We start from the raw sequence: 115,343 nt of genomic DNA on the forward strand, positions 1-115,343 counted from the left end.
TAGTTGAAACAACAGCAAGATCCGTAATCAAGAAACTTTTTGTTTTCCTTATAAGGCTGTTTAAACTAAGTAATTTGATTGGAAATCTAGAACCAACTTGTAAATTTTTAGTTATCAAAATATAAGCGAATAGGCATGATATTGAATATCCGATTGGTATACTGAATAAAATCCAATTTGAATCTTTTGACATCAAAATAATAAAGACAGTAATCAAATAGCTTACAAAGTTCTGTAATAAATTCGAATAAACAAATTTTAATTTTGACTGAAGGTATGCACAAAAACAAAAGCAAACAGCATGAAAGGGAATAGATAGTAACCCAGCAGTAATACTTAACTTGTATTTGTCGAAAAAGGGAATAAACAATAATATGCAGAGCAGCACTGATATTACTAGTGAAACCAAGAAAGCAGATGATGTTAACGAAAATAAGTAGGGAATCTCTCTATTTATTGATCTTAGGCCCGAAAATTTGTTAAGTATAAAATTCACAAGACCTAATCGGCTGATTGTCGAACCAATTAATATCACTGACAGAGCAACATAATATTCAGCCGTAACTTCCAAGTTAAATTTATAAGTGCATAATATACCGATTAAAAAGCTTAGTGCGGCACTTATTCCTTTGACTCCAAGTACAATCGCCGTATTAGAAATTAATCTAGAGGTGTTCATTTTTTTCTCGATACAGATATGCAGCCATAAACACGCTGACGGCAGCAGATACATGCCTAATAAATGTGCCACTATCCGGCACCATAAATGCCAAGAAGAAAAATAGCAAAACAAAGAAAGATGAAATTAACGTTAATTTTTTTGCTAAAATTTTCTTAAAAGCTATGAAATAGCAAAGTAAAGTTACTAAAACAATAATTCCGCGGTGGTCTAAAAATTTTATTGGGGTATAAAGGATTTGTAAATAATTCGAAAGAGCAACGTATACTAAGTCAAATATATTAGGATTATTGACAAAATTCATTTCAAATAGAGTATTAACATCAGAATAATAATATAATCTAGCCCACATTTCATACTTAGCGTTATAAACATATTCAACAACCCCATCTGTCATTCCGATCCCAACTATACCGGAGGCTAAAACGATCATCTTAATTCGAAAGTCCATTTTTGTAGAAGTTACTAAAGCGCCCAATAGTAAAATTATATAGTAGTTTCTTATAAAAATTCCAAATAGTGTAATTAGGAATATATACGTAAATATTGCCACTCTTTTTTTATTAAGGATAAAGTAAACTATGTATGATATATCAAATATTAAAAAGATAAGTGCTTCTTTAGTTATAAACCAAAAATATGGTGAGATTGGAGTTAGCAATACTAAAAATATTCCTAGCGTATATAAATTTTCGCTATGTCTTGCGACAATAAACAGGAAAAAAAGAAAAGCCGAAATCGTAATAACCGTATAATCTACAACAGAGGACATTGTCGAATATACTAAAGCTACTGCTAGTTTTCCCTCGGCCTCAGAAGCATCGAAACTCCCCCTTTGAGTTTCTTCGACCATATCCGTATAACCTTGATGATCGTTCGGAGTGAATACACTTTTCAATGGTAGAAAAATTAAAAATGCAAGTATCGCAAGTATCAATGATGTCTTTATATCTTGCTTAGGTGATGCTGATAGACTAAAACTTTCTACTATTGTACTTAAGTATTTCATCTTTTAATTCTTCAGTTAAAATATTTTTCTCGTCTTCATCTATCAAATCATCTTTATCAATTTTCTTCGTTTTATATAATTTTTCTTTCAGTCCTTTTTTCTTTAGATATTCGATGGTACCGTTCAGTTTGAAACTTCTTAATAATAAGGTTAATTTAGATACAATCTTAGTAACAAAATAGTTTCCATAATGTCCGCCCTCATTTTCTCTAAGAATCTGATCTATTTCTGAGCCAATTTTCACACCGATAAATTTTTCTAGCGATTCAATTTCTTCGTTTTGCAATGAGTACATTATTAAAACATTATCTTGACCAAAAGATTCTCGCCAACGCTCAATATTCAGCGAATATCTACTCGATTCGATAATCGTAGGATACTCTTTTATCGCATCTAAAATCCTTGCGCGCGTATGTCCATATCTTAAATGATGCAGGTAATCAGATATGCAACGTTCTAAAGGGTCCCTTAATGTTATTACTATCTTGGGTTTTGTTATTTCGGAAATCCTATTAGGTATGTTTTGTTTATCAAAGTAGCTCGGCGAAACCTCTACTAAAGTACCAGCCATACCTTTGTAAAATCCCTCATACCAACTTATCCCTTTATCATAAAATTTATCGAAGTAGTGAATTTCTTTTACGCTTTCGACTACAGAAATGACATCTGATTTCTTGAACAATTCGTACAACGTTGTTGTAGCTGTTTTTCTTGGTCCAACTAAGTATATTTTCGGTAACATTTATACAACTGAGTCCTTTATTGTTTTTACAATTGTGTCTCTTTGCTTTATTAATTTTTCTTTGTTTTTAGAGACTTTATCCCAGTAGTTATTTTGGTCTAATAATAGATTTTCAACTTTTTCAATAATACTAATCGCGTCAAAATTACCGACATTGACAACATAGTCATCTAGTCCAAGATCCTCATACGCTCCAAAGCCTTTCCGTTCATATGATAAATGCACTGCAGGACATTCATTTAACATAGTCTCAATCGCGCCATGAAGGCGCACAGAAATAACAACACCTTTTTCATTGTCAATAGCTTCTTTCAGTGTCTTAAGATTATCTAGACCAAAACTCTCCCTGGCAAAAGCACGATCGTTATTACCTCGACCTTCACTCTGTATGACAATTTCTGATCTTTTAAAATGGTTTCTTATTATTTCAACATTTTCTATGTATTTCTTCTTAACCTCTGCTGGGAAATTAATATCTCGAACAACTAGGTAAACTCTCTCTAGTGATCTAGACTCTGGAATTTCAATTTTATTTGCTATCTGTAGTACAGCTAAATCAGCTATTCTAACGGAATTTTTTAGTAAATTAGCTGATCTATTATCTCTTACATAGTATGTTCCTATGTTTAAAGCAGCTTCTTTAACTAAATTCTCTTGAAGTTTGTAAGTAAATGGTCCTACGCTCTGTGAAAGGTATATGGTTGGTGTATTTTGCTTACTAGCCCACAGTAGTTGTACCATATTATTCAGAGACACTTTCAGAGCTTCAAGTACCCCCTTCCCCCTCATATAACCGCCACCAACAGAAATGATCAAATCATAATTATTGTCAGATTCTGCATTATATTCACTAATTTCAATTTTTTTTGTAAGTTTATACTTTATAATTTTAAAAGCATTTTTTATAGAATTTATTATTCTTACTAATTTATTTGCAGAAGCAGATCTTGCTTGTATTAAATTTTTATAGTCTGCATCAAAGCTTTTAGGATCATTTGCAACTATTTTGTAATCAAAGTCTCCTATTGCGTCCTTTAAAAGATCAAATGTAATATCCACTAGGAGTCCATCCCCTGAGTTGTATTTTGAGTATGCATTTTGAATCAGGACATTTTTTTTTGATTTCATAAATATGATATTTCCGTATCTGACTTTTGGTTTATTTAGATCTTTATTAATATTAATTTTAAAAGTAATCTTTTAATTTTTTTATTACTAAGCTAAAGTATTTTTTTTACAAATAATCTGTAAGCCGTTGCACACAGCCGAATTTATACAAAAACGTCGATTTATCGTACGCTTGGGAAAGATGCTACACAAGTATGGTACGCCATCCTTCCGTCTGGAAGCGTATCTTTTAGAAGTCGCTACGTATCTTGGTGTCCGGGCATCAATAATTGCCACACCGACTTCGCTAACCTTTGTTATTTGGTCTGATGGTCACGAAGACGAATATACTCACGCATCCAGGTTACAACCTGGTGAATTAGATCTAAATTCCCTTTCCCATGTGGATGGGTTGGCCAGTGAACTCCTTTTGGGTAAGGTTACACTGACTGAAGCCGATAAGCTACTATCTGAGATAGATGCATTACCTTCTCCTTATGGAAAATTTATCACGGGTTGTTCGTTTGCGGTAGGTACTGGTGCATTTGCCATGTTGATGGGGGCAAGTTGGGCTGAAATTGGCTGGTCCGGTTTACTTGGTCTGCTTTCTTATTTCTGGTCTCTGTGGGCACTTCGTTCTAAGCGCGTAAACTTAATGCTGGAACCCATGACCAGCTTTATCGCTGGATTGGCTGCTTGTGCAATCGGCCGGTATATCGACCCCGGGATAAACATTCCTCTTATCGTTCTTTCTTCTGTGATTATCTTCGTGCCCGGTTTAGCCCTCACCATGGGGCTTTCTGAATTAGCATCACGAAATATGGTTTCCGGAACAGCAAGGGTGATGGATGCATTAATGCAGTTGTTCAAATTGTATTTTGGTGCCTTTCTCGGTGTGTCTATCGGTTTTACCTTTTTCGGGGAAAATGTCTATCAACCGGCGGAATCATTGCCTGAATGGGCAACCTGGTTGGCGGTGTTTTTATTAAGTTGTTCTCTTGTCGCAATATTTCGTACCCGCCCTAAACATATTCCCTGGGCGATCGCTGCCGCATTTATTGCCTACGGGGCTTCGGTATGGAGTGCGGCGTTTATGGGGCCTGGCCTGAACACCTTCGTGGGTGCATTTGCTTTAGGTGTGTTTGCTAACTTGTTTACACGCATTGCCCACCAGCCTCACACCATTGTGGGTATGCATGGTTTGATCGTGCTGGTGCCGGGTTCCAAGACCTATATCGGATTAAATTCGTTTATTTCCGGTCAGGATTTTGTGGCTGCTGAGCATGTGGGACAGGAAGTGTTCTTGATATTCATGTCGCTTATTGCAGGTTTGATATTTGCGAATGTTGTGGCGCCGACAAAAAAGGCACTTTAGTACTTTCTACGCTTTGAGCCTTGCTTCTGAACTATCTTTCATGAAGAGTGCGTATTCATAACATCATTGTTCATGGACGCGCACCGATGGAAGATAGCTCACCTCAAACAGAAAACCTCAATTCCCTTCTTAACACCATGGGAACACATCTACCGGATGTACTTACCGGCCTGGCTATTTTTATTGCCCTGATATTTCTGGCAGGTCCCCTTTCAGGTTTGATCATTAAACCTTTTCGTTATGTGTCTGCCAGTTCTCTGATCCGCTCGGTTACCCGCCGCACTATCAGCGCCCTTATTATGCTGTTTGGCTTGTACATCTTCCTTAAAATGGCAGGCCTTACTGAATTCGCCGTTGCCATTGTCAGCGGTACGGGGTTGATTGGTCTTATTCTTGGCTTTGCGTTTAAAGATATCGCTGAAAATTTTATTTCCAGTTTGCTGCTTACTGTGCAGCGCCCCTTTCGTATTGGCGACGTGGTGCAGATTGAATCGTACACAGGTGTGGTACAAAAGGTGACTTCCCGTGCTACCACGCTGGTCGATTTTGACGGTAATCATATTCAGTTGCCGAATTCTATTGTGTACAAGGGCATTATTAAGAACCTGACGGCTAACCCGAATATGCGCGGGCAGTTTGTGATTGGCATTGGCTACGACAATAACATTGGTGAAGTGCGCGACCTCGCCATGGCCCTGTTAACTGAACACCCCAACGTGCTTACTGAACCAGAGCCGCAAGTGCTGATTGATACATTGGGTTCTGCCACGGTAAACCTGAAAGTGTATTTCTGGATTAATGTGGAAACCACCAGCGTGGTGAAAATGGCCTCTTCGCTGATGCGTATTCTGGTTGAGAGCTTTACGCAGGCAGGAATTTCTATGCCGGACGATGCCCGTGAGATTGTTTTTCCTGATGGTGTGCCGGTTCGTCAGATATCCGGGCAGGATCAGTCCGTGCAGGAACAGTCAGGGCAAGAGGACTCTGAGAATAATCAGTCTGGATCCTCTTTGCCTTCCATGCCGTCTTCATTATCCGGTACGTCGCCATCCCCTGCGCGGTCTGCGGCAAAACCGGAAAAGGTTGTTGTACCGGCGGCCATTGATCACAGTGAAGACGTAAGCAGTGAGAATGACGACATACGTCGTCAGGCAGAGCAGGCCCGTGATCCGGAAGACGGCAGCAATATTTTATAGAGGGAATAAAAACCCCGCGCACAGGTCTCAATCGTTCCGGGCGCGGGAAAAGGCCTGAGCGATGAGCTTGTCAGGCCTGAGGGACTGGTGGTGAATTAACGTTTCACTGTGTGTGCTTAGCGCAATAACTTAGTGAGTGTTCTGCCAAGCCGCACATTAAGTGCACCGGCGGCCACAGCCTCTGCCGAGTTTTCTACTACCTTGGCAGCCAGTGAGCCGCTGATTTGATTGGCCAGTTCATCGGTAGCCATATCAAACAGGCTTTGTGCAGCCAGGTTCTGTGCCAGCACTTTAAATAATCGCCAGCTGCCGGCCGTGCCTGGGCGTAATCCGAATACTCTTGCGATACGCCGGATGGTACGAAAGCTTATCCACGCAATGGCCAGTGTCTGAATAAGGTGGTTCGGACTGATAAACGCCAGGCTTCCGCTCACCACAGCTTCTTTACGTAATACTTCTTCGGCTTTTTTAGTCACCGGCACCGCAACCATGCTTTCATACAGGCCAACTGCATCCGCTGCGGTCATATCTGCATGCAATGCACTCTGGTACTGCTTGTAACATCTGGCGGCGTAGCTGTCTTTGCCGAAACGTTGGGCGTGCTCCCGGATGCGTTTTTCAGCAACGGCGCGGTCATCCAGCTTTGCCAGTGCAGGCAGATTCAGTGGCGTTTCAATACAAGCTTCTACCGCACGAAAACCACGCCATTCTTTCAAAATGAGCGCAATAAGCGCAGCCACAAAGCCGCCGAGTAGCACGCCAAGGCCGGTAGATATCAGCGGATACTCGCTGAACTGTGTTACCAGAGAGTCGATGGCATCGAACACCATAAAGCCGGTAACGGTAAGCGCACCCAGCACCAGTGTAATGACTTTCAGGGAAATGCCCTGCTGCCCGTCGATATCCCATTCGGAGGTATCTATTTTTGCCGGCATCTGCTGGCTGGGAGCCTGCTGCTGCAGCGGTGTTTCGATGGTACGTGACCGGTATTCCGGCGCTTTATAATCGGTTTCACTCATGTTTAAACCTTTAACTAACGGGTTGTCAGTAAAAACTGAAACAGTTTATCCAGTCCCCTGCCGTTTAACATGCGGGGCAGATAGTCTGCGGGCACCGGCGGATACAACGCAGGATAATGCTCGTCTGCCGACATATCTTTAATGCGGGCCGGCAGAGGTTCGAACTGTACTTCCACATACTGTTTATGTTTATTGGTGTAACGCAGCGCACCGGGTTTGCTGCCCTCGTCGGTAGCCTGAATAGCTGACACCAGAAAATGCTCGTAAGGTACCTCTTCCCGTTCGAGCTTGGCGGTGGCGCCGCCGCATACGTCTTTCAGTAACGCCAGTAATTGCGGTTTTTCAGCGTCGGGGACGAGATCGGCTTTGGTGGCCACAAATGCCACTTTGCCGATTTCCTGTTTGCGTAACACGTGTTTTGAGAACCAGTCCTGTTCGCCATACACAAACACATCTGCCAGGTGGCTTAAGGTTTCTTTTAACTGGGCCAGATGCTGTTTGCTGTGATTCAACCCTTCGAATAAATCCACCAGAATAATTTGCTTATCTGCTTCACGGAAGGTACCGGCGCGGAGCGGTTTAAGCCAATCTTGCTGAAATTCACTGAACCGTGCGTTGAATGCTTTGGTCCAGGGATGGGTAATATCACTGCTTATCTTTGCAGGCAGCGGCGTAAAGCCGGTTTCCCGCCAGTTAAACCCGCTGCCATCCAGCAAAAAACTTCCCGGTTGCAGCATAGCAATACCGGCCTGTTTCGCCTGCTTTAAATAATCACGGTAGCTGCTTGTGAGCGTGAGCATGGCTTCAGGTGTGGGGTCGGTATCGAAATCAAACTGCTCCAGGGTGTGATGCCAGTCTTTGGCATAGAAACGCTGGGGATCGGTCATTTGCTGGGCCAGCGCGGAATCAGACCACTGGGCAAAAGTTTTACCGGTCATGGGTAAATCGGTGATCCACTCGCCGGGATAGTCGATGAACTCAAACACCACATGGGTATGAGGAAACAGATACTTTTTGAACTGCCCGGTTTGCTTTAACCGCACCACCATTTTAAACGCATACACGTACTCGGTGGGCGCTGGCCATTCGCCCTTTTCCAGTGAGGCAATATGGTCGTCGATGGGGAATAACGGAAAGTCGTCTACCGGTTCCAGCCACATGCTGTCCACCAGCTCTGCGGGTAAGTGCTTTAACAGCGGCAAACACTGATACTGATGTTCACTGCGATACTTCAGGATGGTCATTAAACTGGTGAACAACATGGATTTACCGCTGCGGCTTAACCCGGTAATGGTAAAACGGTGATTTTCACGTGTGAACCAGTCGCCTGCCGAAGTCATGCCATCAAGCAAGGGTTCCAGCGGTGACAACACATTCTTCAGAAAGCTCTTCATTGATACCCGTTAATCGCAACACATACCGGTATGATATGGGGATCACCGGTGAATTTAAAAGCAGTTGTCACATTTGGATACAAATGATGCGGGATTCCCTCCTCTTCATGTTACGTGTAACATCACCGGCAAACTAATCGTAAAAAAGAGACGTTATGCCTGCCAAACGCCCTACACTTCAGGATATTGCCGACATTGTTGGTGTAACTAAAATGACGGTAAGCCGCTATCTGCGGGCCCCTGATTCTGTGGCACCGGCTACGCAGGCCAAAATTGCAGAAGCTTTAACGTCGCTGGGGTATATTAAAAATCGTGTACCGGCCATTTTGTCGAAATCTTCCAGTAAGACCATTGGCATTATAATTCCTTCGTTGTCGAACCAGGTATTTGCTGATTTGGTACAGGGCGTTGAGAACGTCACTGCCGCCAACGGCTACGACACCCTGATTGCTCACACGGGTTATAACCCGCAAACCGAAGAAGACAAGATTGATATGATGCTGTCATATCAGATTGACGGCCTGGTGCTCACTGAAACCCAACACACACCGCGCACCAGGCAGATGCTGAAAAAGGCTGGCATTCCGGTGGTGGAGACCATGGAAGTACCCGGCGAGCCGTTGGATATGGCAGTGGGTATGAACCACGAACAGGCCGCTTATGAGGTCGTTAAGCGGATGCTGGACTCAGGCAAACAGGATACGGTTTATCTTGCCGCCAGGTTAGACAGCCGGACGCTGCTGCGGCAACAAGGTTACGAACGGGCCATGAAAGAAGCGGGCTTACAACCGGTAACGGTGTCCACAGCGGAGCATTCCAGTTTCACCCGTGGTGCACAATTGATGGCGCAGGCGTTGTCCTTACATCCGCAAACTAACGGCGTGTTCTGTACGAACGATGATATTGCCATCGGCGCAATGCTGCATTGCCGTCAAACGGGAAAACAGATCCCTGCAGACATGGCAGTGGTGGGATACAACGGGCTGGATATCGGCGGCGCAACCACGCCGGTATTAACCAGTGTGCTTACTCCCCGGGAAGAGATGGGAGAACAGGCAGCCCGCCTGTTGCTGACATCGTTGCAGGGAGAAGCGGTAGCAGAGAAGCTGATTACTTTGCCTCACAGCCTGACTGAGGGGGAAACATTGTAAGCTAAAAACCGGTACAGCCTAAGTTAGTAAGCGCCAACAAACCATCTGATTAGATACAGTTTCGCGCTTTTAAACGCTCTGTTACCCGGCTGACAATTTCCTGCGGTGTGCAGTCGATGGTGACTGTTAAGACATCCTGTTCGCTAATGTCCGGGCGCTCCAGCGCATCAAACTGACTGTCGAGCATATCCGGTTTCATGAAATGCCCTTTTCTGGCAGCCATGCGTTCTAAAATCACATGCTTGGGCCCGTCGAGAAACACGAACACGAGGTTTTTATTATCTTTGCGAATTGCGTCGCGGTAGCGTTTTTTCAGTGCCGAGCACACAATCACGCCCTTGCGGCTGCGCTGCTCCAGGTTATACACCGCATCATTGATGCGTTCGAGCCAGGGCGCACGGTCTTCATCGTTAAGCGGGGAGCCCTCGCCCATTTTTTTTACGTTGGCTCTGGGGTGTAAATCGTCGCCGTCGATGAAGGTTGCCTGCATGTCTGCCGCCAGCATTTCAGCCACGGTGGTTTTACCTGAACCACTCACGCCCATGACCACCACAGAGAAGCCTGCCGGCGGTTGTTTGCTCTCGCTTTTACTCATAATGTTGCAGCCTGCTCCACGGTTTTGGTGTTAAATAATTGTTTACCTTTTTAACGTAACATGTACCATGTTACCGGTAACGTTACTGATTGTGAATGGCTTTAAAGCGTAATTTTTTCTGCCGGCTTTCAGTAAACGCTTCTGAACCTGTAAAACGCTGTGAATAAGAGAACGTGCTATGGATGTTGGAACCGACCCTACTCACCTGTTGCTTACCGGCCTTGGCGCGGTGGTGCTGCTGGTACTGCTTATTATAAAAATGCGGGTGCATGCATTTGTGGCATTGATCCTTGTCAGCGTATTGTCGGCAGCGGTAGCCGGTATTCCAGCTGACGACATTGTGCCGGTGATGATGAAAGGGTTTGGTGGCACGCTGGCCTCTGTGGCCTTGCTGGTAGGGCTGGGCTGCATGATTGGCAAATTACTGGAAGTCACCGGTGGTGCCAGAGTGCTGGCCGATGGTCTGATCAACCGCTTCGGTGAGCAAAAAGCGCCGTTTGCGCTGGGTGTTGCGTCACTACTGTTCGGCTTTCCTATCTTTTTTGATGCCGGACTGATTGTGATGTTCCCTATACTGATGAGTGTGGCGGCTAAGTTCGGTGGCTCAACAATCAAATACGCGTTTCCCGCAGCCGGTGCGTTTGCGGTAATGCATGCCTTTGTGCCACCTCATCCGGGCCCGGTGGCAGCGGCTGATTTACTGGGCGCTGACATTGGTCTTCTGTTGCTGGTTGGATTGCTGATTGCCATTCCCACCTGGTATCTGGGCGCGTATTGCTTTGCCCTGTATGCGGGCAAGAAAACCGTACTTTCCCTGCCGCCGCTGTATAAGAACACTGATTCTTCCACATTAACCACTCCACCGGCATTCGGTACGGTGCTGGCTGTGCTGCTAACACCAGTGCTGCTGATATTTATGGATACCGGTTTGAACACGTTGCAGGTATCCGGCGCGATAAGCGGCGATGCTTTATGGGTTGATATTCTGCGTATGCTGGGTAAAACGCCGGTAGCATTGTTGATCACGCTTATTCTGTGTTTACTTCTGTTCACCCGGGATCTTGGTCGTGAGAAAACCGAAGCGCTTTGCGGGGAATCGCTGGCACCCATCTGCGGTGTGATTCTGGTTACCGGTGCCGGTGGTATGTTCGGTGGTGTACTGCGCAGCAGCGGGATTGGCGAAGCACTGGCAGGCTTATTACAGGACACAGGATTACCGGTGATTGTGGCCGCGTTTGTGATTTCTACCTGTTTACGGGTCGCACAAGGTTCTGCCACAGTCGCACTCACCACCACAGCGGCTCTGATGGCCCCCATCGTATCGGCCTCCACCGGCCTTTCGGCAGTAGACATCTGCTGTATTGTGATTGCCATTGCCGGCGGCGCAACGGTGCTGTCGCACTTCAATGATTCCGGCTTCTGGCTGGTATCCCGCCTGCTGGATATGGACGAAAAAACCACCCTGAAAACCTGGACGGTAATGGAAACCCTGCTCGGCAGCATTGCATTCCTGCTGGCCGCGTTAATCAGTGTGGTGTTTTAAGTTCTTTCAGGCTAACCGGGGATCGATATCGAAAGCGATTGCTTCTGCGGTCTCCAGTAGTTTGTTTATGTTTTCATGCGCCGGGTTTATCAGGTAGTTATATTCTCTGGGCACCACAACACTCGGTACTCTGAGCGCCAGACTTTGCCTGCTCTTAATCCACTCATCGCCAATGCGGGCGGTTTCAGGCGGAGCAGGCTCAGCCTGCCAGCCACCAGGCAATGAAGGTAAATACATCACATCGTCTTCCGGCAGCGAAATCTTAATCATGGAGTACTGTTTGAGAATGTCGCCCGAATTTAAATGCACCAGCATTTCAAGTAATGCCAGCGATTCGCTGCCCGCCGTATAAACGCACGGGTTGCCTTTACTGTTCCAGCGCCCGCCGAATAACCTTGCGCCTTCGCCGTCAAAAGCCGACCCTGCCCACTTTCGCTTAACAATGCGGTAAACATGAAAATGGCTCATGCAAACACGCCATGTTCCAGCCTTCCAATCAAATCCAGAACCGCTTCGGTTTCTGCGGTTGTGCCAAGCATATCTACCGGCCTGCGATTTCCGAGCCCTTTAACGGGCTTTATCAGCCATTGATTGGCAGCATGCTGATCGCCTTCGAAGAGATCGACAGCAGCACTGACAACCTCAGTAAAACGATAAAATGCATCACTTTCCTGACGATTAAATTTTCCGCTTTTAGCCCGTCTGGCAAGGGTAGCAGGTGCAAGATGAATGGCCTTTGCCACATCTTTTTTGTCCAGTTGAGTGAGGTCGGCCACATTATGAAAAATGTCATAAGCTACGCCGTCTTCCAGTACTTTGTACAAGGCGTTTCCACGAGCCGGAATACCCACTTTATCCCAGACAGACGAAGTACTTGCCGGCCCGCCGGCTACAGACTGCGGTATAAATGCTTTCACGATCATCACCATTTGAGCAAACTAAAAAATATCAATTGATAAATATAGCACGCAGACACCATTTGTAAATTGGTTTTGCTGCACATTTTCTGGCATGCTAACCGCTAATTTCTGTCATCAAACTGATGTATTTTCTGCATGAATACAGACCCGTTGCGCTTTTGCCCGAACTGCAAAAGCGATGCTTTTTCGTTATCTGAAAACCGCTATTTTTGTGAAGACTGTAGCTTTACTTACTTCCTGAATGCTGCCACGGCGGTAGCGGGTATTCTGGTGTGTGACGGCCACCTGCTGTTTACCGTGCGGGCGAAAGCCCCGGGTAAAGGGAAGCTGGGTCTGCCGGGCGGATTTGTGGATTTTCATGAATCGCTGGAACAGGCACTGATGCGGGAAACCCGCGAGGAACTGGGTATTCATGTTGCTGACTGGCAATATTTGCTGTCTGCGCCCAATACCTACGATTATGCCGGTGTGCGTTATCACACCTGCGATGGCTTTTTTGTTGCCACGCTGAAAAAGCGCCCGGAATTTTCACTTCAGGCCAGCGAAATTGCCGGTGTAAAATGGCTTAAACCGGGTGATATTAATCCGGATAATATTGCTTTCCCTTCTATGCGCCGCGCGGTGAAGGTATACATTGATTCTGTCAGTTAAACTGCCTGCTCATTTAAGGTTAAGAGTATGAAGCGTTTTTTCCTGTCACTGGGTGTCGTGATTGTTCTGCTGATTGGCGTACTGATTTTTAACGCCATGCGTTTTACGCCACAGGAGTCTGCCCCGTCTGCAGACATTACGTTGATTCAGCCCGACGATGAATTACTGGCTAAACAGCTTTCTGAGGCACTGACCTTTAGAACCGTGTCTTATGAAACCGGCAACCCGGACAATTACGCCAGCTTCACCGCATTTCAGGAATGGCTGGCCGCCACCTATCCGCTGGTATTTGAAAAAGCAGAACTGGTGCGCCTGAATACTCACACCTTACTGTTCCGCCTGAAAGGTCAGGACGCTGCGTTAAAGCCGGTGATGTTTTCTGCCCATTACGATGTGGTGCCTGTTAACCCGGGTACAGAGCACGACTGGACGCACCCGCCGTTTGGAGGCGTCATTAAAAACGGTGAAGTGTGGGGCCGTGGCGCACTGGACGACAAAAATTCTGTCATCACACTGATGGCTGCTGCCACACACTTGCTGGAAGAAAACATCACCACGCAGCGGGATATTTATATTGCCCTTACCCATGACGAAGAAATTGGCAGCACGGACGGCGCGATTGCAGTCACGCAGTGGTTTAAAAGTAAAAAGATCACGCCTGCCTGGTCACTGGATGAAGGTTCTTACGTGCTGGACGGTATTGTGCCGGGTATCGATAAAGGCATTGCCAGTATCAACCTGTCTGAAAAAGGGTATTTAACGCTGACACTCACCGCAGAAGGTGAAGGCGGGCACAGCTCCATGCCACCACAGGATACTGCGGTAACTATTCTGGCCGCTGCGCTGATGAAGTTACACGAAGCGCCGTTACCCGGCGGGCTGGAAGGCATAAGCGAAAAGATGTACAGCGACATCGCCCGGCACATGGATTTCAGCAAGCGGCTGTTATTTGCCAATATGTGGCTCTTTAAACCCCTGTTGAATGCTGTTGTTGGCAGCAGCACCAGCGGTAATGCCATGCTGCGCACCACCACGGCTCCCACCATGCTGTCAGGCAGCGTGAAATCTAACGTATTACCGGCCACCGCAACGGCCACGATTAATTTCAGGCTGCATCCGCGGGATTCAGTGGAATCCGTGACTGAATGGGTGCGAGAAGCCATCAACGATGACCGGGTAACAGTGGAAGCGGGAGAATTCACCGAGCCTTCGCCGGTAGCATCAAGTAGTAACGAAGGCTTTTTACAGATGGTACAGACCACGCGGGCTGTTTATCCGGATGCGATTATTACGCCGGGCCTCACCATTGCCGCTACAGACAGCCGCTTTTACAGCGAAATAACCGACAGTTACCGCTTTGCGCCTATGGTGTTACGTTCAGAAGATCTTGGCAGTATTCACGGCACCAATGAAAAGATATCGGCAGCGAACCTGGTAAAAGCCGTGCAGTTTTATACGGCATTGATGGCGCAGCAATAAGATAAGAAAACAGAAAGAAAAAGCCCGCCTGCCCAACCACAGGCGGGCAGGCTGTTAACGGGAAACTTCCATCATTAACCCGTTAACGAGCAACACAGGGTTGTCCGGTTTTACCGGCGCGGGAATGGTGGTTTGCTCGGTCCACGCATTCTCCCATTCAATGAGTGCCTGCTGTTGTGCCGCATCATCAAAAGATGAGTCAGACACCACTGAAGCACGAAGAGCTGACAGGTACTGCGACCACCGCGGCAGGTAGAAATCTTTATACATGCCCTGCCAGGCTTTAGACGCATAGTCTTTCAGTTTCGGGCCGCCCCACACGGTAATTTGCTGACGGGCGTTCTTCACATAAAAGTCTGATTCTGCTTTGTTGTCACCGTAAGCCGCTGCATCTGACAACCAGGTATGCAAAGATTCCTGATGCCATCCCATCAGCGCATCAAGTTGTGTAACCAGTTTGGTGATTTGTGCCGTCAGTGCATCGCCTTTTTCAATGTCTTTCGCCTGATAAGCCGCCACGGCTTCCTGCAACATTAAATCCACGTGTAGTGATACTGACTGCTTTGTCACGTCCACCAGATCGTAAATAAACAGCGGGGAATCTGCGTATTCGTCAGCCAGAGACAGCAGTTCCATGATGGCTGCGTCGAGGCTGGCGAGATCGCCCGGGCTACCTTCGAATTCAGTGATATCTGTTGTCGGGCGCTTGAACAGTAAGTAAGCACCTGCTGACCCTTCCCACCAGCGGGTGGTCCAGTAACGTACCGAGTACACACCGTCGATAAGCTTATCCCAGGCATTCAGCAACGCCGGAGACGATTTACCGTACCGCGCGTTGGCGTAGGTGGCTATCCAGCTTTGCATGTCCGGTTTTGCCTGCCAGGGTAAATCGAACAGGAACTCATAAGCCACAGAGTTATTGTGAATACCTTCAGGGAATACACCGAAACCGGTTAATGCACCTTTATTTTCTGAATGCGTTACCACATCCAGCTGTTCTGTGTAATCTGCAAAATCAGCGTAAACAGGGTCTGATCCGCCGTAGTTATGAATGAATCCGAAGATCCACGGCTTACCTTTAAAACCTTCTGTGCGCTGCCACACATGATAACGGTCGTTGCCGATATCGTGGATCATGGCTTTGCTGTCCGGTACGTCTTTCAAAAAGGCTTCTATGGATTCCAGATCCCAGAACTCTTCATCGGCACCGAACATCCAGCCCTGCATCACCCAGGTAGCATCCGGCGCAGCCTGTTGAATAGACTGATAAATGCGTTTTCCATAAGACGCCAGGTCGGCGTAACGGTTGTCTTCTGATACCGGCGGCAGCATTTCATTAAACGCATCAGATAAATAATATTCATGTTCGCCGTAGGTGGCGGTGTAGATTTCGATAAAGCGTTTTGCCACTTTATCGAATAACGGATCTGCCGGGTCCAGCCAGTAGGTTTCGTGTTCGAACCCTGTCCATTTCGGCATTTCGTAAATTTTTGCATCGGGGAAACGTTCGGTGAACGCCTTGGGTACATACCCGCTGAACGCCGGAACAACAGGCTTCATGCCGAGCTCGTCCATACGTGCCAGAATTTGTTTCTGCAATTTGTGTTTCTTATCAATCCAGTTTTGCGGTAACGGGCCTTCATGACCTTCAATGTTACCCATGCGCTGCCAGGGCGTAAACGCAGGTCCTGAAAAGTACGTATCCAGTTCGCTGTCTGTTACACCGAACTCTTTCCACAGGGCTTGCCACACAAACTCCTGACCTTCCATTGCCACGGGGTTATTCACACCGTGCAGGGCCATCCAGTCTATTTCCTGCTCCCAGCGCGCCCAGTCCCACCATGGAGTGGTATAGCCGTAGGCACACACATTCAGATACGCGCGCTGATCAAACGGTGTAGCGATTTTCGCCCCGTCGTAGTCAGCAAAGTGTTCAGGCATGGCCACGCGGTTGCCTTCCCAGCTTACCGATAACGCGCCCTGCTCCCGCAGATACTGATATGCACCGTATGCCATGGCAGCATCGCTGTTGCCACTGATTTCCGCCTGTCCGTCTGTCACATTCACTTCGTACCATTCAGGTTCGTTGTCTGTAACTTTGCGGGTGGAAATGTGCCCTGCCTGACCACCGGTGACCCGGCTGAGAACAGCCTGCACAGGCGTTTGCACGGCTACGGTTTCACTTTCACTGGCGCGGGGTTGCTCTGCCGGTGTACCGCAACCACTTAAGGCGAACGCCACTGCCAGACACAGCGCACTGACCGGCATAGACATAGGTTTACGCATTGATTTTATCCTGTAAAAAAACGTGCGCTGCGTTAACAGGCAGCGCACACCGCGTTTTTAAAACGAGTACATTGCACTCAGGTAGTAGCTTGTACCCAGTACACTTGTGGTCTGCCAGACCGGCTTCTCATCGGTGTAGTAGGCTTCTTCATCGTTACCGTTAATATTCAGCGCGCCGAAACGCAGGTTCAGTTCTTCAGTCACGTTGTAGCTCAGTACCACGTCTATCTGATCGCGGCCATCTACCACGCGGCCTTCACGGGCAAAGAACGCATCGTTGCTGTCCTGAATATACGGGCTGCGATGGTTCAGTGCGACCCGCGCGCTGAACACTTCATTTTCCCAGTAGCCGATGAAGTTCCAGGTTTCTTCAGAAGAATTGGTCAGTACAAAGTCTTCACCTTCTTCCGCATCAATGAAGGTATAGTTTGCTGAGAAACCGAAACCTTTGATGGGCAGCCATTCGTCCAGTCCCTGGTTCCAGCCAAGCTCATAACCTTTGATGGTAGTACCGGAGTCATCGTTGTAGGTGCTGGTAATCTCATAAATATTACCTTCATTGTCGGTACAGTCTGCTGCCGTGCCGCTCAGTGCCACACCGTCATAACTGTCCGGACAAACAAACTCGGTCACAGAGCCGTTCTTAATTTCTTTCCAGAACAGGGTTAACGCCAGGCTGTCACCTTCACCGTAGTACCATTCCAGACCTAAATCTGCCTGATCTGCGGTCATTGCCTTCATTTCAGGCTGACCCAGGTCGATGGTGTAGGTAGTGGTACCGAAGGAGTTAGACGCAGAGGTTTCTGAAGCAGCAATTTGTGTATTGGACGTCAGAATAGGACGCACCAGCACTTTTGCTGCCGCAAAACGGGCCTGTACTTCATCGGTGAGCTCTAACACCAGGTTCATGCTGGGCAGGAAGTTGGTGTAGTCATAATCGATATCGTATTCACCCACCACCATGCGGATTTCTTCGTTATCCGGATTCTGCTCACCGGTAAGGTAAGTATTGATAGTCCGGTCTGTGGTTTCGTAACGTCCGCCGAAATTACCGCGGAACGGGAAATCACCTAACATGGTATCGAACTCAAGCTCGGAATAGAACGACAAGATGTCACGCTCGATACCGTAAGACGACTGGGCCGCAAAGAAGGTAGGAATGGTCACGCCTTCTGCTACCAGCGCATCGCGGTAAGCCTGAATATCCGGTGCAATCCAGGCATGCTGAATTGACATCTGATTATCGAGGAAGTCCGTCACCATGAAGTTATATTCAGACATCAGCGGTAAGTCTGCAGGGTCTGCATCACCAATGGCGAAACGGTCTGTACGGTATACTTCGCGGTTAAACTCTTCCTGACGGTATTTCACGCCGAATGCGAAAGACGTGAAAATGTCGCCGTCGAGAATGCGTTCAGCATCAAATTGCAGGGCCTTTTCGGAGGTATCCACAATCCGCGTTGCACCGTTCGGATATTCGTTACGGGGCATGTCGTAGGGATACAGCGCCGGGTCGGTGAGATCTTCGTCCACATCGAAAATAACGTTGCTGCTGTCGGAAATATCCATGGTGGCAGATACGGTGGTTGCCAGAATAGCGGCTTCTTCGCTTTCTGTGGCATCACCGGCGGTATAGTGCGCCACGCCTGAGATTATCCAGTTTTCCGTTTCGTATTTAGACTGCAAGGTAAAGGCTTTACTGGTTGCGCCTTTTTCCTCGATTTGACGGTTATTTTCCAGCGTGAAATCATCAATTCTCACATTGGTGTATACGCCGCCAACCGGCTCGCCAAGCAGGGTGATGTCATCACGGTCGAACAGGAATACCTGCTGGTTCAAATCCTGATAGGTATCGTCATCGGCATAAATGGCAGTAAACGTGGTTTCAAAGCTGTCAGTCGGACGCCACTGCACGGCACCGTTCATCAGATAACGCTTGGTTTCACGGTCGATACGACGGTAACGTGGACGGCGGGGATAATCATTGCCTTCGTCGTCCTGGAACCAGCGGCCCATCCAGAAGTTATCTACGCGGTCATCCAGTTCCTGATAACCGGCGTTCAGGAAAATACCCACGGTATCGTCAGCAAACTGATCGATATAGGTAATGTTTCCTTTCGGCGTAACATCGTCAGTAGGTGAAAATTCTGAATACTGACCTTTTACCGATGCCACAATTTTACGCTCACCGTAAGACAGCGGCTTGGTAGTATCGATATTGATTGTGCCGGAAAGGCCACCGGTGTCCATGTCGGCGCTTGGAGATTTAATCACCGAGATGGCAGAGGCCAGTTCAGACTGAATAATGTCGTAACGGAAACCGCCGGTGAAATCGGCGTTTGCCATTGTCTGACCATTAACGGTCGTCCGCGCATATTGCGCACCTAAACCACGAACACTGATCGTGGAGCCACGACCGTTAATGTTGGAAATCTGTACACCGGGAATGCGCTGAATAGCTTCAGCAATGTTCTCGGTGGGGAATTTTCCGATATCTTCTGAGGTGATGATATCGGCAACTTTGGTTTCATCACGCTTGATAGCCGCTGCCTGCACAAGGCTGGAGCGATAAGTCACGTCGATGCGTTCAATCAGGTCTTCATCTGGCGTAGCAGTTTCCTGCGCGAAAGCAACAGGGTTCAGAGCACAGAGCAGCGCACTGGCAATGAGGGTTTTCTTCGGAAGTGCATAGTTCATTTGCGTTTCCCATCAGTTCAACACTTTTATCGTTTCAGCTTCAGGCAACGTCGCTGAATATGTTTTCTTTTATTTTTGTTTTACGGTGATTTTTTCATCATCCTGTTTTTGACGCTATCACCGCGTGTCAACGTTGTCAAACATCAAAATGAAAAATTTATGACACGGTTGATGAGGAACAACAAGAAATTAATTCAGCGGCGCAGCGGAATCCCTGACCACCAGTTCGAGGCTGAAGCCTTTGGATTCCACGGTGTGAACATCTTTCGCCTGCATCATCTTGATCACCATTTCGGCAGCAGAAGCAGCGATATCAAAATTTGGCTGATTGATGGTAGTGAGGTGTGGCCAGGTTTGAATTGAAAACGGACTGTTCTCGAATCCGGCCACGGAAACATCTTCCGGCACCCGCAGCTGATTCAGACGCACCATGAACACCGCGCCGGCTGCGATTTCGTCGTTACATGCAAAAATAGCAGTGGGTTTATTGTCATTACTGAGAACCTGTTTCGTCATCGCCATACCCGAATCAAAGGTAAATTCGCCGTCTACGATAAGGTTCTTATCCACTGCAAGACCCCGTGCTTCATGGGCTTCACGAAAACCACGCAGGCGGCCGAGGCTGGATTCATGTGAGGCATGATAGCCGAGAAACGCAATACGCTTGTGCCCGAGATCAAGCAGGTAGTCTGTCATTTTACGGCTGGCTTCCACATCGTCCACGTGGACCACCGGAGCGAGTGTATCCGGCGCTTCTGAACCGGAGAGGATGCGTACAACCTTGGCATCACGGTTCAGCAGAAAAGTAACCAGTTCACGGTTTTCGGATAACGGCGGTGTAAGAATCACCCCGCCTATCTGATTTGAGCCAATCATGGCCGCCAGTTCTTTACCCACTTCTTCGGAACGGGAGTCGGTGGGATGAATAACCAGTTCGAACCCGCGCTTGCGGCACTCTGAAATGATGCCGTTCTGCATTTCAATCACATAGTGACTGTTCGGGTTGTCGTACACGAACGCCAGTGAGAAAGGCGCTTTACGCATAGTACGAGCGGTGTGATTAGGCTGATAATTCAGTTTCTGAATACATTCCTGCACTTTGGTGCGTACTTCATCGCTGACGCTGGCTTCGTTGTTGACCACACGGGAAACGGTTTTAAAGGAAACCCCCGCTAACTTGGCCACATCCTTAATTGTCGGCTTCTTCATAGTGACTGCCATGATCGAAAAAAAATTCCTGTCTTTCAGGAGAATAAAGGCTATGGAGACGGCCCGCAACATTCCTGTCCTGCCATTCTTCTGTCTTATCGTATTTTATTTCAGCAAAATAACATTTGACAACGTTGACAAAGCAAGGTTAACGTAAAAACCCTGATTACTAAAGAAGCAGTTGATCATGACAAACACGGCTGATAACACCGAAAAGAAAAACCGTTTATTGTCGCTGGACGTGTTCCGCGGCCTGACCATCATGGCCATGATTGTGGCAAACAGTCCGAATACCTATGGTGAGTTGTCCCATGCATACTGGGATGGCATTCACTTCGCCGACCTGATATTTCCCTTTTTCATCCTCATTGTGGGTGTGGCAATTGCCTTAGGTTTTAAGAATATTCATGCTGATTCCCCAAATCTGAAACCTGTGCTGCAAAAAGTGTGGAAACGCACCTGCATCATGTTCGCCCTGGGATTAGTGGTGAACCTGTTCTACACCCACTTCGAGCAGGTTCGTATTCTTGGCGTGTTGCAACGTATCGCAGTGGTGTATCTGGTGTGCTGCTATCTGGCGGTTTACTGCTCTGTACGTACAATAATTAAAACCGGCATTGCCCTGCTGGTGCTGTACTGGCTGTTTGTGCTGTTTGTGCCGGCACCGGGTTTACCCGCCGGTCACCTGGAACGGGGCGAGAACATTATTAACTGGTTCGACAGATTCATGCCCGGCATGTTGTGGCGTGGTGAATGGGATCCTGAAGGTTTACTCAGTACCTTCCCTTCTGTGGTTACCGGCATCATGGGCATGCTCATGGGCCGCATTATTATCGCCGCCAAAGGTGAGTTAAGAGACGCCGTGATGCATCTTTTCTTATTCGGCTTTCTTACCTTTTGTGCCGGTTGTATCTGGAGCCTTGGCTTTCCGTTCATCAAGCAAATCTGGTCCAGTTCCTTCGTGCTGGCCACCGGCGGCATCGGCGCTATGATTCTGGCTGTAATGGTGTGGTATACCGACATCAAAGGCCACCGCGCCGGCACGGCCATTCCGGTCATCTTTGGTGCCAATGCGATTACCGCTTATGTGCTGCACGTCATTATCGAGAAGTGCCTGGACTGGGAAATAGCCGGTACGTCCGTTCACGGGGCATGGGTTGAGTGGTCTTTGCAGGCAGGCTTCAGCGAATTTGCCAGTGCCACTACCTGGGTAGTGATGTTTGTGGGTATTTGTTTTATTCCCGTCTACTGGCTCTACCGCAAACAGATTTTTATCAAAATCTGATCTTACACCGTTTTAAATTCTCTATTTTATCTATCCAACAGCAAGGAACCCGTGAGTGATTCAGCAACAGTATTTTCTTGGTATCGATGGCGGCGGCACTAAATGCAAAGCCCGCCTTGAATCCCTGAACGGCGAACTGCTTGGCGAAGGGCTTTCCGGCCCGTCTAATCCTGCACAATCTGCAGAGACCGCATATAACTCGGTGAATGCCGCTGCCATGCAAGCATTAAAGGAAGCCGGATTGCCGGCAAATGCACTGTCACAGGTGCATGCTTGCCTGGGACTGGCCGGGGTGAATATTCCGGCCTACCGGGAAATTGCAGAAAAGTGGCAGCTTCCTTTCGCCAGTACCATGATTACTACCGATTTACACATTGCCTGCTCCGGCGCACACGGTGGCAGCGAAGGTGCCATTTTAATTACCGGCACGGGCAGTTCTGCCTTTGCCAGCGTGAATGATGTGCATACCTGTATTGGCGGTCATGGATTCCCCCTGGGCGATAAGGCCGGCGGCGCCTGGCTGGGCTGGCGGGCAATCAGCCACACGCTGGAAGCGATGGATGCGTTACAACCGGCTTGTGATTTCACGGAGGCGGTGTGTCAGCAACTCAATGTAATCACACCGGAAGATATTGTCGCGAAGGCCCTGCACTACCGCTCCGGTGATTACGCGGCACTTGCACCGCTGGTACTGGACTTTGCGAAGCAGAATAACGCCGGTGCGCAGGCCATTATTAACGAAGGTACTGTGTACCTCACCAAAATGCTGACAAGATTACAGGCGCTGGATGCACGGCGTATCACCATGATTGGCGGACTGGCATCGTACTGGAGCAGCCAGATCCCTGATACTATTCAACGGCTGCTGAGCCCCCCATTGTGTTCCCCTGAATACGGTGCGGTTTCGCTGGCACGGCAGGCATTTAAGGAGGCCTGAATGGCACACGCAACAAAAATGGCTGCTGAAGCGTCGCAGACCCCTGACGTTTTCCGCACACAATTACGTGACAACGCAGCGCAAATCACTGCGCTGGCGGCAGCAATTAAGCAAAAAGACCCGGAATTTGTGTACATGATTGGCCGTGGCACATCTGACCACGCCGGTGTTTTCGGCAAATACCTCATTGAAACAGAGCTTGGTTTGCCGGTAGCCGCCGCAGCACCGTCGGTGAACAGTGTATTTGGCAAGTCACTGCGGTTACAAAAAGCGTTAGTGTTCGTGATTTCCCAGTCTGGCCGCAGCCCTGACATTCTGGCTCAGGCAAAAATGGCCAAGGAAAAAGGCGCACTGGTTGTTGCGCTGGTTAACGATGAAAGCTCACCGCTGGCAGATCTGGCTGATTTCTTTGTGCCCCTCAAAGCCGGCCCGGAAGTGGCTGTGGCAGCCACGAAAAGCTATCTCGCCACTTTATATGCTTTGCTGACCATTGTTGCTGCGTGCTCAGACAACCAGGCACTTCGCGAAGCACTGAGTGTCTTGCCTGACCGGCTTGACGACACCATTGCACAGGTACCGGTACTCACTGCTGAGGTACTTAAGCCTATGGAGCGCTGCGTGGTACTTGGCCGTGCATTTGGTTATGCGGTGTCCCGTGAAATAGCCCTTAAAATGAAAGAAGTACTTGGCGTTCAGGCCGAAGCGTTCAGTAGCGCAGAGTTCCTGCACGGACCGGTAGCCTTGCTGAACCGTGGCGTAGCCATTATTGACGTACACGTGCCGGATGCTTCAGCCAGTTTTCACAGCGGACAAATTGAAGAAGTGAAGCGCCGTGGTGCGCCGGTATTTCCGCTGTTAAAAGTAGATGACGAGGTGCATCCGCTGGTTGCGCCGCTGCTGATCATGCAGCGTTTTTATCTGGATATCGAAATTGCAGCGAGAACCCTTAACATGGACCCGGATAATCCGGTAGGCTTGAAGAAAGTCACGGAAACGGTTTAATTCATGGGTTATTTTGCTTCACAATTTTTTGATGGCTACCGCCTGCAAAGCAACGTGGTATTCACGGTGGAAAACGGGCGCATTGCGTCGGTGACACCTGATGCTGAGCCGGGGCAACACGATGTACTGGATGGCCTGATCATGCCGGCCATGGTAGATGTTCAGGTTAATGGTGGCGGCGGTGTGCAGTTTAATGAAGCGCCGGTGGCAGATTCGTTGTTGCAGATGTCACGTGCGTACCTGACTACCGGTACAGGCAGTATTATGCCTACGCTGATCACAGACGATATTGCCGTCATGTCTGCCGGTGCGGATGCTATAGCTGAAGCGCATAAGGCCGACCCTGCCGCCATTCCGGGCGTTCACTTTGAAGGCCCGCACCTGTCTGCTGCGAAAAAGGGCATGCACAGCGCTGCGCATATCCGCCCCCTGAGTGACGACGAATTTGCCCTTTTTACCCGCAAAGACTTAGGCCGGGTATTGCTTACCGTTGCACCGGAAACCGTATCTCCTGAAGACATCACCCGTCTGGTGGACGCCGGAGTGATTGTATCAGCCGGTCACACCAACGCAGATGCAGACACCTGTTTTAAAGCCTTTGATGCCGGCGCAACCGGCGCAACACACCTTTACAATGCCATGTCTGCCCTTACCAGCCGGGAACCCGGCGTGGTAGGCAGCGCGTTATACCGTGATGATGTGTATTGCGGACTGATTGTTGATCATCAGCATGTGCACCCGGTAAGTGCCACTCTGGCTATCCGCCTGAAAGGTGACGACAAGCTGATGCTGGTGACCGATGCCATGGCCCCGGCGGCCAGCGATGCTGACCACTTTATGTATCAGGGCATTAAGGTGCTGCGTCAGGGACCAACGCTGAAACTAGCAGACGGCACTCTGGCCGGTTCGGTGCTGACCATGGAAGAAGCCATTCAGCATACCCGTTTTGATTTGAACATTGCGCTGGAAAGTACACTGAAAATGGCCACTTCAACACCGGCAAATTTTCTTGGGCTTTCATCAAGTATCGGCACATTACAAACCGGCTCGCAGGCCAACTGGATAACGGTAAACGACGCCTTGCAGGTTCAGCGCGTCTGGCGTAACGGGGTTTGCATGTCGTAAGGCTTGCAGGGCCCGTCCCTTTTAATCTGAAGGAAATAATAATGACAACAGGTAAAACCTCTTCTTCCGGCAGCGCAGTTTTGCTGCCCATGGCCATAATCGGCACCTTGTTCTTTGTGTTTGGTTTCATTACCTGGCTGAACGGTGCACTGATCCCTTTTCTGCAAATTGTCTGTCAGTTATCGGGCATGGAAGCACTGCTGATTGCATTCAGCTTTTATATTGCGTACGTCGTCATGGCTCTGCCCATGTCGTTTGTGTTGAATAAAACCGGTTACCGCAATGCCATGTCGCTGGGTCTGGTAATGATAGCCGCCGGTTGCTTTTTGTTTGTGCCGGCTGCAGAAACTCAAACCTTTGCCCTGTTTATCACCGCACAATTTATTGTGGGTTCAGGACTGACTATTCTTCAAACGGCATCAAACCCTTATCTGGTAAAAATCGGGCCTTCTGAAACCGCTGCAGCCCGTATCTCAATTATGGGCCTGCTGAATAAAGGCGCAGGCTGGCTGGCACCGGTGGTATTTACCGCATTGGTACTGGGGGATTTCTCTGGCGTAACAGCGCAGAGTATTGCCGCTTTACCTGAAGCAGAACGGGCTGCACAAATTCAGTCTCTGGCTGACAGCCTGGTAACACCTTATATCGGCATGGCCGTTGCGCTGATGTTGCTGGCGGTAGCACTGCGTTTTTCCGGATTGCCTGAGCTGGATTTAGACAAAGAAGATGAAAGCCTTGATGCCAGCGGTATGAGGAACGGCTCTATTTTGCAGTTTCCCCAACTGGTGCTGGGTGTGGCGGCGTTGTTTTTCTATGTGGGCGTAGAGGTCATTGCCGGTGACACTATCGGGCTTGCCGGTTCTGAGCTTGGCGTGGAAGGCGCATTGGGGCTGACGTCCTATACCATGTTCTTTATGGTGATAGGTTACACCCTGGGACTGGTACTGATCCCGCGGGTATTAACCCAACATCAGTTACTAACCCTGTCAGCTGTACTGGGCATGTTACTCGCGGTTGCCATTCCGTTTACTGACCCTGCCAGTGACAGTATTTCTGCCGTTATCTGGGGCTGGACCGGTGTCACCACGCTGCCCGATCCACTCGCCTGTATTGCTCTTCTTGGCCTGGCCAATGCCATTGTCTGGCCAGCGGTGTGGCCACTGGCACTGGAAGGTCTGGGTAAATTCACTGCCCGTGGTTCAGCCCTGTTGATCATGGGTATTGCCGGTGGCGCAGTATTGCCAATGGTTTTCGGCGCGATTGCTGATGCATACGGTGTTCTGAATGCTTATTGGATGACCATTCCCTGCTACGCGTTCATTCTGTTCTATGCGCTGAAAGGTTGCCGTATAAAGCACTGGTAACTTATTGATGCGGAGCTGGAAGGCTCCGCACCTTTCTCCTGAAAAAGTGTATTTTAACCATTGCTAAATTTGCGAAAAACACGATAATTCAGAGAAAATTTTTGCATATTACGCATAAATGAATTTATTGAATCAAGTCACACTCCGAACTCTTAAGCTATTCATCGCGGTTTATGAAGCCCGCAGTTTGTCAGCCGTCGCCAGGCAGGAAGGGGTTTCACCGTCTCTGGTTTCAAGAGCCATTCAGCAACTGGAAGATGCCACGGGACAGCCGCTGTTTTATCGCAATACCCGTTCACTTGCTCCCACCGAGCAGGGAAAGATATTCTTTCGCTATACATCAGAAATTGAAAAGTCATTGATGGAAATGCAGCAGCATTTACAGGACTTCGATGGCGAACCCGGTGGCATACTGAGAATTAACGCACCGGTTCAATTCGGACAACATCATGTTGCCCCGTTTCTGGCGGAATTTTCCGAACTGTTCCCGGATGTACAGGTTGAGCTTACGTTAACAGATGCGTTTATCGATCCTCATGCAGGTGACGCCGATGTGATTATCCGTATAGGTGCCCTGCCGGACTCTTCCCTGCGGGCAAGAAAAATCTGCGAACAGCGTTACTTTCTGGCGGCATCACCGGCTTATCTTAAGAACAATACACCGCTGACATCCCCTGCTGATTTAAAACAGCACCGGTGTCTGGTGTATAAAGGTTTCAGCGGGACTAACCCCTGGTTTTTCCACGAGCCTGATTCGGGCTGGACACAACAACAATTTGTACCGCTGATGACGTCTAACAATGCGGAGGCGCTGCTGACGGCTGCGCGGGAAGGAATGGGACTGGTTTTATTCCCGGACTGGCTGGTTGGAGAGAGTGTGCGGGAAGGAAAACTGATCCCTGTACTGGATGCGTTTAAACCGGCTATCCGCAAGTCGCCGCAGGATATTCACTTTGTTTATCCGAAATCACAGCACACGCCGGTTAGCGTGCGCCATTTTATTGATTACATGCTGTCGATATACGGCGATACGCCGTACTGGGCAATCGACTAGTGCTTTGCATTCATGTAGGACACGGCGCAAATAAGCCCGCGCAGTTCTGCCAGACCTTTCAGACGGCCAAGGTAGGAATAGCCGGGTTTCAAATCCGATTTGCCCTGCTCATCACTTAATGTGTGGCCGTGGTCTGGGCGCATGGGAATTTGGCATCCCAGGCTGGACTCGCACTTCAGCAGCGCCTGTACCAGCCCCACCATATCATTGTCACCGTCGAGATGGGCGGCTTCATAAAATGAACCGTCATCTTCCCGTTTTACATTGCGTAAATGCACAAAGTAAATCCGCTCTGCAAACTCATTAACCATAGCGATAAGGTCATTGTCGCCTCTGGCACCGTAGGAGCCGGCACACATGGTGAGTCCGTTTGCAGGGCTTGGCACCGCTTCGAGGATCTTCCTTGCATCCTGTTGGGTAGACACCACTCTGGGCAAGCCAAAAAGAGAAAACGGCGGATCGTCAGGATGAATACACATTTTCACACCGGCTTCTTCTGCTACCGGAATGACGGCTTCAAGGAATTCAAACAGGCTGGCCCGTAAGCCGTCTTCGCCGAGATCGATAAATTGCTGAATAGTATCTCTGATCCCTTCGCGGTTATAAGAGCCTTCACCACCGGGTAATCCGGCAATGATATTTTTCTCCAGCAATTCCCGTTCAGCATCAGACATGGCATCAAACCGGGCTTTCGCCTTATTCAGCAGATCAGAAGAATAATCATTCTCTGCTCCCTGACGCTGCATGACAAACACATCGTAAGCAGCGAAGTCTGAATATTCGAAGCGCAATGCATAACTTTTATCAGGAAGTTGATAAGTCAGATTCGTGCGGGTCCAGTCCACCACCGGCATAAAGTTGTAGCACACGGTCGTGACACCGGCAGCGCCGGCATTGCGCACCGAAGTTTTATAATTCTCGATAAGCTCACGGTAATTACCGGTACGACTTTTTATGTCGTTGTGCACAGGAATACTTTCAATAACATCCCACTGCATGCCGGCATCTTCGATCATCGCTTTACGGGATTTTATGGTTTCGAGTGGCCAGGCTTCACCGGTGGGCACATCATGCAGCGATGTCACGATACCGGTCGCGCCTGCCTGGCGGATTTTTTCTAGCGTAATGCTGTCGCCGGGTCCGAACCAGCGCCATGTTTCAATCATCTGCAACCTCAAATTTGGTCATGCCAATTATTTATAGACTACTGCATAAGCGAGTAAAAGACAATTAAAAACCCTATTTGGCCTTACCAAAATATTTATATATGAAACTTAATCTGGCACCTGGTGGTGATATGTGAATTAGGCGCGGGCTTCTTTGATCATGGTTGCCGTGCGGCGGAAAGAATAATGCAGGCGGGTGAAGATACCGTCTATGAGAGCCAGATTTTCTTCCGGCGCACCTTCCGCTTTGAGAGTGTCGATAATCCGCTTATTGACCGGTGCAAGAAGGTCTGTATCATCCCCTTTTGATGCAGCCAGAAAAGAGGCCGCCAGCGCTTGCTGCCACTCCTGTTCAAGACCAGTTAGTGAGCGTTCACTCAGACCACTCATTAGACGCTGGATCCGCATAGAAGCATGTCCGAGGTTCAGGCCTGTCAGGCCAAGGTCGGTTAGTGTCCGGTAACCTGAAGTAATATTTTGCTCGTAACTGGTGAGTCGCAGAAGCCGGTCACACATCCGCGCATTGAACCAGTCTTCATCATGACCGGGACTGCCAATTTTAAGCAAATCCTGATAGGTCACTGAAAGCAGCCGTGACTGGATCCAGTTCGCGCCGGGCCCGGCAAATAACTTAAATATCCAGTATAAAATCATCACGCCGCTGAGGATCGCCAGTGCACTGCTGGTGGTGTAATCCACCGAAAGTGAACGGCTCATGTCGTTAGCCGGTTGCACCAGGATCACAAACGGAATGCAAAAGCCGATGCCGTAGGGCAGAAACGCGCGGTGCGACAGCAGCATTAAACCTAAAAACAGCGGGCCGGATAAAATAAGCACCAGAATGGCGAAGTCACCGCTACTGGCGGCTATCAGGTTCAGGGCATAGAAAATGGCAACAGGTATAGCAAAGCAGGCTCCGATGAGCACACCGCGAATGGCCCTGGTAACCACCACGGGCGCGAGTCTGGCGAACATGATAGAAAATATCACCGGCAAGATCATCAGCATGATGGCTGCCGGTGAACCGGTGCCTACCCATAAAAATGCGCCGGTGCTGAAAACCAGGCAGGTGCGAAAGCCTGTGGTCACTGCTACCAGCCAGTCGCGGTGAGGTTTAATGCCTGAGGCTTTAAGGGTGGATTTTTCTCCCCGCTCCAGTGCCCGGTAAGCACGGAGTATGACCACTAAATCTGCTACCATTTCCTGCGCGGTACGGCACAAACGGAATTCTAATGTGGTCAACTGGTCAGACTGGAAAAGCTTGCTCCATTTGCGCCTTTGCTTCTGTGCCAGCTCATAACATTCGTCGAAACTTTTCAGGCTGCCGATGAGGCCTACATCGTTTCTCAGTTGAGTGAGCAGCGACATCATATTCTCTGACAGCAATTCCGGATTATTCCGTTGCAGCCGGCCGAATATTTGTACCACGGCAATTAACGACAGGATTTTATTACAGATAACGGTGGCCGCGCGGGATTTCCCCGGACCGTCCGGACCTTCAAAAACGACAGCGCTGGAGTCATCACTCAGCGCCGTTAAAGACTGTAGGGTATCGTCGATGTGCTTGTGCCGCTCATCGTGTGAACCGTCAGGATCTAATTCTACCGACAGATAAGCCATCGTCTGGTTAATGGTGTTTTTGGCATGATCAACCAGCACCTTCTCTACCCGCTGGGGCCATAAAATCAGCGAAACCAGCATGGCGCACACCGACCCAACGATAAGCTCACTGATCCGGGACTGCGCGATATCAAAAATGCTCTGGCTGCTCACAGCAGAAGGCGTAGCCATGGTCAGTAGAATAATAATACAGGGTGTGACGCAGGCCATGGCAAAGAAGTAAATAAAGTTCACCCGCCGCACCAGTGATGACAGTCCGGAATTCAGCCAGGTCCACAGCGCCAGGCAAAACAGGGAAATCCCTGAATAGGCATGAAAATGATGCAGTACCACCATGGCAAAGGCACCGCCAATGAGGGTGCCGAGGATCTGACAAACGGTTTTTTCCAGCACCATGCCGGCTTCCGGACGCACCTGCAGAAAAACCGCAGAGACCAGCGCCCAGTAAGGTCGCTCCAGGTCCATCCACATAGCCACGTACATTGCCATCGCCATGGAGATAACCCCTTTCAGGGCAAATATTAACGAGGCGCGGGAGGGCCTTAAGTAGACAGCCAGGAAGGCAGGCAACGAGATTACTCCCCGTCTGTGGCTAACCGGACCGACGCCGACATACCGGCAACGAGGCGGGTATTTTCCGGCACCTTATCCAGTTTAATGTCTACCGGTACACGCTGGGCCAGTCTCACCCAGTTAAAGGTTTGCTGCACTTCAGGAAGCAACTGGCTGTTTGTGGAGGTATTGGTGTCGGCAATAGCGTGGCCAATGCTGGATACTGTGCCCGACAACGCTTTGCCGCCGCTCATCAGGTGAATAGTGGCTTTCTGACCTTCATGAATGAGAGGAAGCTTTGTTTCTTCAAAATAACCGGTAACGTACAGGGTATTGTCAGCAACCACAGAAAGCACCGGCGTGCCCTGATTCACGTAGTTTCCTTCCCGGAGGGTCAGATTCACTACCCGGCCGCTCACCGGCGCAGTCACGGTTGCCCGTTCAAGATCGATTTCCGCACTGGCAAGCTGTGCCTTTGCTACATCCAGTGCAGCTTTGGCCATATCGGAACTGATCCGGCTGCTTTCCAGCTCCTCGGCACTGATACTGTTACGCTCTCTGAGTTTCTCACGGCGGGTGAACTCATGCTGTGCAAGATCCAGCGCCAGTTGTTTACTGTGCACCTGCGCGTTTAACTCGTCTACCGCAGCCTGATTGCGTTTCACATCAATGCGGAATATCACATCGCCCTTTTGTACTTTCTGATTATCTTTCACCGGCAGGGCTGTTACCCAGCCGGATACATCAGGTGCAACAGTGATGATATCTGCCTGAACGCGGCCGTCCCGTGTCCAGGGCGAATAAAGATAATGATCCCACACCCAGCGCCCGGAGAAGACAGCGACGGCGATAACCAGAAGTGTCACAATGATGCTCAGTACTTTTCCCATGTTCAACCCGCCAACATCTTCACCGTCGCCGCGAGGTAGCAAATAAACAGCGCGACCTCGAACCAGGGTGGTTTCCACAATTTTTGATATAAACCGGTGGCATATAACCCGTAACGGGTTAATAACGACAACAGAAAGGCCAGCGGAATCATCACCACCATCGGGCTGAAAAGCATGCCGCCAAGGGAAAGTTCGCTAAGCACTGTTACTCCGGAATATTTGCTATGTCCTTAATCTGATTATTAATTGTAGAGCAGAAAAGATCATTCGCCTATCGTGATTATCCGGTGGTTTGCAGCGGATTAATTTCTACGGTGATATGGCCCGTATTGTAATATCATCAGAGTGCCTTTGCTTCGCCCCTCTTCAGATAAGGATTCTTTTGATGTTTTATGTGTTAAAACGCTTGTTGACCGTGCTTTTCATAATGACCGCAGCGCTGAGTAATACGACCCGCGCCGCAGAGCCTGTTCCGGTAATTTTTGACACCGACATTGGCAGCGATATCGATGACATGGTAGCGCTGTCGCTTATCTTAAAAAGTCCGGAATTAGAGTTGAAACTGGTAACCACGGCATCGGAAGATACCCGGTACCGGGCGCAGGTGGCGGCGAAATTTCTGACAAAAGCAGGAAGAACAGATATTCCTGTTGGAATGGGTGAGCGCTTTGAAGGCAAAGCAGAATTTCACAAGCCCTGGGTAGCTGACTTCGCACTGTCTGATTACCAGGGTGACATTATCGAAGACGGAGCCGGTGCAATTATTCAATTGCTTAAGCAGTCTTCAGATCCCGTTACCATTATTGTTGCCGGTCCTATGCATAATATTGCTGCCGTGCTGGAACGTGCGCCGGAACTGGCTGCAAAAATGCGTGTTGTGGGCATGCATGGCAGTATTTATGAAGGATACGGTGATGAGCCTTCTGCCGAGTACAACGTACAAAACAATGTGCCGGCCTTCCGGAAAGTGCTTCACGCGCCCTTACACAGTTTCACCATTACGCCTCTTGATACCTGCGGCGATATGATTTTCGACGGTGAACAATATCAGCAACTGAAAAACAGCACCGATAAACAGCTTGAGGTCATTTTTGAGAACTACCCCATCTGGGCGGGCCTCGTTACCTGGGAAAATGCTGATTATCTGGCAACCCGCAGTTCGGTAATGTACGACGCCGTTGCTGTGTACCTTGCCCTTCCCGACCACAGCTGGCTACCCGCTGAGCCCATGCATTTATCTGTCACCCCAGACGGATTTACTGTACCGGCAGACAGTGGCCCGCAGGTTAACGTCGCCTTAGAATGGGCCAACCGTGACGCATTTAAGCAATGGTTCGTAGAACGGATGCTGACTTCAGCTGATTAAATCATGCATCCAGTTCAGTGACGGCAGCTGTCTGTCGGGTTGATAGAACAAACGGTTCAGGCGTCCGAGCAGATTTACCGTTCTGCTGGGATCGTGATTTTTTACCCGCGACTCACTTTCTGTCAGCATGAACTCCCAGGGCTGTAAATTGATGCTCTCAATCTCTTCTGTGGTTACGCCTAAGGATTGTAAGGTGGATAAAATCCGCTCTGTCTTACTTTCATTTACGGGGATAGCATCCTGACCGTACAAATCATTCAGCGGCGCATTTACGGCCTCAAGGGTATGATTGATGGCATTCCACACTGTATCGTGATCGAATTTCCAGTCCCGTGGCGCGTAGTATCCCTCAATTTCCCATTCCAGTTCAGCATTGCTGACCGCGATGGAGCTTTCCGCTTCCGGTGAATAAGACAAATCAGGCCGTGCGCCGATATTGTAAGCATCGACACTGAGTGCCACGCAAATCACTAAATCACCACACACCGCTTTGTTCTGGTAGAGGGCTTCAAAGGCCGCCCGTTTTACCCCCATCCAGCCATGTACGCGGGAAGGTTGTTCAACAAAGTCCCGCACATCATCGGGTAAGTCTTCGCCGTAGCGGTCAATTAATAAAGGTAACGGACTTTGTTCCGGTGCTTCATCGGGCATCCAGACTTCATATTCCTGGCGGTTATCGCCTTTACCCCGGCTTTTAATGCCATAAGACAAGTTAACCGGCCGGCAAATACTGCGATCCTCATCCACCCGGTGAAAATACTCAGAGCGCATCCGTTTAATAAAGGGCGCATCCAGGCCAGCCAGTGCAGCGGTAGGATAGCGGTAGCCGATTTCACTGTGAGTAACCATGCTTAGCCCGGCAACCTGCTCTGCCAGTTTGGTTTTCACTCCTTTGAGATGATGTACGTTGGGCAATACGATGCTGCGTTCCGGCTCAATAGTAAGCCTGCGACCATCTTCTGTGACAAATTTAGGCGTTTTGTGAAACGCGTAATGGGTTAACCCAAGGGCCTGAACGGCCTGATCACGATACTGCGACATTTCGCTGAAAAGCGCAGAATGATTACGAATATGCTTGAACAACGGGCGATATAGCGTCATTAACTTCTTCCATGCAGCGACATTAACTTCAGTCTGCCACAAAAATGCGGTGTGGCGAATCCTTGTTTGCTACGTACGGTTACTCATATGGGGTTTACCCATGATGTAATTTTTCCGGAAATGACTGAAATACGTATTCAGGCTGGCCGCAGCCAGTGGTTCACCCGCCAATTTCAGGACTTCAATGCCTACTTCTGCCGTGCATAGCTGAAAATCGTGAGAGGCTTCGCGGAGGGCATAATCTGACAGCGCTTCAGGCTGAATGCCCAGTACAGGAAAAGACTGCAAGTACGCACTTTTACGGAACATGCGGCCGGCTTCACGCCACGTGCCGTCGAGCATGATAAACAAAGGGGTTTTACCTTCCTGCACAGGCACGTCATACAACCGCCTTTCGGGTGCTGCATTCTCATGAGGAAAGATAATAACCGGCATGTAGCGTTCGTCATTTAACAGCGCCAGCAACGCTGGCTGAGGTTCTGTCCGCGACCAGGTAAAGGCATAATTGTACTTAGCCACATCAGCGATTAAACGGCCTGTATTCGACGGTTTGTAGCATTCGCCTTTATACATCAGAAACAGAAAGGCGCTTTCAGCCACAGGTTCCGGTACAGCATCGCAAATACAGTGCACCGCCGGCAGCAGACAACCCTCGCAGCGTATTACGCGACTACCCCGCGTGACAAAAGGCCGCGTTGATTTAGCCAGTTCCTGAATACGCAGTGCCAAAACTGAATTATGCAAAACCAAAATCACTGTTAAGAGGTAAGGCGCGCAGTTTACCCGACCAGCGCGCCGGATACGATAAGCCATCATGGTAAAAATGCGATATATTCAACCAGGTTTCCAGGCCTGCTTTTCAAAAGGAGTTATTTCATGTCGCACCCGGTTGTTGCGCAACTGCAAGCTGTGCTGAGCCCCGAACATATCGCTACAGATCCTGCCGCTACCGAACACTATCGTTCCGGCTGGCGTTCAGGGCAAGGTAAAGCTCTGGCCGTGGTATTTCCGCAAACTCTGGTTGCACTCTGGCGCGTGCTGGAAGTGTGCGTAAACAACAACTGCATCATTATTATGCAGGCCGCGAAAACCGGACTGACGGAAGGCTCTACCCCGTCCGGCGATGATTACGACAGGGAAATCGTGGTGATAAATACTCTGGCCATGGATGATCTCATCATGCTTGAGGATGGCAAACAGGTCATCAGTTTCCCGGGCGCCACGCTGCATAAGCTTGAAGATCAGTTAAAACCTCTTTCGCGCAGTCCCCATTCCGTTATCGGTTCATCCTGTCTGGGCGCATCCATTGTGGGCGGTGTAGCAAACAACTCCGGCGGCGCGCTGATTAAACGCGGCCCTGCCTACACCCAATATGCCTTGTATGCGCAGGTTAATGAACATGGCAGGTTGCAACTGGTTAATCACCTCGGTATTGAACTGGGGTCAGAGCCGGAAGAGATCCTGACAAACCTGGAAAACGGCACATTCGATAAGAACAGTACGGATAACAGTAAGTTTGCCAGCGCGCAGGATTACGCAGACATCATTCGGGATGTGGATGCCTCAACCCCCGCCCGCTACAACGCGGACCCGGGCAAACTCTTTGAAGCCAGTGGTTGCGCCGGCAAGCTCGCGGTATTTGCAGTAAGGCTCGATACCTTTGCCAAACCCGAAAGAGAGCAAACCTTTTATATTGGCGTGAATTACCCCGCGCTTCTGGCGAAGTTGCGCCGGCAGATGCTGGCAGAGTTTACCCACTTACCGGAAGTCGCAGAGTACATGCACCGTGATATTTTCGATGTCGCTAAAGACTACGGAAAAGACACCTTTCTGGCTGTTAAGCACGTGGGTACCGGCAGGCTGCCTAAAATGTTTGCAGCAAAGGGCCGCATTGATGCGCTGCTGAACAAGCAGTCCTGGCTGCCTTCGTTTCTTTCAGACCGCATTATGCAATCTGCCGCCAGGCTGTTTCCCAATCATCTGCCCGACAGTCTGATGCAGTACCGGAACCAGTATGAGCATCACCTCATTCTGAAGATGAGTGATGAGGGCATTGAAGAAGCAGAAGCTTTTCTGACATCATTTTTTGCCGCTGAACATGGCGGTAACTTTATGGTCTGTTCACAAGACGAAGCGTCTGCCGCATTCCTGCACCGGTTTGCCGCAGCAGGCGCTGCACTGCGCTATCAGTTACTGCACGAAAAAGAGGTGGGCGACATCCTCGCGCTGGATATTGCGCTGCGCCGCAACGACATGGACTGGGTAGAAACCTTACCGCCAGAGCTTGACGCAAAAATTGAGAAGAAACTCTATTACGGACACTTTTTCTGTCATGTATTCCATCAGGACTACATTCTTAAAAAAGGTACTGAGGCAAAGCAGGTAAAAGCAGAGATGCTGGCCCTGCTCGATAACCGCGGAGCCAAATACCCGGCAGAACACAACGTGGGCCATCTATATGATGCAGAAGATACCCTGAAAGCCTTCTACCGCTCACTGGATCCGACCAATACGTTCAATCCCGGCATCGGTCAGATGGAGAAAACGAAACGCAACTGTGCATGTTGTTAAACATGCACAGTTAACTTATGTTTCGGAGCTTCAGAACTTATACAGAAATGCGGTGTAGGCAAACTGTGAGTCATCAGGGTAATCACCCTGCTCAAGGGCATCACCTTTCATCAAGTAGGCACCGCCAAACTCAAGACGCAGTTCCGGCATGACCTGATAACGCCATCTGACTTCTAACTGGTTACCCATGAAGTCCTCTTCGCCCTGCTCTACTTTGTGATACCACAGGGCTTTATAACCCACCATGATGTTATGCACACCACCGATTTTGGTTACGCTGCGTAACCCCGGCGCAATAATGTTGCTGCGCTGAAAGCCCTGATACACATCCGTTGGGCCGAAGTCAAAACGTCGCACGCCATAGAGGCCATCAAAGGCGTTAATCTCATCGTCCGCGCTGTCATTGTCGCCGGTAGCAAAGTCAATTTCCGCCCGTAAAAAGGTGCTCTTTGTGACTTGCTGACCTAAATGGGCGTGCACCATCCATGCGTTCACATCCAGATCGGTAATATCGCTGGCTGATGAAGACGATCTTGCCGTACCCGTTTGCCCAATCACTTCAATGTTGCTTTTCCAGTCACCGGCAAAGCTTTCTGAGTAATCCACAGACAAGGTGTAAAGATCGCGGTTTTTCGTCGCCAGTTCTTCAGAGTCGCTTTCTTTGAACCAGACATTCTGAATCTTCCATTTCTCATCCGGAGACACAGCATACAGACCAAAGTACTTACGCTCACTGAAGCTCTTATCGAAAGCACGCTTGTTGTCTTCTACCAGTTGGGATTGAGTAGGAAAGCGGCTTACGGGCAGAAAATAGAATCCGCGGATATCCCAGTCTTTGACGACGGTATCAACCATCACACCGTCGAAGGCATTGATGGCATTACGATACACACCTTTCGCCATCAAACGGCGACTGCCATGGTCGACTGCCATACGGCCAACGGTGATGGCTTTTACATACTCGTTGAAATCTTTGTAGCGGATAAAGTACTGCAGCGGTTCAAGGGTGTTAACCTGAGACGATTTCAGCGTCGGATCGTTATCGTCTAAAAATGCCCGTGAATCCTGGATTTCCACGGTGGCATTCCAGTTTCCGTAATTTGCCTCACCTTTCAACAAAACCCGTGAAGAAATACGGTCGTTGGATTGAGTACGCTGGGCTTCTGTGGCCGGAAAAATCGGATTTTTCAACGTTTCGTAACGCATTCTCCAGGAACCGCTGAAATCAAATTCAACATCCTGAGCAAGAGCCTGAGGAGCAAGTAAAGTACCCAACGCTGCGATAAGCGCCGGACGAATAAATTCACGTATGGCCAAAATATTAATCCTTTTGAAATCTGAACCGGGTCAGATATTAGAACCTGAAATATAATGCAAGAAGTATAGATGGTGAGAAACTGAGATGCCCTACACCTTTTGGAGAGATTAGGTATTTGAAATCATACAAAGTATGACTACAATTTTTATGATTACCATAAAGTATAATGTGAAATGCTAATACAGATTGATGCTATGCCTTATAATTGAGATCAGAAAAAACACTTTGTCAACTGGACATTGCCAATCACCACATAAAGAAGGCGTTATGCTCAACTTCGAAAATATGACCGTTCGTCAAAAGCTGGCAGTGCCACTCAGCTTTGTTGCTCTGCTTATTCTGGTAGTCAGTTTCATAAGCATATCTAACAGCCGCTCACTGGCGCACAATACTGAAACCCTGTCTGCCACATTCACAGAATCTATCAGTACGGCACTGAACGCAGATCGCGATTTGTATCAGGCGCACTCTGCGCTGCTGGACTTGATGCTGGCTGAAGAACTGGGGATCAGTGGCACAGCAAGCCTGATAGAAGATTACGAAGAGAATGCTCAGCAGGCTAACGACCGTATGGCCAAAGTGCTTTCACTCACGAAGGATTATCCTGACGTAGTTAATCAGGCAAAGCAGTTCCGTCAGGATTTTGATAGCTGGGTTCAGTTGAATCAACAGGTCATGGCACTAATCCGCCAGAACAACGTGGGGGAAGCAGCCGCTATTTATCATCAGCAAGGGATGCCACTGTTTGAAGCCTTACGGGGCAACTATGACCGCATTGGCGAGGCAGTGAAAAATCAGTCGGACAAAATCACCCGTGACAGTCTTGCAGCCAGCAACCAGCAAACCGTGTATCTGATCATAGCCGTGGTGCTGGCCGTTGTTGCCTGTGCGGTGAGTATTATTATCGGTCCGCGCCTTATTACCCGCCGCATTAATATGTTGCGCGATGTGCTTGATTCAATCAGTAAAGGCGAAGGTGATCTGACTCAGCGGTTAAGTACACATGGCCGCGATGAAATCACCGGTGTAGCACTGGCATTTAATGCGTTGATGGACAACCTTCAACGGCTTATCAAGCTGATTAAAGCTGACGCTGTGTCGCTGAAAGACGCGGAAACCTCTATGCGCTCATCGTCAGACGATGTAAGACATATTTCCCATGAGCAACGTGACAACCTTGATCAGATTGCTACCGCAATTAACGAACTCAGCTATGCGCTGAAGGAAGTTGCCGACAATACTCAGGATGCGCTGAGCGATACCCGCACTGCCAATGAAGATGCAACAGATAGCCAGGCAGCCGTTTCTACCTCCGCAGCAACGGTATCCAAAACCTCGCAGGCGATCACTCATGCCAGCTCTGTGATTCAGAAGCTGGAAAAAGAAACACAACAAATTTCTTCCCTGCTGGATGTGATCAGCGGCATTTCTGAACAAACCAACCTGCTGGCACTGAACGCGGCAATTGAAGCGGCCAGAGCCGGTGAACAGGGTCGCGGTTTCGCTGTGGTTGCTGATGAAGTCCGCTCGCTGGCTAACCGTTCCCAACAGGCCACCACAGACATTAATGAGATGCTGCTGAATCTTAACAAAGGGGTGTCTGAGGCTGTATCGGCTATTGAGTCCGGCTCGTCACAGATGGCGGAAGTGGTAGAGATTTCAGCGTCGCTGAATGAAAAACTGAATAAAGTATCGTCGTCGGTCACCGGTGCCAACGATCGTATCTATCAGATTGCTACTGCCACGGAAGAGCAAAGCCAGGTAGTGATGAACCTGAATGAAACCGTATCAGCGCTGAACACGCTGAGTCAGCAGGTTATCGCAACCGTTGAACAGGCCGGTGCCGCCAGTCAGCGGGTCAGTGATGTATCCCGCAATATCGACGGTAACGTGAACCGCTTTAAAGTTTAGGACTGAAAACAGCCCTGTAACTTATCAATGAGTGTGACCAGCTGGCGGGCTTCGTCAGCGTTTTGTTAAGCAGACAAAGCACACCAGGTGTGCCCGTACTCCAATGCTACCCGTGGCAACATTGAAGTGGACATCACGGTAGTATAATACGGCTTACGCTGATTCCGGCGACGCTTTATCACGGGTTTCCTGTCTGAATTTCAGCGGTGACAACCCGGCCTTTTTGGTAAAAAATTTGGTAAAGTGCGCCGGATCTTTAAAGCCAATGCGGTAGGCGATTGAGGTAATGCTGAAATCGGCGAACATCAGATGCCGCTTGGCTTCCACCAGCAAATGCCGGTGGATCATCGACAATGCATTCACGGACGCATGTTGCTGGCAAAGCTGATTTAAGTGCGCCGCTGATACGCCGATTTTTCCTGCATACCATCCCACCTGGTGATGCGTTGTGCCGAACTGGGCGATCAGCGCTTTAAACTGCAGAAACTTTCTTTCCGCCTTGGAATACTGACCGGGCACATCTTCATGTTGCGATGTACACCTGGCAATATGCACAACCATCTGCCTTAAAAGTGCGATGGTCATTTGTTCTTCAAATTGCCCGTGGCCGTCGGCCTCCCGCTTCAGTTGTTTGCAAATAAGCTGCAAATCTTCGCAGGTTTGCGCCGGAATATCCTGCAAAATAGCGCCTTCCTGAAACGCAGCCTGATAGGCTCCCGGTGAGATTTCAGAAATCGCCGCAGACACAATTGACAGTACAAATCCTTCAGACCCGGGTTCCCACTGAAAACCGTGCATGTGGCCTTCAGGAATAGACAATAATACCGGCGCGGATACAGCTAATTGCTGCTCATCCAGCTGAACTTGCCCTCCCCCTTTGACGACGAAAAAAATCTGGTGCAAATCCCTGTGACGGTGAGGCTGAATCATCCAGTCGTGGCGTTCACTGCGTGTGGTCAGCGGCTCACAGTACAGAATGTGTCTGTGTTCCACCTGTTCGTTATCACCATAGAAATCCACCGCGTCCAAAGAATTCAACATAATTTTCACTTTCTACAAAATTGACAATTAAGCACCTTTTTTATGCATTAACTATGCATTCAATCTATATAAAATACAATAAACAATGTTAACAGAGGTTTCACAATGAGCTGGCAACCCAAAGATTATGACGATATTCCGGGCACTTATGTGTTCGACGGACGCGCAGCCAACCCGGCCTATGCGTTAAACAAGTTACTGTTTTCTTTTAATGAAGAAGCCAACCGCCTTGAGTTTGATCAGGACCCGGCCGCTTACTGCGACAAAATGGGTGTGAAAGACAAATATAAAGATGCCGTAGTGAATCAGGATTTTCTCGGCATGCTGCGTATGGGTGCAAACATTTACTTCATGGCCAAAATGGCGATTCCCCGTGGCACATCAGTACAGGATGCCGGCGCGGCGTTTCAGGGCATTACGACTGAAGAATTTATCGCGAATTTACAAAAACGGGCCGAAAAGCTCGATGAACTGATTAAGGCAAAAGGAGACTACTGGAATGGCTAAGCTTTTAGGCGGTATCACCAGCTCACATATTCCGGCAGTGGGCGCTGCAATATCCAATAATTTAACGCAGGAGCCTTACTGGAAACGCTTCTTTGACGGCTACGGTCCGGCCAAGGCGTGGCTGGAAGAGAAGAAGCCCGACATCGTGATTGTGGTTTATAACGATCACGGCCTGAATTTCTTCCTCGACAAAGTACCCACGTTCGCGCTGGGCTGTGCTGATCAGTACTTCAATGCCGACGAGGGCTGGGGCCTGAAGCCTGTCGCACCTTTCACGGGTAACGCACCTTTCTCATGGCATCTGGCGGAATCGCTGGTAGAGCAGGAATTCGACATTTGTACCTGTCAGGAAATGAAAGTCGATCACGGCTTTGTAAACCCTATCCGCGCGCTTTACGGTGACCATGAAATCTGGCCGGTTCAGGCCATTCCTCTGGCGGTAAATACCGTTCAGCATCCTGTACCGACTGCCCGCCGTTGCTACAAACTGGGCCAGGCTTTAGGCAAAGCTATCGCCAGCTTCCCGGACGATCTCAGCGTGGTGATTCTGGGTACCGGCGGTATGTCTCACCAGCTACAGGGTGAGCGCGCAGGCATCATTGATGTGGAATTCGATTTAGAGTGTATGGATAAAATCGCCACTGATCCTGAGTGGTTTGCAGACCTCTCGAACACTGAAATCATGCGCCGCTCAGGCTCTGAAGGTATTGAAACCATCATGTGGATGGTAATGCGCGGCGCATTACGCCACGACGTGGAAGTGGTGCACAAGCACTACCATGCCCCGATTTCCAATACCGGCGCGGGCGTGATGGTGCTGGACAACCATCCTGAATAATCACTTCAGGCATGTTTTGCTTTAGTTAATTAACCGGAGGCATCAGGCCTCCGGTTTTTTATGCTCAGACTTTAACGGACGCGCTGGCTTTTACCTGCAACCAGAGGCAACATAAGCGTACTCATATTAATGCAGGTGTACTATGCGCTTCTTGTTGTCCCGGCATCTTGCCCAGTTTGTAGCAATTTATGACAAAGGCTCGTTGCGGGCGGCATCGGAGGTACTGAATGTGTCCCAGCCTGCACTGTCGAAGAGTTTGAGTCAGTTTGAAATTCTGCTGGATGTGAAGCTATTCGACAGAACCGGTGGCCGTTTAAACCCCACTCCCTTCGCAGATATTCTCAGGACCAAAGCCAATATCATCCTTAAGGAAGCGGAGATAACCACCCGTGAAATTGAGAAAATTAAGCAGAACTATTACAAACCTCTCACAGGCAGCGCCGGCCCCGTGTGGCTGTCTGAGATTTTGCCGGATGTATTGCCTTTGTTGTATCACCAGTTTCCTGGCTTGAACATCGGCATTAAGCTTGAATCAGCAGACGTTGCCATTCCCAAAGTACTCAATGGTGATTCTGACATGTATTTCGGCTTTATCCCCGCCGGTGAGCTGGCTCACGGACTCAGTGCTATTCCGCTGTTAGATCTCGAAAGCATGCTGTTCGCCCGCCGCTCACATCCTATCCATGCGCTGCCCGCGAACGAACGCGCAGCGTCCCTTTGCGATTATCCCTGGTCTGCATTCGGGATCTGGGAAGGTGCAATAAACATTTCCATGAAAGAGAATCTGCAACGCAAAGACAATTACTTCTATTATTTCCGTGGTGATGTGGCGGAAGCCGTCAGAGATAAAAAGTGGAAACTGCGCATGTCTCCTTTTGATGAATTCAGCGGTGAGATGGCCAGTGCCGGTGCTACCCGTGTATAACCTTGAAGATGACCCGTCAGAGCGCTTTAATGTGGCTGACTCTCATCCAGAGATAGTTGACCGGCTGACGAAGCAACTGGCGCGGTTTGCTGAAGAGACACAGTCTCAAACTTTCGCCGGTAAATGAGATTTCACAGCCAAGCGATGCAAACCGGAGTTCAACATCCGGTTTGCTTATTACAAAATTCGCTGTCTGCGGTGCCTTTTACTACTGACGTGCATGCAAGCCAATAGTGGTGCCTACGAACCCCCCGGCCTTTTGTGTGCTTAACAGAGTTGCATCAAGAGTATCGCCTGCAGAGATCCACTTTCCGTTGTCTTTGTAAGAAAAAGCGATCTTGCTTCCCTTGCCCTCAACTTTCAGGGTTACCGGCTCACCCGCAGAGGTAGTAAGCTGTCGCTCTGAAATAACATTCACTTTGCCGTCGGCTACTTGCTCAATGAAGGCAGAATATTTACCATTTTTCCCGTGCAAGCCGAAGAAATAGTGGTAGTCCGCACTCTGAAAAGCAGCGAGACCTGCGGTAGCCGTTGAATCAGCGGGTATCGTCACTTCAGTGGTCGCAGCAAAATCTGCCGCAGCCTGATGGGTTCCTATATAGCTTACTTTTTCCTTACTTGAGAGTAAGCCCGGCAATGGTGTGATATTCAGCTCACCATTTCCGGTACTCAACCAGTCGCGGTCGAACTCGCGCAAACCTTGCCAACGAAAACTAAGCTTCTTGTCGTCGAAGCTGTCTTTCCATGAATAAAAATCGGTCCCCTGTGCAGCCCGGGTACCAGCCGGACGAGTTACCGTAACCGGTACAGGCGTTTCAGGTGGCAGGATAAGGGGCCATTCGTTTTGCCACTCCACAGGCAACAAAAAGGTATCCCGGCCCGTGTTGTATAAGTCGAAATCGTACGGCCGCGTGCCAAGAAACACCGCCCACCATTCGCCCTCTCCGGTTTGGATAAAGTCTGCGTGCCCGGCAGTATCCACAGGGTTGGCACGGGGATAGGTTAAATCCCTCTGTGTCAGAATCGGGTTATTTTCATAGGGTACAAAGGGGGCATCCAATGAACGGGAGCGAAATACGACCTGCGAGTGTTGCGGACCTGTACCGCCTTCAGCACATGACAAATAGTACCAGTCACCGATTTTATAAATATGCGGAGCTTCAATCCATATTGGCTTCTTAGATATATCTACACCACCATTCACAAGTAACTGCCGGCTTTCAGCTAATACTTTTTGAGACTGAGGGTCATATTCCCACATCCAGATTGCACGATGCCCCTGATAAAGAGGTTCTCCGGGAGGCGCGTCATTATGGGTGATGTAAACCCGCCCGTCTTCATCGAAGAAGATATCCGGATCAATTCCCCCGACTTCAGGCAACCAAATTGGTTCAGACCATGGCCCTTCCGGGTTTTCAGCTGTAATAATAAAGTTTCCTCCATTATCGACTGACGTAGTGATGATATAAAATAAACCGTTATGGTAGCGAATGGTGGGTGCAAATATTCCCCTTGAGACCGACGAACCTGCAAACTCCATTTGTGACTTGCGATCGAGGGCATAGCCGATTAGGGTCCAGTCTGTAAGGTTCTTACTATGTAATACCGGTAAGCCGGGTGTATAACTGAAAGAAGATGTTGTCAGATAATAATCATCCCCCCTTTTGGTGACAGAAGGGTCAGGATAAAAACCTGGTAATACCGGATTCAAAAATTTCCCCTCCGGCGCTTCTCCGGGGCCCCCCGGAGTTGAGTACTCAAACCAGTTAAAAGTTACTTTACCTGAAGTGTGGTCAGGATTTATTGCAGTACCGGATGTGACTGACTGTGAATTACATCCCGCCAATACAAGACCGGCAATAATAGAACAGATGAATGTTTTGCTTTTCATGAAATAGCCCGGGTTGAAGTTTAATTTGCATTACATGTGATAGTAAAAGCGGCTTCAATCCTGAGGAGTTATGAAAAATCTTAAACCCGATTGCGTTTTTGCTAACATAAAGAAACAAACATTACTTTTTAGTTACATTGCAGTTACGTTTATTAGTATTACTCTCGCAATTGCTCTTTTTCTCCGGACTATGAGGCTTACCTGGCAAATTGATATTAAGGGAAAAACGGGTGAGTACGGGTAATTGTTACAGATATTTTTTTCTTATCTGATGTGTGTATTTTCGTCCGTTACACTGGCTGCTCACAATCCTGTAGTTAACATGGATTTACCTGACGTTTCCGCGGTGCAGGCCGGGAATAAATACTACATGAGCAGCACAACAATGCACTTAAGCCCCGGGCGGCCCGGTTGACTTCAACTACTATCAGGTTGGGAAACGTTCAGAGATATATTAACCGGAAATACTCAGAAATCTTCTGTATCAATATCTGCCTGTGCACCTGCGCCATAGCGGGCACCCTGCACGGTTTGACGGTTGATGATGTCATCAGCCTGTGCAAATACCTGCTTATCCAGAGACACTGCGCTGGCCTTTAAATCTTCCGTTAAGTGCGCCTCTGACTTCGTGCCGGGCAAAGCGTGAATATGGTCACCTTGTGCCAGAACCCAGGCGATAGCCAGTTGAGCCGGCGTGACACCGTTTGCTTCAGCAAGGGCTGCAAACTCAGCGTACAGCTTTTGATTCGCTGTCCAGTTGTCACCCTGAAAACGTGGCATACCTTTACGGATATCACCATTTGCCAGAGCTTCCGGGTTGTCGATACCACCAGCAAGATAACCACGGGCCAACGGGCTGAAAGCCACAAAATCGATACCCAGTTTCTGACAGGTTTCCAGCACGGCAATTTCTGCGTTGCGTGTCCACAGAGAATATTCTGTTTGCAGCGCAGCAACGGGGAATTCTTTATGGGCTTTCTGCAGAGAGTCTGCTGACACCTCAGACAAACCGATGGCACCGATTTTACCGGCTTTCACCATATCACCTAGCGTACCCACACTTTCTTCCACTGGCACATCTTTGTCGATTCTGTGCAGGTAGTACAGGTCGATGTGGTCGGTCTGCAGACTTTGCAGAGCGGTATCCAGGGTTTTAACCAGGGTATCCGGACGACCGTCGATGACACGTTTGCCGTCAACGCCTGTCATGCCGCATTTGCTGGCCAGAAAGATGTCTTTACGAAAACCTTTAATGGCTTCACCCACCAGCTTTTCGTTACTGCCAAAACCGTAAAGCGCGGCAGTATCGAAGTGGGTAACACCCTGTTCAAAAGCAGAAGCCAGCAACTTGCTGGCCTCCAGCTGAGAGACTGAAGCGCCGTAAGCGTGGTTGAGGTTCATGCATCCAAGGCCGATTTCGGATACCAGACGACCAGCCAGCTTTCTTTGTTTCATTCTCTCTCTCCCGTTAACTTTTATACCGCTTCCGCATCATGCCGGATACGCAGGCTGTAGTTGCCTGACGTTGTCGACACACGATACGGAAGACTAGCAGCATCAGCTGTTAAGTTGCTGCTCCAGATCGTGAAGCACTTTATAACAGTTAATGACTTTGTGAACACTACTGTTCGGATCGCGGCCTTCTTTGATGGCAGACAGGAACTCGCGATCCTGAAGCTCGATACCATTCATCGACACATCGACTTTGGAGACATCAATGGCATTTTCGCGGCCATCCACCAGGTCATCGTAACGGGCAATGTAAGTGCCGTTATCGCAGATATAACGGAAGAATGTACCCAGCGGGCCATCGTTGTTGAACGACAGTGACAGTGTACAAATTGCACCGTTTTCAGCCTGCAGCTGAATTGACATATCCAGTGCGATGCCCAGCTCGGGATGGATTGGTCCCTGAATCGCATTCGCTTTAACGATAGGAGAACCCGCCTGATATTCGAATAAATCCACAGTGTGGGCAGCATGGTGCCACAGCAGGTGATCGGTCCAGGAACGGGGCTCGCCTTTGGCATTAATATTTTTACGACGGAAGAAATACGTTTGTACATCCATCTGCTGAATATTCAGTTCACCGGCTGTGATTTTATTATGTACATACTGATGCGAAGGATTAAAGCGGCGGGTATGACCCACCATGCACACTTTGCCGGTTTCCTGTTGGGTTTTCACAACCGCTTCTGAATCTTCCCAGCTGTCTGCCAGCGGAATTTCGACCTGTACGTGTTTGCCGGCTTTCATACATTGAATTGATTGCGCAGCATGCTGTTGTGTAGGGGTACAGAGGATAACGGCATCAGCATCGGATTCCAGTGCATCGTCCAGAGACGTATACACATTCGGAATACCGTATTCGTTTGCCACGGCTTGTGTCTTTTCTAAATTTCGGCCAACCAGACCAACAACTTCAGCGTCATCGATATTTTTCAGGCCATCAAGGTGTTTGATCCCGAACGCACCGGGACCCACTACGATTACTTTCATTTTATTCTCCCAACTCATTTCTGTTCAGCCAGCCGGACCAGCATCATTCCTGAAGGCACCGGCGGCGATGATTAATCCGCCCAGTAAAGGCGCATGGGGTTATCAATTAATAATTTACGCTGTAACGCTTCTGTGGGGGCGATTTTAGGGATCATATCCACCAGGTGCCCGTCATCCGGCATATGTGTTTTCATGTTCGGATGCGGCCAGTCTGTTCCCCACAGTACGCGGTCTTCAAAACGGGTAACCACTTCACGGGCGAACGGCACTACGTCTTCGTAGCCGCCTTCCGGCCCTACAATGGACAAGCGCTCAGGACAACTTACTTTTGACCAGAAGTTTTTGTTCTCTTCCAGCAGTTTCAGAAACAGAGCAAACTCAGGTCCGTCTACCGGTTTTGTTACGTCAGGCCGGCCCATGTGATCAACCACAACAGTGGTAGGCAGGCTGGTGAAGAAATCATACAGCTCAGGCAGTTCCTGAGATTCAAAATAAATCACGATATGCCAGCCAAGAGGCTTAATTTTCTCAGCGATAGTGCCCAACGAGTCGAAGGGCAGCGCGTCTACTAACCGCTTTACAAAGTTAAAGCGAACGCCCCGTACACCAGCGGCATGCAGAACCTGAAGCTCTTCATCAGTAATATCCGCTTTTACGGTAGCAACGCCGCGGGCAAGACCATCAGAATGGTTTAGTGCGTCAACCAGTGCACGGTTGTCAGCGCCGTGGCAGGTAGCCTGAACAATAACGTTGCGGCTGAAACCCAGATAATCACGTAATGCCCACAACTGATCTTTAGACGCGTCGCATGGCGTGTACTTGCGCTCCGGCGCGAAGGGGAATTCATTACCGGGACCAAACACATGGCAATGGGCGTCAACAGCACCTTCCGGTACGACAAACTTCGGCTTCGACGGTGACTCGCACCAGTGCAGCCAGTCGGCATCAACAGTAAAACCACTCATTAATTCATTCTCCTGCTGACAGTGAAAGGAGCGCAAAATAATTCAGGCACCGGATTTCGCTGTCAGAAACGATTCAGTTGCGGCGTAATAACTACAAGCCGTTTCAGGGCTAACAGTATGCTACCGCGAATTAACAGATGCTGTTAAGAAATGCGACGACAGACATTAGTTTTTTCTATAACGATACGAAAAATACAAGTAAAAAAGCACTATTTACAATTCAGTTTTTTAAATAAGAATTAAAAGGCTTTCGCCCCTTTCATCAGCATTCAAAACAGATTTTACAGCCATAAATAAATTGTCATAAACAGATACCAGTGCAGCAGAACTTTTACAGCTCACTCCGGCGTCTGAATTCCCCCGCCGTAGTACCTTCCGCCTGTTTAAAGAAACGACAGAAATAACCGGTATCTTTGAACCCTAAAGTATCAGCAATTTCATCCAGCGATTGCCGGGTGTAAATCAGTCGCCGCTTCGCTTCATTTACCAGTCTTTGGTGGATCAGCTTTTTCGGGGTGGTATTGAGATGCTGCTGACATATGCGGCTAAGGGTAGAGACAGAAATGTACAATTTAGACGCATAATCATTCACATTCAAATGTTGCTGATAATGTTTGTCGATGAGCTCGCGGAAACCCAGCAATACCCTGGAGTCCCGGCCCGATGTACCGGCAAGATTACGGGCTGTATTTTGTTGCCTGGCAACCAGCACAAACAAAAGTTTAAGCAACATATGGATGCTCACTGTGGCGCCGGGATCATTACTGCGCATTTCACCGGCCAGCATATGCAGATAAGCAACGAACCGTTCAGACTGATGCTTGTCCTGAAATTCAATAGCTTGTGAAGACCATACTGCACCGGTAAAGTCCGCGATAGCGCTGTCACTGCGCAATGCATTTACCACATCGGCATTAACAGAGAGCACGTAGCCGTTGGTGTCCGGCGCGAAGGTAAATCCGTGCACTACGCCGGGTGGTAGTGTCACTACCCAGTCTCCCTGAAGCGTCAGCTTTTCATCATCCCGTTGCACTGTCCATTCATCATCAAACACACAAATAAGCTGGAATAATTTGCCGTGGCGGTGAGGCGAAATCTCCCATCCCAGTCCCGCACTGCGGGCGCGGATATCTTCCAGATGAACGAAGTCAGCACTGAGCTTTAAGAACGACTCACCATATAAATCATAGAAGGGGATCTCATCTGGTTTCACGGCGAAAAAGTACTTCACGAAGGAAAATTATGATTAAAAAGTACAACAGCTGTTTACAAAACCCAAGGTTTTTTACATCCTGCAAGTCATCCCGAACTATCAAACAATCATTTTCAATCCATAATAATCATATCTGATATTTATATTTTCGATATCACGTAGAGAATTGCCCCACAGGAAAACCTTATTCAGCCTGACCTCACAGAGCATGCATAGTCTGAACTAATACATTATTAAAAATATAGTATTTTACTTTTGTATACGCATTGTTAAATCTTGGTAACAAATTACACACCTGTCGGTTAATACTGAGAGTTATAACGATGAAAACACCCATGCCACTACACAAACTTTCTCTTGCTGTTATTGCAGGATTAAGCGTTTCAATGAGCGCCACTGCCATTGCTCAGGACACACAAACAGAAGACGAGGAAGACGTAGAAGTCATTTCCGTTACCGGTACGTTGATCGAAGGGGTTAATCCCGTCGGTTCCAACGTCATCGGTTTGAATCAGGAAAAAATCATTGAGCAGGGTGTGACCTCTGCTACCGATTTGCTTCGCCGCATTCCACAAATGGCAGACTTCAACGCCGTGCCGGAAAATACCCTCACAGCCTCAATTCCTTTTGAGCCACCGCAAATTCGCGGTATTGGCGGCTTGAGCGGAATGGCTACTCTGGTCATGTTGGGGGGGAATCGCCTTGTTCCGGTTGGCCCGATGAACTGGGTTGATTCGTCGATGATCCCCGCAAGTTTGCTTGAGCGCGTAGAAGTGATTCCCGACGGTGGTTCGTCTATCTATGGTTCTGACGCTGTTGCCGGCGTCATCAACTTCATTCCTAAGAAAGACATGGAAGGCGGTGAACTTAGCGTACAATATGGTATGGGTGCGGGCGACTACGACCGCATTGATATTTCCGGCGGCTTTGGCACAAGCTGGGATAAAGGCACACTGGTTACTGCATTTTCTTACGGTGACCGTTCACCGATGTACGGTAAAGATCAGGACTTCATTAAAGAAGATCTCACCGGTGTTGGCGGTGCAGATTACCGTTCTACGTCCTGTACGCCCGGCAACATTCTTTTAGACAACACTTTGTATGGTTTGCCTGGTGTGGATGCATCATCACCGAACTACTGTTCTACCTACGACGACCAGTCTTATTATCCGGAAGAAGAGCGTTATTCACTGTTCGCCAACCTGACTCAGGAACTGTCCAGCCGCTTAAGCCTGGATGTGCTGGCGTACTATTCACGCCGTGAAGCAACCGATTACGACCCTTCAGATATTCGTGCTTCCGCAACGATTACCTCTGACAACCCATACTTTATTGCCGTTGGTGATGAAACCTCTAACACGGTTTCATTCTCGTATGCGGATGTATGGGGTAGCGCCGGCGCGAACCCGTCCATGTATGAGCAATGGCAAATCACGCCCACCCTGACTTATCAGCTTAGCGATACGTGGAAAGTTAAGGGTACCGTGAACTATGGTAAGAGTACGTCTTACTATCATGACTACTCCATTAACGCGAATGCTCAGCTGGCAGCGCTTTCCGCCAGTACCACTGAGACGGCACTGAACCCTTATGATGTGTCACAAACCAGTGTCTCTGTACTGGCTGGCATTAATAACTGGCTTGACGACACCAGTACCGATCAGGATTTAACGGAATTCAAAGTCATTGCCAACGGCGACATGTTTGAAATTGCCGGCGGTATGATGCGGGCAGCAGTAGGCTCAGAATACCGTGAAGAGTCCTTCTATCAGTCGGTAACGGCCGGTGAAGTGGGTAACCCTTCTACCTCTTCAGTACGCGACATCGACCGTAACGTTAAGTCGGTATTTGGTGAAATCTACATCCCGCTTGTTGGTGATGACAACATGATGCCGGGTATCCAGCATCTGGACGTGTCTATCTCAGGCCGTTACGACAAGTACAACGATGTTGGCTCAAGCTCAAACCCGAAAATCGCAGTGACCTGGAACCCTACCGAAGACGTTACCGTTCGCGGTACCTGGGGCACGTCATTCCACGCCCCGGCACTGGCCGACTTAGCGGCACCGCTGCAGTATGAACTGTTCCTGCCAATCAGTCCGCTGCGTTCATCAGACAGCCCGTTCTTCCCGGATTTCTTTAAACCTTCATTCACCTTGAGCGGCGCATCGGAAGGCATTAAGCCTGAAACCGCAGAAACCATGTCGTTAGGTACCGACTGGTACGTCACCGACTCCACGAAGGTGTCACTGACTTACTGGAGCATTGCATACGAGGACCGTCTGGATCAAAACGCTGGTTTCTACTTCGGCCCGGCTTATTACGATGCAGAAGTGAACGAAGACTACTACATTGTGAACCCGTCATCGGTGGAAGAAATCATCGCGAAATTCGGCGACTTCCCTACCCAGGGTTACGAGAGTCTGCAAGCCATGGTAGATATTTACGGCTTACCTTATGTGGTAAGCGATCAGCGTAAATCGAACATGGGCGCGTACGAAGTTGATGGTCTGGACTACTCGGTACAATGGTTCGGCGATATCGATTTAGGCGAACTGGACTTCTCATTAAGCGGTACCTACATCATGAACCGTGACAAAGAGAACGTAAAAGGCGCAGGCTTTAACGACACGCTGGCACTGGGTGATTTCAACGAAGCCATTTCAGCGTTCAACAGTGTGGCTACGCTGGGCTTGCGCCGTGACGACTGGTACTTCTCCGGTACAGTTTATTACCGAGGCAGTGCTGATGTGGCAGAGGAACATATCGATTCCTACACCACCTTGTCGCTGTTCGCCAGCTATGACTTCAGCATGGATACGCAGGTGACGTTCAACATTGATAACGTAACGGACGAAGATCCTCCGTTCCGTAACATCGATGAGGGTGTGGCTTATAAGAGCATGGGCCGCTTCTTATCCGTTGGCTTCAGAACCCGTTTTTAATTTATCTTCCTACGCGGAGGGCTGCCACGAAAGTGCCAGCCCTCGTTATCATTTTTAAGGGGCTAGTTTATGACCAAACCCGTAAGCCCGTTTCTGTTCACATTATCCAAAGTGGCGCTGGGCCTTTCTCTGCTTTCATTTAACAGTACTGCAACCACACTCGAAGACGACTTCATCACCCCGCCCCAATCCGCTAAACCTTTAGTGTGGTGGCACTGGATGAACGGTAACGTTACCCATGAAGGAATTGAACAAGATCTCGCCTGGATGGATAGGGTTGGCATTGGCGGTGTGCAGAACTTTGATGCCCAGCTCATGACGCCTAAAATTGTCGATACTGCACTGGAATATATGACACCGGCTTGGAAAGACACTTTTGAATACGCGCTGGGCGAAGCGAATAAGCACAATTTTGAATTCGGCATTGCCGCCTCGCCGGGCTGGAGTGAAACCGGTGGTCCCTGGGTAAAGCCTGCAGACGGTATGAAAAAGTTGGCGTGGAGCGAAATTACCATTGACGCCAGACAGAAAAAAGCCGTTCGGGTGCCGCAACCGCCTCAAAATACGGGTGCGTTCCAGGATTTCTATGGCGCAGAGGAAATTTTTGCTAATCCTACACATGCCGAAAAAGAGACACCGGTTTACTACAAAGATATTGCCGTTATCGCCTTCCCTGTTCATGAACAGCGCATTCAGCCTGTTTCCGTAACAACCAACAATGACGACGAGCTCGACCTCGGTATATTGTCTGACGGTTCATACAGCAGCGCGACCAAAACACAGTCTCATCCGGACAAAGACGTTGAAATCACCTTTGATTTCGGTGAGCTAAAAAGCGTTCAAAGCCTGTCGTTTGCCATGCCACCACCGGGCATGTTTATCCCGGCGCCCTTTTTACCCACGCTGCAAGCCAGTGAAGACGGCGTAACGTTTGCCCCTGTGGCAACCATTCCTGTAGGAACAACCGCGCAAACCACGATCAGTTTTCCGGAAGTTAAAGCGCGATTCATGCGTATCGTGATGTCGCGTAATCCGAACGGCAAATTTTCCCTGCCATCGTCATCTGCGCCCGGCGCTGCACCACCTCCGGGCTTTAATTTACCTACCGGAGAGGCAAAATCAGAGCCGGTAGATTTGCTGGAAGTAGCCTTTTATCCGCAAGCCAGAGTGCATCGTTTTGAAGACAAAGCCGGCTTTGGTATTGCCCCGGATTATCACACGCTGTCTTATCAACACGCTGGTGAAGGTGTGCCTGCGGACGCTGTGATTGACATTACAAACAAGCTGAATGCAGACGGTTCACTTAACTGGCACCCGGAAAAAGGCTTGTGGAAAATTATCCGTATTGGTTACAGCCTGACAGGTAAAGAAAATCACCCTGCCACAGAAGCCGCCACCGGCCTTGAAGTCGACAAATACGATGCCAGCGCGGTGAGTGCCTATATTGATCACTACCTCGACATGTACAAAGATGCCAGCGGTCAATATGCATTGGGAGAAGGCGTAAAAGCGCTGCTGAATGACAGTATTGAAGTCGGTGCATCGAACTGGACACCAAAAATGTTTGAAGAATTCAAACAACGCCGCGGTTACGACTTAACCCCCTGGTTACCGGCACTGGTTGGTGTGGTTATTGGCAGCGCTGAACAAACCGATAAATTTCTCTACGACTACCGCTTAACCTTAGGCGAAATGCTGGCAGATAATCACTATGCGGTGATCAGCAAGCGGGTAAAAGAAGCTGGCCTTATCCATTATTCTGAAGCACTTGAGAACGGCCGTCCGACACTGGGTGACGGCATGCGTATTCGCCGGAACGCGGACGTTCCGATGGCGGCTATGTGGTCTTTTGATACTGATGACCAGGTTGGTCCTCAACCACAATACTGGGCGGACATCCGGGAAGCCGCCTCTGTAGCGCACGTGTACGGGCAAAACCTGGTCGCCGCTGAGTCACTGACATCGGCCTCTTCTCCCTGGGCGTTCTCACCCCGGGATTTACAGCCCATGATCGACATGGAATTTGCGCTGGGTGTAAACCGCCCCATTATTCACACATCGGTTCACCAACCCAAAGATGAAGGCCCGGGTCTGAGTTTATTTGTGTTTGGTCAGTACTTTAACCGCCTGGAGACCTGGGCTGATTATGCTAAACCCTGGGTAACTTATATCAGCCGCAATGCCTACATGTTACAGCAAGGTCATTTCAAAGCAGATGTGGCCTATTTTTATGGTGAAGATGCTCCTCCAACATCCCTGTATCTGGATAAGCCATCTGAAGATGTGCCACTGGAGAATGCTTATGACTATGTGAACAATGATGTCATATCGGATTTACTGCAGAACTGCGGGGCAGAGCTGTGCACAGATTCCGGCCAGCGCTATGCCGTGTTGTATCTTGGCGGCACCTCGCAATACATGACGCTGCCGGTTCTTGAACGCATTGCTGAACTGGAAGCGAATGGTGCCACCGTTATCGGCAAAAAACCACTGGCCAGCCCGTCGCTGGCAGATGATGCCGCCCGATTTACCGATCTTGCTAATAAACTGTGGAGCGGCAAAACCGGTAAAGGCCGTGTGCTCAATGCCGACGACGTAGAGAGCGGTATTAAAGAAGCCGGTGTCACACCGGACTTCCGCTACGCAGGCAAGCATGACGATACCACCTTCTTCTTCGTTCACCGTCAAACAGACAGCGAAGAGATTTACTACTACACCAACCGTAAAAACCGTGACGAGCCGGTAACACTGTCCTTCAACGTGTCTGACAGAAGACCGTATCACTACAACGCCGTTACCGGTGCCATTACTGCATTAAACAGCACAGTAAAAGACGGGCGCACCGTGATTGAAAAGACCCTGGCGCCTTACGAGTCTGGATATGTGGTGTTCGGTGATTCGCCGGCGAACGTGGATAAAGTGGCCTCATCATTCAGTAATACAAAAACGCTGAAAGACGAATGGCAGGTGACCTTCCAGAAAGACCGGGGCGCGCCAGCCAAAGCCACTTTGTCTGCCGGGAACTGGGCTGAGTCTGACGACACCGGTATCCGTTACTTCTCCGGCACCGCCAGCTACACCCAATCTTTCAACATCGATAAGGCTATGCGGGGCAAACCTGTACAGCTGCATATTGAAGATGTGCGCGATGTGGTGGAAGTGGTAGTGAACGGACAGGTGGTGAATACGCTGTGGAAGCCGCCCTTTGAAGTAGATGTATCGGACTACCTGACAGCCGGTGAGAATACGGTAACGCTGAATATCACGAACCTGTGGGTGAACCGCTTAATCGGTGACGCCCAGCCGGATGTGAAGCAAAAGTACACCTTCACCACCCTGCCCGCCTACGTGCCGGATGCACCGCTTCGACCTTCTGGCCTGTTGGGCGATGTGTCGCTGAAGTGGTAAATGTTTTTGAACTTAAAAAGCCCCGGCCTTCACCGGGGCAACACCACTGACACATGGGTGCAAAGACGTTTTTGAACTTAATGTGCGTAATCGTTAAGCGCGAGACGGATGGTAATGGCAGCGACAACACCACCCAGACAAATCCCCCAAATTGTTTTTACTACAGCGGCTGTACTGAACGAAAGGGTGTCTATATTTACTGCAAAAGTGAGTAACGCAAAGAAGCCTAATGACAGTGCCGCACCAAAAACAGCAAACACCAGTGCCCGAAGCACCGGATGGGACGGTAACCAGGATGTGTGGCCAGATTGTCCGTTGATGTGCAATTGGCCGTTGCGGATGCGCTTGCGGGTAAGAAACGAGGGAAAGAAAGCGCCCATAAAGCCGATTGCCAGCCCCTGAGGAATGCTGTCAATAAACAGACCGCTGTCGCCCTGCATAGGCACCACGTCCAGCCCGCCGAAGATCAGGAAAACAAAAAACAAACTGAATAAGCCGTTGATGACCGCTCCTACCACGGTTTCAACGCTTTTGTAGCGGTTCAGGGTCATATCACTCATTTTGTTATTATCCTTTTCAAGTTTTTAACAAAATGTAACTTACGTAATTTCTTCAATACGAACAAATTATTTATTTGATGCCATGTATTGATAAAAACTATAGATAAAAAATCCCCGAACCGTTCGCCCTGCTTGCGGGTTGTGTCAGGTTTAACCATTAACTCAGACTATACAACCGTCAAAAATGATTATTATTCCTGAAGATTGATTCACGTTATTTTTACAGTTGAGAAATTAATTTTTGACATCAGGACGTAACATGATCAACCGCAGACAATTCCTTGCCATGGCCTCTGCCACAATGAGCGCCCCGCTTTTTGCCAAAGCCGCCTCTTCATCTTTACCGGCTGGCGGTCAGTTTCCCGACGATTTTCTTTGGGGTGCAGCAAGTGCAGGTCATCAGGTTGAAGGTAACAACGTTAATTCAGATATCTGGTTACTGGAGAACGTAAAACCCACGCTTTTTAAGGAGCAGTCCGGTGATGCCTGTAACAGTTTTGAGTTGTGGGAAACCGATTTGGATTTGTGCAGCAATCTGGGATTCGGCGCTTACCGTTTTTCCATTGAGTGGGCACGCATTGAGCCGGAGTCAGGCCTGTTCAGCCAGGCAATGATTGACCATTACAAACGCATTATCGACGGCTGCCACAAGCGCAACATGGTACCTCTGGTGAGCTTTAATCACTTTGCCAGCCCGGTATGGTTTGCAGCCCGTGGCGGCTGGACCAACCCGGAAGCGCCAGCCCTGTTCGCCAACTATTGCAGTAAAGTTGCCACACAGCTGGCTGATGGTATTGGCTACGCGGTTACTTTTAACGAACCTAACTTACTTCGCCTGCTAAAAGTGCTCGGCGTGCCGCCTTTCGTGTGGGATATGCAGGAAAAAATGCTGGCAGCGGCAAGCAAAGCCACGCAATCAGAGCATTTTACCGGCCTGAATGCTGCGCGCTTACAAGATTTAGATGTAATGAACCCTATTCTTATTGAAGGACACAAAGCCGCGCGTCAGGCCATTAAAGCAGAACGAAGTAACCTCGACGTGGGTTTTACCCTCGCGATGCTGGATGATCAGTCTACAGGACCGGATTCTGTGCGTAACGAGATGCGTAAATATAATTACGGCGACTGGCTGAAAGTTGAAGAGACTGACTTCATCGGCGTACAAAACTACGAGAGAGTAGTGTGGGACAAGAACGGTCATGTCCCTACCCCCGACGATGCTGAGAAGAACTATTCAGGCAGTTGGATAGACGCAACTTCTCTGGCCAACTGTGTTGCCTACACATACGCGGAAACGGGCAAGCCAATCATTGTTACTGAACATGGGATCGGCACAGAAGATGACAGTCAGCGTGAACGCTTTATCTCTAACTCACTTAAACATCTGCAGAGTGTGATTGATAAGGGCGTGCCGGTAAAAGGTTACATTCACTGGACGCTGCTGGATAACTTCGAGTGGGTTTCTGGCTACGAACCGAAGTTCGGCCTGCACACTGTGGACAGAAAAACCTTTGAGCGGAAACCAAAGCCCAGCGCGCTGGCTTATTCCAAAATTCTCAAGCAGAACCGTGTGTAGTCCGGCATGCTGACTCTATGCGCCTCGCCAGGCGCCTGCTCTCAAATATCCATTGTTATGCTGGAAAAAGCGCAGGCAAATTATGCCCTGCGCGCGGTGCATCTTGCTAAAGGCGACCATAAAACGGCGGAGTATTTAGCTGTAAATCCTAAGGGAAAAGTACCGGCTCTGCTCTCTGACACGGGCGTGATTACAGAAACCCCGGCCATATTGCTGTTTCTGCACGCACACTATCCGGATGCAGGGATACTGCCCGCTGACATCAACAACGTGGAAGCAGTGAGCGATCTGGCCTGGTTTGCCAGCTTCGTTCACCCGCTGATCACCCGTTATTGCAAGCCGGACTTACTGGGCGTAACCACTGACGTTGATGCAGTGAAAGATGTAGCAGCATCGCAGTTAAAATCAGCGTATCAAACCGCAGAGAAGCGTTTGAAAGCCACGCCTTACTGGTATGGTGACGACTGGAGTGCTGCAGACGCTTATCTGTTCTGGACGGTAAACCGGCTGAAACGTGCAGGCTTTGATTTTTCAGAGTTTGAATACGTTATTCAGCACTATCAGCAAATGCTGGCAAGTCCGGTAATTAAACGGGCACTGCTGAAGGAAAAGGCGCTTTAGCTTAACGTATAGCGCAAATAAAAACGGGACGCCTGATAAGCGTCCCGTTTTCGTTTTTAAGATATCAGTAACCTGTCACTGAGGAGACAAACGAACTGATTTCATCCCGTAAACGGGTATCAGACGTACCCAGATGGCCGGCCACTGAATAATGATTATGTCCGGACAGGAGCATGCTTCTGTCGAGAATATGATTTGCCTGCAACCGCTCCTGTAATAATCCGATACATTCCTTCTGGAAGCGTTCGGGGTCGAGCTCTGTACAGGCAATGAATAAGGGCACAGTCGTTGAAATGAGTGCAGGCAAAGGCTTGCGGGAGTCATATCCGGCTGCATCACCATAGTACAGCGTGTCACGATCATCCAGCGGAGTAATGCCGTACAAACCGGATAATAGCACCGCACCGGTGATGTCTGATTTACCCGGATTCAGTTGCAGATACGTCGCCACATGACACGCGCCGGCGGAGGTACCGCACAGGATAATGTTATCAGCATCACCGCCATACTGAGCCACATTGGACTTAAGCCAGCTAACCACGCGGGTAACATCTTCACCACCGGCAGGCCAGGTAAAATCAGGGGCAAGGCGATAGTTGATGACGATACCCAGCCAGCCCTGTTCTGCTGCCATACGACCCACGCAGGCGTTATACCAGCGCTCGCTATCGCCCTTATCGCCTTTCAGAAAACCGCCACCGTGAACAAAAACAAACACCGGCTTTGACACACCGTTTTGGCTGCCTGCGCCATAAATATCCAGCACATGGCGCTCATGGTCGCCATATGCCACATCAACGGCACTGGCGGGCTGCTTTGCCACCAGCTGACGTTGCTCGTCACCCAGAATGGCCAACAGACCTTCCATCACGGGCGGGCCGAGTTCACGACCCAGACGGCGGATTTGTTCACTTACCGCGGTGTTTTCCATGGTTTATTTTCCTGCCTGATGCTTAACAACTATTCAGCGGTGATGGTATTCACCAGCTTGCCCATAGGACCAATTTCCACCGACACCGTGTCGCCCGGCTTCATCCACAGTGGCGGATTGCGTTTCGCGCCAACACCGCCCGGTGTGCCGCTGGCAATCACGTCACCGGGTTTAAGCGGCGTGAAACTGGAGATATATGCAATCACCGTTGCGATTGGGAAGATCATATCGCCGATGGGCTGTTGTTGCACGATGTCGTCGTTCAGGCGCGTAGTAACCTGGACCTCAGAAAGGTCACCGGCTTCGTCCGGCGTTACCATATAAGGACCGAAGGGACCGGTAGTCGGGAAATTTTTGCCCGGTGTAAACTGGCGGGTGTGCCACTGCCAGTCACGTACAGACGCATCATTGAAACAGGCATAGCCGGCAACATGAGACATGGCATCCTGCTCAGAAATATAACGGCCACCTTTGCCGATGATCACAGCCAGTTCACCTTCGAAATCCAGCTGCGTTGACACCTTTGGCATCACGATGGGCTGATTGTGACCAGACAGGGAATCTGCAAAGCGCACGAAAATTGACGGATGATCAGTGGCAGCGCGGCCTGTTTCCTGTCTGTGAGTCTCGTAGTTATGACCCACACAGAACACTTTATCAGGATTCGGCACAACCGGACCTAATGTGACATCAGCCAGGCTGAGCGTCGTTTCGCTGTTCAGCGATGACAGGGTGCCTTCCGTAATGGCCGTTTTTAGATCAGCCGCCTGTGCAGATAAATCGGTGATCACATCACCGTCAAGACGGCCAAAGCCCTGTTGGCCACTGGCGGTAGTAAAGCTTACGTATTTCATAAAATAAATTCCTGAGTCGGTTAATTCAGCTGCGAGGGTTGCCATGTACGGTGAAAGCGGAATGTTTCTTCGGCCACTTTCAGCCCGGCGAAATCTTTGTCAGACATGCCCCATTGATCGATGCGGTTTTCCGGCCAGGTCCAGTCTTCCGGCGCACCCACTTTGTAATCTTCCGGCACTTTCTCAACGGCGGTAGAAAACTCTACAACCGCACCGAAAGGTGCGATGTAATAGGCAAACACGTTGTCACCCGGTCCGTGACGGCCCGGGCCCCAGGCAGGCGTACGTTTATCGTCGCGCAACCGGCCGACACCGCGCATCACCGCGTCCATATCCTGCATCTCAAATGCAATGTGATTCAGAGAGCTGAATCCTGCGCGTGCAAAAGCCGTGCTGTGGTGGGAGTCGTTACAGCGCACGAATACCATACCTTTTGTGCGGTCTGACACGCGGAAGTTAAGCACCTCTTCCACAATATCAGCTGTGCGTTCTGCATCAGTGGCATTGAAAACCACATGCGTCAGTTTTACCGGCAAATCGTCATCGTCCAGCGCATCAACTTCTTCTGCATTCACAAGAAAACGTAATAATTCACCTTCAGGCAATTCAACAACAATGCCTTCACCACCACCCAGGTCAGTGCACGCTTCAGGCCGGCAAGGGAAACCGGACTGAGCGACACGTTCTTTCAGGGAAGTCAGTTCATCGCTTTCACACACAAATGTGACGCTGCGTACATACTTGCTGTCGCCTTCTTCCAGCGCAACCAGATAGGGGAATGTGCCGGATCCGCGAATGTAATGTGTGTTGTTTTGCACGGCTGCAAGTTTGGTGCCCCACACATTCACCAGGAAATCTGCGGCTTTATCTGCTTCCGGCAGCACCATTTCTATACTGCGTAGTTTCATGCTTTATTCTCCAGTTCTCCGGCAACGGCATCTATGCCGGCAAGGGCGCAGTGCTCATCGACTTCACCGGTGTCACCGCTTATTCCCACAGCACCAAGGATATTGCCCGGACTGTCTTTAATCAGATTACCGCCCGGTGATAACGCCAGCTCAACCCCGCTGATAGCGGTGACACTGGCAAAAAATACCGGATTATTCTTCGCTCTCTCTGCAATGCCACGGGTATTGAAGCCCATGCCAAGAGCACCTTTTGCTTTCGCCATAGCGATATCGAAACGGTATAAACTGGCCTTATCTTCCCGCTTGAAGGCGACCGGATGCGCACCGGCATCAAGTACAACAACTGCCAGCGGGTTCACGTTATTTTCTCTGGCATAACGCAGGGTGCCATCAATGATCTTATCAGCGAGGGCTAATGTTAATGTCATGCTATGGATTCCTGTTGTGGAGTGGCAGCGCAGGCACCATCAAGCTGGTGTTTCAGCTGCTGTAAAAGAGAGGCACAGCATTCACTGGCTGTACCGTAAACGTAGTAGTCAGGGCGCAGCAGTACCGCTCCCACACCGGCTTCTTCAAACCAGGCGGTCAGTTGCGGGTCGCGCCACTGGCTTAAATCGACCACTTCGATGTTCAGGTCCGGCAGGATACTCTTAACCTGAGTTAACGCTTTGCCCGCCACTTCCAGTCCCGAAACCAGTAGTCGCCAGTCGCCATGGGTTAAATCATCAAATAACTGTTCCGAGCCGTTAATATTCAAACGGGGCTGAATGAAGCGGCGGCCGGCCTGCGAAGTCTCTGCTGCAATAATGCCGTCTGTAACTGGCGGGATAAGATCGGCGGCCGTTGTAGGCAACTCACCTTTTTTCACCTTTTCCCGTATGTCGATATCTCGCTGCGCGGCCTTTTCCCGGTCCAGCATGCAGATATAACGACCTGCACCGACTGCGGCAGAGATAACAGCCCGCACATGAGGGTCACGCTCAAGCTGATATGTTTTAAGCAGGGATTCATTTGCCAGGCCTTTAGATACCAGGTCCAGTTTCCACGCCAGGTTGGCGACATCACGGAAACCATGGCACATGCCTTGCCCAAAAAACGGCGGAGTCTGATGGGCTGCATCACCGGCTAAAAAGACATTGCCGCATTTCCATTGTTCCGCCACGAGGCCGTGGAAACGGTAGGTCGCAGCCCGCACAATGTTATGCGGAACGCCGTTAAGATAAGGCGCAAGTAACTCTGCGACTTTTTCCGGCTGCATCATTTCCTGATCATCTTCACCGGGCAGCAACATTAATTCCCAGCGGCGGTGGTTACCCCTGCCGGGCACAACAGTCGCCGGACGTTCGGGATCACACATCATCACAGACAACTGCTGAATATTGGCATCGTCAGGTAAACCGGTCAGCGGCGGGAACTGGATCTCCCCTTCCACTTCAGCATCCACCACCAGCCAGGGCTCTTCAAACTGCAAATCGTCCAGCTTTATACCCAGCGATTTCCTGACCACGCTGCGGGCACCGTCACAGGCAATGACCCAGCGGGCCTGAACAGTTTCCGCTTTATCGCCGGTGCGGGTTTCCAGCGTTACGCTGCGTTTACCGGCGGTATCAGTCTGCTGACTGATCGAAATACATTCCGTGCCCAGGCGCAGCGATATGTTGCTGAAACGGGACAGCGCATTTCGCAAGTGATCTTCCAGCTCAGGCTGATAAAAGAAGTAATCATTCGACCAGCCGTAAGGACGGGGCTTGCCCACTGTGCCCATATACCGGATGACACCGTGATCAGCGCCGATATGCAGATGACCGTCGGTGTCGCGCATATCTTTTAGAATGGTGTCGTGTAAGCCGACAGACTGGAATAAACGCACCATCTCATGGTCGAGGTGAACGGCGCGGGGTAACGGATACGGGTTCGCTTCTTTCTCCAGAACGACGACATTAAGCCCCCGTTTTCCCAGAAAATTGGCCGCAAGAGCCCCTACCGGCCCGCAGCCAATAATTGCTACATCATACATTGTAAATTTCCTTATGGCGGGCTAGCTGTCGCGGGCTGGCGTTTTGTACAAACGGCCTTCTTGCATAATCATCGCGATATTTTGCTTGTTCTGCATAATGGTGACGTCTTTAGTGGGGTCGCCGTCAATCAGCAGTAAGTCAGCCAGGTAACCTTCTTTTACCAGACCAAGCTCGTCACCCATCCCCATCAGCTGACCACCTAATTGTGTGGCTGCGTGCAGGGTTTCGGCAGGGGTATAACCGAAGTGCTCAACCCATAATTCCAGGTCGCGGGCATTGCGGCCGTTTGGGTTGAAAGGGAATCCGTAATCGCCGCCGGGCAGAATTCTTACACCTTTCGCTTTCAGCTCAGGTACCAGTGCTTTAAGCTTAGACAGCACAATAGCAGCGTCTTCCTTCATATGGGTCATGTCCATATGCGGCGGAGGGTTTGCATCCAGCGTGGCCTGAATAATACCGATAGTAGGTGCAACGAACATTTCGTCTTTCTTCGCCACCAGCATATCAATGGCTTCATCATCGGCGTAGGTACAGTGATACAGAATGCGGAAGCCGGCTTTAATCCCGAATTTCACCGCATCGCAGGCATGAGCATGACCGGTAAGCCACACATTGCTTTCTTTGGCCTGCTCACCGGCTGCCATTAATTCTTCTTCGGTATACAGCAACTCCAGCGATGCACCGGGTTTCAGTGCGCTTTCGCCGCTAATAAGAAATTTGATGGCTTTCGCACCAATATCCGCACAGTCTTTGACGAACTCTTTGACACCTTCCGGACCACGGGAATGCAGTTCAACATGACCGGGATCGAGTTCAGAATCGTTGGGCGGCTCGCGCTCTACAGAGGAAGGAATTAAACGTGGACCGGGCAATCCACCGGTCACCAGATGTTCATTTAATGAAATTTCCAGGGTTTTGCTCAAAGCGCCTGCAGAATAAGCACTGGTAAAGCCATGGTCGAGAAGAATACGGGCATTACGGGCTGCTGTCAGCGCCAGTTCCTCAGGGGGAAGGAACATGCCCGGTACAAATTTTTCCACCGACGTTGGCCAGGTAAGGTGAGCATGGGCTTCAACCATACCGGGCATGAGCGTTTTGCCCTTTGCGTCGATAACAATATCGTCTTCCTGAGCAGGAATGGCTGCGTCACTGATTTGAACAATACGTTTGTCTTCAATGGCAACAGAGCCGGAAACCAGGTCACTACCGCTGCCGTCGAAGATATTGGCGTTATTAATTATTGTACGCATAAGCGTCACCTATTCTTCTGGATATACGCTTATGTTGGCACTCTCAGTTATTTGTTCAAATATTTATTTTTTTGTTAAATATAGGTAAAAACTATACATCCAGGCACTGCACGGTATGGTCGATGAATGCCTGTGCTATTGCCGGTAACTTTCGTTCTGCCAGCCATAACAGGCCCACCTTGCGCTGGAAGGCAATTCCTTCAATTTTAATGGCCCGTAAAGAGCCGTTTTCCAGCTCAGATTTCACCACTTCATTAGGCAATATGGTGATGTAATCTGACGAGCGCACAATGGATTTTGTAGTAAGCAGCGAGTCACAGGAAATAGCATTGCCCGGCAGTGCTGCATTACTGTTGATAAACAAGGCATCAATTTGCCTGCGAAACCCGCCAACCTTGTCTGGTAATACCCAGCGCGCTGCTGCCAGTTGCTTCAGATTCATCATATCGGGAAGATCTTTATTCGCCTGCCCGACGATAATCGAAAACGGATCAGTCATCACCGGCAGTTCACAGAAATCTTCCGGCGAGTCCGTCATACCTGACGTCAGAATGGCCACATCCAGTTCGTAACTTTTCAGCAGACGCTGGGCTTTAGCGTCGTGACACTCAATAATTCGCAGATTAAATTTCGGATATTGCTCGCTGAAACTGTTAATCACCTTCCCCATCACAGACGCCAGCGCGCCTGGTGTTCCGCCAATATTCAGGGGACCGCCGATATCTTCCGCCAGCAGTTTGATTTCTTCCTGCGCAGAGATCAGCAGGCTGTCTACCGCCTGCGCTTTTATCTTCAAGGCTTCCCCTGCCGGGGTGAGCAGAATTCCCTGCCGGTTACGTTCAAAAAGCTTGGTTGCAAGAACACGTTCCAGCTGATTAATCGCTACGGAAACGGATGGTTGGGAAAGGTGCTCCGCCCGGGCAGCACCACTGATGGTGCCCTCCCGGCAAACCGCCAGGAAAAGACGCAATGTGCGGGGATCGATACGCATGACTCACTCCTATGCATTAAGTGCACTTATACTTTTTTATATTCAGGCAATAAAAAGCAATAGATGTAGTGTCGGCGATCACGCTTAAAAAAACAACGGTAATGAAAAAGGCCACGGTGCTGCCACCGTGGCCTTCCTCTCAACAATCAGGACGATTACTTAACAGTAAGCGTGCCTTTCATTACGCCGATGTGGCCGGGGAACGAGCAGAAGAACGTGTAGTCTTCGCCTGCTGCCAGAGCCTTAACATCAAAAGTAACGGCTGTTTCTTCGCCACCACCGATTACATCGGTCATTGCGATAACACGCTCGTCACCTGCTTTAACGTAGTTGTTTGCCAGACCAGCAGCAACACCGTCTCCGGCAACTGCCTGGGCATCTGCAGTTTTAGATAAAACCCAGTTGTGACCCATGACTTCTTTAGGCAATGTACCCGTGTGCTTCAGCGTTACTGTGTAGCTGTCGCAAGAAGCTGGTACTGTCATTTCAGATTTATTGAATTGCATCATATCAGTGCTGTCGATAGTGGTCGCACATTCTTCGCCAAAAGCGAAGCCACTAAACAAAACTGAGATCGCAACAATCGTTTTTTTCATCATTTATTTCCCATTGTATTAATCAATTACGTTTTACCAGACATTAACTTTTTTGTATAGATCTGGCATCACAACAAAATGATAATGAAAACAATTATCATTTATGATTTAATGAATTTGTTTGGTTATGTGTACGGTTTTGTTATGCAAAAAGGTTTACTGGAACTGGAGAGTCATATCCGCAAAGGCGACGAGCCGGACAGCCCCCTGCTTGTCGATACCTACTTGCGCCGCATTGAACATGCATCTTCTTTATTGCTTTCCACGTATGAGAAAGTGAGTTTGTACATCCACGCAGCCAGGTTGTTACTCGACACCGTATGCGACTGTTTTGTGGTGACGCACTGGCGGCACCACTGCCTTAACCAGATATACCGGCCGTTGTTAGCAGCACAACGTATGGTGACCTGCGACGACGAAGACCAGTTAATCCGTCAGTTCCGGCGGGAATTGAACATCCTGGCTCAATATTTTTTGTGAAGGACACAACATGTCAGAATATCGTATCGAAAAAGACAGTATGGGTGAACTTGAGGTACCTGCAAAAGCACTTTACGGCGCGCAGACTCAACGGGCAGTAAATAATTTTCCGGTGAGCGGCCAGCCAATGCCCCGCCCTTTTATTGAAGCGCTGGTGACCATTAAAAAAGCCGCCGCCAAAGCAAACTTATCTTTAGACTGTATAAACGCATCCACCAGCCACAACATCGTTAAAGCCTGTGATACTTTGCTGAACGATGATCAGATGATGCAGCATTTCCCGGTGGATGTGTTTCAGACCGGTTCCGGCACCAGCTCTAACATGAATGCCAACGAAGTGATTGCCACTCTGGCGAATAAGGCCGGCAGTGTTAATGTGCACCCCAACGACCACGTGAATTATGGTCAGAGCAGCAACGATGTGATCCCTACCTCTATCCACGTCAGCGCAGCAATTCAGGTACACCGCGTATTGCTTCCGGCGCTGACGCATCTGTCAGAAACCATCGGTGAAAAAGCGCAAACCCTGAAGGGTTATTGTAAAACCGGCAGAACTCACCTGATGGATGCCATGCCGGTTCGCATGGATCAGAGCCTGGGTGGCTGGAAAGCGCAGATTGACGCGCAAATCAATGCAATTCAGAACCTGCAGCCTGCCCTGCAAACCCTTGCTCTGGGCGGAACTGCGGTAGGTACCGGTGTGAATGCTCATCCCGATTTTTCTTTTGCATTTAACCGTGAATTGTCTGCTCTTACGGATATTGACTTTCAACCCGGCGACAACTTCTTCGCGCTGATTGGCTCCCAGGACACCGCCGTTTCACTTTCAGGCCAGTTGAAGGCCACCGCCGTGACAATGATGAAAATAGCCAACGATCTGCGCTGGATGAACTCAGGCCCGCTGGCCGGACTGGGTGAAATCGCGTTGCCTGCTCTGCAACCGGGCTCATCTATCATGCCGGGCAAAGTTAACCCGGTTATTCCGGAAGCTGTTGCAATGGCGGCAGCACAGGTCATTGGCAACGATGCGGCAATCACCATTGGTGGCCAATCAGGTAATTTCGAACTGAATGTGATGCTGCCTGTGATTGCGTCCAACCTGCTGAACAGCCTGACACTCATTGCAAACAGCGCCACCATTCTGGCTGACAAAGCCATCGCCGGTTTCACAGTAAATCAGGAAACGCTGGAAAAAGCCCTGCACCGCAATCCGATTCTGGTGACCGCTCTGAACCCGGTCATCGGTTACGCCAACGCCGCAGAAATTGCCAAGAAGGCATACAAAGAGCAGCGTCCTGTGGTAGATGTCGCTGAGGATATGACAGACATTCCCCGCGAGGAACTGATGAAGCTTATGGATCCGATGAAACTGACAGAAAATACCGGAGAATAAAATGCACAGCGCCCGTTACGGGCGCTGTCTATTAAAGCTGTGGTCAGGATGGAACCTGAGCAAGGTTGTCTTTAAGAAACTCGGGAGCCAAATCTGCTCCGTTGGGCCAGGCAACGGTTTCCAATTCCTGATCGACAAATACTTTTGCGAAATAGGCTTCTTGCTTTAGGGGATCGAAAACCGGACCACTAAGCTTTCCCCGAAGATCCACTTCTCCTGCAGTTCCGTCGTTAAAACATACCCACAATTTAAAATCTTCCAGATATTTCGCACTTACTACATGAAGCATAACGTTACTCCAGCGGTTTGATTTTATTGAGCGGCTTACCACACTGTGCCCGGTGCCAGTTTTCAAGTAACTCCATCCGGTGAGCGGAAATCCACTCGTTAATTATATTTACCGCACGAACCGGCAACTTGCCACTTATTATAGTACCGTCAAACGCAAAAGGGATTTCTGTTAAACCTGACCTTATTCAATCCTTTCGTACAGCAATACTCAGCGGCTGCGCCACAGAACTTTGCCAATGATATCTGCCGGTTTTACCCAGCCTATTTGTTCAGAAGTGATTGATTCAGCAATATTGTCGCCACCGAGATAGAGCCCGAGTTCAGGTTCCACAGAAATAACCCTTTTGATAAGCAGGCCGCGGGACTGACAACGAAAAGCGACAATGTCGTTAATGCGGGGGAGTCGCCAGAAAAGATGGCGCACCAGCACGAACGTACCGGCACTCAGTGCCGGCTCCATGCTGCGGCCATCGACGACGAGAAGTTTCAGCATCAGGCAAGTTTAGGATAGACCACTTGCTCTGCAGGCGGATACGGGCACGTAGCTGTGTAGGTTGCAATATCTTTGGAAGCCCAGAAGTATTCCGCAAACTGATTGACCAGATTAAGCAGCTCCACACCTTTGTCGCGACTGGTATGTTGCTTACAGGCAGAACCGGCCATCATGATTTTGTGTGCCAGTTCATGAACATCAGGAAATTTTTCAATTTGTGGTGCTTTAAAATAGTCACCCCAGATCACTCTGATTTCCTGTTTTACCTTTTCCGCATGTATTTCTTTTTCACGTACAAGTCGAACAAGCTGAGCCGGATTTTCACCGTTTAACTCTTCAATCAGATCAGCAAAGCGGATAACACTCAGCGCAGCCAGCTGTGCGCTGACGGGATCATAAATTTTGCAGGGAATATCACAGTGGGCACTGGCGCGCTCAAAATTGACCAGAGCATCCACTTTTTCAAGCAACTTATGGAACATGATTAATCTCCCTGCGTTAACGACTGGCGCTTGACGACTTTGTAAATCGCAAAGGCACATGCTGCGGCCGCTGCGGCAATGGAAGCATAAAACAGAACATGAAGAACTGTACTCGTCCAGTGGGCGTGATCATGGCCGGGGTGTGCCCATAAAAAAGGGCTGAACAGAACCAGCGATAACGCCAGTTGAAGCTTAAAAGACAGGTGTCTTAACATGCGGATGCTCCTTGTTAATTAATGTAGAGACCTTTGGTGGGTACTGATGTCGTCAGGTTTTATGGCGATGAAAGCAGGTCTCTGAAATTCTTCCGCTTCGCCGTGTCGCTTTTTAAACAGGTAGAGTTGTTCTGAGGCAATGCGCTTGCCCCAGACGGGCGCTGTTTCTGCAGGATTCGCCCTTTGAAGATGTTCAACATGCTGAAACACGCTAGTCAGCGCATTCAGAGCGAAGAGCAGATAGCCGTGCCGCTCGTAAAGATCGGCCAGATTGTGATAGCTCACCAGCAATGCACCGATGGCAGGCCGGATGCAGGGTTCGCTTTCGACCATGGCAACGGCTAATTCGACTGCGCGTAAATACTTAAGCCGCGCACCTTCGAAAACATCCGCGTCAAAGTCTCTGTTTCCGTCTTTAATGACACGCTCCCAGATAACGTAATGAGCATGACATTCTTTATTCATAACCTCGCCATCAGGCATGCAGCACCGCCACATTGTAATAAGGCATGGTTGAAAGCAGTCCGGCAGCCCGTATTTCAATGGCGCTCTTATAATGAACCAATCCGAGCTTGAAATATGCATCGCTAAGCAAGTCACCGAGCGACTCCAGCTTCAGTCGCATGGCGTCATTATCTCCCCCGTCCACTTCCAGCAAAATGGCTGCAATATCAAACGCACACCCAAGATAGGCAATAGCCTCTCTGTACTGGCCATCGGCATATAACATTGAGCCCTGATATTCATCTCTTGCCAGAAAGTGCACAGCCTGTTCCGGGTGGCTGTACACCCATTCAGTATGTTTTGGACACAGGAAGGTAATATCCATAATGACATCCTCTACGGTGAACAAGATTAGGTGATTTCCCGTTTTCTTAAGTCTACCTTAGATGCGAATGGATAATAATGCAAATGATAATTGTTACTATTTGATAGTAAATTTTATATCTCTGCTGAGCGCCTGGGATCAGAGCTCAAACAGGAAGTAATATCCGAAACCCACCAGGAAAGCCGGTATGCCGGAATAGAGCGTTGCCAGCAGCGCAGCGCGGGGAGAAAGCGCAATAGCCGGAAACAGCGCGTCTCCGTCGTTACTGATTGCGTTACCCAGTTGCGCAGAAAACGGCAGTGCGCCATTGAGGTACAGCGTGGTAACAAGTATTTGCGGACCACAACCGGGTAAGAAGCCGATGAGGATAGCCAGTGCTACGGCACTTGCCCCCATAGACTGAAATACATCGACTAAATCTACACCGAAGACCAGCATACTGATCTCAAAAAGCATGAACGCCATGATCACCCATACCAGCACGAATTGCGTGTCCAGTGCAGCCTTTCGTTTCCAGTCAGGGGGCTGTGACCCCGGATCTTCACTGGTTAATGAGGAATATCCCGTGCCCACACTTCCCGTAGCCCAGAGCGTAACACTCACAATTGCGAGAACAGCGCCTGACAGGATGAGTTGTTGCTCAGAAACAGGTAAATAGTCCGCAGGACTAATTTGCAGCGCCAAAGCCATGGCGATAAGCAGAGCAGGAATACTGATCACCAGCCAGAAACGTGTTGCCAGCCCGGTCAGTGCTTTGCTTACTCTCATGGACGCAGAAGTGTGACTGTCGTCCTGAGGACTGCTGAACTCATCTTCAATAAGTTTAGGCCGGTAGTTGTGAAAACGGTTAACAATGATTCCGGTAAGTGACCCCACCACCATGCCGACGGCCATCACTGTGAGACCATCTGCCGGCTGCCGGGCCAACAGTAAGAATGCCGCATCACCCATTGTACTGGTGAGCACTGCCACAACGGAACCGAAGCTTGCTACCCCTCTTGTGTATTGAGTAACAACAATGATTGCGCCACCGCAGCCGGGTAAAGCCCCCAGAAAAGCGGCAATGAAGACTTCATAAAACGGATGGCGGGCAATGAACCGGCTGATGGTCTCTGCGGGCACCCGTAATGTACATAGGTAATACAACGCCAGAGATGCGTAAACAAAAGCCCCCACCTGAAAGAACGCGTCAGCAAGAACCTGCTGAGTCGTTTCACGGCTGAAAGGCCACCATAAAAAAGAAAGCAGAATAACAGGCAGAAACAGACGCTTGTTCACAAGCCAACCGTGTGATTTCAGTGCAATACGCATCGTTTGCATTGTAGAAACAGATTCATTCATTTTGCTTCTCAAAAGCCTGCCCGCAATTTAACCCATTGATATGGATTACCCCTGAATAGAATCATAGGATCAGCTGAGATAAAACTCAAATAAAAATCATTCTCATTAGCATAAATTCAATCTGTACTAGATGAGTGAAAATCATTATCATTACAAATTAGACTTTAGTTTATTTTGCATTAGATTTCAGGGACCGACATTCATGCTTTTCTCCTTAGTTGCCTTTCTCACTGCGCTGGCGGGAATGGCCTTACTGTACTTTTCCAATAAAAACCAGCGGTTTGCGTCTTCGCAGGGAGGTCCCGCTTTCAGGTACGCCGGCTATATTTTCCTCGGCGCTTCCCTGGTGATCTGGTTACAAATCATGACTGTCGCCGCAGCCATATTTACCTGGGCTCTTCTGCTGGCGGTGCTGTCCGTCATTGTGCCTGTTATGACGTTATTTAAAGCGGGAAAGGTAACGTGATATGAGCAGGCTTAAGCAAGAACAAAAAATCCGTACCGACTGGTGGAGTAAGAGTATTGCCTGCTGCTTACTTGGCCTGACTTTATCCTTCGCAATTGTGGGACTATTCGCCTGGTATGGCCCGGGCGGGATCGGTGCCGTTAATAAGGACCAGTTTACCATGTGGATGGTCCCCTTCATCTGGTTGATAATCGTGGCATTTGGTTTTCTGTTTAAATCTGGCCGCAGTGCCTTTCTTTGGCTCGGAGCAGCAAACCTGGCTTGCTGGGGTCTTTTTGCCTTACTCAGGAGCGCAGTATGAAAATCCGCAGCGACATTATCCGTATCTATCAATCTGTACATACCTGGACAGGTATAACATCGGGCCTTGTACTCTTTATTGCCTTTTTCGCCGGTGCACTAACCATGTTCAAAGCCCCCATTACAGAATGGGCTATACCCGCTGATACGCATTTACCTCAGGTAGAACTGAATGAATATGATACGTTGATTCAACAGGCCGCAGCGGCGCATAAAAATGTTGTCAAAGGTTTTACTGTCAGCCTTGAAGAAAATCAATCTCCGCTTTTCTGGTATGAACAGGGTGGTGGAAGGGGTATCTCTCTGAACAGTGTGATTCTCAGTGCCTCGTTAAACGAACATGGTGAAGTGTACTCCAGCGTCAGCGAACAAAATGTGCTCGGAGATCTGATTGATCAACTGCACAGAACCGCAGGCATTCCCGGTAAAGTCGGACACGAAGATCTTGGCGTGGTGATAATGGGCATTGCCTCTGCACTCTACTTTGTTGCGCTGGTATCGGGGGTTATCTTTCTGCTGCCAACACTGGTGAAAAGCTTCTTCTCGCTTCGCCAGAAGAAAGGAGCCAGCCGTTTCTGGCTCGACACCCATAATCTGCTCGGCATCACCAGCCTGCCCTTCCACCTGATCATTGCCTGGACTGTGGTAGTGTTTGCTTTTCATGACATCATCTACGACGGACTGGACTACATTTATGGCGATGAGCCCATGTTTCAGCGCGGCGGTCAGTCTTCTGACGTCTACCCGCTTTCTGCCTTACCGCCGATGTCCAGTTTCATACAGAAGGTGAATGAAACCACAACAGGGTACCGGGTCAAACAACTCAGCTTTTCAAATCTGGATACAGAAAGAGCATCTGTACGCATTGATGTTGCAGGGGAAGGTGTGCTCCAGCGTACTGCCGATTCTGACGTGATCTTAATGCACCCTTTCACACAACAAGTTACCTACTCCACACTCAGCAGTGATGAAAATGGCGAATACTGGCCGCTGGTAAAAAGCTTATTTGCGCTGCATTTTGGTAACTTTGCAGGTACGTTTGGCCGCTGGGTATACTTCTTTTTAGGCCTGATGGGTGCAGCATTGTTCTACACAGGAAATTTACTGTGGCTGGAAAAGAGACGAAAGAAGCAGGCAGTGCAATCCACATCTAACGCGGTCATGGCAAACCTCACTGTTGGTGTGTGCGTGGGGTCAATGCTGGGCGTGGCAGCAACATTACTTTCTTCAAAATGGATGTACATATTCGGACAGCCGGTAAATCAGTCATACCTTTGGGTTTATTTCACTGTGTTCCTGCTGGCGTTGGCCTACAGCTTCCTGAAAGGTGCTGCACGCAGCGCCATTCATTTGCAACTCTTGTTGAGTTTATGTTGTGCTTGTATTCCTGTCACTACGCTTATCAGTCTCGTTTTACCCGCAGTATCGTGGCGGCTCACAGCCAGTAATCTGTGGATTGAAGCGACAGCCTGTATCTTCGCTTATGTATTTTTTAAAGGTGCTTTGAAGACCCGTGCGCGGGCTTTACGGGGAGAGAAAAATAGCATCTGGTATATAAAAGACGCTTCCGTTGATTCGCCTTCCGCGTCTGGCAAAATAGTGACGGAATGATAGCCATGACTATTGAAAAACAGCGGCAATTCGGGTCACGCCCCAAACCATGAAAACGGCTCATACAACCATTAATTAATATCAATATTCATCATAGTTAACTCGCCCTACAATCAGCTCAACACATTAAATGTTAGTTTTTGTTTTGAGCATGGGGCACCAGACTATTATGAGTAGCGATTTCACTTATTCCATTAAGACCGTTCGCTTTGATGAGCACTACTCTCCTGCGGACGATACACGTCTTACCACGAACTTTGCAAACCTGGCCCGTGGTGAAGCCCGCCGGGAAAACCTGCGCAAAGCAATTAACATGATCAATAACAACTTCAATAGTCTGGCACACTGGGATAACCCTAAAAAAGACCGTTATTCCGTTGAACTCGATATCGTGCATGTCGACGTTGATGTTGAAGGCAATGGTGAGACCTTCCCGACGATTGAAATATTGAAAACCAGCGTTGTCGATCATTATACGAATAAACGTATTGAAGGCATTGTGGGTAACAATTTCTCTTCTTATGTGCGCGACTACGATTTCAGTGTGGTGTTACGCAAGCACAATGAGGGAAAAGACCATTTCTCTGTACCGGATAACTATGGTGAACTACACGGAAAAATGTTTCAGGACTTCATCAGTTCCGGCGCTTATAAAGAGAACTTCAGTAAACCGCCGGTGATCTGCCTGAGTGTTTCAGACAACAAAACCTATCACCGTACCAGTAATCAGCACCCGGTGTTAGGCACGGAATATAAACCTGATGAAACATCGTTAACGGAGCAGTATTTCAGAACCATGGGCATGAAAGTTCGTTATTTTATGCCTGTTAACAGCTCAGCGCCCTATGCGTTCTTTTTCTTCGGTGATCTGTTGAACGACTACAGCTTACTGGAGCTCATCAGCACGCTGAGCACCATGGAAACCTTCCAGAAGATTTATCGTCCGGAAATCTACAACACGAATTCTGTCGCTGGTGAGGTGTACAAGCCAAGTTTAAGAAATCACGATTATTCCGTTACTCAGGTGGTGTACGACAAGGAAGAACGCGCCCGCCTTGCCATCGAGCAGGGTAAATGGTGCGAAGAAAACTTCATTCAGAAACATCAAAATACGCTTCAGCAATGGGCCTCTGGCGTTGCTGCGTCAGCAATCTGATTTTAAGGTACAGGTAGTATTACAATGACAAAATTATTCCCGACCTCCACCGCCGGAAGTCTGCCAAAACCATCGTGGCTGGCGCAACCTGAACAGCTCTGGTCTCCATGGAAACTTGAGGGAGAAGCCCTCGCTGCAGGTAAAAACGATGCCCTTAGAGTGACGCTGCAAGAACAGGAAAAATCAGGTATCGATATTGTCAGTGACGGTGAACAGACCCGTCAGCACTTTGTCACAACCTTCATTGAAAACTTAAGCGGCGTTGACTTTGAAAATAAAAAAACAGTCAGAATTCGTAACCGCTACGATGCCAGCGTGCCCGGTATCGTCGGCCCGGTAAGCCGCCAGAAACCTGTGTTCACTGACGATGCTAAGTTCCTGCGGGCGCAAACCGATCGCCCCATCAAGTGGGCACTTCCCGGTCCGATGACCATGGTTGATACGCTCTATGATGATTATTATAAAGATCGTAAAACGTTAGCTTTCGAATTCGCAAAAGCGTTGAATGAAGAAGCTAAAGAGCTTGAAGCCGCAGGCGTGAATATTATTCAGTTTGATGAGCCTGCCTTTAACGTGTTCCTCGATGAAGTTAATGAGTGGGGAATCGAAGCGCTGGAAAAAGCCTGTGAAGGTTTAAAATGCGAGACTGCCGTTCACATTTGTTATGGCTACGGCATTAAAGCCAATACAGACTGGAAAAAAACTCTCGGAGCAGAGTGGCGTCATTATGAAAAAACGTTCCCTGCCATTCAGCAATCAAGCATCGACATTATTTCACTGGAGTGCCACAACGGGCGTGTGCCATTTGAAGTCCTTGAGTTACTTAAGGGTAAGAAAGTCATGGTTGGCGCCATTGATGTGGCTACCCCGGAAATTGAAACGGCAGAAGAAGTGGCAGCGACTATCCGGGAAGCACTGAAATACGTTGATGCGGACAAGCTTTATCCTTGTACCAACTGCGGCATGGCTCCTCTTTCCCGGGACATTGCGAGGGGTAAGCTTGAGGCCCTGGCAGCGGGCGCTGATATTGTCAGAAAAGAGCTATCTGCTCAATATCTGTTTTCTTGGGGATTGAAGCACATTAACCGTATTAACCGGTAATGTGCTTCCGATATATTTTTTGCCCGGCCGGCGAGACTTATAAATTAAATGCTGATAACGGGTGGGCGGATTGCAAGGTGAGTAATACCCGCTGCTCCGGCATTACTTTCAATTCATGAGACACTCTTACACTCACAGTTTCCCCCGAATCCAGCGCAGCGAACAATAATCTGCTGCCACCTTCAAAGCGGCTGCGTAACACCGTCGCGTTTGCCTGCTCCGGCTTTTCGGTAATAATCACATCGTCGGGCCTTACCAGCAACTCCACTAATTCTTGCTGATTGACAGTTGAATACACCGGTGCGCTGCCGATGGCGGTTTCTACTTTATTGCCGGAAATACGCCCTTTGAGAAAACTGGCTTCACCAAGAAAACGTGCAACAAATTTACTGGCCGGCTTTTCAAAACACTGCTCAGGTGTATCCAGTTGTTCAAGCACACCTTTATTTAAGATCCCCACTCTGTCACCGACCGACAGGGCTTCATCCTGATCGTGGGTTACCCAAATTGCCGGTACACCCGCCTTTTTGAGGGCATCACGAATATCCCAGCGTAAGCTGTCTTTTAATGCGGCATCCAAATTGGAGAGCGGTTCGTCGAGTAATACATAAGCAGGCTCATGTGCCAGCGTTCTGGCCAATGCTACCCGCTGCTTTTGTCCACCGGATAACCGTGCTGGCTTAGCGTGCCGGAAGTCACTCAGTCCCAGTAATTCCAACCAGTGATCAGCCAACATATTGTCTTTCAATCTGAACTGAACATTTTGCTCTACGGTGAGATGGGGAAAGAGTGCAAAGTCCTGGAACACCATCCCCACGTTGCGTTTTTCCGGTGGTACCGATTTTTCTGGCGTGGAAACCCATCCACCCTGAGCAATTTTCCCTTCAGTTACGGGGATCAAACCCGCGAGTGCTTGTAAAACTGTCGTTTTTCCACAACCGGTGGGCCCGACTAACATTAAGATCTCGCTTTCGTTAAGCTTAAGATCTAAATTTCGCACTACCCGATTAGATCCATAATCGACTGATAAACCATTAACTTCTAGCATCAGGAATGTTGACTCTCATTAACTGAAAATTCTGCTTTTCGCTCGCCGGTAAGCATCAGGATTAACCCGAGCCCGGAAATAAACACCAGACATAAACCAGGTACGGCGGCACGTCCGAAATAGCCAGCTTCATAAACACGCCACAGGTACGTTGCTAACGTTTCAAAACCTGTAGGCCCGAGCATCAATGTTGCCGGTAATTCACGCATCACTTCAAGGAAAACCAATGCGGCACCGGCAATCATGCCCCGCGCAGTCAGAGGTAAGGTAATACGGAAAAACGCTTCTCTGGGCGAAGCCCCCAGTACCCGCGCAGCGTTTACCAGGCCACCATCCTGATTCTCAGTAGTACTGCGAACTGTACTCACAGCCAGCGGCAAAAAGCGCAATACATAGGCAATCACCAGCAAGCCCAGCGTCTGATACAGTACCGGAATTTGTAATCCGAGATAAACCAGCGCTGTGCCCATTACAATGCCGGGGACACCGAATCCAAAATACGTTATTCGCTCAAAGAATCGCCCTACCCGGCCGGCAATAGCGGCATGGGCAACGGGAATCGCCAGAATGACTGCGACAACCGCGGCCATCATGGAGGCGTAGGCGGAATTCCATGCATAGGTAATATCAAAGCCTTCAGCTCCCTCCCGGGCCAGCCACAGCACAAAAATACCAAGAGGCAGAACCAGAGACAACAGAATAACCGGTGAGAACAGACTCACAAAACCAAGACTTTTCGCCGGATGAACATGTATTTGAATGTGTTTGCCCGGTCGTTCTTTAGCACCACGGATTTGAGATTCGATGAAGAGAATAAGCACGACTATCAGCATTAACTGCAGCGATAGCATGGCTGCCTGACTGAGACCAAAGGCGTTGTATTCCACGAATATTACCCGGGTAAATGTATCCAGCCCCATGATTGCCGGCGTCCCGAAATCCGATAGCGCATACAGCGCCGCCAGCAATGCCCCGGCGGCAATACTGTTTACGACCCGTGGCAAAACGATGCGCCAGATACTGGCAGTTAATGATAATCCTAATGTACGGGCAGCGTTTATCTGGCTGGCATCAAGGCTGAGCAGCGCGGAACGGGTGGTCATCATCACAAACGGATAAGTGTACAACGTCATGACCAGCCCTGCCCCCCACAGTCCTTCCAGGGATGGCATGGTCAAACCGGTAAAGCTCTCGATTTCGCCGCCCCGGCCGAAAGAAAAATAGAGGGTAAATGCGCCGAGGTAACTTGGCATAGCCAGCGGTGCTGCAAATAAAATTAGCCACAACCGCTTTAAAGGCAAACTGACATATGCTGTGAGTAACGCCAGGGGCACCCCGACCATCACAGCCCCTGCCACCGTGAGCCCCATCAATGCCAGCGTATTCATTAATACAGTGATATTTCTGGTATCAAAAAACGCAGCATCATCAGAGGCAAGGGAAAATAAAACCCCGACGGGTAAAATTGCAATCACCGCAATGATGATTGCAAAGGGGTACGATTTAGGCAGGTTTTTCACAGAACGCCAACATTCCTCATTAAGTCTAATGTCGGTCTTATATCAGCTAACTTACGAAGATCCAAATCAGGAGGAGAAATACTGCTCAGAGGCGTGAGACCATCAGGCGGCGCTACGCCGCCGACCAGTGGAATTTCATAGGCTTCAGACGCCAGATAAGATTGCACTTCTCTGGTCAGCAGGTAACGGATAAAGTTTACCGGTAAATCACCTTCAGTGAGCGAAATAATGCCGGAGGCATTCACCAGGCACCCCGCATCACCTTTTGTGTAGGCAATATCTACGGTGGCATCCGGCTTGCCGGACTTAAGCCTTAACGTGTAGTAGTGATTGGCAAAGCCCAGGTCCACCTCACCACGCTCAACGCCCATCACCACACCGAGTTCACCGGCATATTTCTTCGCCCTGCTATTCACACCTTTCAGCCAGTTGGCCGTTGCTTTCTCACCTTCGAGAATGCGCATTGCGGTGACAAATGACTGAAAAGAGGCGTATGCAGGTGCCCAGCCTAGCTTTAAATCAGTGTCGGCAAGGGCCATCACACTGTCAGGGATCTGGTCTGCACTCACCCGCTCAGTATTAAAAGGTAAAGTGCGGATACGTCCGGTTACCGGCGACCACATAGGGTACTGAAAACCCGGTTTCAGCTGATTGACCATGTCGTCTGGCAGGGGCTTTGCCAGCCCCTGATCAGTAATCATACCAATAGAACCGGTATCTACTGCCCAGAACAAATCCGCCCGTTTCACGCCGGCTTTAGCTTCGGCGACCAGCATATTGGCCAGCTCGGCCGTCGCACCGCGACGAATTTGTAAATTCAGTTCCGGGTTCTTTTTCTTGATCGCTTCAAGGACGTTCTCGTAAAGTCCGCCTTCGCCTCTGCCAAGATAAAGCGTGAGGTCGCCTTTCAATTTTGGCAGTGAATCAACAGATACCGCGGTTGCCGGAATAGCGAAGGACATGCCGGGTAACAGCCCGAAACCGCCAGCTAAACCAGCCAGTCCCAGGCCCCGGACGAATGTTCTGCGTTGCATAGTGATTCCTTAAAACACGCTCTTACGATTTTTTTCTGCTTCTGCCAGCAACGCATAGGCTTTATCTAACTTAACCTGCATGGCGTTGACAACTTCACGCACTGCATCCACGCCTTTGTCTTGCTCGATAGCTTGCGGTAAAGATACGTTAAAATCTTTCTCAAGATCTTCAACCAGTGGCGCATCCAATTCAATTAGCGCACCTTCAATACCTTCAAAACGTTGCAGGTAGGTATCAAACACCAGTGTGGTTGCCACTTCAGACAACTGTTCTGCATACTTTGCTACTACGCGGTCAAGACGTACTTTGATGTCATCAATGACTTCTGTTGGCGTTGTCGGTTCAGCTTCGGTGGTCTGAACCTGCTCGATAAGCCCTTTTTTCTGATATTGAGAGGCCAGTTTTACCGCCCCCAGGCCCTGCCAGAGGGCATGTACCAGTTTTGCCTCTTCAGCACGGACGGCTGTCGTAGCGGCCCCGCTATCGATGGCTGTTTTTACACCGTAAATGCCTTGCCAGATTGTGGCGTAAACAGGCACATACTGTGTCTCAATGGCTGAATGGAAATCTACTTCTTCCCAGTACTCAATCATAACGTCAGTATCGACTTTTCCTTTGCCCTGCTTTTCGTAGGCATCAACGACGGCACCAAATTTATCTTCCAGCCACTGCACTTCTTCTGAGTATTCGCCCAGGTGCGCGTGAAGGTTATTTACGTGATCACCGATAGCACCATTTGCTGATACCTGAGAAGAAAAACTGCCGGTAGAAAGTGCCAGCACTAAGGCAATTTTACAACGGGTTGATCCTGAGAAAGTCATGATTAATCCTTAAATGTTCATTTTTTGAAAATGATACTTATTATCAATTGGCAAGTAAAGCCATAGACGTTATGTGTTATAACAGTCAAACATACTCTGTCGCAGAAGAAAATCCCATGAATGCAAACACAAGTGAATGCCGCAATGAACGCAGCAGATGGGTGAAAGTAGCAACAGGTGCGGCGGTGTGCGTGGCTTCCCTGCTCTGCCTGCTAAAAATCGGCGGCTGGTTTATCACTGGTTCTGCTGCCATTCTCGGCTCACTTGCCGACAGTGGTATCGATTTACTGGTCAGTGTTGCAGCCGCAGGTGTGGCCTCATATGCCGCCCTTCAACCTGATACCAATCACAAATTTGGACACCATAAAGCAGAAGCGTTATTCGCTCTTGGCCAGGTCGCCCTGATAAGTGCTTCGGCATCGCTGGTATTGTGGGAGTCGGTGCATCATCTTGTGGATCCGGAACCGGTTACCCGACCTGACATTGCGGTTGGCGTACTTCTGTTTTCGCTGATTGCAACCATTCTGCTGGTATCATTCCAGACGCTGGCATTAAAGCGAACCCGTTCATTAATCATTCAGTCTGACCGGGCTCATTACATTGGCGACATCTTTGCTATTACCGGTGCGCTGCTGGCAGTATTCACAGGTAGTTACTACGATATTCCAAGACTGGATGCCGTGGCCGGTTTGACAATGGGATTAGTTCTCACACATTCCGCCTGGCAGGTAACAAAAATAGCCATTCCCCAACTCATGGACGAAGAGTTGCCTGCCGAAGATAAAGAAACCATAAAACAAATTCTTGAAGCCAATTCCAATGTTCTGAGCTATCACGCTTTGCGTACCCGCCGCGCCGGTGATAAGAGCTTTATACAGCTCGACATTCAGCTTGATGCCGGACTGTCTTTCCGCGAAGCCCACGACATCACCGATGAAGTTGAATTGCAGATAGAAGGTGCATTTACCGACGCCGACGTAATTATTCATGCTGATCCCGAGGGCGAAGCCAGACTTGAACGCAGGGTCATCGAGGATGTAGAGGATTATCCGGCGTCCGGTTCACAGTGATCAGGACACATCACGAAAATAAAAACAATTATCATTTGGATTTAACTTAAGATAGAATTAGGCGCTTTCATACTTGCTGCCTCTGGCGATCCACGGTAGTCACTCTTCTAAAACCAAGTATTAAGATTATGTTTTCACGCTTCAGAGACAGATTGCTGAGGGCATCGTTTACTGGTGCTACGAAATGACCGTTGGCGCATTACTGGTAGCCCTTTACATATCAAATAATCAGAGGCGCAAAGCCCGGAAATAACTACAACACTTTGGAGACATTATGAAAACACCTGAAAACCGCTTAGCACCCGTGGCAACGGCTGTAATGCTGTCACTCACTCCCGCTCTGGCGATGGCGCAGGAAGCTGCTCCTTCCGATGACACCCTGGAACACGTTGAAGTGACCGGTAAATATACCGTAACAGAACGAATCGATACGGCCACAGGTCTGGGCCTGACGCTGCAGGAAACGCCGCAATCAGTGAGCGTTATCACTAAAGAGCGTATTCGTGACCAGGCGCTGGATACCGTCATTGACGTAGTACAAAACACAACAGGTGTGTCTTTCCGCATGTTGGATAATGTGCGGAACACCCTGCAGTCCCGTGGTTTCGATATCACCACTTACCAGATTGACGGCGTACCGTTACCCTGGAGTCTGGCGGCGGATTCCGGTGAAACTGTCGCAGATGTGGCGATTTTTGAGCGGGTTGAATTTGTACGCGGTTCTACCGGCCTGCTAACCGGTGTGGGCGATCCTTCCGGTTCTATAAACCTGGTGCGCAAGCATGCAGACAGCACTGATTTAGCGGGTGACGTGAGCTTTGCACTGGGCACATGGAACAATTTTGAAGTCATGGCAGACGTATCAACCGGACTGAATGACGAAGGCACTATTCGTGGCCGTGTAGTGGCCAAGTATGAAGACAGTGAATCTTACCTGGACATCTTCACAAACGAATCTACCGTACTGTACGGTGTTGTTGAAGGTGACATCACCGACAGAACGCTGGTGCGCGTAGGCATGAGCTACCAGAATAACGTACCAAAAGGTAACTTCTGGGGTGGTCTGGTAGGTTTATACAGTGACGGCACGCCGACAGACTGGGACGTATCAACCACCACGTCTGCTGACTGGACCCGCTGGGAAACGAAAAACACCAACATCTTTGCCAACGTAGAGCACACCTTTAACAACGGCTGGGAACTGCGTGTTAACTATAACCGCATGGATTACAAAAAGCCGGATGTCAGATTGCTATACGTGTACGGTTCACTGGATAAAGAAACCGGGGCCGGCCTTATTGCATGGCCCTACCGTGCAGAGGGCGAAAGCTCACTGGACAGCCTGGATATTCAGGTAAAGGGTGACTACAAGCTGTTTGATACCATGCATGAATTCGTTATTGGCGGTTTGTACAGTGACCAGTCTGCCATCGCTGAAACCTACTCTGTTGTGAGCAGCGACCCTCTTGCCATCTCTGATTTCTACACCTGGGGCAATGAGTGGAGCGAGCCGGTATGGACTGACGCGCCGGACACTGTTGCTCAGGACATGGATACCGAACAGAAAGGCTTTTACGCTGCCACCCGTCTTAACCTGACTGAGCAGTTAAAAGTGATTGCCGGTGGACGGATTGCCAGTTGGGAACGTTCCGGTAACAGCTACGGCACACCTACAGATTTTGGTGAAACAGGTGTATTTATTCCTTACGCCGGCCTGTTGTATGACGTAACAGAGCAGCACCGCGTTTACGCAAGCTACACCGATATTTTCCAGCCTCAGAATGCGGTAAACCGTTACGGTGAATACCTGGATTCCCTGCAGGGCGTTACCTATGAAATAGGTCTGAAGAGCCGCTTCCTTGACGAGCGTTTGAACACGGCTATCTCGGTATTTAAAATTGATCAGGATAACCTGGCTCAGGACGACATCGCTGAAGACGGTACGCCTTATTATGTTCCTGACTCGCCGGCCACCATTGCCCAGCGGGAAGCACAGGGTACTGAAAGTACCGGTTTTGAAGTGGAAGTGGTGGGTCAGCCCGTGGATGGCTGGAACATCAATGTGGGCTGGTCACAGTTTGAAGCCGAAGATGCGGAAGGTAACGACGTTAACCCAAGCTATCCCCGTAAGCAGTTCAAACTGTTCACTACCTACAACTTTATCGACAGCATGCCGGGCCTCACCATTGGTGGTGGTGTGAACTGGATGGACGAAGTGTCGCAAAGCGGTGTTACCCAGGAAGCCGTTGCCATTACAAACCTGATGGCAAAATACAGCTTCAGCGACCGGGTCGACGTTCAGCTTAACGTAAACAATCTGTTTGACGAAGAGTACTACAACTACATCTCAAGCAACGCGCAAATCCAGTATGGTCAACCGCGTTTCACACAAGTGAGATTTAACTACTCGTTCTGATAACAGGACAGATACGCCCGGCACATGCCGGGCGTTTTATTTATTCTGCTGACTGGCTCTGCTGAGAACTGTTTTCTAATAATCGGGTAGCGGTATATTCGTTTGTGATGAGACCGTTTAGCAGCCCTGATTTTAACGCGCCGTTTATGGCTGCGATTTTTTCTTCTCCGGCCGCAATGCCAATAATGGTGGTTCCGGCGAGATCCTGCAGCGACATACTGGTGACACACCGGTTGATAGGACTGTCGATTAATTGCCCCTGACCATCAAATATCCAGCTTATCATTTCACCTGCCGCACCGGCAGTTTCCAGATTATCAAGCGTGTCCTTTGCTATAAACCCGTCGATATGTAGCGGTGACACGGTCCCCAAATGACCTATCCCGACGAAAGCAACGTCAGCTTTTAATGCCAGCGCTCTGACATTACTGACATGGGGCAAATTATGCCATTGCTGCTTGTCCTCCTCAGAGGGCGCAATAACCGGCAATGGCATGGGAAAGTGTCTGGCTCCTGCCCGTTCTGCGACGTGCACGGCGACATCATAACGGCTGGCAGATCCATCATGTGCAATATTGCCCACCAGCGAAACAATGTTGTGCTGAGGGCATTGCAGTGCTGTTAACTCGTCGGCGCAGGCCCGCAGAATTCTTCCGGTACCAAGAGCGACAGTTCTCGGGTGCTGACCTTTAAGATACCGTTCCAGTTCGGCTGCGCCTGCCTGAGCCAGACCTGCTGTTGAGTGCGGATTATCCGCATCACTGGGCACAACTTCGCACTGGTGTAACCCGAAAACCTCTTTCAACTGACTTGCCAGTTCCATACACCGCTTCACAGGGTGCTGGAGGCGTACCTTGATCAATCCCTCTGACACAGCAAGCGCGACAAGCCGCTGAGCAGATTGTCTGGATGTATGTAACTGTCTGGCTATTTCATCCTGTGTTTTTCCGGCGACATAATAGAGCCAGCCAGCTCTGGCAGCATCTTCGTATTTTTGTTGAGCTGCAGATAAAGTAGATGACATGGGCGCCTCTAATCTTTAATCAGTTCCGGGAACTGAGCTTTAAAATCGTGCCAGTTTGCCAGCGTCTCAGATGGTTTACCATCGGTTTGTTGCAAGTGACTGCCGCCGGTGAAATGCCGCCAGTGCATGCCGGCCGAAACCGCAGCTTGTAATCCCGGAGCAGAATCCTCAATGACCAGACAATGCGCGGGAGCCTGACCGGCACTGGCCGCTACATGTAAAAATAAGTCCGGTGCAGGCTTGCCCCGTGCAACGTCTCCGGCAGTAAAAATCTGAGGTTCGCTGAAGTACCGGTTAAGCCCTGTCGCTGCCAACGCCACAGCCGTCCGCGTCCGGCTGCTGCTGGTCGCCAGTGCATAAGGTACTGATAAATTTGACAACACTGTTTCCACACCGCTCACCGGTTGCAGACGCTCAGTGAACGCAATTTTCAGCTTCTCATCAAAATCAGCCTTGATTTGTTCTGTCACGGTTAACTGGAACTGCTCCGCCAGCATGTCTTTTACATGGCCAAAGCTGCGCCCCAGAAAGTGCTGCTGAAAAAACGCTGTCTCCAGAGAGATATTCTGCTTTGCAAGCAATTGCTGCCACACTTGCATGCTCAGGACTTCGCTGTCGATGAGCACTCCGTCACAATCAAAGATCACCATTGAAATACTTGCCACAGCACCTCCTTCGTAACAGCTTTCTAACCGGTAGTATGTTTCATCTGCACGCACGCTGCGCGCACTACGTTGTAACCTGCAGGTTACGGAATAGCAAAAAAATCGTATGTAAGACAGCCCCCTTTGTTAACGACATGTTGACTTAATCAGCACAATCTGGGAATATGCCCACACAGTTGGCATTTGCCAAAAAATATATAATGCGGCGACTTTGTCTATGACCAGAAGCAGTAACGAAGTAAATCTACATCAACTGGAAGAAGAACAGCTTCCGGTTGCAAAACATAGTCTGAAAGGCTGGCGACATTTTCTCGGCTTGTATGCCGGTGAACATGTTGCAGCCTCTGAATTCGTATTCGGCGCAACCTTTGTTGCTCTGGGTGCCTCAATGACAGATATCCTTATCGGTCTGTTGATAGGCAATATTCTGGCTGTACTCAGCTGGACATTCATCACCACGCCGATAGCAGTGGAAACCCGGCTCAGCTTGTATACATACCTGCAAAAGATCGCCGGCGACTCTATGACCAGACTCTATAACTGGGCAAACGTGATTATTTTTACTGTCATTTCAGCAGCTATGATTACGGTTTCTGCAACAGCAGTACGTTTTGCTCTGAATATACCGGCCCAACTTAACTGGTATCCCACTAACCCGTGGTTCGTTCTTGTTGTTCTGGCTGTGGGAATCATCGTAGTGCTGGTCGCCATGTATGGATTCAACGCAGTATCCAATTTTTCAGGGATCTGTGCCCCCTGGCTTTTTGTCATGTTTATCAGCGGACCGCTCGTCCTCATGCCGGAACTGGCCAATGCCGTTACCGGTGATACGCGGGTATCAGACTGGGCTGAATTCATGCACATCGGCAGCATTTCAGTATGGACAGGACTCGATGCCAACGGCAATCCCGGCATAGGCCTGATGGAAGTTATCGGGTTTTCATGGGCAGCCAATACGATAACGCATTTCGGCTTAATCGATATGGCACTGTTGCGCTATGCAAAAAAGCGGAGCTACGGTCTGTGCACCTCGGCGGGCATGTTATTCGGTCATTATATCGCCTGGATTTCAGCCGGTATCATGGGCGCTGGTACAGCGGTACTGGTACAAAAATCAATCACAGAGCTGGACCCGGGAGACGTCGCATTTCATGCATTGGGCTTGTCAGGTCTGGTGATTGTTATCGTAGCCGGATGGACAACAGCGAATGCCAACCTTTACAGAGCAGGCCTGGCTGCCCAGGCGATTTTTAGCAATCACTCCCGGAATAAAACCACTTTTATGGTAGGAATAGTCACTGTCGTCATTGCCTGTTTCCCGTTTGTTTTCACCAAATTACTTCCGCTGTTAACTTACGCAGGTTTGTTAGTGGTGCCGGTCGGCGGCATTGTGTTTGCCGAGCATTTTGTCTTTCCCCGCCTGGGTTTGACACGCTACTGGGCACACTACAGAAAAATAACCCACAGTAAACCCGCTGTTACCGCCTGGGCAGCAGGTCTGGTATTCGGTTTCGGACTTAACGCGCTGGATGTTATCTCTTTCTATTATCTGTTTTTGCCGACCTGGATTTTTACCATCTTGCTCTACACGGCAATGGCGAAACGTCATGGTGCAGCAGAAAAATACCCGCAGGAAGAAGCAGACTTACGCACCTACGATGAGCAGGTCGAAACCTTTCAGGCAAAACAAGCCGAACAACTGCCTGTACAGCAAGACGATAATTCGCTCTTCACGAATGTCCTCACTGTGCTTGCCCGGGGAAGCCTGCTAATCACGGTACTGCTTGCCGGCTATACCATGTTTTTCTCAGCCGGAATGGAGCAATACGTTACCAACCGTACTCTGTTTTTCAATGCCGGATTTGCCTGCACTCTGGCCTACTTCGCTTCTGCTTACTGGGCAATGAAACGCCGGCAGCGCACTTCTCTTTCTTCATCTGTGGAATAACTATGTCTGTTCAACCTGTAAATCTTAACAATGCGGCTCTCTCTTCATTGCCGCCCCACATTCTTCGTCCTGCCTATGACAGGGCTGCATTACGCACGGGCATTGTTCATGTAGGGGTCGGTGGTTTCCATCGCGCTCATCAGGCTTTTTATACCGATCAATTCATGGGCAAAAGTGGCAATACGAACTGGGGGATCTGTGGTATCGGCCTGAGAGAAGGTGACAGTAAAATCCGTGATGTGCTTAAGAAGCAGGACTATTTATATTCCTTATTAGTGAAAGATCCGGAAGGTTGCGCATCTTTACAGGTCATCGGGTGTTTGACCGGTTTTCTGATGGCAAATGAAAACCCGCAGGCCGTTATTGATAAAATGGCCAGTCCGGACACGAAAATAGTCTCACTTACGATTACCGAAGGTGGATACAACTTTATCCCCTCTACCGGCGAATTCGATTTTTCCCATGCTGATGTACAACATGATCTGGCCAATCCTGATTCACCCAGGATGGTATTCGGCTATCTTGCCAGCGCTCTGAAACAGCGCCGGGCATCCGGACTTGCTCCGTTTACTGTGCAGTCCTGTGACAATATTCAGCACAATGGTGATGTAACACGAAAAATGCTGACCAGCTATATCAGGTCTTACGATGAAGAAATGGCAGACTGGGTGTCAGAGAATGTCGCTTTTCCCAATGCCATGGTTGACCGCATTACGCCTGTCACCACAGCAGATGATATTGCTCAGGTAGCAGCGCTGGGTCTGATTGATGAGTGGCCTGTAACCTGCGAACCGTTTCATCAGTGGGTGATTGAAGAGCGCTTCTCTGACGGCCGTCCCGGCTGGGAGAAAACAGGCGCTCAGTTTGTGGAAGATGTAACGCCTTATGAAACCATGAAAATCAGGCTACTGAACGCCGGCCACACGGTATTGGGTATCCTTGGATCACTACATGGCTTTTCTACGATTGATGAAACTGTCGCTCACCCTGCGTTTTCCTCTTTTGTCCGTCGCTTCATGGACACGGAAGCCACACCGGTGCTTTCGCCGGTAGCAGGAATTAATCTGGATGAATATAAGAACACTCTGATCGCCCGCTTTGCAAATCCTTTTATTAAAGATAGCCTTACGCGGATTTGTTCCCAGAGCGCATCTAAAATATCTACCTTTCTGGTACCCACGATTAAGGAAAACGTAGAGCAAAAAGGACAAACAGAATGCGCGGCACTGGTTATTGCAGCCTGGTGCTATTACAGCTACTACCGTGCAACACAGCAGGGAACAGCTTTAGAGGTGACTGATGATCACGCAGAAATCCTTCAAAGCGTTGCCGGAGGCTCTGAAAGTCAGGCCAGAGCATTTATCGGATTAAGCGGTATCTTTGGAAATCTGGCAAAAGAGCCCGCTTTCGCGGACCCTTATTTGCAGTATGTCAGTTCACTGTTTAACGGTGAACCGGTTCAGGCGCTGATTGAGAAGACAAACAACCATTTCAGCTAAGATAGGGCCCGGTGCTACGCTGCCCATAGCACCAGGCCAAACTTCACGCCAAATGACTCTCAAACGTGCTGCCATGGTATTGTTTTTTTACCAGCCCCTTTTTCTGTAGCGCCGGCATGAGCTCGCTGCACACTCTTTCGAAGCAATTCCGGCTCCCGCCGGGCAATGCGATAAAGCCATCAATGGCTCCGCTGTTGAACCATGTTTCAATTTCATCTGCAGCCTGCTGCGCTGTACCGATAATGATCCAGTGGCCTGAGCCTGCTACCTCCGGTCTTGCCATAAGAGCTTCGAGCGTAACCGGCCCGTTTTTTACCACGTTGCGGATTAACTCACTGTGAGTTTTGCTTCTTACCTGTCTCACGGGTTGCAATACGGACTCATCCAGAACTGTCATGCTGAGGAGTTCGCCGACCTCTAAACCCAACGAAGAGGCCACCAGTTGATGGTGGCGGTGGGTGAGCGTGTTGTCCCTGGTTTCGCGAAACAGCTTCAGCGCTTCTTCGTATGAACCGGCTAGAAACAGCGATAACCCCGGCAAAATCCGGATGTCATCAGCCTGTCTTCCGGCCTCCTCAGCCCGCTGCCGTAGATCTGCCCGTAACGCTTTCGCACTGTTCATATCCGGCGTTGCAGCAAATACTCCTCTGGCGATTTTAGCGGCGAAGTTTTTCCCGGTTTCCGATGCCCCGGCCTGAAATAAGGGCACGTCTCCGGCACTGTGACCGCTTAACGTCAGAGGACCTTTGCATGCCAACTGTTTACCCTCAAAATTGATTGCCTTAATTTGCGACGGTTCGGCATAGCGCCCGACTTCTTTATCATGGAGCAGCGCCCGGGGCGGAAAGCTGTGCCATAACTGCTGCACCGCTGATACAAATTCATCCGCTCTTTCATACCGGCTTTCTGTACCGGGCATGGCCGGCAGACCAAAGTTCTCGTGTCCGTCGAGTGCGGTAACCACGTTCCACCCTGCCCGCCCGCCGCTGATATGATGTAACGACTGGAGTTGCCGGGCGATAACATAGGGAGAATGAAATGTTGTCGATGCCGTGGTCAGCAAACCAATTTTTGATGTGCCCATGGCTACTGCGGTGAGCAGAAGAGTCGGATCCAGTCCGCTAAAGCCCACCGAGCTGGCCAGCGCTGACGGGTCAATAAACAAAGAGTCCGGCCTGAAAACAAAGTCCATGCAGGCAGATTCGGCGAGTTGCGCCAGCCCTGTGTAATAAAGCGGGTCATACAGCCTTTCCACTTCACTGTCTGGCCTGCGCCAGGCATTGCCTGACATCCAGGTAACGGCCAGTGACATACCGGTGAGTAAAGTCCTGTTGTGACGGGTCATGCGGGCATCCTTTTAGCGGGGTAAAATTAAAGGGGAATAATGAACGGGATCTTCCATCACAAGCGCATCTATGCCGAACAATAGCTGCATGTTGCCTGACGTACATACTGATGCAGGTGCGCCGCTTGCCACTATCTCTCCGTCCTTCATCGCAACAATGTGATGGGCATACCGTGCCGCAAGATTGATGTCATGCAGCACCATTACGATGGTTGTGCCATCTTCCCGGTTGCGCTTTTCGCACACATTCAGCACGTCGATTTGATGACCGATATCTAAAAATGTTGTGGGTTCATCAAGCAAAATCAGCGGCGTTTGTTGGGCCAGTACCAGTCCGATCCAGGCGCGTTGACGCTGACCGCCGGACAAAGTAGCGATTTCCCGGTCTGCCAGGTCACTCAATCCGGTTTGCAAAAGTGCATCATTAACCGCTTTTTCATCATCTTCATGCCACTGGCTGAAGAGTGTTTGCCAGGCATACCGTCCCCGTGAAATCAGCCCTTTTACCGTCATGCCCTCAGGGGAAACATTGGTTTGTGGTAATAAACTCAGTTGTTTTGCACGGCTTTTCGGGGTGAATGATGACAGCGGCTGCCCCTGCAACGAAACCTCACCTGAAGAAGGCCGGTACAGGCCCGCAAGTAAGTGTAAGAGCGTTGATTTACCGCATCCGTTTGGCCCTATAATCACGCTGATTTTGCCGGCAGGAAACTGCACCGACACATCATGAATAATGGTGCTTTTCACATAGCTGAAGCTCAGCGATTTTGCAGCAAGCGCTGCCGCGGAAAATGTATGTGGTTCAGGAAGAGTCGACATCAAAACGCCCCTTTTTTATGTTGTCTGAGCAATAGCACAATGAGATATACGCCGCCGAGTATCGCGGTGACTCTGCCTGCCGGTAACTGGCTGGCTAAAGGCAATACGGCGCTTACTCTGTTCGCAGTCAGCAGTAAAACCGCCCCGCAGAGTGAGCTGGTGAATAGCGGTAAGGAAAGACCGGTAAGCGCCCTGGCAATACGGGGCGCACCTAAGGCAATAAACGCCATCGGGCCGGCGGCAGCGGTAGCCAGAGAAACCATCAGCACAGAAATAGCCAGACCGGCATGACGGCTTAGTTGCACATTAACTCCTAAGCCAAATGCCACCGCATCGCCCATTTCCGTTAAACGCAAAGATTTCGCCAGCAACATCAACACCGGCAAGCCAGTGAAAAGCCCGGCCATAACGGTGAATACATGCCCCCATTGCCTGCCATCCAGACTGCCCAGCAGCCACAAATTGGCCAGCATCGCGTTATCAATATCCCCTTTTACCAGCAATAATCCGGTAAACGCGGTAAGCGTTGCACCTGTGCCAATGCCCACTAAAACAAGCCTTCCCGTTTGCAGCACCTGTCCTTTAATGGCGAACAGATAAATCACCAGCGCAGTAAAGCAGCCCCCCAGAAAAGCAAAGCCCGCTACACCGGCGGGTGACTGACTGATAAACACCAGGTGATAAACAGCCCCTGTCGCAGCTCCGGACGTAAAGCCTAAAATATCAGGAGAGCCTAAGGAGTTTCTTGAAACAGACTGAAAGACCGCACCGGCAGCTCCTAAGCAACCACCTACACCCAGGGCGGTAAGGACAACGGGTAACCTGATATCGATAAGAATTTTAGCGGGCAACGGCGCGAGACCATTGCCAGCCATCCACCCCGTTACATCCTGCCATGTGAGCAGATTGCTGCCAGACATCAGGCCATGAAGACAAAGAGCAGCGAGTAAGAAGAACAGCAGACACTGCACCAGCAGAACACGCTGGTAAACGAAGAAAGAAAATGATCCGGCGCGCAGTAAAAACGGGGCCGTCATGAGGTTGCCCCCCGCACATTTCTGGCAAGTGCAATAAATACCGGACCGCCAAGAATAGCCATCATGATGCCGGTACTGACCTCACCCGGTGCAGCCACAACACGGCCCGACACATCGGCGAGCAACAACACTTCCCCGCCGATAACCGCGCATAGCAGTAGCTGCCGCCGGTGGGTAACAGGTGCAATACAACGGCACAAAAAAGGCACAACTAAGCCGGTAAAGAGTATCGGGCCCGCCGCCGCTGTAGACGCGCCGGCCAGTAACGTGATGACCGTCAAGCAGCCACGGCTGAGCCACTTTTCATTTACGCCTAATGCCGTCGCCAGATGGTTACCCAGCATAAGCACATCAATGCCGGGAGCAATATACAAAGCCAGCACAAGTGCCACCAGCCAGCACCCCATTAACGGCCAGAGTACATCAAACCCTTTGCCTGCCGTTGCCCCTACCATCCAGTGCCGGTATTGCTCAAACACGGAGAGATCGGCAGACGCAATCACTAACTGCCCTGCCGCCAGGCACACTGCCGAAAATGCCACGCCGGCCAGCACTAATTTATCCTGCGAGAAACGATATGGTCCGGTACCCAGCTTTACCACCAGTAAAGAGCAAAGCGCAGCCCCTGCCGCACCGGCAAGCATTTTGACGAATGCCGTTTCAGCCCCGAAAAATGCAATGGTGACAATAACAGCCAGACTCGCGCCGGCATTAACACCTAAAAGACCCGGTTCAGCAATGGGGTTTCGTGTCATGCTTTGCATGATGAGTCCGGCAATAGCCAGTGCACTGCCACAAAAGAAAGTGACGAGTGTGCGGGGAACACGTAATTCCCGTACCAGCAAATGCGCCGTGTTTGATGCATCGAACTGAGTAAATGCCGATATTGTCTCATGCAGTGGAAGCACCTCCGGGCCAATGGCGACACTGGCAAAAAGCAGCACTGCAAGCACAATAATCAAACATGGTAAATCAAAGTGTCGCGAATACACCTTCATGGGGAAGAAAACAAGTTTGCAATGATATCCACCGTCTCGGTGGCGCTGTAAAAGTCCATGCGGAATGAGTTTTCTCCCATACCCCACACTTGTTTGTTTTTCACTGCCGGTAAGTTTTGTAATACCGGGTCATTGAGCAGTCCGTTTACATCATCAACGCGGCGACGCAGTAAAAAAACAGAGGCTGCGTTCAATCTGATAAGTTGCTCATACTCGCTGCGAATAAAATCGCCCGCATCTTCGGGGCTACCCTTCATGATGCCAGGTGGTGTAACAACATCGAATCCAAGCGCCCGTAATAACTTACCGTGGGTACCGGTTGCCGTACCAACAGGATTGATAATGCCGGGCCCGTTGTAACTGACAATATTCACCTTTCCCTCTGGCAGATGAATATGCTGACGAACGTTTTCAACATACTGGTTAAATGATGTAATACGTTGCTGCGCGGATTGCTCAAGCCCCAGAGCCCGGCCTAATGTTGTTGCCAGACCCTGCCAGTCAGTCACGGCATAATCCACAATGAGCACCGGTGCGATGGCACGAAGCATCTCCACATGGGCCATGGCCGAATCGGCGCCTCCTGCAGAGACAATGATGAGGTCGGGCCGGACGGCATAAGCAGCCTCCAGATTGATACGCCCTGCTGGCCATACATTGGTGACCTCTTTTACTTTCGCCACCTCCTGCCACTGCGCAAAATAGGCATTGGTTGTCGCCGATGCACTGGCGACAACCGGCGCATCAATCGCCAACAATGTACCGGTAACGGTTACTGTGGTAGACAAAATCCTTTCAGGCCTGGCGGGAATAACAACCCGGCTTCCATCACTGTTTACCAGCGTCTTTGGCCAGGCATCAGCTTGCTCCGCGCCGGCATAAACGGAGCAGGCGTAAACAACGCTTAACCATAAGCAGGTTATGTACACAAAGCGTCGCCGCCAGTGCTGCATTTTTATCATGATCATTTCCGGAGAAAGTACGGTTTACAACACATAAAAAAATGCATGAGCCCGAAAGGCTCACGCATCAGAGGTTTAAAAACGATAAGTGACCGATACACCCACATTGCGGGGATCAGCAATAGAAGCAAAGCCGGCAGGATAACGGGCACTTACCGGTTCCTGACTGACCAGCGCTGTCTCATCGAAAAGGTTGTCAATGTAAGCAGTAATGAGCCAGTTATCTGCGGTGTAATTAGCGTTAACTCTTACCAGCGTGTAATCGCCGGCAACGCGCTCTGCTGTATTGGTGAAATCACCATAGTACTCACCGATATAGCGGGCGGTGGCACCTGTACTCCACTTATCATTAAACCAGTATGTGGCGCCTAAGGTCGCATTAAATTCAGGGGCGTTATTTAACTCGTTGCCTTTCACCGTGGCATAACTTTCACCGGGGTCTTTAATGTCCGACTGCAACAAACCAATCCCGGCATTCAGTTCCAGATCTTCAGTAAGTAAAGTATGAAGCTCAAATTCTGCACCGTAAGTAACAACCTGAGGAAGGTTCTCAATCACCCGCGACGAGCTTACAGCCTGATACCCGTCGTAGTCGTTGTAGAATACATTAGCGCTGAAATACCCTTTCCCGTCAGCAAACTGAGTGCGGCTGCCCAGCTCGAAGGTATTCACTTTTTCATCGTCGAAATAATAGTATTCCTGCGCCGTGAAATTCAGTGCGCCGCCGGCTGCGTTATAGCCTTTACGGGCACTGGCAGAAACGGTGGTGGCATCAGTCCAGGCATACTGCAGTGCGACTTTGGGCAGGAATATATTTGTGTCCTGATCGAGAATGGCGTCGATTGCACCGTAAACAAAGTGTCTGTCCTGGGTTTCACGCTCTAAACGGACGCCGGTGATCAGCGTAAACTTGTCGTTCAACGGGAAGGTAGCTTCACCGTAAACAGCCACAGAGTCACTTGCATCATCACCGGTGTAGGCAGCAGAACCGGTGCTGAGTATGCCCTGATCTCTGTCAAAATAGTACACACCAACAAAGCCACTGATACCCTTTCTGCCAGACACGTAGTTCATCTTCGCATCAACAGTAATATTGGATTCATCAAACCCGAGCTGCTGTTCAGCCTCGGGGGTTGCCTCGTAACTGTCGAAGCCCCACTGGTAATCCATGTAGGACACCAGCATGTCGAAAGACCAGTTGTCATTGATGGTGTAGTCAGTATAAAGCGTCGTAGTAGACGCTTCAGTCTCGATATCACGGAAGTAGATGCGCTCACGGTCATCTAAATTTTCCAGCGCATAAAAAATCCGGCCAGTATCTCCCGCCTCATCATTGTAAGTGTGAGTGAGCATGAAGCTTAAGTCATCTGAGGGCGTCCACAGTAACTTACCGCGAATACGGGTGGTTTTGATTTTATCCAGATCATAGTCCGGCGGATTGGTTTCGTAGCCGGTGTCATCAGTAATGGTATCGGCATCGAGATGCTGCACACTCAGGCGGAACGCAAGGGTATCTTCAACCAGCGGGCCCGAAATAACACCGGATGTATCAATGTATTGATCCTGGTTTCGGTAGCCGACGCGGGCAGCGCCTTCCCAGTCTTGTGAAGGATCTTTGGTTTTGATGAACACAGAACCACCGATACTGTTCCGGCCGTTACTGGTAGATTGGGGACCGCGATAGACTTCAATTTGCTGCAGATCCCACATACCGCTGTCGCCGCCTAAATCGGCAACAAAGGGTTGCGCTACGCCGTCAATTAACGTCATCACACGGCCTTTTGCACCGCCGGCGATAGAATTGAAGCCACCGGCTGCACCGTTACCGGACACACCGCGAATATCCGGCAGGCCACCTGTGGGAATAACCACGTTGGCAATTTCAGACAATGCATCCGATACCGATTTGTACTGCGTATCGTTTAATGCATCTTCAGAAATAACTGACACAGAAGAGGTGGCATCTTTCAGGCTGCGGTTGGCTTTTTCACCAATAACGACAATTTTCTCAATGTCCTTTGCATCCCTGTCCGGAGCCTGATTTTCCTGTGCAGAGACAGCACTGGCGATACTTAATGCCATGGCAAGCAGTGATACTTTGAATACGGGTTCGCGCTTCATAACAACTTAGTCCTTGATTTGAATGTGTTATTAGAGTCATCAGGGACCATGAAGAGAAATTCGTCGTAAAAACTGCGCAGCACAATGTCTCAAAAGCAAGGGTGCCAAATGCAAGGCATTAGCCTGTGCCCGCCTGAAAGATGACGACATGTTGTAATTATTGTTATGCGGATATACGACAGTACGGTGAACAACTCAACGTTCATGATCGACCGTTTTGATAACGATTCTCATTATCTTTAATGCAGACCGTGTCGCTTTACTTAAAACGGCATTTTGTTTTGTTGAAACCGCATTTACGGTTGCATGACAAGGGAAGCAGCATGCCGGGTTCTGGCCTGAGAAGGCGTCATACCAAATTGCTTCTTGAATGCAGTACAAAAACTGGCGCTGCACCCGTAACCCACATCCATTGCGATACTGGTGATCGGCTGAGAACCGGTAAGCAGCTTCTTCATGCCAAGTTCAAGTCTGGCGCTGTGGATGCAATCAAATACCGTTTCGTTAAAAAAGACTTTGAATTTGCGTTGTAACGTACTGGGGGTGGTGCTCATGTGACCGGCTAAATAGTCGATGGTTAATGCACTGGCTGCGTGGGAGATGATCCATTCACGAAATAGCATCCACTTTTCAGGTACAGGCGTTTGCACGCAGGAAAAGCGCTCCTGATGTTCTGCGTTCACTTTATGACACTGACCAAATGCTTCGAGAAGCAGTGACAGTGCCCTGCTTTCACGCACAATACCGCCCAGCTCCGGTGGCCTTTCAGAGATATCGAGCATTTCCTCTGCCATCATTAAACTGGAAGCAGACGCCTGCCAGGCTGCCACATCCAGATGCCGCCAGCGTTTATTCAACAAACGCTCTTCCTGCACGCTGGAAAACGTGTGCGTTAACCATTCCCCGGAAACACCAATACTCAAACGACGGCAATAGTTACCGGCAATTGCATGACGGGAAAACGATTCTGTAGTTTCCAGAGAAACCAGTGCCATATTGGGGCCGGGTTCTGCATCGCTGCCTCTCCCGAGTATAAGCGTTTTATGCCCGAACCGTATTTCAAGATAGCCGTCGAGAACTAAAATCAAACGAAAACGGTCATGCACTTCACCGTGCCAGTGGCGGGTTTCCTTATCAGTGGTATCACCAAAATGAAAATTAAGGCCGGGCCGCAAACACACATCCCGCGGGGGATGATTAACGTGCCAGGGGACTAATGAATTATCGGGCACCTTTCGACCTTGAAGTAATAACCGTTCCTTATCCAAATGATAACAAAACTCATTTGCACCGCAACTATTTACCGTGTTGAATGAACCCAAACCGGCATATTCATAGTATGCTCGTTAAGCAATGTGTTACCCCTTACCCCGAACAAGGATAAAAACAATGTGCGACAACCATACAGAATCCGACATTCACGATTTTAAGAAAAACGGCGGGCAGTTAAACCGTCGTGACTTCAGTAAACTCGTAGGATTAGGCGCTTTGTCTTCCGCCTTTCCTCAATTTGCCATGGCCTCCGGCGAGGTACAAACGCAGCAGGTAATGGTGAACACACCCGATGGCGTGGCCGACTGTTTGTTGGCGAGCCCGAAAAGCGGCAAACATCCTGCGGTGGTAATGTGGCCGGACATTATGGGTCGCCGCGCGTCATACGATTTAATGGGTCAGCGTCTGGCTGCCGCCGGATATGCTGTGCTGGTGGTAAACCCCTTCTACCGGGATGTAAAAGGTGCAGCCCTGCCCGATGGCATCAGTTTTCCGGCTCCGGAAGCCCGCGAAATTTTAGGACCCATGCGCGCTAAACTCACGCCGGATAATACCAACTCTGACAATCGCGCCTTTTTCGACTTTTTAAACGAACAGTCTGTGGTGGATGCAAGCGCACCAAAAGGCGTGCTGGGTTATTGCATGAGCGGCACCTTTACGATGTACGCAGCCGCTGCTTTCCCTGAAGAAGTGGGCGCGATTGCTACCTTCCACGGCGGCGGCCTGGCCACGAAAGAAGACGACAGTCCCCATTTCACCGTTGCTGACTCAAATGCACTGGCACTACACGCCATCGCAGAAAATGACGCCCAACGCAGTCCGGAGATGGAACCTTTACTCGTTGAAGCTTATAAAGAAGCGGATTTGCAGGCAGACATTGCGGTGTATCCCGGCACGCTGCACGGCTGGACGCCACCGGATTCAAAGGTGTACAACGAGGAACAGGCCGATGCTGCCTGGAACAGAATGCTGAAGATCCTGGACAAAGGCCTTCACGCCTGAGGAAGGAATATGCCCAAAGGATGAGAGGCAATTAAAAAACAAAAAGCCGGCTGTTTTGATGAACAGCCGGCTTTTTTACAGCTGATTATCAGAACGTGTAGTTCGCCGACACCAGGTAGCTGCGACCGGGCTCGTTAAAGGTATTTGCACCGGCACTGGAAGCCTGTGTGCCTTCACGGCGGACTTCAGTATTAATGAAGTTCTTCACTGACAGGTTGAAGCTCAGATTATCATTAAACTGATAAACCGCATTCAGGTTAGCAATGGTATAGGCATCGCGATCTTCACCGGTAATTGCCTGACCTGAAGTCTGGCTCTGTTCCGGACTTTCAGTCTTACCATAGTGCTGACCACTCAGTACCAGTTGGATCTGCTCTGTTGCCTGCCAGGTCAGCATGGCATTAACCGTGTAGTCCGGCACGATTGACAGCGGTATGCCGGTTTCTTTGTCTTTCGTTTCCAGCATAACCGTAAGGTTTGTCGACCACTGAATACTGTCAGTCAGGTTAAACTGCAGGTTACCTTCCAGACCACGTATTACGGCTTCAGGAATGTTGTACCACTGGAAAACCTGAACATTGGCTTCACCACCCTCTTCACTTGGCAGGATGTATTCCGGTGCCACGTTACCGGTACCGATGCGATTCTTGTAATCGTTGTGGAAGTAAGTGATACCGGCGTTAACACCTTCGTCGTTGGTATAGTTAATACCAATTTCTTTGTTCACTGAGGTTTCGTGTTCAAGATCAGGGTTACCGATAATGTGACAGCCGCCCCCCAGGCTTGAGAAGTCCAGCGGACAGCCATTACCACGGGTGTAATACACGTAGTTAGGGTTCAGCTGATAGAGGTTAGGGGCTTTAAACGCACGGCTGATACCACCCTGTACAACAATATTCTTTGTTGCCTGCCAGGATGCATTCAGGCTGGGCGATAAATTGGTGCCGGCTTCGCTGTGATTGTCAAAACGGATACCCGGTGTAACTGTCACGGAATCAGAAAGCAAAATGTTATCTTCCACATACACACCAATCAGTGTGGCATCGGTTTCAGACGGACGGCTTTCAGGATCGGCAGTAGCCCCGGGAATTTCGCTCTCATCAGCCACGTTTAAAGTAAGCTGATTACTCACTGCATCATCCAGCGTTTCGCCGCGGAATTCTGCACCGAATGTTGCCGTTTGTGCAAAACCTCCCAGCTCTAATGGTACGTTCCATTCCGTTTTAGCGGTAATGTTAGACAACTTGATCGTAGTTTTCTCAAGGCTGTTGATAGCACCTTCACCACCACCGGCAGAACCTTCACCTAAGCGACTGTTTGTTGTACCTTCGTACTGAATATAGCTGAACGAGTCACCGAAATCGTACTGACCCGTGTGGGTAACACCCAGCGTGCGGCGGTACATCACCAGGGTTTCTTCACCAATCAGTGCCAGCGCATCGGTTTCGCCAAGCTCATCTTCAGTGGGAATAATCGGGTTGTCGTTTTCATCTACGCCGTAACGGATCCCCTGGAAGGCGTTATCACCGGCATATTCATTACCCTGGCGGCTGAAAGCACCTTCAAAATCCCAACGATGTTCTTTACTTTGCTGGAAACGAACCAGTGTACGGAAATCCATATTCTCCACACCTTCACGACCTGCACCAACCGCTTTGGCCGCGCCGCCACGACCTACGTTTGTGTCGGTGACTTCAAGGTTCAGTTGCGGATCATCCGCTTCCTGTTTGTTGTAGTTAACAATGGTGCGGTGAGAGAAGCGGTCTGACAAAGGCGCGCTGCTGACTACGTTGATACGGTAATTACCGCCTTCATATTCATTTTGCGGAATTTCCGTTTGCAAAGACACGGTGGTTGATGCCACTTCAGGGGATTTGGTGATGATATTAATCACACCACCCGATGCACCTGAGCCATATCGGGCAGCAGCCGGACCACGAATAACTTCGATACTCTCAATGGCTTCCGGCGGCACCCAGTTACTGTCACCACGGGTGTTCCGCTCCCCCGAGCGTCCCATTTTCACTGAGTTACGTGACAACACCGGCTTACCGTCAATCAGGATCAATGTATTCTCGGGTCCCATCCCGCGAATATCAATCTGACGCTTATTGCCGTACTGACCTGAAGATGAGTTACCGGTCAGGTTAATACCCGGCATGGTACGTACGATTTCTGAAATATCATTGGTGACCGGACGGCGCTTGAAGTCTTCTTCTGTGATAACGGATACACCCTGCGCCTGCTTCAGTTCCTCTGCAGCGGCTTTTACAACGGTGACATCCAGCGTTTCCGGCTCATCCTGTGCGAAGGCTGAAAGTGAAAAAAGAGAAGTGATAGCAGCGGATACAGCTGTGCACACAAACTTCCGGTTTGTTTTAAACATGCGAGATTCCTATTTAAGTATGGCCTTTTTATTAATGATAATGATTCTTATTATTTTTATTGAGCGCATTATACTTAAGTGAAGCTGTGTTTCTACCCCGCAAAATACTTTTCAGGGAAATTTGGGTCAAAGTTGAGTGAAAATTTTACGAAGAACAGGTGAAACGCACTCTGCATGAAACAGTCAGCGTTTAAGGAAAGCTAGCTGATAGCGGTTTTTAATGCAGAGCGGTAGTTGATTAATGTCGTCCGGCAGGCGTGTGCCACTGCCCCTTCCTCTTTGCCCTTCAGTTTCAGCAAATCGACAAGGTCAAACAGCGAATTTTGTTGCTGCCTGCTGTTTTTCTGTAGCAGATAAAAGAAGCGCCGGCTTTTACTGATGACTGCGCCGATAAACTTGTCCATTCGCCGCTGTTCACCTTCGTACACATCAGTAATAAGCTGGCTCGCCATCAGCCTGCCGATACAATCGGCGGCAGAACAGTCTTGTTTATTACATTCCGACACCCAGGGGCAACAGGCACATAAATCCTGAATATCTGCCCGCAAGCAATGCATAACTGGTAACTTACGATCTGACTCCAGCCATGCTGACAGCTCTTTGGGCACAGGTGTTGCTGCAAGGTCCATCAAAAACTGATAGTGATGAAGCAAAAGCGCACCGACCCGTGATTTGTTGTAGAACACTTTTTCTGTTTTGAGAAATTGCCTGAAGGTGGAAATTTCAACGGCCGATGCACTGCAGATCCGCCGGGATCTTGCATCGTCGTATAATAAAACGAGCGCCATGACTTTCTCCGTATACCACGTAAAGCGCCTGGATGTTTGGCTAGTTTGCGGAGGCTTACTCTGTTTCAGAGCGACCTAAAAAGCGAACCAGTAAACCACATGATGCAGCTGTGCCCGCAGACAACAGCAAAAAGATAATTGCTTCCATCGTTCGACTCCCACTGAATGTTAAGGTTATCCGGCATGAAAACAGGCCCCTGTACCGGGGCAAATGCCTGAAATGTGATCATTATTATTATGATAGGGACAGTTTTAAGATACACCGCAAAACTCAATAACGCAAATGATAATTATTACCAATTGGAAATTAAAATCATTTAAATTGCTTTATCACATTGATATTTGTCACGAAGTCTCTAATACTAAAGTCGACAATTTGTTCTCAGTAGCATGCCCTGACAAAGACGTTTTACTTTTTTAGAAGGAGCACTGCGGCTTTGCCCAATGGCGGGCATCAGGCGTGTTTCTGACGATTCCTTTCTTTGTCTGTCAAAAATGTTGTTAATCCGTCACCGGAACTCGCTGTTCTTCGCAGTCTTACTATACTTTGCTTAAAAATCCATCAAGCAAATCGTGTTGTATTGCTCCGCTTTACTTTCTCAATTGAAATGCGAGGAACGCAACTTGAATTGGTTACATCGATTTTCTCTGGTTCAGCTCACGCTGATCAGTGCCGCACTATTGTTTGTCTTTGCTTTTTTCCTGGTTGGTAAAGATGTGAGTTATACCCTCGCACAGCGCTCAGGTGCCGGTGACGATACGGCTCTCATCCAGTTGCTCGACCGGCTGGAAAAAGTGGCCCATCATCATGCCGTTGAACGGGGACTAACAGCAGGCTTCTTGGGCTCAGGCAGTGATGAAGCAAAAGCGAAAGTAGACGCCCAGCGCATTAAAGCTGATGCGGCAGAACAACAACTTATGGCACTGCTATCCGGCCAGTGGCCGGAAAGCTTCAATGTGCCGCGAAAAGTCGCTTTGTTGCATGAAACCTTGAAAGCTAAGCCTGCGATCAGAAAAGAAGTGGATGCCGGCAATGGCAAAAATGCCTTTGGCTTTTACAGCAAGCTGAACAAATCTGCTCTGGATGCAGCCTCAAACCTCACTCTGAATATTCATAGCAGCGAAGCGGCCACAGAACTTACCTATGCGATTCAATATGCGTGGCTAAAGGAGAGGCTTGGACAAGTACGGGGCAAAGTGAATGGCGTGCTTGCTAAACGCGCCGTAAATCCTGCCGCGCTTAACGAAATTTCTGCCTACGAGCAGGATATTGGGTACATCACAAAGCAATTGAATAATTTGCTCAGCGGGAATGACCTTTCAGCATTTAAGCAGGTTGCAGGCTCTACAGACGCCGGGTTAATGAAAAGCGTAGTGGACGCCTTACAATCTGACCCCGTTAATTTTTCCATTCTGCCGGCGCCGGCTGACTGGTTTCAGGCCTCCACACGGCAAATCGGTCAGGTCAAGCAACAGCTGGACAAGCAATGGCAGCGTATCAACAGTATGGCCATCAGCAATAGCGATATGGCTAACAGCCAGCTCATGTTGATAATCGGGTTTTCACTGGTTGTCGTGCTGGTCATTGGCCTGCTCTATTTCTTTATGATTTCTCTGTTGCGCCAGCAGTTACGCAGCCTTTCAACCAACCTTGACAAGGTATCCGGCAATGGCGATCTGACAGTCAATATAAGATTGCCGGACGATAACGAACTGGGGCAGATTTCCGGCTACATCGATAAGACCATTCTCACATTGCGGGATTTACTGCAAAGCGTGAAAGAGTCAGTGAGTATTTCAAACCGCATCAGTGACGACTTATATAAGTCGACTTCTGTGGTATTAAAAGACGCTGACGAGACATCCGGCAAAGCCATGACGATTTCTTCTGCGATAGAAGAAATGGCAACCACCAGCGAAGAGTTAGCCCGCTCAACAATGAAAACACTGGAAGCCAGCCAGTCATTGAAAGGTATTTCAGAACGCTCTCTGGCCGCAAACCGGGAAATTAAAGTCGCCATGCAGGCGTTAACCAAAGACATGGACAGCGTGGCTGCCGAGGCACAAACCATGGGTCAGCAGGTGTCTGAAATCAGTACGATTCTGAATACAATTAACACCTTGTCTGAGCAAACCAACTTGCTGGCTTTAAATGCAGCCATCGAAGCCGCACGGGCGGGCGAACACGGGCGCGGTTTTGCCGTAGTCGCCGATGAAGTAAGACAACTCGCCACTGCCAGCCGTGCTTCGACGGATAAAATTTCAGATTTACTGGAAAACCTCACGAATGTGAGTAATACGGTTATCAGTGGGATCAGCAGTAACAATGAGCGGGCCATGGAATCCCTGAATGTCACTGCTCAGGGTGAACAGGCGGCAGAAGAAGTGAAACAGGGTGCCGGCAACGTGGAACTGCTTGCTAACACCATGTCGGCAGCCACCGAAGAGCAGTCAGTTACTGCCCGTCAGATAGCTGAAAATATCCTTGGCGTACAGGATGCCGCTGCTCATGAACATACATTGGCGCAGGAACTGTATAAGCTGGCAGAGAAGCTCAAACAAAACAACGAGGTACTGCAATCGAAAATGCACAAGTTCCGTGTTAACTGATGGATAAAAATTGGCTTGACTAATTTACCTGTCTCCCTATGCTTTTACGGTTAAGCAGACAGAAAATCAGAATCAGGCCATGAAAGTAGAAGCGGTAAAAGTACGCAGACTTTATATCGAAGTCGCCACACAAATAGAAAGTCAGATCCGCAGCGGAAATATCAAACCGGGCGAGCGTTTACCCTCAGAGCGTGACCTGGCAGTACGGTTTGAAGTGAGCCGCCCCACTATTCGTGAAGCGATGATTGCCCTTGAAATTGCCGGCCTGGTGGAAATTCGCACCGGGTCAGGCATTTATGCTTTACCGCTGAATGAACTGGATGCAGAACAGCTGGATGATGTACCCGGCCCCTTTGAAGTTCTGGAGGCCCGCCTTCTGGTAGAGCCTGAAGCGGTTAGTCTTGCCGCCGCCAGAATAAACAAAGAACAGCTTGCGGTACTGGAAAACGCCCTTCGCATCATGGAAGACACCAAATCCAGTGAGAAAGCCAAAGAGCAGGCTGATGAACTCTTCCATTGCACCATCGCAGCAGCGACCGACAACAGCGCACTGGAATCTTACGTGAAATGGCTGTGGGGATTGCGCAACCAGTCAGTGCTCAGTTCCACATTTCACCAGCGGGTACGGGATTTAGGCGTTCACCCGTATGTAGATGAACACCGTAAAATCCTCAATGCACTGAAACTCCGCGATCCGTCCAGGGCCCGCAATGCCATGCACGCCCATATCTCCAACGCCATCGAACAGGATATGGATGTTTTGCAGCTTGACGGGCGTAGTTAATTTTTTACCTGTGTACTGATAGCACTTTCTGCAAAACCGTATCTTATTGCTTTTGCTGACAAGTGACTCTCATCATCAATAACAAGGTGACCAGTATACAGGTGCCAGTGTTTTTGTTCAGGGTCGGTAGAATAAGTGATCGACGCACCTTCGGTCTGACTGCTCAGAATCACTTTTTTCTTATTTCCGCTAACTTCTTCAAGTTTAATAACCGGAGCTGAAGTTTGTGGTTGATTGCCGCCGGGCCACATTGCATTAATTAACATGTCTTCCGATTCGTACTTGCCGTCATCAACAACATCCATCCAATTATCCAGTGCAGACTCCAGCTCACTTTGGATCTCCCGGACATCTGGCTGACCAGCGATGTTATTGATTTCATGCGGGTCGTTCAATGTGTCGTACAGTTCAATTTCAGCCCTCGGAGCCGAGAAATAGGACTCCTGAAGAGGTGTCAGCAACCCGGCCTGATGACGTTCATTTAATTCCTGCATAGCCGGAAACCAGTCACGGAAAGGAAGCGGGCGGAAATAAGGTTTATCAGCTAAGTAGTTACGGATTAACTTATACCGTTTATTCCTGACAGCCCGGACTTTGTCTTCAACCTGGTCCATCCGGTCTCTTGCTGCATAGATATAGTCCCTCTGATTACTCAGAAAGTTTCTCCCCTGCATGTAATCGGGTACCTCTACTCCGGCCATGGTCAATACGGCAGGTGCAATATCGACCATTGATACCAACCGGCTGTCGACAGTATTCGCGCTAACGCCGTCAGGAAACTTTAATATCATAGGTAACTTAATACCTGAGTCCAGTACGGCTCTTTTGGCACGCGGGAAACCATCACCGTTGTCAGTGGTCCAGAGTATAATCGTATTTTCCAGCAGACTGTCTTCTTCGAGATTGCTTATGATACTACCCACCTGAGCATCCATGTAATGGATCAGATCATACATTTGCGTTACAGAGTCACGCACTTTAGGCGTATCAGGCAAATAAGGAGGCACAGTGACATCTTTTGATTGCGTCACCTCCTTTACATTCTGGCTAACCCACCCCCCCATTGCTTTTAAGAATCCTGCGTGAGGACCTTCAATAGTTTCCTGTGTCTTCCTTGGAGCCAGCCTGCTTTCGTGGGTTGAGAGCAGATTGATCATTGCGAAAAACGGCTTCCCGGAAGGCAGCTTTCTCCAAACCGCTAAATCCGGCTCATCCATGAAGCCATTTACGTCCACATCCCAGATACTAAAAGGTTCGCCAAACTGATAGTCACGCTTTGCCACATTCGCTGTCGCATATCCGGCACGTCTGAGCAACTCAGGATATGCTTTGACATGAGGAGGGGGCACAGCCCGGTAATTTTTATCCTCCGTGCGCATATGTTGCGCGCCGAAAGATATTGGATACATACCTGTAATATGAGCAGCCCGGCTGGGGGCACAAACACCGGCAACGGTGAAGAAATTCGTATAGTGGATGCCCCCGGCAGCTAATTTATCTAAGTTGGGAGTCTGCGCGATACTGTCACCAAAAGCGCCGACCTTGCTACTTACATCATCAGCCATGATGACAATAATATTAGGGTGTTCTGTTGCTGCAGTTGCAGGTTGAAAAATGAGGACGGTTAAAAGCAATAAGCTTAGAAGTAAAATTCTGTACATAGCAAATTCTTATGGAAAGATCATAGATTACCGTTAACATAATCTTTACTCATTCTATCCAGAAGCCCAGTTTATCAATATGAGCTATTGAGAAAATAGATTCCCGCCGGAAAAAAAGTGCCGATGTAATACAATGATATCGCCATTAGCGTAACGCTAATGTGACTGAAGAACAGGCGGGATGTTTCAGGTGAATCATTGACAGATAAATCAAAAGCAAGCGTCTGTCCGGACATACCAATAGCCTCGTAAAGGCGCTATTTAGTGTCTCAGCCCGTTGTGCAGACAACAATATTCAGAAGAAGATATTACTGACGAAAAATGACTTCGCCAGGGCGTTCAGGCTGTTTCAAAAACAGCCTGAACGTCCTCAGTATCCACCAATCGACACGAAACGGTCAACCATGAGTAGAGCGGCGATACCGGCCATATAACAATAAGGAATAGGATCGCGCACGACCTGCGATGTGTATTCTCTTGCACGACGAAAAGACTGATTCATAACCATCTCCTGCGTAACGTTTTTAATATTCTTTATTCAATTAGTGTATAGGGCGTTCCGGTCCAACCCGAAACTTACACTCAATATACAACTTATTAACACAGTGCAAAAATTAGTCTTTTGGATACAATGTATGGAGAAAATCGTTAGATAGCGTTACAGGTATCTGTGAGGAAATCGATGAAGGCCCGGGATTTGTTTAATATTCCACTTCTTCAACATTGGTTGATATTTCGGTAGTTATCGAGTCGCCGGATATGGACTGGAAAGTAGCACAGGGCATTAACAACGCCACCGATGAGATTTACCGCGTGTCTGGTAACTCGTCTTTAGGTTCAGGCAGTGGCTATGCAGAAACCACCTATGCCAGACCAAGAATGGTAATCGCTAATGTGAGTTACGAGTTCTGATAAGCGAATTTTTACCCGCAATGATCAAGGTGCGCTGATACAAAGCGCACCTTTTTTTTATCGCTGAATAGTGCTTAAAGCGGCTGCGCCATCGCAATGGCAGAATCACGCATAATGCCGGCGTGCTCCATTTTGTCACCGCCCTCAATTTCGATTTCAGCAAGGCGACCGGAGTTTTCAACCACAAGGCGACAACGCTCCCACCGACGGGTCTGGAATGCGCTTAATGCCTGAGACAACGTGGCTTTGTCATCCAGTTCTTCTGCCAATACAATAGCATCTTCAAGTCCGATACAGGCACCGGATGCCAGGTGCGGCGTGGTCGCATGCACGGTATCACCGATTAACACTACGCGGTTTGAATACCAGGGTGCACGCATCAACATGCTTTCCAGCGGACGGTAGTGAATCATCGACTTGTCATGCAGCATGCCTTTCATTTGCTGTACAACCGGGGCCGGGAAAGACTCCAGCAACGCAATAAAGCGCTCTTTGAAAGTAGCCGGTTCAATAAACTCGTTGTCCGCCCGGTTTTCGGTAATGAACATGTACATTTCGTCTTTCGACATGGGGTTCACACCCACTTTCACATTCTTACCCATCCACATGTGAATGTTTTCAATTTCAGGAATACGGGGCAAAACTGCACGCCATACACCCTGGCCGATGTAAGATGGCTTGGGTGCATCAGGGAACAATGTGGTTCTTACCGATGACATCAGGCCGTCTGAACCAACCACCAGATCGTATTCGCCACTGGTGCCGTCGGTAAAGGTCACTTCTACGCTGTCGCCTCTATCGTTGATGTTCTCAAACGTAATGCCGAGGCGCACATTCACGTCGTATTCGCGGGTTTTGGCTGCAAGAATTTTTGCCAGTACCGGGCGCATAATGGCACCTTCACAGGGAGCTTCGTTGCCCGCCACTGGCGGCGCAGGAATATGCGCCAGATGGGTACCGTCGGGCGCATGAACATCCAAACCGGCGTGGGTAGCGCCCTGCGCTTTAAATTCATCCAGTACACCGATTTGACGCAGTGCCCTTATGGTGGCGCCGCCAATGCTGATCCCGGCACCGTCAGTACGCCAGTTCTTATCAATCTCAACGAGATCAACCTGTATACCGCGCTTACTCATTTCGATAGCGGCAGACATACCTGAGAAGCCACCACCAATAATTAATACTTTATTTACGCATGCGCTCATTGTTCTTTTCCTCGTGATTCACAGAGTAAAACGACATCCTGTTCAGCGGTTACCGTGATGTTCAGGGGCGTTAAGAAATCGCCCCTGCACGGCCCTTTCACACACTCTCCGGTGTCGGGTGTAAATAACGCGCCATGCGCCGCACAAACGATGTAGTCACCACCGGCATCCAGATAAACATCTTTCTTCCAGGGTAAGGCGGTATCGCCATAGTGCGGACAAATATCGCTGTAGCCATAAAGCTTGCTGCCACGGCGCACAATAAAAACGGTGTCCTGACCCCGGGCATCAGGCAAAAAACCCCGGGAACTATTGTCGGGTAGTTCATCTAATTTGCAGAGCAGGACACCTTGGTTCATCACAATCAGCCTTTTGGTGGCGGCGGGCCCATTGGTGCCCACTTTTCGCGGTACTGCAGCAGGAACACCTGCGAGTTATCCGCACCCGGCAAGGCTTCGCGTGCGTCCCAGTTGTCGTCGTGGAGATCCATGTCGGCATCGAATTCCATGTTGCAGCCAAACGGGCTCTTGAAGTACCAGAACCAGTTAGAACCGAAGATGTGACGGCCCGGCCCCCAGAAGCTCTGGTAACCTTTTTCCACCATGCGGTTACCGGCCTGCACCACCGCAGTCGGGCCAGACATGTGGAAGGTAAAGTGTTCAATACCTTTCATGTGCGGCGGCGTGTTCAGGAAGAACAGCGTATGGTGATCGGTAGTGCCTGCAGGACGCATGAAAGGACCCACATGACTAAAGCGGTCGGTGGTGATAAAGCCCAGACGTTCTGCGTAGAACGCTTCGGCTTTTTTGTAATCCGGCACGAAGTACACCACGTGAGACAGAGTGCGCGGCTCCGGCGTAAAATCTTTCGATACACCAATTTCATTGGCCGGACGCTGCGCAGGTGCACCCGGTGCATTAATCTTCTCTGCCGGCATATCCAGCGGCTTGCGCATAGTGACCTGGAAGCCCAGTACAAAGCCCATGTCATCTACCGCTTCAATGCTGCCGTCATCCAGACGTTTTACTTCACGGTCTTTCGACAGTTCGTCGTAAATGGCATCCACGGTTGCGGTGTCTGCCACGCCATAAATGGTTTTACGGATACTTGAGCCGGTTTCCAGCGGCGCAGGCAAACTGCTGTCGTCTTTGCTGTAAATCTCAATACCTGTGCCGTCGAGGCCAACAAAGCGGTGTTCAGATGCCTGCGTTAAACCGTAATCCAGCGCAAACTGTTTACAGGCTTCCACATCATCAACACCAAAAATCAATAAATCCGGTCCGATAATATTCATGATTTTATCCTTCAATCGATGTGCGGGCGTTGAACGTTTCCGCTACCCAGTCAGCAATGTAGTGACCGGCGTTGATGCTGTTGTCGAAGCTGGAGTGCTGTACACCGCCTTCACGTTCGGTGAACACTTTCAGTTCACGCTTAGGACTGTTTACCAGTTGCTCGTAGGTGCGCTCTGCCCACTTAAGCGGGATTTGTGAGTCTTTCGAACCGTGGGTGACCAGGAAAGGCACTTTGATTTTTTCTACTTCACCGTCCAGACACACGTTTTCAGCAATGGTCATGAACTCGTCGATGTCTTTTGCGCCCCATACCCAGCACACATGATTCCAGTAATGCGGTACCGGGAAGTCGCCTTCTTTTTCCAGGCGGCGCTTCTGCACATCACGCCAGTCATGGTTTGCCCCCCAGCACACACCCAGTGCCAGGCGCGGCTCGTTGGCCACCGCACGCGGGCAGTAATAGCCGCCTAACGACACCCCTTCCATACCAATGCGACTGTTATCCACTTCAGGGTGCTGCTCCAGCCAGTCAACCACCGGTGATGCCCAGTGTTCGCTGTCGAAACGGGCGTTAATGTTCTGCAGACGTAATGCTTCGCCGGTACCCGGCTGATCCAGTACCAGAGACGACACGCCGCGATCGGCCAGCCATTGTGGTAAGCCAACGAGGTATTTCATTTCTTTGGTGGAATCCAGGCCGTTTACCTGAATTAACAGCGGTGCCGGGCCGTCTACGTTTTTTGCTTTCACGTAAAGACCGGACAAGTGTTTGCCTTCATAAGGAATTTCAACGCGCTTACAGTTCGCACCTTTCAGCGCCATGCCACGTTCGAACAATTCCAGTTCGCGCTTGTACAGCTCAAGACGACCGGGGGCATTGTGAGCCTGCAAACGCTCACAGGTGATGAGGTACGAGGAAGCGCGCATGTACTTTTCACCGGCAGAAATCATGCGGCCAGCCTGCTCGTCTTCTTCGGCCAGCACACACAGCTTGTCTGCCATGTTTGCCCATGTATTGCGGAACGCTTCGGTACCCTCTTTGTCTTTTTTCTTTGCGGCTTCCTGCAGCGGTGCACACATCTCTTCGATTTCACCGATTCGGGCGCCCATTTCAATGGCGAGGTCGACTGACAGGTTCCACACATAGTTGGTGGGGAAATACTTAAACATGATAACTCCTCTTAAGAATTCGTCTTTTTAGGCACGAACGCGACGGCGCGAACAAAGCCCGCCGATGCCTTTTTAATTTTGTAAGGGAAACAGGAAATCCAGAATCCGGACGCTGGAAGTGACTCAAGGTTTGAAAGCTTTTCCATTTGCCCGTAGCCGATATCACGGCCGGCTTTATGGCCTTCCCAGATAATTGACGCATCGCCGGATTCAGCGAAGCGTTCGCGGGTATACTTGAAGGGTGCATCCCAGCTCCAGGCATCGGTGCCCACTACCCGCACACCTTTTTCAAGGAGGTACATGGTGGCTTCGCGGCCAAGGCCCACACCGGCTTCGAGGTAACCCGGCTCGCCGAAAATGGCACCGGCGCGGGTATTCACCACCACGATATCCAGTGGTTGCAGTTCATAGTTAATGCGCTTCAGCTCAGCTTCGATGTCTTCTGCGGTCACCACATAGCCGTCTTCCATGTTGCGGAAGTCCAGCTTCACACCCGGGCGCATACACCAGTCGAGAGGTAATTCATCAATACCAAAAGCCGGCTTGCCGCCGTCGGTGGTGGATGCGTAGTGCCATGGCGCGTCCATGTGCGTACCACTGTGGGTGGTGATTTGCAGGCGTTCTGCTGCCCAGGACTCGTTGCCTGGTAGTTGGTCGAGAGTAAGGCCGGGGAACATAGCCTCCATTTCAGGCCAGCCTTCCTGGTGATCCATATAATCAATCTTTGGCAACAGCGGCGGCGGATCGGTGTGGGGGTTGTTGTCCAGCGTGACGGACAAATCTACGATGTCAAAATCATTGGGGCTGAACATGTTAGCCTCCTTTTACTGTTTGATTGATTTCGCCGAAAAGCGGCTGGCCCTGCTTGTCGCGGCACACCATGTGTACCGTTTCACCGTTACTCAAAAACGGGGTTTGCGGTTTGCCGTGCCTTATCAGCTCTTTAGCGCGCAGCTCGGCAATACAGGCCTGTCCGACTTCGGGGTTTGTATTGGAAACCGTACCGGAACCAAACACCGTACCGGCTTTGATAGGGCGGGTTGTGGCGGCGTGGGCAATCAGCTCATGGAAACCAAAATGCATTTCACTGCCCGTCGGGCTGCCAAACCATTCACCATTGCGGGTGATATTGAGGGTTAAATGAATTCTGCCGTCTGCCCAGCTGTCGCCAAGCTCATCCGGCGTTACCGCGAACGGCGCAAAAGCGGTTTCGCCTTTTGCCTGCACAAAACCGAAGCCGGTTTTCATTTCACGGGGCGCCAGGCCGCGATAGCTGATGTCATTTAGTTGCACCACCAGTTTGATGGCCTGCATGGCCTCACCGGGTGTAGCTCCAACAGGCACATCCGTGATCAGGACGCCGAACTCACCTTCGAAATCTACGCCATGGGCAGGGTTATACAGCGCGATGGTGTCATTACATCCGGTGAAGGCATCGCCGGCGCCCTGGTAGATCAGCGGATATTTGTCGGCGTCTTCGATGGGATCGAGATTAAACGCCTTTTGCATCAAATGGCCGTGATTCATAAACAATGAACCATCCAGCCACTGATACGTGCGGGGTAACGGTGCTAAGAAACGGGCACCGGCAACCGGCTCTGCCTGTTCACAGGTGCCGTTGTTCAGTGCGTTGCTGATATCCTGAAGTACCGGAAGCACACTTTGCCAGTCAGCCAGACACGCGGCCATAGTGCCGGCAGAACCGTGTACACGGCACATTTGCGAAGTATCTTTTGAGATAACAACCAGTTGGCCATCCGGACTACCGTTATCGATTGAGGCTAGTTTCATCGCCGCTCCACAAACCGAACAGAAATTCGATTTTTTATTGTTAAAAATATTTAAATTAATGGAGAAACAATGTTAAATGGGCGCTGAGCAAACAAAAAATTGAATGTATAGATGGTTTACATCAATTTCATAGATACCTAGACAGGCAACGAGGGCGTTATGCGGTTTGAACAGCTGGATCTGAATTTATTGGTAGCATTAGACATACTGCTGGAAGAACAAAATATCACAAGAACAGCCGACAAGCTGCACCTGTCACAGTCGGCCACCAGCAGTATTTTATCTCGGTTGCGGCATTATTTTGATGATGATTTGCTGGTGCAGATAGGCCGAAAAATGCAGCCCACGCCTTATGCACTGGAACTGCAGGAACCGGTAAGAGAAATGCTGAACATTGTGCGCGGTTCGATTACCAATAAACGTAAACTGGAGCCCGCCACCAGCCAGCGACATTTCCGCATTGTTGCGTCAGATTATATTATTCAGGTATTCCTTGCCGGTGTGCTGGCGAAAGTGCAGAAGCTGGCGCCTGGCATGACTTTCGAATTTCTTTCACCTTTCACCGTTGAGGTGGAAACCATGGTGAAAAGCGGGATTGATATTGTGATTGCGCCGGAAAGTGAAACCGTGGACGGTTATCCTCACGCCTTTTTCGCCACTGACGAAATGGTTTGTATTGCCTGCAAAGACAATCCGGACACGCAGGGTGGCCTGACGCCGGAAATCTTCTCATCACTGGGACACGCTTCGGTGGGATTCGGCCGTGTCAGCCTTTTAAGTATTGAGCCATGGCTGGTTAAAGAGCGCAACATTGAACGTAAAGTCGAAGTGATCACCAACGACTTTACCTCACTGTGCACCACAGTGGTCAGCACCGGCAGACTGGCCATTATTCCCCGCCGTTTTGCTGAACTCATGGCCACTATCATGCCTATTGATATTCTATCTATGCCCTTTGATTTTCCCGACTTGCGGGAAGCGATGATGTGGCACCCAACCGTAGACAGCGACCCTATTCATCGCTGGCTGCGCACACTGATTTTAGAAGAAGCGGCCATGGTAAGTAGTTGATGTCGTGAGGTGATTAATCACCTCACATTTCTCATCCTACTTTCAGCAGCACCACTCCG

At 49.5% G+C, this 115,343-nt stretch carries 105 protein-coding genes and 1 pseudogene (2 of these 106 only partly in view); 40 read left to right on the forward strand and 66 right to left on the reverse strand.

The genetic code is table 11. From position 1 onward, the window contains the following. The 4 genes in view from ACXAGC_RS07610 to ACXAGC_RS07625 are tightly spaced (each overlapping or abutting the next) and all read right to left on the reverse strand, a layout consistent with a single transcriptional unit that may run on beyond the window. Positions 1 to 679 carry the 5' portion of a lipopolysaccharide biosynthesis protein gene (locus tag ACXAGC_RS07610; RefSeq protein ID WP_474843791.1) on the reverse strand. Its footprint begins 569 nt before the window's first position, so the window shows 679 of its 1,248 coding nt (coding positions 1-679); it begins with the start codon at positions 677 to 679; the stop codon falls past the left edge of the window. After that, positions 666 to 1,688, reverse strand: a complete 1,023-nt coding sequence (locus tag ACXAGC_RS07615) for a hypothetical protein (protein ID WP_474843793.1) — start codon at positions 1,686 to 1,688, stop codon at positions 666 to 668. Before ACXAGC_RS07615 ends, ACXAGC_RS07610 begins: the two co-directional genes overlap by 14 nt. Next, positions 1,654 to 2,430: a sulfotransferase domain-containing protein gene (locus ACXAGC_RS07620; RefSeq protein ID WP_474843804.1), complete on the reverse strand. Its 777-nt coding sequence runs from the start codon at positions 2,428 to 2,430 to the stop codon at positions 1,654 to 1,656. Before ACXAGC_RS07620 ends, ACXAGC_RS07615 begins: the two co-directional genes overlap by 35 nt. Next, on the reverse strand, positions 2,431 to 3,558 hold the full coding sequence (locus ACXAGC_RS07625) for a polysaccharide pyruvyl transferase family protein (protein WP_474843806.1): 1,128 nt from the start codon (positions 3,556 to 3,558) through the stop codon (positions 2,431 to 2,433). Between the two features lie 127 nt (positions 3,559 to 3,685). Here ACXAGC_RS07625 and ACXAGC_RS07630 point away from each other — a divergent pair, with 127 nt between their 5' ends. Continuing rightward, a complete protein-coding gene (locus ACXAGC_RS07630) occupies positions 3,686 to 4,912 on the forward strand; it encodes a threonine/serine exporter family protein (protein WP_474843808.1) in 1,227 nt (408 codons plus the stop codon). A gap of 86 nt (positions 4,913 to 4,998) precedes the next feature. Further along, complete coding sequence (locus ACXAGC_RS07635) at positions 4,999 to 6,108, forward strand: mechanosensitive ion channel family protein (protein WP_474843810.1); 1,110 nt, start codon at positions 4,999 to 5,001, stop codon at positions 6,106 to 6,108. 116 nt (positions 6,109 to 6,224) lie between these two features. Here ACXAGC_RS07635 and ACXAGC_RS07640 read toward each other — a convergent pair whose 3' ends face one another. Together ACXAGC_RS07640 and ACXAGC_RS07645 are read right to left on the reverse strand one after the other, a co-directional pair. Next, complete coding sequence (locus ACXAGC_RS07640) at positions 6,225 to 7,127, reverse strand: DUF697 domain-containing protein (protein WP_474843812.1); 903 nt, start codon at positions 7,125 to 7,127, stop codon at positions 6,225 to 6,227. A gap of 14 nt (positions 7,128 to 7,141) precedes the next feature. Further along, complete coding sequence (locus tag ACXAGC_RS07645; protein WP_474843814.1) at positions 7,142 to 8,521, reverse strand: YcjX family protein; 1,380 nt, start codon at positions 8,519 to 8,521, stop codon at positions 7,142 to 7,144. Between the two features lie 155 nt (positions 8,522 to 8,676). On the opposite strand from ACXAGC_RS07645, the gene ACXAGC_RS07650 reads away from it, so the two are divergent. Next, complete coding sequence (locus ACXAGC_RS07650; protein WP_474843816.1) at positions 8,677 to 9,672, forward strand: substrate-binding domain-containing protein; 996 nt, start codon at positions 8,677 to 8,679, stop codon at positions 9,670 to 9,672. 49 nt (positions 9,673 to 9,721) lie between these two features. Here ACXAGC_RS07650 and ACXAGC_RS07655 read toward each other — a convergent pair whose 3' ends face one another. Then, positions 9,722 to 10,267 carry a gluconokinase gene (locus ACXAGC_RS07655; protein WP_474843818.1) on the reverse strand — a complete coding sequence of 182 codons (546 nt, stop codon included), beginning with the start codon at positions 10,265 to 10,267 and terminating at the stop codon, positions 9,722 to 9,724. A gap of 178 nt (positions 10,268 to 10,445) precedes the next feature. Here ACXAGC_RS07655 and ACXAGC_RS07660 point away from each other — a divergent pair, with 178 nt between their 5' ends. Further along, entirely contained in the window at positions 10,446 to 11,810 is a 1,365-nt protein-coding gene (locus ACXAGC_RS07660; RefSeq protein WP_474843820.1) for a GntP family permease, read from the forward strand. Positions 11,811 to 11,816: 6 nt separating this feature from the next. Here the strand turns inward: ACXAGC_RS07660 and ACXAGC_RS07665 are convergent, their stop codons facing one another. Beyond that, the gene (locus ACXAGC_RS07665; RefSeq protein WP_474843822.1) at positions 11,817 to 12,278 is read right to left on the reverse strand and encodes an RES family NAD+ phosphorylase; all 462 of its coding nucleotides are present in this window, start codon (positions 12,276 to 12,278) and stop codon (positions 11,817 to 11,819) included. Then, complete coding sequence (gene parS, locus ACXAGC_RS07670; RefSeq protein ID WP_474844149.1) at positions 12,275 to 12,733, reverse strand: type II RES/Xre toxin-antitoxin system antitoxin; 459 nt, start codon at positions 12,731 to 12,733, stop codon at positions 12,275 to 12,277. The genes ACXAGC_RS07665 and parS overlap by 4 nt, the downstream gene beginning before the upstream one ends. A 132-nt stretch (positions 12,734 to 12,865) precedes the next feature. On the opposite strand from parS, the gene ACXAGC_RS07675 reads away from it, so the two are divergent. Further along, positions 12,866 to 13,381, forward strand: a complete 516-nt coding sequence (locus tag ACXAGC_RS07675; RefSeq protein WP_474843824.1) for an NUDIX hydrolase — start codon at positions 12,866 to 12,868, stop codon at positions 13,379 to 13,381. Positions 13,382 to 13,408: 27 nt separating this feature from the next. Then, positions 13,409 to 14,860 (forward strand): M20 family peptidase, encoded by a 1,452-nt coding sequence (locus tag ACXAGC_RS07680; protein ID WP_474843826.1) that lies wholly within the window; start codon positions 13,409 to 13,411, stop codon positions 14,858 to 14,860. Between the two features lie 54 nt (positions 14,861 to 14,914). On the opposite strand, the gene ACXAGC_RS07685 is transcribed toward ACXAGC_RS07680, so the two are convergent. From ACXAGC_RS07685 to ACXAGC_RS07695, 3 genes are all read right to left on the reverse strand, one after another. After that, positions 14,915 to 17,146 carry an alpha-N-acetylglucosaminidase gene (locus ACXAGC_RS07685; RefSeq protein ID WP_474843828.1) on the reverse strand — a complete coding sequence of 744 codons (2,232 nt, stop codon included), beginning with the start codon at positions 17,144 to 17,146 and terminating at the stop codon, positions 14,915 to 14,917. 57 nt (positions 17,147 to 17,203) lie between these two features. Then, positions 17,204 to 19,843, reverse strand: coding sequence for a TonB-dependent receptor (locus tag ACXAGC_RS07690; RefSeq protein WP_474843830.1), 2,640 nt, complete (start codon positions 19,841 to 19,843; stop codon positions 17,204 to 17,206). A 189-nt stretch (positions 19,844 to 20,032) separates the two neighbouring features. Then, complete coding sequence (locus tag ACXAGC_RS07695; RefSeq protein ID WP_232373457.1) at positions 20,033 to 21,064, reverse strand: LacI family DNA-binding transcriptional regulator; 1,032 nt, start codon at positions 21,062 to 21,064, stop codon at positions 20,033 to 20,035. Positions 21,065 to 21,239: 175 nt separating this feature from the next. Between ACXAGC_RS07695 and ACXAGC_RS07700 the strand changes: the two genes are divergently transcribed. The 6 genes from ACXAGC_RS07700 (at position 21,240) to ACXAGC_RS07725 (ending at position 27,819) form a co-directional block, all read left to right on the forward strand. Further along, positions 21,240 to 22,337 carry an acyltransferase family protein gene (locus ACXAGC_RS07700; RefSeq protein WP_474843832.1) on the forward strand — a complete coding sequence of 366 codons (1,098 nt, stop codon included), beginning with the start codon at positions 21,240 to 21,242 and terminating at the stop codon, positions 22,335 to 22,337. Between the two features lie 55 nt (positions 22,338 to 22,392). Further along, positions 22,393 to 23,274, forward strand: a complete 882-nt coding sequence (locus ACXAGC_RS07705; RefSeq protein ID WP_474843834.1) for a glucosamine kinase nucleotide-binding domain-containing protein — start codon at positions 22,393 to 22,395, stop codon at positions 23,272 to 23,274. Beyond that, complete coding sequence (nagB-II, locus tag ACXAGC_RS07710; RefSeq protein WP_474843836.1) at positions 23,275 to 24,276, forward strand: glucosamine-6-phosphate deaminase NagB-II; 1,002 nt, start codon at positions 23,275 to 23,277, stop codon at positions 24,274 to 24,276. It begins immediately after the preceding gene. 3 nt (positions 24,277 to 24,279) lie between these two features. Then, a complete protein-coding gene (gene nagA / locus ACXAGC_RS07715) occupies positions 24,280 to 25,401 on the forward strand; it encodes an N-acetylglucosamine-6-phosphate deacetylase (protein WP_474843838.1) in 1,122 nt (373 codons plus the stop codon). Positions 25,402 to 25,442: 41 nt separating this feature from the next. After that, positions 25,443 to 26,765 (forward strand): sugar MFS transporter, encoded by a 1,323-nt coding sequence (locus tag ACXAGC_RS07720; protein WP_474843840.1) that lies wholly within the window; start codon positions 25,443 to 25,445, stop codon positions 26,763 to 26,765. Positions 26,766 to 26,883: 118 nt separating this feature from the next. Next, a complete protein-coding gene (locus ACXAGC_RS07725) occupies positions 26,884 to 27,819 on the forward strand; it encodes a LysR family transcriptional regulator (RefSeq protein ID WP_474843842.1) in 936 nt (311 codons plus the stop codon). On the opposite strand, the gene uxuA is transcribed toward ACXAGC_RS07725, so the two are convergent. The 4 genes from uxuA to ACXAGC_RS07745 form a co-directional block, all read right to left on the reverse strand. After that, complete coding sequence (gene uxuA / locus ACXAGC_RS07730; protein ID WP_474843844.1) at positions 27,816 to 28,985, reverse strand: mannonate dehydratase; 1,170 nt, start codon at positions 28,983 to 28,985, stop codon at positions 27,816 to 27,818. The genes ACXAGC_RS07725 and uxuA overlap by 4 nt on opposite strands. A 138-nt stretch (positions 28,986 to 29,123) precedes the next feature. After that, positions 29,124 to 31,175 (reverse strand): FUSC family protein, encoded by a 2,052-nt coding sequence (locus ACXAGC_RS07735; protein WP_474843846.1) that lies wholly within the window; start codon positions 31,173 to 31,175, stop codon positions 29,124 to 29,126. A 5-nt stretch (positions 31,176 to 31,180) separates the two neighbouring features. Then, positions 31,181 to 32,047 (reverse strand): efflux RND transporter periplasmic adaptor subunit, encoded by an 867-nt coding sequence (locus ACXAGC_RS07740; protein WP_474843848.1) that lies wholly within the window; start codon positions 32,045 to 32,047, stop codon positions 31,181 to 31,183. Positions 32,048 to 32,049: 2 nt separating this feature from the next. Next, positions 32,050 to 32,250, reverse strand: a complete 201-nt coding sequence (locus ACXAGC_RS07745) for a DUF1656 domain-containing protein (RefSeq protein WP_119499689.1) — start codon at positions 32,248 to 32,250, stop codon at positions 32,050 to 32,052. Between the two features lie 182 nt (positions 32,251 to 32,432). Between ACXAGC_RS07745 and ACXAGC_RS07750 the strand changes: the two genes are divergently transcribed. Beyond that, positions 32,433 to 33,413, forward strand: a complete 981-nt coding sequence (locus ACXAGC_RS07750) for a nucleoside hydrolase (protein WP_474843850.1) — start codon at positions 32,433 to 32,435, stop codon at positions 33,411 to 33,413. On the opposite strand, the gene ACXAGC_RS07755 is transcribed toward ACXAGC_RS07750, so the two are convergent. Together ACXAGC_RS07755 and ACXAGC_RS07760 are read right to left on the reverse strand one after the other, a co-directional pair. Then, entirely contained in the window at positions 33,402 to 34,514 is a 1,113-nt protein-coding gene (locus tag ACXAGC_RS07755) for a hypothetical protein (RefSeq protein ID WP_303573449.1), read from the reverse strand. The two genes, ACXAGC_RS07750 and ACXAGC_RS07755, sit on opposite strands and share 12 nt — an antisense overlap. A gap of 69 nt (positions 34,515 to 34,583) precedes the next feature. Beyond that, positions 34,584 to 35,243 (reverse strand): tRNA-uridine aminocarboxypropyltransferase, encoded by a 660-nt coding sequence (locus ACXAGC_RS07760; protein WP_474844150.1) that lies wholly within the window; start codon positions 35,241 to 35,243, stop codon positions 34,584 to 34,586. A gap of 147 nt (positions 35,244 to 35,390) precedes the next feature. On the opposite strand from ACXAGC_RS07760, the gene dld reads away from it, so the two are divergent. After that, on the forward strand, positions 35,391 to 37,085 hold the full coding sequence (gene dld / locus ACXAGC_RS07765; RefSeq protein ID WP_474843853.1) for a D-lactate dehydrogenase: 1,695 nt from the start codon (positions 35,391 to 35,393) through the stop codon (positions 37,083 to 37,085). A 30-nt stretch (positions 37,086 to 37,115) separates the two neighbouring features. On the opposite strand, the gene ACXAGC_RS07770 is transcribed toward dld, so the two are convergent. Next, positions 37,116 to 38,402, reverse strand: coding sequence for an alginate export family protein (locus ACXAGC_RS07770; protein ID WP_474843855.1), 1,287 nt, complete (start codon positions 38,400 to 38,402; stop codon positions 37,116 to 37,118). A gap of 268 nt (positions 38,403 to 38,670) precedes the next feature. Here ACXAGC_RS07770 and ACXAGC_RS07775 point away from each other — a divergent pair, with 268 nt between their 5' ends. Next, a complete protein-coding gene (locus ACXAGC_RS07775) occupies positions 38,671 to 40,314 on the forward strand; it encodes a methyl-accepting chemotaxis protein (protein WP_474843857.1) in 1,644 nt (547 codons plus the stop codon). A 72-nt stretch (positions 40,315 to 40,386) separates the two neighbouring features. Then, positions 40,387 to 40,461 (forward strand): annotated as a pseudogene (locus ACXAGC_RS07780) (Ohr subfamily peroxiredoxin); the annotation flags it as partial. 6 nt (positions 40,462 to 40,467) lie between these two features. Here ACXAGC_RS07780 and ACXAGC_RS07785 read toward each other — a convergent pair. Then, complete coding sequence (locus tag ACXAGC_RS07785) at positions 40,468 to 41,355, reverse strand: helix-turn-helix domain-containing protein (protein WP_474843859.1); 888 nt, start codon at positions 41,353 to 41,355, stop codon at positions 40,468 to 40,470. A 105-nt stretch (positions 41,356 to 41,460) separates the two neighbouring features. Here ACXAGC_RS07785 and ACXAGC_RS07790 point away from each other — a divergent pair, with 105 nt between their 5' ends. The 4 genes from ACXAGC_RS07790 (at position 41,461) to ACXAGC_RS07805 (ending at position 43,752) form a co-directional block, all read left to right on the forward strand. Beyond that, positions 41,461 to 41,862, forward strand: a complete 402-nt coding sequence (locus tag ACXAGC_RS07790) for a protocatechuate 3,4-dioxygenase (RefSeq protein ID WP_119499679.1) — start codon at positions 41,461 to 41,463, stop codon at positions 41,860 to 41,862. After that, positions 41,855 to 42,700, forward strand: coding sequence for a class III extradiol dioxygenase family protein (locus ACXAGC_RS07795; protein WP_119499678.1), 846 nt, complete (start codon positions 41,855 to 41,857; stop codon positions 42,698 to 42,700). Before ACXAGC_RS07790 ends, ACXAGC_RS07795 begins: the two co-directional genes overlap by 8 nt. Positions 42,701 to 42,842: 142 nt before the next feature. After that, complete coding sequence (locus ACXAGC_RS07800) at positions 42,843 to 43,625, forward strand: LysR family transcriptional regulator (RefSeq protein ID WP_474843862.1); 783 nt, start codon at positions 42,843 to 42,845, stop codon at positions 43,623 to 43,625. Further along, a complete protein-coding gene (locus ACXAGC_RS07805; RefSeq protein WP_474843864.1) occupies positions 43,618 to 43,752 on the forward strand; it encodes a hypothetical protein in 135 nt (44 codons plus the stop codon). The genes ACXAGC_RS07800 and ACXAGC_RS07805 overlap by 8 nt, the downstream gene beginning before the upstream one ends. A gap of 81 nt (positions 43,753 to 43,833) precedes the next feature. Here the strand turns inward: ACXAGC_RS07805 and ACXAGC_RS07810 are convergent, their stop codons facing one another. The 5 genes from ACXAGC_RS07810 to ACXAGC_RS07830 form a co-directional block, all read right to left on the reverse strand. Beyond that, entirely contained in the window at positions 43,834 to 45,516 is a 1,683-nt protein-coding gene (locus ACXAGC_RS07810) for a glycoside hydrolase family 43 protein (protein ID WP_474843866.1), read from the reverse strand. A gap of 468 nt (positions 45,517 to 45,984) precedes the next feature. Beyond that, the gene (locus ACXAGC_RS07815) at positions 45,985 to 46,971 is read right to left on the reverse strand and encodes an aldo/keto reductase (RefSeq protein ID WP_474843868.1); all 987 of its coding nucleotides are present in this window, start codon (positions 46,969 to 46,971) and stop codon (positions 45,985 to 45,987) included. A gap of 102 nt (positions 46,972 to 47,073) precedes the next feature. Continuing rightward, positions 47,074 to 48,015: a Gfo/Idh/MocA family oxidoreductase gene (locus ACXAGC_RS07820; RefSeq protein ID WP_474843870.1), complete on the reverse strand. Its 942-nt coding sequence runs from the start codon at positions 48,013 to 48,015 to the stop codon at positions 47,074 to 47,076. 71 nt (positions 48,016 to 48,086) lie between these two features. Then, positions 48,087 to 48,980 (reverse strand): amidohydrolase family protein, encoded by an 894-nt coding sequence (locus tag ACXAGC_RS07825; protein ID WP_474843872.1) that lies wholly within the window; start codon positions 48,978 to 48,980, stop codon positions 48,087 to 48,089. Positions 48,981 to 49,311: 331 nt separating this feature from the next. Continuing rightward, entirely contained in the window at positions 49,312 to 50,193 is an 882-nt protein-coding gene (locus ACXAGC_RS07830) for a helix-turn-helix domain-containing protein (RefSeq protein ID WP_474843874.1), read from the reverse strand. A gap of 335 nt (positions 50,194 to 50,528) precedes the next feature. Here ACXAGC_RS07830 and ACXAGC_RS07835 point away from each other — a divergent pair, with 335 nt between their 5' ends. Further along, positions 50,529 to 53,138, forward strand: a complete 2,610-nt coding sequence (locus tag ACXAGC_RS07835; RefSeq protein WP_474843876.1) for a TonB-dependent receptor plug domain-containing protein — start codon at positions 50,529 to 50,531, stop codon at positions 53,136 to 53,138. Positions 53,139 to 53,207: 69 nt separating this feature from the next. Then, entirely contained in the window at positions 53,208 to 56,546 is a 3,339-nt protein-coding gene (locus ACXAGC_RS07840) for a glycosyl hydrolase (protein ID WP_474843878.1), read from the forward strand. Between the two features lie 77 nt (positions 56,547 to 56,623). On the opposite strand, the gene ACXAGC_RS07845 is transcribed toward ACXAGC_RS07840, so the two are convergent. Beyond that, positions 56,624 to 57,106, reverse strand: coding sequence for a hypothetical protein (locus ACXAGC_RS07845; protein WP_474843880.1), 483 nt, complete (start codon positions 57,104 to 57,106; stop codon positions 56,624 to 56,626). Positions 57,107 to 57,365: 259 nt separating this feature from the next. Here ACXAGC_RS07845 and ACXAGC_RS07850 point away from each other — a divergent pair, with 259 nt between their 5' ends. Together ACXAGC_RS07850 and ACXAGC_RS07855 are read left to right on the forward strand one after the other, a co-directional pair. After that, entirely contained in the window at positions 57,366 to 58,682 is a 1,317-nt protein-coding gene (locus ACXAGC_RS07850; RefSeq protein ID WP_474843882.1) for a glycoside hydrolase family 1 protein, read from the forward strand. A 6-nt stretch (positions 58,683 to 58,688) separates the two neighbouring features. Beyond that, positions 58,689 to 59,303, forward strand: a complete 615-nt coding sequence (locus tag ACXAGC_RS07855; RefSeq protein WP_474843884.1) for a glutathione S-transferase family protein — start codon at positions 58,689 to 58,691, stop codon at positions 59,301 to 59,303. 64 nt (positions 59,304 to 59,367) lie between these two features. On the opposite strand, the gene ACXAGC_RS07860 is transcribed toward ACXAGC_RS07855, so the two are convergent. From ACXAGC_RS07860 to azu, 8 genes are all read right to left on the reverse strand, one after another. Next, positions 59,368 to 60,234 carry an alpha/beta hydrolase gene (locus ACXAGC_RS07860; protein ID WP_474843886.1) on the reverse strand — a complete coding sequence of 289 codons (867 nt, stop codon included), beginning with the start codon at positions 60,232 to 60,234 and terminating at the stop codon, positions 59,368 to 59,370. A gap of 29 nt (positions 60,235 to 60,263) precedes the next feature. Next, the gene (locus tag ACXAGC_RS07865; RefSeq protein WP_474843888.1) at positions 60,264 to 61,088 is read right to left on the reverse strand and encodes a fumarylacetoacetate hydrolase family protein; all 825 of its coding nucleotides are present in this window, start codon (positions 61,086 to 61,088) and stop codon (positions 60,264 to 60,266) included. 20 nt (positions 61,089 to 61,108) lie between these two features. Further along, positions 61,109 to 61,996, reverse strand: a complete 888-nt coding sequence (locus ACXAGC_RS07870) for a VOC family protein (protein WP_474843890.1) — start codon at positions 61,994 to 61,996, stop codon at positions 61,109 to 61,111. Beyond that, positions 61,993 to 62,424 (reverse strand): GlcG/HbpS family heme-binding protein, encoded by a 432-nt coding sequence (locus ACXAGC_RS07875; protein ID WP_474843892.1) that lies wholly within the window; start codon positions 62,422 to 62,424, stop codon positions 61,993 to 61,995. Before ACXAGC_RS07875 ends, ACXAGC_RS07870 begins: the two co-directional genes overlap by 4 nt. Further along, positions 62,421 to 64,013, reverse strand: coding sequence for a bifunctional 3-(3-hydroxy-phenyl)propionate/3-hydroxycinnamic acid hydroxylase MhpA (mhpA, locus tag ACXAGC_RS07880; protein WP_474843894.1), 1,593 nt, complete (start codon positions 64,011 to 64,013; stop codon positions 62,421 to 62,423). The genes ACXAGC_RS07875 and mhpA overlap by 4 nt, the downstream gene beginning before the upstream one ends. A 21-nt stretch (positions 64,014 to 64,034) precedes the next feature. Next, positions 64,035 to 65,264 (reverse strand): amidohydrolase family protein, encoded by a 1,230-nt coding sequence (locus ACXAGC_RS07885; protein WP_474843897.1) that lies wholly within the window; start codon positions 65,262 to 65,264, stop codon positions 64,035 to 64,037. Positions 65,265 to 65,355: 91 nt separating this feature from the next. After that, positions 65,356 to 66,255 (reverse strand): LysR family transcriptional regulator, encoded by a 900-nt coding sequence (locus tag ACXAGC_RS07890; protein WP_474843899.1) that lies wholly within the window; start codon positions 66,253 to 66,255, stop codon positions 65,356 to 65,358. Between the two features lie 155 nt (positions 66,256 to 66,410). Next, entirely contained in the window at positions 66,411 to 66,854 is a 444-nt protein-coding gene (azu, locus tag ACXAGC_RS07895; RefSeq protein WP_119499654.1) for an azurin, read from the reverse strand. Positions 66,855 to 66,995: 141 nt separating this feature from the next. Between azu and ACXAGC_RS07900 the strand changes: the two genes are divergently transcribed. After that, complete coding sequence (locus ACXAGC_RS07900) at positions 66,996 to 67,331, forward strand: hypothetical protein (protein WP_303573418.1); 336 nt, start codon at positions 66,996 to 66,998, stop codon at positions 67,329 to 67,331. A gap of 10 nt (positions 67,332 to 67,341) precedes the next feature. Continuing rightward, complete coding sequence (locus ACXAGC_RS07905; protein ID WP_474843901.1) at positions 67,342 to 68,724, forward strand: class II fumarate hydratase; 1,383 nt, start codon at positions 67,342 to 67,344, stop codon at positions 68,722 to 68,724. Positions 68,725 to 68,767: 43 nt separating this feature from the next. On the opposite strand, the gene ACXAGC_RS07910 is transcribed toward ACXAGC_RS07905, so the two are convergent. The 8 genes from ACXAGC_RS07910 to ACXAGC_RS07945 form a co-directional block, all read right to left on the reverse strand. Next, positions 68,768 to 69,013, reverse strand: a complete 246-nt coding sequence (locus ACXAGC_RS07910) for a DUF2442 domain-containing protein (RefSeq protein WP_474843903.1) — start codon at positions 69,011 to 69,013, stop codon at positions 68,768 to 68,770. A 4-nt stretch (positions 69,014 to 69,017) separates the two neighbouring features. Further along, a complete protein-coding gene (locus ACXAGC_RS07915) occupies positions 69,018 to 69,200 on the reverse strand; it encodes a DUF4160 domain-containing protein (protein WP_474844151.1) in 183 nt (60 codons plus the stop codon). A gap of 23 nt (positions 69,201 to 69,223) precedes the next feature. Next, a complete protein-coding gene (locus ACXAGC_RS07920) occupies positions 69,224 to 69,508 on the reverse strand; it encodes a S26 family signal peptidase (protein ID WP_474843905.1) in 285 nt (94 codons plus the stop codon). Then, on the reverse strand, positions 69,508 to 69,990 hold the full coding sequence (gene sodN / locus ACXAGC_RS07925) for a superoxide dismutase, Ni (RefSeq protein WP_474843907.1): 483 nt from the start codon (positions 69,988 to 69,990) through the stop codon (positions 69,508 to 69,510). Before sodN ends, ACXAGC_RS07920 begins: the two co-directional genes overlap by 1 nt. Before the next feature lie 2 nt (positions 69,991 to 69,992). Continuing rightward, the gene (locus ACXAGC_RS07930; protein WP_474843909.1) at positions 69,993 to 70,205 is read right to left on the reverse strand and encodes a hypothetical protein; all 213 of its coding nucleotides are present in this window, start codon (positions 70,203 to 70,205) and stop codon (positions 69,993 to 69,995) included. Positions 70,206 to 70,223: 18 nt separating this feature from the next. Continuing rightward, positions 70,224 to 70,670 carry a hypothetical protein gene (locus ACXAGC_RS07935; protein WP_474843911.1) on the reverse strand — a complete coding sequence of 149 codons (447 nt, stop codon included), beginning with the start codon at positions 70,668 to 70,670 and terminating at the stop codon, positions 70,224 to 70,226. Positions 70,671 to 70,680: 10 nt separating this feature from the next. Then, positions 70,681 to 71,034, reverse strand: coding sequence for a hypothetical protein (locus tag ACXAGC_RS07940; protein ID WP_119499646.1), 354 nt, complete (start codon positions 71,032 to 71,034; stop codon positions 70,681 to 70,683). Positions 71,035 to 71,172: 138 nt separating this feature from the next. Next, positions 71,173 to 72,375 carry a putative manganese transporter gene (locus ACXAGC_RS07945; protein WP_474843913.1) on the reverse strand — a complete coding sequence of 401 codons (1,203 nt, stop codon included), beginning with the start codon at positions 72,373 to 72,375 and terminating at the stop codon, positions 71,173 to 71,175. Between the two features lie 202 nt (positions 72,376 to 72,577). On the opposite strand from ACXAGC_RS07945, the gene ACXAGC_RS07950 reads away from it, so the two are divergent. From ACXAGC_RS07950 to ACXAGC_RS07970, 5 genes are all read left to right on the forward strand, one after another. Next, positions 72,578 to 72,841, forward strand: a complete 264-nt coding sequence (locus ACXAGC_RS07950; protein WP_474843915.1) for a hypothetical protein — start codon at positions 72,578 to 72,580, stop codon at positions 72,839 to 72,841. A gap of 1 nt (position 72,842) precedes the next feature. After that, entirely contained in the window at positions 72,843 to 73,142 is a 300-nt protein-coding gene (locus ACXAGC_RS07955; protein ID WP_474843917.1) for a hypothetical protein, read from the forward strand. After that, positions 73,139 to 74,752 (forward strand): PepSY-associated TM helix domain-containing protein, encoded by a 1,614-nt coding sequence (locus tag ACXAGC_RS07960; RefSeq protein WP_474843919.1) that lies wholly within the window; start codon positions 73,139 to 73,141, stop codon positions 74,750 to 74,752. The genes ACXAGC_RS07955 and ACXAGC_RS07960 overlap by 4 nt, the downstream gene beginning before the upstream one ends. Positions 74,753 to 74,921: 169 nt before the next feature. Beyond that, a complete protein-coding gene (locus ACXAGC_RS07965; protein ID WP_474843921.1) occupies positions 74,922 to 75,908 on the forward strand; it encodes a DUF1852 domain-containing protein in 987 nt (328 codons plus the stop codon). Between the two features lie 24 nt (positions 75,909 to 75,932). Further along, positions 75,933 to 77,009: a methionine synthase gene (locus ACXAGC_RS07970; protein ID WP_474843923.1), complete on the forward strand. Its 1,077-nt coding sequence runs from the start codon at positions 75,933 to 75,935 to the stop codon at positions 77,007 to 77,009. Between the two features lie 37 nt (positions 77,010 to 77,046). On the opposite strand, the gene ACXAGC_RS07975 is transcribed toward ACXAGC_RS07970, so the two are convergent. Genes ACXAGC_RS07975 through ACXAGC_RS07990 form a run of 4 tightly spaced genes read right to left on the reverse strand, consistent with a single transcriptional unit; the run spans position 77,047 to position 81,433 of the window. After that, on the reverse strand, positions 77,047 to 78,057 hold the full coding sequence (locus ACXAGC_RS07975) for an ABC transporter ATP-binding protein (RefSeq protein ID WP_474843925.1): 1,011 nt from the start codon (positions 78,055 to 78,057) through the stop codon (positions 77,047 to 77,049). Then, entirely contained in the window at positions 78,057 to 79,577 is a 1,521-nt protein-coding gene (locus ACXAGC_RS07980; RefSeq protein ID WP_474843926.1) for an ABC transporter permease, read from the reverse strand. Before ACXAGC_RS07980 ends, ACXAGC_RS07975 begins: the two co-directional genes overlap by 1 nt. Continuing rightward, on the reverse strand, positions 79,574 to 80,611 hold the full coding sequence (locus ACXAGC_RS07985; protein WP_474843927.1) for an extracellular solute-binding protein: 1,038 nt from the start codon (positions 80,609 to 80,611) through the stop codon (positions 79,574 to 79,576). Before ACXAGC_RS07985 ends, ACXAGC_RS07980 begins: the two co-directional genes overlap by 4 nt. Positions 80,612 to 80,620: 9 nt before the next feature. Further along, complete coding sequence (locus ACXAGC_RS07990; protein ID WP_474843928.1) at positions 80,621 to 81,433, reverse strand: hypothetical protein; 813 nt, start codon at positions 81,431 to 81,433, stop codon at positions 80,621 to 80,623. A gap of 116 nt (positions 81,434 to 81,549) precedes the next feature. On the opposite strand from ACXAGC_RS07990, the gene ACXAGC_RS07995 reads away from it, so the two are divergent. Beyond that, positions 81,550 to 82,503 carry a cation diffusion facilitator family transporter gene (locus tag ACXAGC_RS07995; protein WP_474843929.1) on the forward strand — a complete coding sequence of 318 codons (954 nt, stop codon included), beginning with the start codon at positions 81,550 to 81,552 and terminating at the stop codon, positions 82,501 to 82,503. 274 nt (positions 82,504 to 82,777) lie between these two features. Then, positions 82,778 to 84,919 (forward strand): TonB-dependent siderophore receptor, encoded by a 2,142-nt coding sequence (locus tag ACXAGC_RS08000; protein ID WP_474843930.1) that lies wholly within the window; start codon positions 82,778 to 82,780, stop codon positions 84,917 to 84,919. 40 nt (positions 84,920 to 84,959) lie between these two features. Here the strand turns inward: ACXAGC_RS08000 and ACXAGC_RS08005 are convergent, their stop codons facing one another. Both ACXAGC_RS08005 and ACXAGC_RS08010 read right to left on the reverse strand, forming a co-directional pair. Beyond that, complete coding sequence (locus ACXAGC_RS08005) at positions 84,960 to 85,943, reverse strand: sugar-binding transcriptional regulator (protein ID WP_474843931.1); 984 nt, start codon at positions 85,941 to 85,943, stop codon at positions 84,960 to 84,962. A gap of 8 nt (positions 85,944 to 85,951) precedes the next feature. Beyond that, on the reverse strand, positions 85,952 to 86,608 hold the full coding sequence (locus ACXAGC_RS08010; RefSeq protein ID WP_474843932.1) for an HAD family hydrolase: 657 nt from the start codon (positions 86,606 to 86,608) through the stop codon (positions 85,952 to 85,954). Between the two features lie 217 nt (positions 86,609 to 86,825). Between ACXAGC_RS08010 and ACXAGC_RS08015 the strand changes: the two genes are divergently transcribed. Both ACXAGC_RS08015 and ACXAGC_RS08020 read left to right on the forward strand, forming a co-directional pair. Then, the gene (locus tag ACXAGC_RS08015) at positions 86,826 to 88,556 is read left to right on the forward strand and encodes a purine-cytosine permease family protein (protein WP_474843933.1); all 1,731 of its coding nucleotides are present in this window, start codon (positions 86,826 to 86,828) and stop codon (positions 88,554 to 88,556) included. Between the two features lie 2 nt (positions 88,557 to 88,558). After that, positions 88,559 to 90,055 carry a mannitol dehydrogenase family protein gene (locus ACXAGC_RS08020; protein ID WP_474843934.1) on the forward strand — a complete coding sequence of 499 codons (1,497 nt, stop codon included), beginning with the start codon at positions 88,559 to 88,561 and terminating at the stop codon, positions 90,053 to 90,055. 43 nt (positions 90,056 to 90,098) lie between these two features. Here the strand turns inward: ACXAGC_RS08020 and ACXAGC_RS08025 are convergent, their stop codons facing one another. From ACXAGC_RS08025 to ACXAGC_RS08055, 7 genes are all read right to left on the reverse strand, one after another. Beyond that, positions 90,099 to 91,400, reverse strand: a complete 1,302-nt coding sequence (locus ACXAGC_RS08025; RefSeq protein ID WP_474843935.1) for an NtaA/DmoA family FMN-dependent monooxygenase — start codon at positions 91,398 to 91,400, stop codon at positions 90,099 to 90,101. Between the two features lie 12 nt (positions 91,401 to 91,412). Beyond that, positions 91,413 to 92,219: an ABC transporter ATP-binding protein gene (locus ACXAGC_RS08030; protein WP_474843936.1), complete on the reverse strand. Its 807-nt coding sequence runs from the start codon at positions 92,217 to 92,219 to the stop codon at positions 91,413 to 91,415. Then, a complete protein-coding gene (locus tag ACXAGC_RS08035) occupies positions 92,219 to 93,256 on the reverse strand; it encodes a FecCD family ABC transporter permease (RefSeq protein WP_474843937.1) in 1,038 nt (345 codons plus the stop codon). The genes ACXAGC_RS08030 and ACXAGC_RS08035 overlap by 1 nt, the downstream gene beginning before the upstream one ends. Further along, on the reverse strand, positions 93,253 to 94,209 hold the full coding sequence (locus ACXAGC_RS08040) for a FecCD family ABC transporter permease (RefSeq protein ID WP_474843938.1): 957 nt from the start codon (positions 94,207 to 94,209) through the stop codon (positions 93,253 to 93,255). The genes ACXAGC_RS08035 and ACXAGC_RS08040 overlap by 4 nt, the downstream gene beginning before the upstream one ends. A 41-nt stretch (positions 94,210 to 94,250) precedes the next feature. Continuing rightward, positions 94,251 to 95,216, reverse strand: coding sequence for a Fe2+-enterobactin ABC transporter substrate-binding protein (gene fepB, locus ACXAGC_RS08045; RefSeq protein WP_474843939.1), 966 nt, complete (start codon positions 95,214 to 95,216; stop codon positions 94,251 to 94,253). 75 nt (positions 95,217 to 95,291) lie between these two features. Further along, positions 95,292 to 97,337: a TonB-dependent receptor gene (locus tag ACXAGC_RS08050; RefSeq protein ID WP_474843940.1), complete on the reverse strand. Its 2,046-nt coding sequence runs from the start codon at positions 97,335 to 97,337 to the stop codon at positions 95,292 to 95,294. Between the two features lie 296 nt (positions 97,338 to 97,633). After that, positions 97,634 to 98,569: a helix-turn-helix transcriptional regulator gene (locus ACXAGC_RS08055; RefSeq protein WP_474843941.1), complete on the reverse strand. Its 936-nt coding sequence runs from the start codon at positions 98,567 to 98,569 to the stop codon at positions 97,634 to 97,636. Positions 98,570 to 98,726: 157 nt separating this feature from the next. Between ACXAGC_RS08055 and ACXAGC_RS08060 the strand changes: the two genes are divergently transcribed. After that, the gene (locus ACXAGC_RS08060; RefSeq protein ID WP_474843942.1) at positions 98,727 to 99,611 is read left to right on the forward strand and encodes a dienelactone hydrolase family protein; all 885 of its coding nucleotides are present in this window, start codon (positions 98,727 to 98,729) and stop codon (positions 99,609 to 99,611) included. Between the two features lie 88 nt (positions 99,612 to 99,699). On the opposite strand, the gene ACXAGC_RS08065 is transcribed toward ACXAGC_RS08060, so the two are convergent. Beyond that, entirely contained in the window at positions 99,700 to 101,997 is a 2,298-nt protein-coding gene (locus ACXAGC_RS08065) for a FepA family TonB-dependent siderophore receptor (protein WP_474843943.1), read from the reverse strand. Between the two features lie 200 nt (positions 101,998 to 102,197). Further along, the gene (locus ACXAGC_RS08070; protein ID WP_474843944.1) at positions 102,198 to 102,785 is read right to left on the reverse strand and encodes a hypothetical protein; all 588 of its coding nucleotides are present in this window, start codon (positions 102,783 to 102,785) and stop codon (positions 102,198 to 102,200) included. Positions 102,786 to 103,409: 624 nt separating this feature from the next. Between ACXAGC_RS08070 and ACXAGC_RS08075 the strand changes: the two genes are divergently transcribed. Beyond that, positions 103,410 to 105,395 carry a methyl-accepting chemotaxis protein gene (locus tag ACXAGC_RS08075; RefSeq protein WP_474843945.1) on the forward strand — a complete coding sequence of 662 codons (1,986 nt, stop codon included), beginning with the start codon at positions 103,410 to 103,412 and terminating at the stop codon, positions 105,393 to 105,395. A 79-nt stretch (positions 105,396 to 105,474) separates the two neighbouring features. Beyond that, positions 105,475 to 106,179, forward strand: coding sequence for a FadR/GntR family transcriptional regulator (locus ACXAGC_RS08080; protein WP_474843946.1), 705 nt, complete (start codon positions 105,475 to 105,477; stop codon positions 106,177 to 106,179). Here the strand turns inward: ACXAGC_RS08080 and ACXAGC_RS08085 are convergent. Beyond that, positions 106,176 to 107,840, reverse strand: coding sequence for a sulfatase family protein (locus tag ACXAGC_RS08085; RefSeq protein WP_474843947.1), 1,665 nt, complete (start codon positions 107,838 to 107,840; stop codon positions 106,176 to 106,178). The two genes, ACXAGC_RS08080 and ACXAGC_RS08085, sit on opposite strands and share 4 nt — an antisense overlap. A 370-nt stretch (positions 107,841 to 108,210) precedes the next feature. After that, positions 108,211 to 108,342, reverse strand: coding sequence for a hypothetical protein (locus ACXAGC_RS08090; RefSeq protein ID WP_269748657.1), 132 nt, complete (start codon positions 108,340 to 108,342; stop codon positions 108,211 to 108,213). Between the two features lie 257 nt (positions 108,343 to 108,599). On the opposite strand from ACXAGC_RS08090, the gene ACXAGC_RS08095 reads away from it, so the two are divergent. Continuing rightward, the gene (locus tag ACXAGC_RS08095; protein ID WP_474843948.1) at positions 108,600 to 108,752 is read left to right on the forward strand and encodes a hypothetical protein; all 153 of its coding nucleotides are present in this window, start codon (positions 108,600 to 108,602) and stop codon (positions 108,750 to 108,752) included. A gap of 74 nt (positions 108,753 to 108,826) precedes the next feature. Here the strand turns inward: ACXAGC_RS08095 and ACXAGC_RS08100 are convergent, their stop codons facing one another. From ACXAGC_RS08100 to ACXAGC_RS08125, 6 genes are read right to left on the reverse strand one after another with little or no spacing between them, the layout of a single operon-like run. Continuing rightward, the gene (locus tag ACXAGC_RS08100) at positions 108,827 to 109,957 is read right to left on the reverse strand and encodes an FAD-dependent oxidoreductase (RefSeq protein ID WP_474843949.1); all 1,131 of its coding nucleotides are present in this window, start codon (positions 109,955 to 109,957) and stop codon (positions 108,827 to 108,829) included. Further along, positions 109,954 to 110,316 carry a Rieske (2Fe-2S) protein gene (locus tag ACXAGC_RS08105; protein WP_303573376.1) on the reverse strand — a complete coding sequence of 121 codons (363 nt, stop codon included), beginning with the start codon at positions 110,314 to 110,316 and terminating at the stop codon, positions 109,954 to 109,956. Before ACXAGC_RS08105 ends, ACXAGC_RS08100 begins: the two co-directional genes overlap by 4 nt. A gap of 5 nt (positions 110,317 to 110,321) precedes the next feature. Further along, positions 110,322 to 111,251, reverse strand: a complete 930-nt coding sequence (locus tag ACXAGC_RS08110; protein ID WP_474843950.1) for a VOC family protein — start codon at positions 111,249 to 111,251, stop codon at positions 110,322 to 110,324. A gap of 4 nt (positions 111,252 to 111,255) precedes the next feature. Next, entirely contained in the window at positions 111,256 to 112,422 is a 1,167-nt protein-coding gene (locus ACXAGC_RS08115) for an alpha/beta hydrolase family protein (protein WP_303573374.1), read from the reverse strand. Positions 112,423 to 112,433: 11 nt separating this feature from the next. After that, positions 112,434 to 113,234 (reverse strand): cyclase family protein, encoded by an 801-nt coding sequence (locus ACXAGC_RS08120; RefSeq protein ID WP_070125966.1) that lies wholly within the window; start codon positions 113,232 to 113,234, stop codon positions 112,434 to 112,436. 1 nt (position 113,235) lies between these two features. Next, the gene (locus tag ACXAGC_RS08125) at positions 113,236 to 114,213 is read right to left on the reverse strand and encodes a fumarylacetoacetate hydrolase family protein (protein WP_474843951.1); all 978 of its coding nucleotides are present in this window, start codon (positions 114,211 to 114,213) and stop codon (positions 113,236 to 113,238) included. 159 nt (positions 114,214 to 114,372) lie between these two features. Between ACXAGC_RS08125 and ACXAGC_RS08130 the strand changes: the two genes are divergently transcribed. After that, positions 114,373 to 115,284, forward strand: a complete 912-nt coding sequence (locus ACXAGC_RS08130; RefSeq protein WP_474843952.1) for a LysR substrate-binding domain-containing protein — start codon at positions 114,373 to 114,375, stop codon at positions 115,282 to 115,284. A gap of 31 nt (positions 115,285 to 115,315) precedes the next feature. On the opposite strand, the gene ACXAGC_RS08135 is transcribed toward ACXAGC_RS08130, so the two are convergent. After that, positions 115,316 to 115,343: the end of a DMT family transporter gene (locus ACXAGC_RS08135; RefSeq protein WP_474843953.1), read on the reverse strand. 287 nt of this gene lie beyond the right edge of the window; only the last 28 of its 315 coding nucleotides appear in the window; its start codon lies beyond the right edge, outside the window; the stop codon is at positions 115,316 to 115,318.

Source organism: Alteromonas sp. AWJ4_197, from assembly GCF_056160285.1.

Coding starts and splice junctions, on each gene's coding strand:
- ACXAGC_RS07675 (WP_474843824.1), top strand. CDS start 12,866: ATGAATACAGACCCGTTGCGCTTTTGCCCGAACTGCAAAAGCGATGCT.
- ACXAGC_RS07990 (WP_474843928.1), bottom strand. CDS start 81,433: ATGACTTTCTCAGGATCAACCCGTTGTAAAATTGCCTTAGTGCTGGCA.
- ACXAGC_RS07790 (WP_119499679.1), top strand. CDS start 41,461: ATGAGCTGGCAACCCAAAGATTATGACGATATTCCGGGCACTTATGTG.
- ACXAGC_RS07975 (WP_474843925.1), bottom strand. CDS start 78,057: ATGCTAGAAGTTAATGGTTTATCAGTCGATTATGGATCTAATCGGGTA.
- ACXAGC_RS07635 (WP_474843810.1), top strand. CDS start 4,999: ATGGAAGATAGCTCACCTCAAACAGAAAACCTCAATTCCCTTCTTAAC.
- uxuA (WP_474843844.1), bottom strand. CDS start 28,985: ATGATTGAAACATGGCGCTGGTTCGGACCCGGCGACAGCATTACGCTA.
- sodN (WP_474843907.1), bottom strand. CDS start 69,990: ATGTTCCATAAGTTGCTTGAAAAAGTGGATGCTCTGGTCAATTTTGAG.
- ACXAGC_RS07680 (WP_474843826.1), top strand. CDS start 13,409: ATGAAGCGTTTTTTCCTGTCACTGGGTGTCGTGATTGTTCTGCTGATT.
- ACXAGC_RS07660 (WP_474843820.1), top strand. CDS start 10,446: ATGGATGTTGGAACCGACCCTACTCACCTGTTGCTTACCGGCCTTGGC.
- ACXAGC_RS08025 (WP_474843935.1), bottom strand. CDS start 91,400: ATGACCCGTCACAACAGGACTTTACTCACCGGTATGTCACTGGCCGTT.
- ACXAGC_RS07920 (WP_474843905.1), bottom strand. CDS start 69,508: ATGCTGAAACTTCTCGTCGTCGATGGCCGCAGCATGGAGCCGGCACTG.
- ACXAGC_RS07615 (WP_474843793.1), bottom strand. CDS start 1,688: ATGAAATACTTAAGTACAATAGTAGAAAGTTTTAGTCTATCAGCATCA.
- ACXAGC_RS07700 (WP_474843832.1), top strand. CDS start 21,240: ATGACAAACACGGCTGATAACACCGAAAAGAAAAACCGTTTATTGTCG.
- ACXAGC_RS07685 (WP_474843828.1), bottom strand. CDS start 17,146: ATGCGTAAACCTATGTCTATGCCGGTCAGTGCGCTGTGTCTGGCAGTG.
- ACXAGC_RS07795 (WP_119499678.1), top strand. CDS start 41,855: ATGGCTAAGCTTTTAGGCGGTATCACCAGCTCACATATTCCGGCAGTG.
- ACXAGC_RS07950 (WP_474843915.1), top strand. CDS start 72,578: ATGCTTTTCTCCTTAGTTGCCTTTCTCACTGCGCTGGCGGGAATGGCC.
- nagB-II (WP_474843836.1), top strand. CDS start 23,275: ATGGCACACGCAACAAAAATGGCTGCTGAAGCGTCGCAGACCCCTGAC.
- ACXAGC_RS08110 (WP_474843950.1), bottom strand. CDS start 111,251: ATGAATATTATCGGACCGGATTTATTGATTTTTGGTGTTGATGATGTG.
- ACXAGC_RS07970 (WP_474843923.1), top strand. CDS start 75,933: ATGACAAAATTATTCCCGACCTCCACCGCCGGAAGTCTGCCAAAACCA.
- ACXAGC_RS07625 (WP_474843806.1), bottom strand. CDS start 3,558: ATGAAATCAAAAAAAAATGTCCTGATTCAAAATGCATACTCAAAATAC.
- ACXAGC_RS08115 (WP_303573374.1), bottom strand. CDS start 112,422: ATGTTTAAGTATTTCCCCACCAACTATGTGTGGAACCTGTCAGTCGAC.
- ACXAGC_RS07835 (WP_474843876.1), top strand. CDS start 50,529: ATGCCACTACACAAACTTTCTCTTGCTGTTATTGCAGGATTAAGCGTT.
- ACXAGC_RS07695 (WP_232373457.1), bottom strand. CDS start 21,064: ATGGCAGTCACTATGAAGAAGCCGACAATTAAGGATGTGGCCAAGTTA.
- ACXAGC_RS07820 (WP_474843870.1), bottom strand. CDS start 48,015: ATGAAAGTAATCGTAGTGGGTCCCGGTGCGTTCGGGATCAAACACCTT.
- ACXAGC_RS08090 (WP_269748657.1), bottom strand. CDS start 108,342: ATGAATCAGTCTTTTCGTCGTGCAAGAGAATACACATCGCAGGTCGTG.
- ACXAGC_RS08060 (WP_474843942.1), top strand. CDS start 98,727: ATGTGCGACAACCATACAGAATCCGACATTCACGATTTTAAGAAAAAC.
- ACXAGC_RS08035 (WP_474843937.1), bottom strand. CDS start 93,256: ATGACGGCCCCGTTTTTACTGCGCGCCGGATCATTTTCTTTCTTCGTT.
- ACXAGC_RS07755 (WP_303573449.1), bottom strand. CDS start 34,514: ATGACGCTATATCGCCCGTTGTTCAAGCATATTCGTAATCATTCTGCG.
- ACXAGC_RS07825 (WP_474843872.1), bottom strand. CDS start 48,980: ATGAGTGGTTTTACTGTTGATGCCGACTGGCTGCACTGGTGCGAGTCA.
- ACXAGC_RS07720 (WP_474843840.1), top strand. CDS start 25,443: ATGACAACAGGTAAAACCTCTTCTTCCGGCAGCGCAGTTTTGCTGCCC.
- ACXAGC_RS07890 (WP_474843899.1), bottom strand. CDS start 66,255: ATGCGTATCGATCCCCGCACATTGCGTCTTTTCCTGGCGGTTTGCCGG.
- fepB (WP_474843939.1), bottom strand. CDS start 95,216: ATGATAAAAATGCAGCACTGGCGGCGACGCTTTGTGTACATAACCTGC.
- ACXAGC_RS08130 (WP_474843952.1), top strand. CDS start 114,373: ATGCGGTTTGAACAGCTGGATCTGAATTTATTGGTAGCATTAGACATA.
- ACXAGC_RS07900 (WP_303573418.1), top strand. CDS start 66,996: ATGCAAAAAGGTTTACTGGAACTGGAGAGTCATATCCGCAAAGGCGAC.
- ACXAGC_RS08030 (WP_474843936.1), bottom strand. CDS start 92,219: ATGTCGACTCTTCCTGAACCACATACATTTTCCGCGGCAGCGCTTGCT.
- ACXAGC_RS07800 (WP_474843862.1), top strand. CDS start 42,843: ATGCGCTTCTTGTTGTCCCGGCATCTTGCCCAGTTTGTAGCAATTTAT.
- mhpA (WP_474843894.1), bottom strand. CDS start 64,013: ATGTATGATGTAGCAATTATTGGCTGCGGGCCGGTAGGGGCTCTTGCG.
- ACXAGC_RS07645 (WP_474843814.1), bottom strand. CDS start 8,521: ATGAAGAGCTTTCTGAAGAATGTGTTGTCACCGCTGGAACCCTTGCTT.
- ACXAGC_RS07855 (WP_474843884.1), top strand. CDS start 58,689: ATGCTGACTCTATGCGCCTCGCCAGGCGCCTGCTCTCAAATATCCATT.
- ACXAGC_RS07785 (WP_474843859.1), bottom strand. CDS start 41,355: ATGTTGAATTCTTTGGACGCGGTGGATTTCTATGGTGATAACGAACAG.
- ACXAGC_RS07960 (WP_474843919.1), top strand. CDS start 73,139: ATGAAAATCCGCAGCGACATTATCCGTATCTATCAATCTGTACATACC.
- ACXAGC_RS07640 (WP_474843812.1), bottom strand. CDS start 7,127: ATGAGTGAAACCGATTATAAAGCGCCGGAATACCGGTCACGTACCATC.
- ACXAGC_RS08000 (WP_474843930.1), top strand. CDS start 82,778: ATGAAAACACCTGAAAACCGCTTAGCACCCGTGGCAACGGCTGTAATG.
- ACXAGC_RS07840 (WP_474843878.1), top strand. CDS start 53,208: ATGACCAAACCCGTAAGCCCGTTTCTGTTCACATTATCCAAAGTGGCG.
- ACXAGC_RS07875 (WP_474843892.1), bottom strand. CDS start 62,424: ATGACATTAACATTAGCCCTCGCTGATAAGATCATTGATGGCACCCTG.
- ACXAGC_RS08065 (WP_474843943.1), bottom strand. CDS start 101,997: ATGTTTAAAACAAACCGGAAGTTTGTGTGCACAGCTGTATCCGCTGCT.
- nagA (WP_474843838.1), top strand. CDS start 24,280: ATGGGTTATTTTGCTTCACAATTTTTTGATGGCTACCGCCTGCAAAGC.
- ACXAGC_RS08015 (WP_474843933.1), top strand. CDS start 86,826: ATGACCAGAAGCAGTAACGAAGTAAATCTACATCAACTGGAAGAAGAA.
- ACXAGC_RS07740 (WP_474843848.1), bottom strand. CDS start 32,047: ATGGGAAAAGTACTGAGCATCATTGTGACACTTCTGGTTATCGCCGTC.
- azu (WP_119499654.1), bottom strand. CDS start 66,854: ATGATGAAAAAAACGATTGTTGCGATCTCAGTTTTGTTTAGTGGCTTC.
- ACXAGC_RS08120 (WP_070125966.1), bottom strand. CDS start 113,234: ATGTTCAGCCCCAATGATTTTGACATCGTAGATTTGTCCGTCACGCTG.
- ACXAGC_RS07860 (WP_474843886.1), bottom strand. CDS start 60,234: ATGGAAAACACCGCGGTAAGTGAACAAATCCGCCGTCTGGGTCGTGAA.
- ACXAGC_RS07865 (WP_474843888.1), bottom strand. CDS start 61,088: ATGAAATACGTAAGCTTTACTACCGCCAGTGGCCAACAGGGCTTTGGC.
- ACXAGC_RS07845 (WP_474843880.1), bottom strand. CDS start 57,106: ATGAGTGATATGACCCTGAACCGCTACAAAAGCGTTGAAACCGTGGTA.
- ACXAGC_RS07910 (WP_474843903.1), bottom strand. CDS start 69,013: ATGCTTCATGTAGTAAGTGCGAAATATCTGGAAGATTTTAAATTGTGG.
- ACXAGC_RS07690 (WP_474843830.1), bottom strand. CDS start 19,843: ATGAACTATGCACTTCCGAAGAAAACCCTCATTGCCAGTGCGCTGCTC.
- ACXAGC_RS07620 (WP_474843804.1), bottom strand. CDS start 2,430: ATGTTACCGAAAATATACTTAGTTGGACCAAGAAAAACAGCTACAACA.
- ACXAGC_RS07655 (WP_474843818.1), bottom strand. CDS start 10,267: ATGAGTAAAAGCGAGAGCAAACAACCGCCGGCAGGCTTCTCTGTGGTG.
- ACXAGC_RS07885 (WP_474843897.1), bottom strand. CDS start 65,264: ATGCGTACAATAATTAATAACGCCAATATCTTCGACGGCAGCGGTAGT.
- ACXAGC_RS08095 (WP_474843948.1), top strand. CDS start 108,600: ATGGACTGGAAAGTAGCACAGGGCATTAACAACGCCACCGATGAGATT.
- ACXAGC_RS08105 (WP_303573376.1), bottom strand. CDS start 110,316: ATGAACCAAGGTGTCCTGCTCTGCAAATTAGATGAACTACCCGACAAT.
- ACXAGC_RS07905 (WP_474843901.1), top strand. CDS start 67,342: ATGTCAGAATATCGTATCGAAAAAGACAGTATGGGTGAACTTGAGGTA.
- ACXAGC_RS08080 (WP_474843946.1), top strand. CDS start 105,475: ATGAAAGTAGAAGCGGTAAAAGTACGCAGACTTTATATCGAAGTCGCC.
- ACXAGC_RS07955 (WP_474843917.1), top strand. CDS start 72,843: ATGAGCAGGCTTAAGCAAGAACAAAAAATCCGTACCGACTGGTGGAGT.
- ACXAGC_RS07870 (WP_474843890.1), bottom strand. CDS start 61,996: ATGAAACTACGCAGTATAGAAATGGTGCTGCCGGAAGCAGATAAAGCC.
- ACXAGC_RS08020 (WP_474843934.1), top strand. CDS start 88,559: ATGTCTGTTCAACCTGTAAATCTTAACAATGCGGCTCTCTCTTCATTG.
- ACXAGC_RS08085 (WP_474843947.1), bottom strand. CDS start 107,840: ATGTACAGAATTTTACTTCTAAGCTTATTGCTTTTAACCGTCCTCATT.
- ACXAGC_RS07965 (WP_474843921.1), top strand. CDS start 74,922: ATGAGTAGCGATTTCACTTATTCCATTAAGACCGTTCGCTTTGATGAG.
- ACXAGC_RS08100 (WP_474843949.1), bottom strand. CDS start 109,957: ATGAGCGCATGCGTAAATAAAGTATTAATTATTGGTGGTGGCTTCTCA.
- ACXAGC_RS08050 (WP_474843940.1), bottom strand. CDS start 97,337: ATGAAGCGCGAACCCGTATTCAAAGTATCACTGCTTGCCATGGCATTA.
- ACXAGC_RS07725 (WP_474843842.1), top strand. CDS start 26,884: ATGAATTTATTGAATCAAGTCACACTCCGAACTCTTAAGCTATTCATC.
- ACXAGC_RS07850 (WP_474843882.1), top strand. CDS start 57,366: ATGATCAACCGCAGACAATTCCTTGCCATGGCCTCTGCCACAATGAGC.
- ACXAGC_RS07935 (WP_474843911.1), bottom strand. CDS start 70,670: ATGAATAAAGAATGTCATGCTCATTACGTTATCTGGGAGCGTGTCATT.
- ACXAGC_RS07985 (WP_474843927.1), bottom strand. CDS start 80,611: ATGCAACGCAGAACATTCGTCCGGGGCCTGGGACTGGCTGGTTTAGCT.
- ACXAGC_RS07815 (WP_474843868.1), bottom strand. CDS start 46,971: ATGAAACAAAGAAAGCTGGCTGGTCGTCTGGTATCCGAAATCGGCCTT.
- ACXAGC_RS07995 (WP_474843929.1), top strand. CDS start 81,550: ATGAATGCAAACACAAGTGAATGCCGCAATGAACGCAGCAGATGGGTG.
- ACXAGC_RS07650 (WP_474843816.1), top strand. CDS start 8,677: ATGCCTGCCAAACGCCCTACACTTCAGGATATTGCCGACATTGTTGGT.
- ACXAGC_RS08005 (WP_474843931.1), bottom strand. CDS start 85,943: ATGTCATCTACTTTATCTGCAGCTCAACAAAAATACGAAGATGCTGCC.
- ACXAGC_RS08125 (WP_474843951.1), bottom strand. CDS start 114,213: ATGAAACTAGCCTCAATCGATAACGGTAGTCCGGATGGCCAACTGGTT.
- ACXAGC_RS07940 (WP_119499646.1), bottom strand. CDS start 71,034: ATGGATATTACCTTCCTGTGTCCAAAACATACTGAATGGGTGTACAGC.
- dld (WP_474843853.1), top strand. CDS start 35,391: ATGTCGCACCCGGTTGTTGCGCAACTGCAAGCTGTGCTGAGCCCCGAA.
- parS (WP_474844149.1), bottom strand. CDS start 12,733: ATGATCGTGAAAGCATTTATACCGCAGTCTGTAGCCGGCGGGCCGGCA.
- ACXAGC_RS07665 (WP_474843822.1), bottom strand. CDS start 12,278: ATGAGCCATTTTCATGTTTACCGCATTGTTAAGCGAAAGTGGGCAGGG.
- ACXAGC_RS07930 (WP_474843909.1), bottom strand. CDS start 70,205: ATGTTAAGACACCTGTCTTTTAAGCTTCAACTGGCGTTATCGCTGGTT.
- ACXAGC_RS08070 (WP_474843944.1), bottom strand. CDS start 102,785: ATGGCGCTCGTTTTATTATACGACGATGCAAGATCCCGGCGGATCTGC.
- ACXAGC_RS07775 (WP_474843857.1), top strand. CDS start 38,671: ATGCTCAACTTCGAAAATATGACCGTTCGTCAAAAGCTGGCAGTGCCA.
- ACXAGC_RS07750 (WP_474843850.1), top strand. CDS start 32,433: ATGTTTTATGTGTTAAAACGCTTGTTGACCGTGCTTTTCATAATGACC.
- ACXAGC_RS07945 (WP_474843913.1), bottom strand. CDS start 72,375: ATGAATGAATCTGTTTCTACAATGCAAACGATGCGTATTGCACTGAAA.
- ACXAGC_RS07810 (WP_474843866.1), bottom strand. CDS start 45,516: ATGAAAAGCAAAACATTCATCTGTTCTATTATTGCCGGTCTTGTATTG.